We start from the raw sequence: 113,141 nt of genomic DNA on the forward strand, positions 1-113,141 counted from the left end.
CTTCCTTTGTACTCACCCGAGACACTCTCAGGCTTTCCTCCGGGCAGTTTCCCTTCGGTCTTGCGTTTCCGACTCTATCAGATCCTTTTCCGATCTGATTTCCTCGGTGCTTTCCAGGTTCCCGCTTTTGTTTCGCGGTTTCCCTTTCCGGCGGTTCCGACTTTATCAGAAGTTTCGGGCCGGTCTGACCGGCCATTCATTTTCCGACTTCATCGGGAGCCTCTGTGGAATCCGGAGATTCAAGAGGCTGACAGATACTAACCGCTGCCGACCGGACTCTGTCCAGTTCCAGGCAACTGTTCGAATCTACCTCCCCACGCGCTCCGTGTCAACGGTTTTTGTGGGGCGAGGAGGAGACTAGCAGTTCAACGGGGCCGGTCGCACATCAGGCGGCTGTCGGCACCGTGGCGCTGCGCTCGGCGGCATCGACGTCACCCGTGTCCCCGGCACGGGCAGCCTTGCCGCCGAGGACGTAGACGTATGCGAGGAAGGTCAGTTCTGCTGCGATGCCGATGGTGATGCGGGCCCAGGTGGGCAGGCCAGATGGGGTGACGAAGCCTTCGATGGCGCCGGAGACGAAGAGAACCAGGGCGAGGCCGATCGCCATGCCGACCGCGGCTCGGCCCTCTTCCGCGAGGGCGGTGCGTCGGGAGCGGGGGCCCGGGTCGATGACCGTCCAGCCCAGGCGGAGGCCGGTGCCGGCGGCGACGAAGACGGCGGTCAGTTCGAGGAGACCGTGTGGGAGCACGAGTCCGAGGAAGGTGTCGAGGCGGCCTGCCGAGGACATGAGGCCGGCTCCGATGCCGAGGTTGAGCATGTTCTCGAAGAGGATCCAGAGGACCGGCAGGCCCAGGAAGACGCCCAGGACCAGGCACATCGCGGCGGCCTGGGCGTTGTTCGTCCAGACCTGGGCGGCGAACGCCGCGGCCTGGTGGCTCGAGTAGTACGTCTCGTACAGGCCGCCGGGTCGGGTGAGCTGGCGGAGTTCGTCGGGGGCGGCTATGGAGGACTGGACTTCCGGGTGGGTGCCGATCCACCAGCCGAGTACGGCGGCGACGGCAGTGGAGAGGAGTGCGGTGGGTACCCACCAGTGGCGCGATCTGTAGACCGCGGCCGGGAAGCCCTGGGTGAGGAAGCGCGTCACGTCGCGCCAGGAAGCGCGACGGGTTCCTGTCACCGCGCTACGCGCGCGTGCCACGAGTTGGGTGAGCCGACCGGTGAGCTGTGGATCGGGGGCGCTGGACTGGATCAGGGAGAGGTGGGTGGCGGTGCGCTGGTAGAGGGTGACGAGTTCGTCGGTCTCGGTGCCGGTGAGGTGGCGCTGGCGGCGCAGGAGGGCGTCGAGGCGGTCCCATTCGGCCCGGTGGGCGGAGACGAAGACGTCGAGGTCCATCGGTGTGCCTGCTCCTCGGCTGTTCGTCGGCGGCCGGTGGTGGATGTCAGCTTGTCCTACTGCCGCGCGATGTGCGTTCAGCTTGGCAGACTGGCTGTTCTCGGGGCAGGCCAGGGAAGGGACGACGGGCGTGAGTGAGCTGGTGACGGGCGAGGCCGTGGCGTTGGAGCTGCGGCCTGCCAGGCTGCCCAGCCGGGCGTTGGCCATCTTGCTGGACCTGGTCGTGGCGTTCGTGGCCTACATCGTCGTGAGCATTGCTCTGGTGGCGGCGACGGCGTCCCTGGACGAGGCTGCGCAGATCGCGCTGTCGATCGCGACGTTTCTGCTGGTGCTGGTGGGTGGACCGATCGCGGTGGAGACGCTCAGTCATGGGCGGTCGCTCGGGAAGATGGCGTGTGGGCTGCGGGTGGTGCGGGACGACGGGGGGCCGATCCGGTTCCGGCACGCGCTGGTGCGGGGTGCGATCGGTGTGGTGGAGATTCTGCTGACGATCGGCGTGGTGGCCACTATCGCCTCGCTGGTGTCGGCGCGGGGCAGACGGCTCGGTGATGTGTTCGCCGGGACCCTGGTGGTGCGGGAGCGGGTGCCCGCGGGGCAGAGCGGTTTCGTGCCGCCGCCTCCGCCGTGGCTGGCAGGGCGATTCCAAGGGCTCGATCTTTCGGCGGTGCCGGACGGGCTGTGGCTGGCGGTGCGGCAGTACCTGGGGCGGATGAATCAGCTGGATCCGCAGGTCGGCTGGGCGATGGCGGAGCGGCTGGCCGGTGAGTTGGCGGCGCGTACGGGGGCTCCGGTGCCGCAGGGGGTGCCGCCGGCCGCGTTTCTGGCGGCGGTGGTGCAGGAGCGGCAGGTCCGGGAGGCGCGGCGGGCCTTCGGAGGCGGTCCGGTTGCGGGGTGGCCTGCGGGTGACGGTCCGCCGAGGCCGTACGGTCCGGGGCCGAGCGGTTCACCGGGTTCGTACGGTGCACCGGGTTCGTACGGTCCGCCTGTGTCGTACGGGGCTGCTGGGGCGCAGGCGCCTGTTGATCGGTCCGAGGGGCCGGGCAGTGGGTTCGTGCCGCCGGCGTAGCTCTGTGCGGGGTGGGTTCAGGCGAACGTCGACGGGGGTGTTTCGAGGTCTTCCAGCTCGATGCCGGGGGCTGCGAGGACGACGTCGCCGGCGATGTGCACGGTGTGCTGTTCGCCGGTGTCCAGGGCTGTGACCTGGTATTCGTCCACGGTCAGGGGGCCGTTGTCAGTGGCGTGTGCTTCGCTTTTCAGCAGGGCCCAGGACTGGTCCACGGTGCGGGGGGCGAGGACCGGATCGGTGAAGGCGACGAGGCGTACTCGGGTTGCCGAGGAGGAGGGGGTGAGGCGTAGGAGTCGGGTGGTCGCGATGAGGAAGGCGGGGGAGGTGCCGGTGAAGGCGTGGGCGGGGGTGTTGCCTTCCGTGGCGTGGGTGCCGGTGGGGTCGGTGCGGACCCAGGTGACGCCGTCCAGGGCTGCGCCGCGTACCTGCCAGTTGCTCGCGTGGAGTTCGAGGCGGAGGGGGCGGCCGAGGTCGTCGAGTGTGAGGTCGACGGAGCCGGTGTGTTCGCCGGTGGGGGTGGTCAGCCGGGAGACGTAGCGCCAGCCGGAGGGGCCGGGGGCGCATTGGAAGTGCTCGAGTGCGAGGGGGGTGTGATCGTGCGGATCGTGGAGCGAATAACGGCCGCGGGGCATGGGGGTCCTGGGGTGTGACGGGCTGGTCGGCGCTGGTGCGGCCGTGGGCCGACGGGGCAGGCCCCCGGCACGGGGGTGCGGGGGCCTGCCTCGGAGGACCTGCCTGGTGCTGAGGGGCGCGTCAGCGCGTGGGCGCGCTCCTCAGCGGGCGGGGCTGCGGACTCAGTAGCGGTAGTGGTCCGACTTGTAGGGGCCGTCGACCTCGACGCCGATGTACGAGGCCTGCTCGGGGCGGAGCGTGGTCAGCTTCACGCCGAGCGCGTCCAGGTGGAGGCGGGCGACCTTCTCGTCGAGGTGCTTGGGCAGCGTGTAGACGCCGATCGGGTACTCGGACTGCTTGGTGAACAGCTCGATCTGGGCCAGGGTCTGGTCCGCGAAGGAGTTGGACATCACGAACGAGGGGTGGCCGGTGGCGTTGCCCAGGTTCAGCAGGCGGCCCTCGGACAGCACGATGAGGACCTTGCCGTCGGGGAACTTCCAGGTGTGGACCTGCGGCTTGACCTCGTCCTTGACGATGCCAGGGATCTGCGCGAGGCCGGCCATGTCGATCTCGTTGTCGAAGTGGCCGATGTTGCCGACGATGGCCTGGTGCTTCATCTTGGCCATGTCCGAGGCCATGATGATGTCCTTGTTGCCGGTCGTGGTGATGAAGATGTCGGCCTTGTCGACGACCTCGTCGAGGGTCGTGACCTGGTAGCCGTCCATCGCTGCCTGGAGGGCGCAGATCGGGTCGATCTCGGTGACGATGACGCGGGCGCCCTGGCCGCGGAGGGACTCGGCGCAGCCCTTGCCGACGTCGCCGTAGCCGCACACGACCGCGGTCTTGCCGCCGATGAGGACGTCGGTGGCGCGGTTGATGCCGTCGATGAGGGAGTGGCGGCAGCCGTACTTGTTGTCGAACTTCGACTTGGTGACGGCGTCGTTGACGTTGATCGCCGGGAAGAGGAGGTCGCCGTCGCGCTGCATCTCGTACAGGCGGTGGACGCCGGTGGTGGTCTCCTCGGTGACGCCGCGGATCTCCGAGGCGATCTGGGTCCACTTCTGGGAGCCGTCGGTGATGGTGCGGTCGAGCAGTTCGAGGACGACGCGGTGTTCGTCGGACTCGGCGGTGTCGGCGGAGGGGACCTTGCCGGCCTTCTCGTACTCGACGCCCTTGTGGACGAGCATGGTGGCGTCGCCGCCGTCGTCCAGGATCATGTTCGGGCCGCCGGTGGGGGTATTCGGCCAGGTCAGGGCCTGCTCGGTGCACCACCAGTACTCTTCCAGGGTCTCGCCCTTCCAGGCGAAGACCGGGACGCCCTGCGGGTTGTCGGGCGTGCCGTTCGGGCCGACGGCGATGGCGGCGGCCGCGTGGTCCTGGGTGGAGAAGATGTTGCAGGACACCCAGCGGACCTCGGCGCCCAGGGCGACCAGGGTCTCGATCAGGACGGCGGTCTGCACGGTCATGTGCAGGGAGCCCATGATCCGGGCGCCGGCCAGCGGCTGAGTGGCGGCGAACTCCTTGCGGATGGACATCAGGCCGGGCATCTCGTGCTCGGCGAGGGTGATCTCCTTGCGGCCGAAGTCGGCCAGGGAGAGGTCGGCGACCTTGAAGTCCTGTCGGCTGTCGACAGTCGTCATGGTGTGCTGCTCCTCGGAGTCGGGTCGAGAGAGTGGGTACGGCTGGTCTGCGCGGCTGCGGACACAGGGGTCCCCAGGGGGGGACACAGGCATGCCCGCGTTCGCGCAGCGCAGTCCGTCGGAGGCCCTCTCTCCCTCGGACGGTCCGCACCGGGTCCGCCCGACCGCCATCAGCAGCGACGTTCTGGCTCCGCTCCAAGCTACACCGGAGGTGCGGGGCGGCCCCAGTCCACCTCGGAAACGGTGACAGGACCCGCCGGTGGTTCGGCGGGTCCTGTCGGGTGGTGTGCGGGTCAGTGCTCGGTGGGGTGCTGGGCGGGTCCGCCCGGGGTGGCCTCGGGCTTCGGTCCCTTGGCGGCCACGTCCTCGCTGTAGATGTCGGGCTCGAGGTAGATGACGCGGGCGATGGGGACGGCGGTGCGGATGCGGGCCTCGGCGGCGTTGATGGCGGTGGCGACCTGGGTGGCCGTGTCGTCGTGCTGGACGGCGATCTTGGCGGCGACCAGGAGCTCCTCGGGCCCGAGGTGGAGGGTGCGCATGTGGATGACGCGGGTGACGGTGTCGCCGTCGACGATGGCGGCCTCGATCTTCTGGACGTCTTCCAGGCCGGCGGCCTCGCCGAGGAGCAGGGACTTGGTCTCGGCGGCCAGGACGAGGGCGATGAGGATGAGCAGGATGCCGATGCAGAGGGTGCCGATGCCGTCCCAGACGCCGTCGTCGGTGAGGAGGGCGAGGCCGACGCCGCCGAGGGCGAGGATGAGGCCGACGAGGGCGCCGAGGTCCTCCAGGAGGACGACGGGCAGTTCGGGTGCCTTGGCGCGGCGGACGAACTGCGTCCAGGAGTGTTCGCCGCGCAGCGGGTTGGACTCCTTGATGGCGGTGCGGAAGGAGAAGCTCTCGGCGATGATCGCGAAGATGAGGACGCCGACGGGCCAGTACCAGTGCTCGATCTCGTGCGGGTGCTTGATCTTCTCGTAGCCCTCGTAGATGGCGAACATGCCGCCGACGGAGAAGAGGACGATGGAGACGAGGAAGGCGTAGATGTAGCGCTCGCGGCCGTAGCCGAACGGGTGTTGCGGGGTCGCCTCGCGTTGGGCCTTCTTGCCGCCGATGAGGAGCAGGGCCTGGTTGCCGGAGTCGGCGAGCGAGTGCACGCCTTCGGCGAGCATCGACGACGATCCGCTGAACGCGAACGCCACGAACTTCGATGCCGCGATCGCGAGGTTGGCGCCGAGTGCTGCCACGATCGCCCTGGTGCCGCCTGACGCGCTCATGTGTTCGCGTTGTCCCTTCGCCTACGTGCGTACGCCGTGCAGGGCGGGGCCGTGTTGGCTTTGCCCGTCCTTTGCCGGTGGGTCATTGTTGCAGCCCGGTCCGGTGGTGGCGCGTCGGGCTGTCCGGTGCGCGTGGGTCAGGCGATGACCGTGGCGCGGAAGACCGTACCGGTTCCGGACACTTCGGCTTTTTCGCCTGCGGGGACGAAGACGGAGTGGCCGGGAGTCAGTTCGTGTTCGCCCGCCTGTACGGCGCCGGCCGTGCAGAGCAGGATCTGCGGGGTCGGCAGGGTCAGGTCGTGGGCGGGGGCGCCGGCGGGCAGGACGTATCGCGAGAGCCGGAACTCGTCGATGGGGGTGTCGTAGACCTCTTCGCCGTCCGGGGCGGCCTCGGGGCGCAGGACGCCGGGGTCGCCGGGCTCGAAGCGGACGATGCGCAGGAGTTCGGGGACGTCGACGTGCTTGGGGGTCAGGCCGCAGCGCAGGACGTTGTCGGAGTTGGCCATGATCTCGACGCCGAGGCCGTTGAGGTAGGCGTGCGGGATGCCGGCGCCGAGGAACAGGGCCTCGCCGGGCTGGAGTCGGACGTGGTTCAGCAGCATGGCGGCGATGACGCCGGGGTCGCCGGGGTAGTGGTGGGCGATGCCGGCGTAGGGGGCGTAGTCGCCGCCGAGGCGGTCGCAGGCGGCCGCGGCCGCGGCGACGGTGTGGGCCGTCTCGTCGCGGTCGGCGCTGAGGATCGCGGTGAGGACTTCGCGCAGGGCGGCCTCTTCCGGGTGGGCGTGCAGGAGGTCGACGTACGGCTTGAGGGAGTCGACGCCGAGGCCGTCGAGGAGGTCGGCGGCCTGTGTGGGGTTGCGGAAGCCGCACAGGCCGTCGAACTCGGTGAGGGCGCAGATGAGTTCGGGCTTGTGGTTGGCGTCCTTGTAGTTGCGGTGCGGGGCGTCGACGGGGATGCCGCGGCGCTCTTCGTCCTCGTATCCCTGTTTGGCCTGGGTCAGGTCGGGGTGGACCTGGAGGGAGAGGGGGGCGCCGGCGGCGAGGATCTTGAGAAGGAAGGGGAGGCGGGGGCCGAACTTGGCGACGGTCCGCTCGCCGAGTTCGTGTCGCGGGTCAGCCTCGATCACCTCGACGAGGGTGCCCCGGTCGGTGCGCGAGGGCGCGCCCGGGTGGGCGCCCATCCACATCTCGGCCTGCGGTTCGCCGGTCGGCGCGGTGCCGAGCAGCTGCGGGATCGCGGTGGGGGAACCCCAGGCGTAGGGGCGGACGGTGTTGGCGAGGCGGTCCATGCGGTTCTCTCTGCCTGCGGTCGGGTTCTGCGGTCGGGTTCTGGCTTGTGTGGTCAGGCCCCGGAGGCGAGCGCCAGGTAGACGGCGGCGAAATCCGTGGTGGCGATCAGTTCGGCGAGGGTGACCAGTTCGTCGCCGGCTTCCGGCTCGAGCTCGCTGATCGGCGTGTCGTGGCTGAGGGCCAGTTCGCGGGCGGACGGGGCTGCGGTGAGGCCGCCGATCGGGCGGTCGCGCAGGAGCACCACGCGCGCGTGCAGGGCCGGGGCTTCTTCGACGCGGTCGCGGAAGAAGTCGTCCGGGTCGGCGCTGGCGGCGAGGGGGCCGGCGAGGAGCGCGTTGTGTTCGGCGAGGGCCTCGGGGAGTTCCGCGACGAGGGCGGGTCGGCCGGTGAGTTCGGCGAGGGCGGCTGCGAAGCGTCGGCCGGCGGGGCCTGCCGAGGTGCCTTCGGTCCAGATCACCGGGAGCGCGTCGGCCAGTTCTGCGGCCAGGGTCTTCGCCGGGTTGCTGTAGGTCGCGATGGCGGGGCCGCAGCGTTCGGCGACCTTGTCGAGCCGATCGGCGACCTTCTCGATCGCCTCGGGCGGTGCGGAGAGCAGTGCGATGCGGTCGAGGAGGGCGAGCAGGGGGGTCAGCAGGGCCCAGAGGACGCCGGGGGCGGAGGCGGCGACGGGGGGCTGCTCGTCCTGTTCGTAGGGTGCTGTCGCCAGCGGGACGAACAGGGCGTGGGTGGCGCCCGCCGCCTCGGTGAGCGGGGAGTGGGCGGGGGCCACTGCGGCGACGGTGCAGCCGCGGCGGTAGGCCTGCTCGGCCAGGAGGGCGAGGCCGGGTTCGCTGCCGTCGGGGGTGGCGATCAGCAGGAGGTCGACGGAGCCGGCCCAGCCGGGGAGTTCCCAGCGCAGGGCTCCTGCGGCGGGGGCGACGCCGGTGGGGGTCAGGCGGATGACGGGGCAGGCGGCGCCGGCGAGGGTGCCGAGGAGGTCGGCCACGCAGGTGGCGGCGGCGCCGGGGCCTGCGATGAGGATGGCGCGGGGGCGGCCGTCGGGTTTGAGGTCGTTGACGCCGGCTTCGGCCGCGTGCCGGGCGGCGGTGCGGACGCGGGCGCCGGCTTCGGCCGCGCCGCGCAGGAGGGCTCGGCGGTCGGCCTCGGCGAGGGCCTCCGGCGTGTCGAGCAGCGAGTCGTCGAGCATGGCGGCAGTCTCCGATCGCCTGGGGCGTCGTCGGTTTTGCGGGGCCGGGTGGGGAACGCGAGTTTGTGCTTGGTGCCCGGCGCCTGGTGGCGGGGCTTTGTGGCGGGGTTTTGTGGGGCGCGCGGTGCGTCGTTACGCGGGGTGGCGGGCCTCGTCGACCAGGAGGACGGGGATGCCGTCGCGGACGGGGTATGCCAGGCCGCAGTCCTGGCCTGTGCAGATCAGCTCTGTGTCCTGCTCCTTGAGGGGGGCGTGGCAGGCGGGGCAGGCGAGGATCTCCAGGAGGCCGGCTTCGAGCGGCATGGGGTGTCCCTTCGGGGTGTGCGGGGCGCGGTGCGCGGTGTGGTGGGCGGGTGGGTCGGGGTGGGCGGATGTGCCTGGTCAGGGTACCGCTGGTGGGGGTGGGGCGCGGGGGTTGGGCGGGAAGAGGCGGGGTGCGGCGTGGGGAGTGGGTGGGGCTGGTGGTCGGCGCGTCGGGGTGGGCGTTGTGGGGTGAGGCCGGGGGTTCAGGAGCGGATGATTTTCAGGGCCTCGTTCCGGATCCTGGTCATGGTGGCTTCGTCCCGGGCCTCTGCGTTGAGGCGGAGGAGGGGTTCTGTGTTGGAGGGCCGGACGTTGAACCACCAGTCGGTGGACGTGACGGTCAGGCCGTCGAGTTCGTCCAGGGTGACGTCGGCGCGGCTTCCGTATGCCGCCTTGATCGCGGCGATGCGGTCGGCCTGGTCGGCGACCGTGGAGTTGATCTCGCCGGAGCCGGTGTAGCGGTCGTACTCCGCGACCAGGGAGGAGAGGGGGGTCTGCTGGGTGCCGAGGGCGGCCAGGACGTGGAGGGCGGCCAGCATGCCGGTGTCGGCGTTCCAGAAGTCCTTGAAGTAGTAGTGCGCGGAGTGCTCCCCGCCGAAGATCGCGCCTGAGCGGGCCATCTCCGCCTTGATGAACGAGTGGCCCACTCGGGTGCGGACGGGGGTGCCGCCGTTCTCCCGTACCACCTCCGGGACTGTCCAGGACGTGATCAGGTTGTGGATGATCGTGCCCTTGCCGCCGTTGCGTGCGAGTTCGCGTGCCGCGACCAGCGCCGTGATCGCGGACGGGGAGACCGGCTCGCCCTGTTCGTCGACGACGAAGCAGCGGTCGGCGTCGCCGTCGAACGCGAGGCCGAGGTCGGCGGACTCTTCGCGGACCCGCTTCTGCAGGTCCACGAGGTTCGCCGGGTCCAGTGGGTTGGCCTCGTGGTTGGGGAAGGTGCCGTCGAGTTCGAAGTACATGGGGATCACGGTGAGGGGCAGGCCCTCCAGGACTGTGGGGACGGTGTGGCCGCCCATGCCGTTGCCCGCGTCGACCACGACCTTCAGGGGGCGGATGGAGGTCACGTCGACGAGTGCGCGGAGGTGCGCCGCGTAGTCCTTCAACGTGTCCGTTCGGGAGATCGTTCCCGGTGCCGGCGCCGGTGCGGGTTTCGGGGCGGTCGAGTTCGTCCAGCTTTCTACCAGTTCTCGGATCTCCGTCAGGCCCGTGTCCTGGCCCACCGGGGCCGCGCCCGCGCGGCACAGCTTGATGCCGTTGTACTGGGCCGGGTTGTGCGAGGCCGTGAACATGGCGCCGGGGAGGTCGAGTGCGCCCGAGGCGTAGTACAGCTGGTCCGTCGAGCAGAGGCCGATCTCGGTGACGTCGACGCCGAGCGCCGCCGCTCCGCGCGCGAAGGCGCCGGTCAGACCGGGCGAGGAGGGGCGCATGTCGTGGCCGACGACGATCGCCCGGGCACCGGTCACCTGGGCGAAGGCGGCCCCGAAGAGCTCGGCCAGCGACTCGTCCCACTGGTCCGGGACCACCCCGCGCACGTCGTACGCCTTCACGATCCGAGACAGATCAGCAGCCACGGCCACCCTTCCTGAAGTCCTGTAGGTCACCACAAACTACCCGGGCGGGTTCGCCGTCCGCTGTGGGCCCTAGGGCAGCATCCAGTCCAGTACCGGGGAGCTCTGGCCGACCACGATCAGGCACATCACCAGGAGCAGGCCCACGCTCCATGGGAGCACCTTGCGCAGCAGGTCGCCCTCGCGGCCGGCGAGGCCGACGGCGGCGCAGGCGATGGTGAGGTTCTGCGGCGAGATCATCTTGCCGAGGACGCCGCCCGAGCTGTTCGCGGCGGCCAGCAGCTCCGGGGACAGGCCCGACTCGCGGGCCGCGGTGACCTGGAGGGCGCCGAAGAGTGCGTTGGCCGAGGTGTCGGAGCCGGAGACGGCGACGCCGAACCAGCCCAGTACCGGGGACAGGAAGGCGAGGCCCGCGCCGGCCGCCGCCACGAAGTGGCCGATCGTGGCGGCCTGGCCGGAGAGGTTCATGACGTAGGCGAGGGCCAGGACGGAGGTCACGGTGAGGATCGCGTACCTCAACTCGTGGACGGTCGCGGCCCATTCCTTCAGCGCCACGCGCGCGTGGACGCCGAGTACGGCCGCGGTGGCGAGGCCGGCCAGCAGGACGAGGGTGCCGCCGGTCGAGACGACCGGCCAGGTGAAGACGTTGCCGCCGACCGGTTTCCCGTCGGCGTTCACGACGTTCAGGAAGGGCCAGTCGTAGGTCCGGGTGGCCTGGGCGAGCCAGTCCTTGACCGCGGGGAGCTGGGCCACGGAGAAGATCACGACGATCAGCGCGTAGGGGGCGTAGGCGCGCAGGATCTCGGGGTTGGGGTCCGGTTCGTCCAACTCCTCGCTGCGGGTGCCCGTCAGCACGGACGCGCGTACCGCTTCGGGTGTGGGCACGCGCGTGTGCGGTACGGCGACCAGGGCGGCGGCGCCCGCCAAGGCGGCGCCGATGTCGGCGAGTTGCGCGGAGACGTAGTTGGAGGCGGCGAACTGGGCGACGGCGAAGGCGATTCCGCAGGCCAGGGCCGGAACCCAGGTCTCGCGCAGGCCTCGTCGGCCGTCCACCAGCCCGACCAGGACAAGCGGCACGACGAGGGCGAGCAGCGGTGTCTGACGGCCCACCACGGAGGCCACTGTGTCCAACGGCAGGCCGGTGACCTGGGCCAGTGTCACGACGGGGGTGCCCATGGCGCCGAAGGCGACGGGCGCGGTGTTGGCGACGAGGGCGACGACGGCCGCGCGGACGGGGTCGAAGCCGAGGGCGACGAGCATGACCGAGCAGATCGCCACCGGGGCGCCGAACCCGGCGAGCGCCTCCAGGAGGGCGCCGAAGCAGAAGGCGACGACGAGGGCTTGGATGCGCGGGTCGTCGGAGAGGCGGCCGAAGGACCGGCGCAGGACGTCGAAGTGCCGGGTGCGGACCGTCATCCGGTACACCCAGAGGGCGTTGACGACGATCCACAGGATGGGGAAGAGACCGAAGGCGGCTCCCTGGGCGGCGCTGGAGAGCGTCTGACTCACGGGCATGCCGTAGGCGAGGCAAGCGACCAGAGCGGCCGCCAGAAGGCCCGTCAGGCCCGCCAGATGGGATTGGAGCCGGACGCCGCCGAGGAGGACCAGGACGATCACGAGGGGCAGGGCCGCGACGAGGGCGGACAGGCCGAGCGAGCCGGCGACGGGTTGCAGTTCCTGGACGTACACGGGCGCCCCCGATCCAGATCACGTTTCCGATGACGTGTCCGATGACGTTTCCGGCCGCGTTCCCGATCACGTTCCGGCCGTTTTCCGTCATGCGGAAAGCGGTTTCTCGTTCTCCGGCCGAACGGAATGGTCGTGTCCGCGACAACGGCACGTCAATGGGCGTGCGTCAGTCCGTGACGAACAGGAGGGCGAGCAGGGGGACGAACAGGGAGGGGAACCGGCTCAGTTGTCGGGTGAGCGCAGCACCCGCAGATGGCCGCGGCGTGCGACCTCCATCGGGTCCGCAGTGCGGGCGCCGCCGCCGGCCCCGGCCGCGCGTCCCTGCGGGCGGGCCGCCTCGCGGACGGCGTTGGCAAGCGCTTCCAGATCGTCGCCACTGGGGCGGGCGGGAGCCGAACCGTCGAGGAGTCGGACGACCTCCCAGCCGCGCGGGGCGGTGAGGCGCTCGGAGTGCTCGGCGCACAGGTCGTAGCAGTGGGGTTCGGCGTAGGTGGCGAGCGGGCCGAGGACCGCGGTCGAGTCGGCGTAGACGTACGTCAGCGTCGCGACGGCGGGTCGGCCGCAGGCAGTTCGCGAACAGCGACGTACAGGGCTCACGACGTTGGACGGTACCGCACTCTTGAGCGGGCCGCGACGACTCTCCACCAGGTCACTCCACCGTGTCGTGTTGTGAAACGCCCCACCAACGGCTCCAGTCATACCCCGCTGACCTGCGGGAACACCAGTGATTATGCAAAGGGAGTCATCACCCCGCGGTCACCACTCGGCACAAACGCCATCAATTGCCGCGAGTTCACCGGTCTCGGAGAGATACGGAAACGAGCCCAACCTTGGCTGGAATGGTCATCCCACGACATGCGGTGCACCGCGGGCGGCGGCGCCCGGGCCGGCTCGTGGAGCCGCGCGCCGGGGCACGGCGGGGACTACGCTTCAGTGGTGATGGACAGCCCCGTACCGCCCCCCGCCGCAGGCCCAGGACCCCGTCGTCGCGATCGCCACGGCCGGGGCATGCGGGGGCCGATCGCGCCACCCCAGGTGCCGTTGGCCGCCAGCCGCGCCGATGTGTTCGCCGATCTTGTGCAGGACTCCGTGGAGCGGCTGGAGCGGCGGTGGCCGCAGCTCGCCGACATCGACTTCGTCGTGCTGGAGGTGCCGCGCCTGGACGCGACCCCGGAGCCGTGGAACGACGAGGCGGTCCCGTTGGGAGGAGTGGTCCCCGCGCGGGAGGGACGGCGGGCCCGGGTCGTCGTCTACCGGCGGCCGGTGGAGATCCGCACCAAAGGGCGCGACGAGCGGGCCGCGCTGGTGCACGAGGTCGTCGTCGAGCAGGTCGCGGAGCTGCTCGGCCAGACTCCGGAGACGGTGGATCCGCGCTACGGCGAGGACTGAGCCCCCGAGCCCCCGGCTCCCCATGTGCCCCGAGTGCCCCTCTTTAGGGGGACCTGAGCAGTCCTTTCGAGTTACGGCCGCACTGGTTCTGCCGCATTGCTTCTGCTGCGCTGCTTCTGCTGCGTTACTTCTGCAGCACCGCGATGTCCTCGTCGGCCTGCGGTACGGCCACCGTGCCCCGGTCGTCCGGCAGGGTCTGGATCGTGAAGCCCGGTACGCCGTCCTGGGTGACCGCCAGGGTGCGGGAGGCGTAGACCGGGGTGGCCGTGAGGGGTTCCACGGTCAGCGCGTAGGTGCCCTTCAGGCCGGTGGGGACGGGGAGTTCGACGTCCTGGGTGGTGCCCGCCTTGATCGTGTACGTCTTGGAGACGGCCGTGCCGCCGCCGCTGCCCGCGGACGCGGTGACCTTCACCTTGGCGGTGCCCTTGGGGGCGGTCAGGGAGAGGGTGGATCCCTTGGCCCTGTTGTCGGCGGCGGACGCGCGCGTGCCGACGGGCGCGGTGGCGGAGATGAACGCCGACTCCTGGTCGGCGCCCTTGCCGCGCAGGACCCGTACGGCGGCGACGACGGGCACCGACTGGCCGGTCGGGGTCAGCACCAGGGAGCCGGACTCCCCGCGCGTGACGTCGCCCAGGTCGACCGAGGCCGTCATGCCCGCCTTGACGTGAAGCGTCTCGTGTCCGGCGGGGGTGATCAGCCCTGAGGGGGAGGCGAGTTGGACCTTGAGGTCCGCGTCCGCGTCGCCCGGGGCGTAGGCGATGAGGCGGACGGCCGTGGCGTCCTTGGGGATGCCCGGGATGACCTGGGTGCTCGCCGGGTCGGTGGCGGCGGCCAGCCAGTCACCGCCGAGCTTCTCGTCCAGGGCCTGCACGGCGGCCCCGACCCGGCCGCTGCGGACGTTGACGTGGACGGTGAGGTCCTCCTGCTTCTCGCTGGTGAGCGTGGACAGCAGGATCGGCTCGCTGGAGTGCGCCGGGACGGTGATGTCCTCCCCCGCCGTGGTCGCGAGGGCGCCTTCCTTGCCGTAGAGCTCGATGTCCACGACGGCCGCGGAGTCGTCCGGATTGGTGAGGTGGACGTAGTCCGTGCGGTCGGCGACCGTGCTGACGCCCGGGAACCAGAACTCCGTGTCCGGCGCGCCGCAGGTCAGGCCCTGCAGGCCGCGGCCGGTGCCGGCGGCGACCTGCGTGGTCTCCTGGACGGTCCAACCGGGAGCGAACTTCCCCTCGGCGGTGCCCAGGAGCGCGGGCGCGTCGCCGCCTGTCGTGTCGCCGACGGCCGGGGTGCCGGGCGCCTTGGGGGTGAGGACGGGCTTCGCGGCCGCCTTCTTCTTGTCGGTCGCCTTGTCGGTCGCCGCGGCCGCCGAGTCGTCGGTGGCCGCGGTGAGTTCGGCCGTGCCGTCGCCGTCGGTGCCCTTGGTGACGGGTGTGAAGGACGTGTACGAGGTCTCGGCGAGGTCGGAGGTGCTGGGCGAGGGGCAGACCAGGCTCGTGCGCTCCACGGGCAGTTCGGCGGCCGTCTTGGCGGTGTCCGGGGCGGTGGCGTCCGGCTGCTGGAGCGTGGCGAACCCGGTGACGGCGGCGAGGGCCGCCGTGCCGGCGATCAGGGACAGGGTGGTGCGGTTCACTGCTGGCTCCCGTCGGGGCGCTCGCTGCCGGTGCCGTGGGGGTTCCGGTCCGGGTCGTAGGCGGGGTCGTAGCCGCCCTGGCCATAGGCCGACGGGTCGTAGGCCTGCTGCTGGTAGTTCGGGTCGTACGGCGCCTGCTGGGCCTGGCCGTCGTAGGCGTACGGGTCGTACTGGCCGGCCTGGTAGGGGTCGTAGGACTGCTGGTCGTAGCCACCCGCCGGGTACTGCTGGGCGTTCTGGTACTGCTCGCCCGCGTAGCCGGCGTATTCGCCGCCCGTGTAGGCCGACTGGTCCCAGTCGCCGTAGGACTGCTGCTGCGGGACCGCGACCGGGGTCTGTTCCTCCTGGACGGGGACGGGGAACTCCTCGTCCTGGCCGGGCTCTTCGCTCTCGGTGTCGGTCTCGGCTTCGGCTTGGGCGCGCAGGCGGCGGGCGCGGCGGCCCTCGCCCTCGGCCGGCTCGGCGGGGATCGGCTCCTCCTCGGGGAGGTCGTCGTCGACGTCGCGGCGACGGCCGGGGAGGGCGAGGACGACGAGGACGAGGGCGAGGAAGCCCTGCGCCCACAGCCAGGCGGTGTGGGTGAACGGGTCGTCGTAGGTGACGTCCAGCTTCCCGCCGGAGGTGGGGAGTTCGAAGCCCTGGGCCCAGCCGTCGAGAGTGACGGGGGTGAGGGGCTTGCCGTCGAGGGTGGCCGTCCAGCCTTCGGCGACGGCGTCGGCCAGGCGCAGGACGCGGCCGTCGGAGCCGTCGGGGACGGTGGTGTGGATGTCGACGGGGCCCGCGGCGACCGGGGTTGCCGCGCCCTTGCCGGAGTCCGCGACGACGGCCGCGCGGGAGACCTCCTGGTCGACCCGCCACAGGGCGCTGCCGTCCTGCTGGCTGAGCCGCTTCAGGCCGGGTGTGGCGTCCAGGACGCGGGTGACCTCGCGGGGCGCTCCCTTGTGGACGAGGACGTAGCCCACGGCGAACTCGCCGAGTTCGTCGGCCTGGTCGGCGCCGGAACCGGCGACGAGGTTGGCGACGACCTTGTCGAGCTGCTTGTTCTCGCCGTCGGCCGCGGCGAGTTCGGCGTCGCCCAGGCGGGCGCCCGAGCCGCGGACCAGCACATATCCGACGCGGGCGGCGGAGTCGCTGTCGAGGACGAGGGTGCGGGCCTGGTCGCGGTTGCCGGCCTCCTCGGCGACGAACGCGGGCACCTGTACGGGGTCGCGGCGTTCCAGGGGGCCGTCGGCGCCGCCGATCATCCAGCCGGCGGCGACGAGCAGCGGGCCCGCGGCCGAGGCGAAGGCGATGAGGGCGGCGACCGGCTGGCGCCAGCCGAAGCTCTGCTCGGCGACACGCGTGCGTGCCCCGTCGGCGCCGATGACGGCGGCGGCGAGGAGGGCGATGCCGTAGACGAGGGTGGCGGGGCCGGCCCAGGTGGAGCTGTTGGACAGGACGGCGAAGACGAGGCCCACCAGGGCGACCGCCCAGGCCGCCCAGACGCCGAAGTGACGCTCGGAGCGCAGCAGGGCGGCCAGCGCGGCCAGCACGATGCCGATGAGCATCAGGCCGTCGACGGTGCCGGGGCCGCCGGGGCTGGCGCCGAGCAGATCGAGCGCGGTGGCGCTCGAGGGGCCGAAGTCGAGGCCGGCCTGGGTGAAGAAGCCGAACGGCAACAGGGTCAGCGACCAGGGCGCGAGGATCAGCAGGGGCGTGCCGAGCTGGGCCAGGAAGCGCAGACCGTAGGCGGTGATGTCGCCGCGGCGCACGGCCAGGACCGCGAGGCCGAGGACGAGGGCGATGGGCCAGACGATCGGCGTGAACGCGGTGGTGATCGTCAGCAGCAGTGCGTACGCCCAGGTGGCGCGCCAGCTGCCGCGACCGCCGGAGCGGTGCGTCAGGCCGCTCGCCGCGGCGCCCGCGCGGGCGATGAGCGGCAGCAGGACGGCCAGGACGGCGGTGCCGACGCGGCCGCCGGCGAGGGCGCCGGTCGCGGCCGGCAGGAAGGCGTAGACGACGGCCGCCCACGCGCGCAGGAGGCGCGACTCGACGAGCGGGCGGGAGGCGAAGTAGGCGGTGAAGCCGGCCAGCGGCACCGAGCAGACGAGCAGCACGGTGAGGGCGAGGCCGGTCGAGCCGAGCAGCAGGGTGGCCAGCGCGGCGATGATCGCCAGGTAGGGCGGCGCGGACGGGGTGCCGCCGGCGCCGACCGGATGCCAGGCGTCGAGGTAGCGCGACCACAGCTCGGAGGCGTCGGCCGGGGCGGGCAGCAGGGCGCCGCCCGCGAGGGCGCCGCCGCCGAGGAGGTTGCGGCAGGCGACCAGGGAGACGAGCAGGAGGACCAGGAAGAGCACCGGGCCGGGTTTGCGGGCGATGCGCTTGAGGCGGGCGAACTGCTCGATCTCCAGGAAGTCGGCGTCGTCGCCGCCGGGTCCGGACTCGACGGCGCCGCCGTGCCGGCCCGCGCCGGAGACGGCCTCGGGGTCGTCGGAGCCGAAGAGGTCGCCGGCGACCTGTTCGACGGTGGCCCGCACGGTCGCGCCGGGTGGCGGGAACAGGGGGCGCATTTCCTCCTTGTCGACCGTCGACTTCCCGCGGGCTCGCCGCCCGGCGATGATCCGCTCGGGCCGCAGCAGGGTGCTCAGCAGGCCGCGGATCTCGTCGAGGGCCTGTCCGGGAACCTTGCCGACGAGGTAGGCGACGGTCCGCAGCAGGGTGCCGAGGACCAGGCGCACCAGGATCCAGGGCAGCAGGGCCGTGCGGCTGTTGACGAGGAGGGTGTAGACGGCGCCGGCCTTGTCGACCTTGTGCGGGGAGGCGCTGGTGCGGCCCGCGCAGTCGACGGTGCGGCGCTCGCGGGAGGCGGCCTCGGCGTGCCGTACGACGGCCTCGGGGGCGATGAGGACACGGTGGCCGGCGGCCTGGGCGCGCCAGCACAGGTCGACGTCGTCCCGCATCAGGGGCAGTCGGCGGTCGAAGCCGCCGAGCTGTTCGAAGACGTCGCGGCGGATCAGCATGCCGGCGGTGGACACGGAGAGCACGGACCGCACGTGGTCGTGCTGGCCCTGGTCCTGTTCGCGGCGGTCCAGGCCGGTCCAGCGGCGGCCGGAGTGGGCGATGGTGACGCCGACCTCGAGGAGCTGCCGGCGGTCGTACCAGCCGCGGAGCTTGGGGCCGACGACGGCCACGTCGTCACGGCCCAGTTCGAGCTCGTTCTCCACCACGCGCAGCAGCTCGGCCAGTGCCTCCGGTTCGGGGGCGCAGTCGTCGTGCAGCAGCCACAGCCATTGGACGGGCTCCCCGTGCGGGAGCTCCGGCAGGTCGTAGGCGTCGTCGCGCCACGTGCGCGTGACAGGGTCCCAGCCGCTGGGGCGCTTCAGGTACGGAAGTTCCTCGGGGGTGAGGACCGGGGCCGTGCGGTTGGCCTCCTCGACGGCCTGGCCGAAGCCGGTGCGCCGGGCCAGGTGCAGGACGCGGTCGTCGCCGAGGGCGTCGGTGACCAGCTGCGCGGACGCGTCCGAGCTGCCGGTGTCGGCGGCCATGACGGACTGGACGGGGCGCTCCTGGCCGAGCAGCCCGGCGAGCGCGTCGGGCAGCCAGCGGGCACCGTCGTGGGAGACGATCACCGCGGTCACTACATGACGCGGAAACTCAGGTGTGGCAGCGCTGTCTTGACGGGCTGCCGTGTGGCTGTGCACGGACATCGAGGTACGGGCCCCGGTTCGATGGACTGCGGTGGACTCCTGCGCCGTCTGGGGGCGGCGGGGTGTCTCGGACGAGCGCCCACACTATCGGCTGGGCAGGACGACGGCCCGCCGCCTGTGGATAACCCACCTGCGACGGGCCGTTCGGACCGTTGTGCCTCTCGTGGAGGGGGCGGTTCTCAGACCGCCGCCTTCTTCAGACGGCGGCGCTCCCGCTCGGAGAGGCCGCCCCAGATGCCGAATCTCTCGTCGTTGGCGAGGGCGTACTCGAGGCATTCGGAGCGGACCTCGCAGGCGAGACAGACCTTCTTGGCCTCCCGGGTCGAGCCGCCCTTCTCGGGGAAGAAGGACTCGGGATCGGTCTGGGCGCACAGCGCGCGCTCCTGCCAGCCGAGTTCCTCGTCCGCGTCATCGACGTCGACCAGCAGTTGCTGCACCAGCTCGGTCATGTGCGCCCCTCGCTCTGTCTTTCGCGTCCCCGTGACGTGGCCGTTACCGATTCCGGCTGAACGACACGAGTGAAATTACAAGTGTGCTGCTCCGGGCGAGTCAAGCCGAGATCTGCTATTGGGCCCCTTATTCACTCTGCGGAACCAAGGCCATGCAGTAAGTGTTCAAATCGCCATAAACCTTGACAAGCAGATGAAGCCCCGGAGGACCACCGGCCCCGCACAGTGCTTGTACGGGTAAGGACGTCCTGAGGATCGATCCCGTTGCGGCACGCGCGCGGAAGCGAACCGGATCACAGTCGGATCACGGGATCGCCACGAGGCTTGCGCGCCCGGCTTGTGCGCCATGTGTCCCGGTGGCCGAGTGAACAAACCTTTCATCTTCGAGATGAACCGGATGAGGTGAACCGCGTCCCACATACCGGGTGTCGAGTTGACAGTGAAGGTGTGAACCGCTGTGCTTGTGGGCATGCTCGCGAACTTGGCACTCACCTCGACCGGCTCCGCCGGGTCCCACGGTGCTGCCCGCGCTCGCTGTAGCTGTTGTCGCTGTTCCAGCTGTTGAGCCACACCTGCTCCAGCTGACGGCCGAGTCTCCCGCACCCGTGACCCGGGCGGGACCCGGTCTCTCGTTCCCTCTGACCTTCTTCATCACTGAGGAACCACCACACCCATGAACAGCGACAGCGACCTGCAGATCGCCGGCGACATCCTCGAAGTCCCGCACCTCCTCCAGGCACCGCGCGAGCACCCGGCCACCGTCGCCGAGTTCGTCGGCCTGGCCCGCTCCATCGCCGCCGACCGTGACCAGTGGGAGCACCTGGTCCGGTACGACGCGACGACCCGCTGGTACCACCGGCTGCGCACCGGCCCCGGCTACGAGGTGTGGCTGCTGTCCTGGGTGCCCGGCCAGGGCAGCGGGCTGCACGACCACGGCCCCTCCTCCGGAGTGTTCACCGTCCTGGACGGCGAGCTGACCGAGCGCACGGAGCGCGGCACAAGGGTGCTGGCGGCGGGGACGCAGAGAGTGTTCGGGGAGGGGTATGTGCACGAGGTCGTCAACGACGCGCTGGAGCCGGCGGTGAGCATGCACGTGTACTTCCCGGGACTGACCGAGATGCCGATCCTCCCCCAGTCTCGGCTTCGCTCGACCGGGGGGACCCCCATGGCGTGCACGGCCCGTGGCACGTACGACGAGGTGGACGCCGTCAGCGCGTAGGACACGGCCTCGGCGGTGGCCGTCCGCTCGTACGGGTGGGCGGGTTTTCCACAGGTGGGTGGTTGTCCACAACCGGCGGACGGGTTGTCGGTGGCGCCTGCGAGACTGGCTCTCATGCGCATTGTGGTTCTGGCAGGCGGCATCGGCGGTGCCCGGTTCCTGCGCGGTCTGAAGCAGGCCGTGCCGGACGCGGACATCACGGTCATCGGCAACACCGGCGACGACATCCATCTCTTCGGGCTGAAGGTCTGCCCGGACCTCGACACGGTGATGTACACGCTCGGCGGCGGCATCAACGAGGAGCAGGGCTGGGGTCGGGCCGAGGAGACCTTCCATCTGAAGGAGGAGCTCGCGGCCTACGGCGCCGGGCCCGGCTGGTTCGGGCTGGGCGACCGGGACTTCGCGACGCACATCGTGCGGACGCAGATGATCGGCGCCGGGTATCCGCTGAGCGCGGTCACCGAGGCGCTGTGCGACCGGTGGAAGCCGGGGGTGCGGTTGATCCCCATGACCGACGACCGGGTGGAGACCCATGTCGCGGTCGTGGAGGACGGCGAGCGCAAGGCCGTGCACTTCCAGGAGTACTGGGTGCGGCTGCGGGCGTCGGTGCCGGCCGAGGCGGTCGTGCCGGTCGGCGCCGAGCAGGCGAAGCCGGCGCCGGGGGTGCTGGAGGCGATCGCGGAGGCGGACGTGATCCTCTTCCCGCCGTCGAATCCGATCGTCTCCGTCGGCACGATCCTCGCCGTGCCCGGCATCCGCGAGGCGATCGCCGAGGCCGGCGTGCCGGTGGTGGGCCTCTCCCCCATCGTCGGGGACGCGCCGGTGCGCGGCATGGCCGACAAGGTGCTCGCGGCGGTCGGCGTGGAGTCGACGGCCGCGGCGGTGGCCGAGCACTACGGTTCGGGGCTACTCGACGGCTGGCTCGTCGACACCGTGGACGCGGGCGTCGTGGAGCGGGTGGAGACGGCCGGGATCCGCTGCCGGGCCGTCCCGCTGATGATGAGCGACCTCGACGCGACCACGCGGATGGCCCAGGAGGCGCTGACGCTGGCCGAGGAGGTGCGGGGGGCGTGAGCGAATCCATCGGATCGATCGGATCCAGCAAATCCGGCGGATCCAGCGGATCCTTCGAGGGCGGTTATCGGGTCTGGGCCGTGGGCGGGCTGCCCGAGGTGCAGACCGGGGACGACCTCGCCAAGCTGATCGCCGCCGCCGAGCCGGGGCTCGTCGACGGGGACGTCCTGCTCGTCACCTCGAAGATCGTGTCCAAGGCCGAGGGCCGGATCGTCCGGGCGGCCGACCGGGAAGCCGCGATCGACGCCGAGACGGTACGGGTCGTGGCCCGGCGCGGGATGCTGCGGATCGTCGAGAACCGGCAGGGGCTGATCATGGCCGCCGCCGGGGTCGACGCCTCCAACACCCCTTCGGGGACGGTGCTGTTGCTGCCCGAGGATCCGGACGCATCGGCGCGCGCGATCCGGGAGGGGCTGCGGGGTGCGCTCGGTGTCGACGTCGGGGTCATCGTCACCGACACCTTCGGGCGCCCCTGGCGCGCGGGGCTCACGGACGTGGCGATCGGCGCCGCCGGGGTGCGGGTGCTGGACGATCTGCGCGGCGGCACGGACGCGTACGGCAATCCGCTGAGCGCGACGGTCGTCGCCACGGCGGACGAGCTCGCCGCCGCGGGGGATCTCGTGAAGGGAAAGGCCGCCGGGCTGCCGGTGGCCGTGGTGCGGGGGCTGGGGCATGTCGTCGTCGCCGAGGACGACGGAGACGGGGAAGGCGAGAGGCTCTCCGAGAGCGTCGGCGGGGCTCGGGTCATGGTGCGGGGGGCGCGCGACGACATGTTCCGGCTCGGGACGTCCGAGGCGGTGCGGCTGGCGGTCACGCAGCGGCGGACGGTGCGGTCCTTCACCGACGAGCCGGTCGATCCCGGGGCGGTACGGCGCGCGGTGGCGGCTGCCGTCACCGCGCCGGCACCGCATCACACGACGCCTTGGCGGTTCGTGCTGCTGGAGTCGGCCGAGTCCCGGGTTCGGCTGCTGGACGCCATGCGGGACGCGTGGATCGCGGATCTGCGGCGGGACGGGAAGTCCGAGGAGTCCATCGCGAAGCGGGTGCGGCGGGGGGATGTGCTGCGGAACGCGCCGTATCTGGTGGTGCCCTGTCTGGTGATGGACGGGTCGCATACCTATGGGGACGCGCGGCGGGACGCGGCCGAGCGGGAGATGTTCGTGGTCGCCGCCGGGGCCGGTGTGCAGAACTTCCTGGTCGCGCTGGCCGGGGAGCGGCTGGGGTCCGCGTGGGTGTCGTCGACGATGTTCTGCCGGGACGTGGTGCGGGAGGTGCTGGCGTTGCCGCAGGGGTGGGATCCGATGGGGGCGGTGGCGGTCGGGCATGCGGCTGAGGAGCCTCGGGCTCGGGCGGAGCGGGAGGTGGGGGACTTTGTCGAGGTGAGGTGAGGTGACGCTCCGCTGGGGCCAGGTGCCTACCGTGTGTTCGGGTGGGGGTTTGTGGGCGACTGCGGGCTTGTGGGGGCTTGTCGCGCAGTTCCCCGCGCCCCTTAAGGGCTGCCTGGCTGGCTAGTCTCGTAGGGCATCACCGGCAACCAAGGGACTCCTGTGGCAGGACGGTTCTCTCCTCGGCCTACGCGTACGACTGTGCGCGGTGGGCATGTCGGTGTGCCGTCCGGGACGGGCGCCGGGGTGAGCTCCGGGGTGCCTCGGCAGGTCTCCGTTGCTGGGCGGGTGCGGGAGTGGGTTCCGCAGGGGCCTGTCGATCTCGGGCTGGTGCTCGGGCCGCTTCGGCGTGGGCCGGGGGATCCGACGTTCCGGGCGATGCCGGACGGGTCCGTGTGGCGGGCCAGTCTCACCCCTGCCGGGCCGGGGACGCTGCGTGTCGCGGCCGCAGCAGCCGGGGGTGTGGTGCGCGGGGAGGCCTGGGGGCCGGGGGCCGACTGGCTGTTGGAGCAGTTGCCCGAGCTGCTCGGGGCCTCGGATGCGCCGGAGGCCTTCGTGCCGCGGCATCGGGTGGTGGCCACGGCCCGGCATCGGCGGCCGGGGTTGCGGCTGACGCGGACCGGGCTGGTGCTGGAGTCGTTGATTCCGTCCGTGCTGGAGCAGAAGGTCACGACCGACGAGGCCTATCGCGCGTGGCGGTCGCTGGTGCGGAAGTTCGGGGAGCCGGCGCCGGGGCCTGCGGCGGACGGGCGGCTGTGGGTGATGCCCTCGCCTCGGACGTGGGCGCTGATTCCGTCGTGGGAGTGGCATCGCGCGGGGGTCGACAACAAGCGGGCGTCGACGATTCTGCGGGCCGTGCGGGTGGCGAGGCGGTTGGAGGAGGCCGTGGGGATGACGGCGGAGGCTGCGCAGGCTCGGCTGGAGGTGGTGCCGGGGGTCGGGCCCTGGACTTCGGCGGAGGTCGTGCAGCGCAGTCATGGGGCGGCGGATGCGGTGACCGTGGGGGATCTGCATCTGCCGGGGATCGTGGGGTGGGCGTTGGCGGGGAATCGGGATGCGGATGACTCGGTGATGTTGGAGTTGCTGGAGCCGTATGCGGGGCAGCGGCATCGGGCGGCTCGGTTGATCCTGCTGAGCGGGCAGGGGCCGAAGCGGCGTGCGCCGCGGATGTCTGTGGGGGACATCAGGGGGTTGTGATGTCCCCCGTTCCAGGGGGCTCTGCCCCCTGGACCCCCGTTCGGCCTGGACGGCCTCGTCCTCAAACGCCGGACGGGCTGGAGTGTGCTCACCCGGGCTCGACAGGCACCCCCGGACGGGCTGGAATGCCCTCACCCAGGCCCGACAGGGCACCCCCGAACAGGCGGGAATGCCCTCACCCAGGCCCGACAGGCACCCCCGAACGGGCGGGAATGTGGTCTCCCGGACTGGACAGGGCACCCCCGAACGGGCGGGGATGCGCTCGCCCAAGCCCAACAGAGCACCCCCGGACGGGCGGGAGTGCGCTCACCCCGGTTCGAGAAAGCCCCCTGACGGGCTGGAGTGCACGCGCCCCCCGGCTGGATCCGCGTCGCCTACTGGTCCGATGAGAAGCGGACTGCTCCCGCTGGGATTGTTGCGTCGCACCAGATTCTTGCGCCCTCGCGGAGTTCGTTGTCGGGGCCTACGACCGCTCCGTCTCCGATGACCGTGCCGGTGAGGATGGAGCGTTCGCCGACTCGGGCCCGGGTGCCGATGAGGGAGTCGGTGATGACGGCGCCCGGTTCGATGACGGCGCCGGGGAGGATCGTCGAGCCGAAGACCCTCGCGCCCCGCGCCACGAACGCGCCCTCGCCCACCACCGTGCCGCCCGTCAGTTTCGCGTCGGGGGCGACCCTGGCCGTCGGGAGGACCAGGCGGTCGCCGCAGCGGCCGGGGACCGCGGGGGACGGGGCCCGGCCGAGGACCAGGTCCGCCGAGCCGCGGACGAAGGCCGCCGGGGTGCCGAGGTCGAGCCAGTACGTCGAGTCGACCATGCCCTGGAGGTGGGCTCCGGCCGAGAGGAGGTCGGGGAAGGTCTCGCGCTCCACCGACACCGGGCGGCCGAGCGGGATGGTGTCGATGACCGAGCGGCGGAAGACGTACGCTCCCGCGTTGATCTGGTCGGTGACGATCTCCTCGGGGGTCTGGGGTTTTTCGAGGAACGCCAGGACTCTGCCCGTCTCGTCCGTGGGGACCAGGCCGTACGCCCTCGGGTCCGTCACCTGGGTGAGGTGGAGGGAGACGTCCGCGCCCGTCGTCTCGTGCGTCGCCACCAGCCGTCCGATGTCCAGGCCGGTGAGGATGTCGCCGTTGAAGACCAGGACCGGGTCGTCCGGGGCCGAGTTGAGGCGGGACGCCACATTGCGGATCGCGCCGCCGGTGCCGAGGGGTTCGTCCTCCGTCACGTACTCGATGTGCAGGCCGAGCGCCGAGCCGTCGCCGAAGTACGGTTCGAAGACCTCCGCCAGATAGCTCGTCGCCAGGACGATGTGCTCCACGCCCGCCGCTCTCGCCCGCGCCAGCTGGTGCGTGAGGAACGGCACCCCCGCCGCCCTGACCATCGGCTTGGGCGTGTGCACCGTGAGTGGGCGCAGCCGGGTGCCCTTGCCGCCGACCAGGAGGATCGCTTCAGTCACCTTCGTCTCTGCTTCCTGCCGGGACCGGCCGAACTGTCTTTCGGCCGGCCAGTGTATGCAGACCCTTGCAGACCCCTCGCAGATCCCTCGGAGACCTCTCGCAGATCCCTTGCAGGCCATTTGTCTGGCGACTTACAGATGTGTGCTCCCGCCGTTCGGTTGCGTGCGTTCGTGAGCTCCGGGGTCAGGGGAAGACCCCGGAGCTCGGAGCTCACGAACGTGGCCGTCCGGCTCAGCGACCCTGGTAGCTCGCCGAGGTCGAGCGGGCCGAGCCGAGCTTGCCGTAGAGCTGCTTGCCCGGGCACTCCGTGGCGAACCCGTCCCGATGTCCGGAGATCACATTCAGTCGTACGTTCTTTCCCTTTGCGTAGAGATTGCCACCCGCGGACTTCAGGTATGTCTTGCCTTTCGGATTCGCCCCGAAGAGGCCGAGTTTCCACGCCGTCAGTCGGGCGACGGCGTTGACCGTGGCCGAGTTCGGCTTGGCGGAGGTGAACGTGCCGAGGACGGCGATCCCCATGCTGTTGGTGTTGAAACCCAGGGTGTGGGCGCCGAGAACCGGGTTTGCCACTCCCCCGGCGCGACCCTCGTAGATCTTCCCGCACTTGTCGACGAGGAAGTTGTAGCCGATGTCGCGCCAGCCCATGCTCTCGACGTGGTAGCGGTAGATACCGCGGATGACCGACGCCGCCTGCGAGCACTTGTAGCTGTTGCCCGACGCCGTGTGGTGCACGAACGCCGCCTTGACCTTCGTCGTGTACACGAATCTCTTCTCGCGCAGGTCCTCGTCGGCTCCCCAACCGCGCCGTGTGACGATGCTCGGGCGCGGGCCGATGTACGGCCTCGCCCGCTGGGCCTCCGTCAGCTCGGCCGCGCGCAGGGTGAAGAGCTCGCGTTCCGTGCCCGGACGGTCCAGGGCGGGGATCTCCGTGGCGCCGAGCGGGGCGAGGGGGGTGTTGGCGGCGGAGGCGGCCTTCGTCTCCGCGGACATCCCTGTCGTTGCGGATGCGGATGCGGATGGCCCTGATGCCGACGATGTTCCGGATCCCGTTTCCGATGCCGTCTCGGATCCCGTTTCCGATGCCGTCTCGGATCCCGTTTCCGATGCCGTCTCGGATCCCGTTTCCGATGCCGTCTCGGATCCCGTCTCGGGTGCCGTGTCGGATGCCGTGTCGGATGCCGTCTCGGGTGTCTCTGCGTCTGGGTCGGTTGTGTTCTCGGGTGTGTTCTCCGTCGCTGGGTCCTGTGCGTCCGGTGCGTCCGGTGTGTCCAGCGCGGTTGTGTCGGGGGGTGTCGCGCCGGTGCGCGGTGGGCCGGCCGGGACGTGTGCGGGGGTGGCCGCCCCCGGGTCGACCAGTTCCAGGCGCAGGCCGGACGGGAGCGGGGCGGCGACCGAGCGGGTACGGGTCCCGCGTCCCGTCTCCTCCGTGCGGCTTTCGGTGTCCGGATGGACGCGGATCTCGACGCCGTCGGAGTCTCCGACCCACAGCGGGGCCGTCGCGCCGCGGACCCGGCCCGAGGCGCTCTCGGACGTCTCGGGGTCGGCTCCGTGGTCGGCGTTGTGGGTCTCGACGTCCTGCCAGTCGGACCAGGCGGCGCTGTCGGCCGGCCGGGTGCGGACCTGGACGCGGCCGTGGAGTTCGGCCGCCGGGTCGTCCCAGACGACGCCGAGGAGGGAGAAGTGACGTACGTCCCGCCGGGGCAGGCCCTGGTCGACGCCGGTGCCGCCGAGGGCCCGGTCGTCGGTGAGGGAGGTCAGGGGCAGCGACTGGGTGCTGCCCGGGAGGTCGGGGAGAGTCGGGGTGGTCGGGGTGTCGGGGCTCGTGACCCTCGTCGTCCCGGTGGGCACCGTCTTCGTGGCCGGTGCCGGTCGCACCGTCGCCGCGTCGGCGGGCGGCGTCAGCGGGAGCGCGAGAGCTGCCGCGCACGTGACGCCGATCGAGGTAGCTAGCAATCCACGCATGCCACCGATCCTGGACATAGTCATACATTTCTGTCCATCGGGGAATTGACGTGCCGTCGGGGTGCGTTGCGCCGAACCGGTGGCCCCGCAAAGGCCCCGCGAGCGGTGTCGCGGCGCGGGCGGCGCGTACGCTTGTGTGGGTGACTGCCACCGATCGCACCCCTGCCGACCTGCTGCGTTCCGCGCTGGCCGCGGATCCCGCGCGCCCCTTGGTGACCTTCTACGACGACGCCACGGGCGAGCGGGTCGAATTGTCCGTCGCCACCTTCGCCAACTGGGTGGCCAAGACCGCGAACCTCCTCCAGGACGGACTGTCCGCCGAGCCCGGCGACCGGGTCGCCCTGCTGCTGCCCGCGCACTGGCAGACGGCGGTGTGGCTGCTGGCGTGTTCTTCGGTGGGGGTCGTCGCGGATGTGGCCGGGGATCCGTCGAAGGCGGACTTCGTCGTGGCCGGGCCCGGGGAGTTCGAGGCGGGGCTGGCGTGCCGGGGTGAGCGGTACGCGCTGTCGCTCGCGCCGCTCGGGCGACGGTTCGTGCCGGGGCCTCCGGACGGGTACGACGACTACGCCGTGAACGTCCCGAGTTTCGGGGACCGTTTCGCGCCGTACGTCCCTGTCGACGCGGAGGCGCCCGCGCTGATCGTGGCCGGGGCGGAGTACACCGGCGCGGAGCTCGTGGAGCGGGCGCGGGCGGAGGCGGCGGGGCTGGGGTTGACGGGGCCCGGGTCGCGGCTGCTGTCGGGGTTGCCGTACGACACGTGGGAGGGGTTGAGCGCGGGGTTGTACGCGCCGTTGGCGAGTGGGGGGTCCGTGGTGTTGTGCCGGCATCTCGAGGAGGCCGGGGAGGAGGTTGTGGCTCGGCGGGTCGAGAGTGAGCGGGTGTCTGCGACGGCTCGGTAGGTACGGGTTGGTCTGGGCGTGGGGTGAGTGTGGGCGTGGGGTGAGTGTCGACGTCGGTCGGTGTGGACGTCTCTGGGGGCTGCCGCCCCCAGACCCACGCTTCGGCCCTGAACGGGCCTCGTCCTCAAACGCCGGACGGGCTGAATAGGCGCACCTCGCCGACAAAGCACCGCAGGGGCCCTCAGCCGACAAGGCGCCGCCCCCCTTCATCACCCGTTCAGCCCACCCCCAGCCGCCCCCCGGGAGGGGTTCGCGCCATCGTCGTAGGAGTGGCTCTGTGCGCTCGTGCTGCGGGAGGGGTGGATCGGACGTGACGTACTCGGCGGGTTCCGGTGGGCCCCTTGGGCCCGGGGTGGGGGCGTCCGCCGATGGGCGGGGGCTGGTGCGGCGGCGTCGGCGGCGGTGGGTGCGGTACGGGGTGGGGGCGGTGGGGGTCGTCGTCCTGGGGGTGGGGGTGGCCGGGTGGGTCGTCTACGTGAAGCTCGACGGGAACATCACGCCCGACGAAGCCGCCGCGGCCGAGCTCGCCCGGTATGCGAAGGAGCGGCCGACCTCGTTGGTGAAGGACGCGCAGAACATCCTGCTCATCGGGTCCGACTCACGGTCCGGGGACGGCAACGAGAAGTACGGGCGGGACTCCGGGACCGAGCGGTCCGACACGACGATCCTGTTGCATCTGGCCGCCGGGCGGCGCAGCGCGACCGCCGTCTCCCTGCCGCGCGACCTGATGGTGAACGTGCCGGGGTGTCTGCGGGCGGACGGTAAGCGGACCGCGCCGATGTTCGCGATGTTCAACTACGCCTTCCAGACCGGGGGTTCGGCCTGCACCATCCGGACCGTGGAGAAGCTGACCGGGGTGCGGATCGATCATCATGTCGTCGTCGACTTCAGCGGGTTCAAGGATGTCGTCGACGCCGTCGACGGAGTCGAGGTCTGTCTCAAGGAGGCGATCAGCGACAAGGACGCCGGGCTGCGGCTGCCCGCCGGGAAGGTCACGCTCGACGGAGAGCAGGCGCTCGGGTACGTGCGGGCCCGCAAGTCGCTCGGGAACGGCAGTGACACCGACCGGATGGACCGGCAGCAACGCTTTCTCGGAGCGCTCGTCAACAAGGTGCAGAGCAATGACGTCCTGCTGAATCCGGTGAAGCTGTATCCGGTGCTGGACGCGGCCACGTCCTCTCTCACCACCGACCCGGAGCTGGCGAGTCTGCGCGGGCTGTATGAACTCGTGCGCGGTCTACGCGACATTCCCACCGAACATGTGCAATTCCTGACCGTTCCGCGGGAGTCGTACGTCTACAACGCGAATCGCGACCAACTCGTGGAGCCCGAGGCGGAGAAACTCTTCGAACGGCTGCGGACCGACATGCCGGTGGCGGTTTCTAAGGAAGTTCCCACAAACGCCTCGCCGGCGGAGTCGGGCGATCACGGGCCTTACCGGTCGGGGGCGGTGAGGCGTGCGGCTTCCGGGGTGTTTTCGCCCACTCCGCCCGCTCCGACGTTCCGTGGAAACACAGCCGCCGAGGACAGCTGCGGGTAAAGCGCTTGCCAAGCCGAGCCCTTCCCGCGAACAGGAGTTCAAGGAAATGCGGCGGATTGCCCGGTTGTAGGGGCGTGGAATTTGTCACGGCCGTCGCTTCGCGTCGAACTTGGCGGCTAGTGTGAGCGATCCGGTGCACCCGGCCGCGAGGTCCTTCCTGGGGTCGCGCACCGTGTGACCGAGACCCGAGCGCCTTTAGAGGGGGTAAAAAGGCGCCGCGTGGCCCCGACGGAGGATTCGGACAACCGTGGACGCGCAAGGCCGTGGGCGGGCGGACAACATCGATCCCGCAGACCAGTGGGTGCTCAATCCGAACACCGGCGAATACGAACTGCGACTGAGTCCTTCCGCACCGCAGTCGTCGGTGCCCGGGCCTCGTAGATCTGCCTCCGGTACGACCGGGGGCAGCGGCTCGGCTCGGGGGCGGGATTCGCCGTCCCCGTCTTCGGCGTCGCCGCCTTCGTCGGCTTCGGCGTCTTCGCCGTCGTCGTCGTCCGAGCAGGTGCCCGGGCAGCGGCGGCGACGGGGCGCGCCCGCGGAGGAAGCCGCGGCGAACCGGCGTGGGCGCCGGCCGGTGAAGAAGAAGTCGAAGGCGAAGAAGATACTGCTGTGGACCGGCGGGATCATGGCCTTCGTCCTGGTGGGCACGGCCGGTGCGGCGTACCTCTATCTGGAGCACCTGAACGACAACATCACCGCTGTCTCCGACGACGGTGCGAGCACCGGTGGCTTCAGCAAGGACAAGGCGATCAACCTGCTGGTGATCGGCACCGACAAGCGCACCGGCTCCGGCAACGAGGGCTACGGCGACTCGGGCAGCGTGGGCCATGCGGACACCACGATCCTGCTGCACGTCTCCAAGGACCGGACGAACGCGACCGCGCTCAGCATCCCGCGCGACCTGATCGTGGACGTCCCGGACTGCCAGACCGAGCAGGAGGACGGCTCCACCAAGGTCATCCCGGGTACGGACGACGTCCGGTTCAACACCAGCCTCGGGCAGGACGGCCGTACGCCGAGCTGCACCGTGCGCACGGTCACCGAGCTGACCGGGATCCAGGCGGACAATTTCATGGTCGCCGACTTCAACGCGGTGAAGACGCTGACCACGGCGGTCGGCGGCGTCGAGGTGTGCCTGGCCAAGGACATCGACGACGAGGACTCGAAACTGAAGCTGTCGAAGGGCACGCACACCATCCAGGGCGAGCAGGCGCTGGCCTTCGTGCGCACCCGGCACTCGGTGGGCTTCGGCGGCGACCTGAGCCGGATCGCGCTGCAACAGCAGTTCCTCAGCGCCCTGATGCGCAAGCTGAAGTCGAACGACACCCTCACCAGCCCCACCAAGATGATCAAGCTGGCGGAGGCGGGCACGAAGGCGCTGACCGTCGACTCCCAGCTGGACACCATCGACAAGCTGAAGGACCTGGGTCTGGAGCTGGGCAAGCTCAACGTCAAGAACCTGACCTTCACGACCGTGCCGGTGGTCGACAACCCGGCCGAGAAGGTCAAGGCGACGGTCGTGGTGAACAGTTCGACCGCGCCCACCGTGTTCCAGATGATCAAGGACGATGTCTCGTTCACCGAGGTGCAGCAGCAGGCGGCGGCGTCGAAGGACGCGGCGGCCGCGGCCGCGGCGGCCCGCCTCAAGGGCGCCCAGTCCGCCGCCTCCGAGGTGCGGGTGCAGGTCATGAACGGCGGCGCTCCCGCCGGCAGCGCACAGGAGACTCTTAACTGGCTGCAGAATGATGAGGGCGTGACGAAGTCCGAGAACGCCGGCAACGCGCCCGCCGAGCTGAGCAAGACGACGCTCGAGTACGCGCCCGACCAGGCCGCACAGGCACGCAAGCTCGCCTCCATCATGGGGCTGGCGGGCACCGCCATGAAGCCGGGCAAGAGCGTCACCAACTCCCAGGGTCTGCCGACGATGACATTGACGCTGGGCAAGGACTTCAAGGGCGCGGGCGTCTCGCTCACGGCCCCGACCACCGTGCCGGACACGGTCGAGAAGTCCACGGCGGACAAGGTCGAGTGCGCCAAGTAGGTAACCCTTCGGGCCCGTCGTGCGTCTGACTGGACGCGGGACGGGCCCGTGTCAGGCGCACGGCGGGGAGGGGCAGGGGAATGGCGGGGAGCAGTGGGGTGCGGGGGGAGGTTCCCGCGGTCGACGACACGGTGTCATCGACCGAGCGGGACCGGCAGGATCAGGACGCGCCCGAAGGAGACGCCTCGGAGACCGGGAGCACCCGGACGACCGGGGGCTCCGTCGCGGGCGGAGGCAGCGGCGGACACGGGGGACGCCGTGACACCGACCGCAAACGCCGTCGTCGACGCGCGTTGCGCTGGTCGGCGACGGTGCTCGCGGTGGTCATACTCGGCGGCGCGGGGGCCGGATACCTCTACTACGAACACCTCAACTCGAACATCAAGAGCGACGACCTGAACATCGGCGACGCCAAGGACCGGGCGGCCAAGACGGAGGCCAACTCGGCCGGGCAGACGGCGCTGAACATCCTGCTGATCGGTTCGGACGCCCGTGACACCGCCGAGAACCAGAAGCTCGGCGGCGCCAAGGACACCTTCGACGGTCCCCCGCTGGCGGACGTCCAGATGCTGCTGCACATATCGGCGGACCGCAGCAACATGTCGGTGGTGAGCATGCCGCGCGACACGCTCCTGGACATACCCAAGTGCACGGACCCCGACGACGGGACCACCTACCAGGCGCTGACGAACGAGATGACGAACGTGTCGCTCGGTCGCGGCGGCCCCGGCTGCACGGTGGCCACGTGGGAGAAGCTCACCGACATCCACATCGACCACTTCATGATGATCGACTTCTCGGGTGTGGTGTCGATGGCGGACGCGATAGGCGGCGTCCCGGTCTGCGTGGACGCCAACGTCTACTCGCACACCTCCAGCGGCAAGGGCTCCGGCCTGAAGCTGGAGGAGGGCACCACCTCCATCAAGGGCAAGCAGGCCCTGCAGTGGCTGCGCACCCGCTACGGCTTCGAGGACGACACCGACCTCGCCCGCGCCAAGGCGCAGCACATGTACATGAACTCGATGGTCCGCGAGCTGCGCGCCAACGCCAAGCTGACCAACCCCAACAAGCTGCGCAAGCTCGCCGAGGCGGCGACCAAGGCGATCACCGTCGACGACGGCCTGGACACCATCACGAAGATGTACGACCTGGCGGGCGAGCTGCAGAAGGTGCCCACCGACCGCATCACGATGACGACCATGCCGAACCGCTACCAGGGCAGCCGGGTGGTCCCGACGGACGACGCCACGCAGTTGTTCCGGCTGGTGCGCGACGACATCGCGCTGGACGGCAAGGACGCCAAGAAGACCGCCGTCACCGCCAGTCCGACGCCGACGGTCGCCGCGGACCCGGCCGCCGCGAACGACAAGATCGCGGTGCAGGTGCACAACGGCACCTCCACGGACACGCAGGCCCCGGTGCGCGGACGCGCGACCGCCGTGAAGGAGCTGCTGGCGGGCAAGGGCTTCGACGAGGCCGTCGCGGACACCTCGGCGGCCACGGCCGAGGCGAAGACGGTGGTCCGCTACCCGAGCGCCGACCTCCAGGGCGACGCCCAGGCCGTCGCGAAGGCCCTCGGCATCCCGACGAGTCAGGTGAAGAAGTCCACCGACGTCTCCGGGGTCATGGTCGTCGTGGGCGCCGACTGGCGGTCGGGGACGACGTACAAGGTGGCGGAGCCGGACGACACGACGCCCGACACCGCCGGGGCGATCAACGCGTCCGACACCACCCAGTGCATGCACGTGGACCCGGACTACATCTGGTAGTCCGGGTCCGGTGCGGGTGCGGTTCCTGGAGCGGGGTCCTCAGCGCGCGTCGCTGAGGACCGCGGGGCGCCGCGAGGCGATGACCTTCCTGGCCAGCGCTTTCGGGCTGGTCAGGAAGCCGAAGCCCCAGCACATGTGCATGGTGGCGAGGGCGACGGGGATCTGCAGCCGGGCCTTCGCCGGCAGCCCCTTGCCCGCAGGCAGCGATCCGGCGACTATCGCCGCGAGGTAGCCGCCGGGGATGACGAAGCCCAGCGGGGTGAGCACGGCGCCCACCACCACGCCGGCCGCGATCAGGCACACCGCGGTCGGCGGGGCGAGGTAGCGCAGGTTGATGGAGCCCTCGTGGTAGCGGGCCACGACGTGCCGCCAACGGCCGTAGTCCTTGTACTGCTTGGCGAGCGCCCGCACGCTCGGCCGCGGCCGGTAGGACACCTTCAGCTCGGGCGAGAACCAGATCAGCCCGCCGGCCTCCCTGATCCGGAAGTTCAGCTCCCAGTCCTGGGCGCGGATGAACTCCTCGTTGTAGCCGCCCTGTTGCTCCAGCGCCTCGCGCCGGAAGACCCCTAGGTACACGGTCTCGGCCGGGCCGGCCTGCCCTCCCGTGTGGAAGGCGGCGTTGCCGACCCCGATCTTCGAGGTCATGGCCGCGGCGACCGCGTGCTCCCAGTCGTTCTCGCCCTCGGCGTGCATGATGCCGCCGACGTTCTGCGCGCCGGTCTCCTCCAGGAGCCGTACGGCGGTGGCGATGTAGTCGGGCGAGAGCATGCCGTGCCCGTCGACGCGGACGACGATCGGGTGGCGGGAGGCCTTGATCGCGGCGTTGAGCGCGGCGGGCGTGCGGCCGGTGGGGTTCGGGACGGTGTGCACGCGTTTGTTCTTATTGGACGCTGTTTCGGACACGAGCTCGGCCGCAATCTCTTCCGTACGGTCCGTGGACGGACCGATGGCGATCACGACCTCCATCTCGCCGGGGTACTCCTGCGCGAGGATCGCTTGGACGGCTCCGCGCAGATGCCGCTCCTCGTCGAGGACGGGCATGATGACGGACACGGCGGGGAGCTGCACGTCGGGCTTGGCGTTCATAGGACGCTCACGTTACCGCGAACGGGGGACACGGCCCGCCCCGCCGGGTGCGGCTGCACCGGTGGGCAGATCGTATGGGCCTACTGTGCGAACGGCTTCCCCCGCCCCACGGTCGCCGCCCGGAGGTGCCCTCCCATGCCCACCACCCCGCTCCGGTCCCCGCGCCGCCCGCACCCTGGGCGCCGCGTGCCGCGTTCCCCCGTTCGCCGCCGGCGGCCCCGCTGGGCCGTACGGGCGGCGACCACGCTCTCGGTGGTGCTGCTCGCCGCCGCCGGCATCGGTCACTCGGTGATCAGCAGCCTCGACGCGGACATCGCCCGGGTCGACCCCTTCAAGGACATGAAGAACCGTCCGCAGGCCGGCCACGGCATGAACGTCCTGCTGGTCGGCACCGACGGCCGCGACCGGATCACGGCGGCGGAGCGCCACCGGTACCGCCTGGGCGGGGCCCCCTGCCACTGCACCGACACGATCATGATCGTGCACATCTCGGAGGACCGGGAACGGGCCAGCGTGGTCAGTCTGCCGCGCGACTCCTACGCCGAGACTCCCCCGCACACCGACCAGGTCACCGGCAAGCAGCACCACGGCCATCCGCTCAAGATCAACGCCGCGTACGCCGAGGGCGGCCCGCAGTTGACCGTCCGCACGGTCGAGCACATGACGCATGTGAAGATCGACCACTATCTGGAGGTCGACTTCACCAGCTTCATGAAGACGGTCGACGTCCTCGGCGGCGTGAAGATCTGCACCGCGAAGCCGCTGAAGGACTCGTACACGGGCCTGGACCTGGCGTCGGGCGCGCACACGCTCATGGGCGGCGAGGCGCTGCAGTACGTCCGCTCCCGGCACGTGGACGGCTCCTCCGACCTCGGCAGGATGAAACGTCAACAGCGCTTCCTGGCGGCCCTGGTGGACCGCGCCACCTCCTCCGGGATCCTGCTGAACCCGCTGCGGTTCCGGGACGTGACCCGGGCGGTGCTCGGCTCGGTGCGCGCGGACCGCGGCTTCGGCGCCGACGAACTGCTCGACCTCGGCCGGGCGATGCGCACCTTCTCCCCTTCTTCCTCCGAGTTCGCGACCGTCCCCATCGGCCAGATGGGATACGTCGTGAAGGGCATCGGCTCGACGCTGAAGTGGGACCCGGTGAAGTCGCAGCTCCTCTTCCGGGCGCTGCGCGACGACAAGCCCCTCGCCGCGACCGTCCGCGCCCTCGACGGCCGGGTCGCGCGGGTGGACGTGGCCCCGCAGCAGATCCGGGTGCAGGTGGAGAACGGCACGCACACGGCCGGCCTCGGCAGACGGGTGGACAAGGCGCTGGCCGCGGTGGGCTTCCGGACGACCCGGCAGCCGGTCAGCGCGGCCGCCCCCTCCGCCCGGCGCACGGTCGTCGCCTACGACCCCCGCTGGGACCGCTCCGCGAAGTCCCTCGCGACCGCCCTGCCGGGCAGCGAGCTGCGCGCCGTCAAGGGGCTCGGGGCGACGCTGAAGGTGATCGCGGGCGCGGACTTCCGCCAGGTGCGCACGGTACGGGCGGTGGACGCGGAGCAGGGTGAGTTCGGAGTGGTGCGCGGGGACGAGGTGGGGTGCCCGTAGGGGGCCCCGGGAGACCACTGGGAGGCTCCCCGATGGCGGGGGCCCGCCGCAGGGCGTAGGACGGAAGTCGGAAGAGCACGCTCGGGCCCGCCCCGGGCCCCCGCACCCCCTGGAGGAGCCATGACCCAGCCCGGAACCATGAACGCCATGAGCAAGCAGATGCAGGACTGCGTCGAGGCGTGCATGTCCTGCCACAGCATGTGCGAGGAGACCATGAGCTCCTGCATGCAGATGGGCGGCCAGGCCCAGATGCAGATCATGCGCGCGCTCCTGGACTGCTCCGAGACGACCCGGATGTGCGCCGACATGATGATGCGGCGCTCGCCCATGTCGGCCGAGATGTGCGCGATGTGCGCCAAGGCGTGCGACATGTGCGCGGAGGCGTGTATGTCCATGCCGGACGATCCGCAGATGATGCGCTGCGCGGAGTCCTGTCGCCGCTGCGCCGAGATGTGCCGCACGATGGCCGGCGCCACGATGTGACCGCCGCCCCCGCATGACGAGGGGCACCCGCCACGGCGGGTGCCCCTTGTCGCGTCCGTCTGCTCAGTTGCCCGAGACGGTGACCTTCTCGTCGTTCTTCAGCTGGCTGACCAGCGTCTTCACCTTGGCCTTGTCCCAGACGAGGTTGCTGCCGCTGGAGCCGGAGATCGGCATGTTCATCGACTTGCCGTCGCCGCTGTTGACGCCCTTCATCGCGAAGAACATGGACGCCAGGTCGTACAGGCCCATGTCCTTGTCGACGATCAGGGAGTCCAGGCCCGAGCCCATGGTCGGGTACAGCTTGAACGGGTTGAGGACCGTGCCCGGGGTGGCCACCTGGTTGGCGAGGGCGGCGAGGAACTTCTGCTGGTTCTTCGTGCGGTCGAGGTCGGAGCCCGCGAGCGCGTACCGGGTGCGGACGAACGCGAGGGCCTCCTCGCCGTTCAGCGTCTGCTTGCCCTTCTTGAAGTCGGCGCCGGACTTGGTGTCCTTGATGTCCTGCGGGATGTCGATCTCGACGCCGCCGACCGAGTCGACGATGTTCGCGAAGCCCGCGAAGCCGATCTCCACGTAGTGGTCGATGCGCAGGCCGGTGTTGAACTCGACCGTGCGCACCAGCAGTTCCGGGCCGTCCTCGGCGTAGGCCGCGTTCAGCTTCACGTGCCGGCCGGTGCCCTTGTACGTCTTGCCGGACTCGGAGCCGACGAACGACGGGATCTCCACGTCGGAGTCGCGGGGCAGCGAGATCAGCGTGTCGCCGTTGGAGCCGGTGTGCAGGATCATCATCGAGTCCGTGCGCTTGCCCTCGGCGGAACCGGTGTGCAGTTCCTTCTTCTCCTCGGCGGACATGCCCTCACGGCTGTCGGAGCCGACGATGAGGTAGTTCGTGCCCTCGCCCGCCTCGGGCCGGTCGATGACCTTCGACAGGTCGACGTCGCGCTGGAGCTTGGAGTCGGCCCAGAAGTACGTGCCGACGGCCGTCACGACCAGCACGGTCACGACCGAGATCGCCGTCCACTTGATACGGCGGCGCCAGTTGGGCGCGGGGCGCGGGCCGCGGGTGTCGTAGCCGCCAGGCCCGGCCGGTCCCCCCGGTCCACCGGGGTCGCCGCCGTAGACCTGGCCCGAGCTGTAGCCGCTGTCGTACCCGGTCTGCTGGGCGTTCGTGTAGTCGCCGTGTCCCTGACCGTTGACGTACGACGGCTGCGGCGGGACGCCGGCGCCGCTCGGCGGGGCGGCCGGGCCACGGCGGACCTGCCGCATGACGCGGGCGCTCTCGGGCTGTGCGCTCGCGCTGCCGCTTCCGTACCGGTTGCCGCGGTCGTTGTCGGACCATCCCTCGGGCCAATCGTTCATGCGGACCAGTGTGCAGGCCACTGCTGTGTCCTATACAGGGGCGTCGGAAAATCACAGCCCCGCTGTTGCCAAGCTGACACAAAGTCCCGAGTCGTCCCCCTCGGCATAAGGTGGAGGACATGACAGACCAGGTCACCGCGGCGGACTCGGGCAGCACCCCGGACATCCCGGGCAAGCCCACATCCGCGTCCCGCACCACCCTCAGCCACATCATGGGCCACAACGACACCAACCTGTTGGGCACGGTGCACGGCGGCGTGATCATGAAGCTCGTGGACGACGCGGCGGGTGCCGTGGCCGGGCGGCACTCCGGCGGGCCCGCCGTCACCGCGTCCATGGACGAGATGGCGTTCCTGGAGCCGGTCCGGGTCGGTGACCTCGTCCATGTGAAGGCCCAGGTGAACTGGACCGGCCGGACCTCGATGGAGGTCGGCGTCCGGGTGCTGGCCGAGCGCTGGAACGAGTCCGCCCCGGCCACCCAGGTCGGCTCGGCCTACCTGGTCTTCGCCGCCGTCGACGCCGACGGCAAACCCCGCCCGGTCCCCCCGGTCGTCCCGGAGACGGAACGCGACGAACGCCGCTACGAGGAGGCCCAGATCCGCCGCACCCACCGCCTGGCCCGCCGCCGCGCGATCAGGGAACTGCGCGAGCGACGGGTGGCGGAGGGACTGGAGGACTGAGCCGGACGGCCGCGGGGGCCGTTACGGCAGGTTGCGCGCCATGACGATCCGCTGCACCTGGTTCGTGCCCTCATAAATCTGGGTGATCTTGGCGTCGCGCATCATGCGCTCCACCGGGTAGTCGCGGGTGTAGCCGTAGCCGCCGAGGAGTTGGACGGCGTCCGTGGTGACCTCCATCGCGACGTCCGAGGCGAAGCACTTGGCGGCCGCGCCCTGGAAGGTGAGGTCGGAGTCGAGGCGTTCGGAGGCGGCCGCGGCCTGGTAGGTGAGGGCGCGGGCGGCCTCGATCTTCATGGCCATGTCGGCGAGCATGAACTGGATGCCCTGGAAGTCGGCGATCGCCTTGCCGAACTGCTTGCGCTCCTGGACATAGCCCTTGGCGTAGTCGAAAGCGCCCTGGGCGACGCCCAGCGCCTGGGCGGCGATCGTGATGCGGGTGTGGTCCAGGGTCTTCATCGCGGTCGCGAAGCCGGTGCCCTCCTCGCCGATCATGCGGTCCGCCGGGATGCGCACGTTGTCGAGGTAGACCTCGCGGGTCGGGGAGCCCTTGATGCCCAGCTTCTTCTCCGGGGCGCCGAAGGAGACTCCCGGGTCGGACTTCTCCACCACGAAGGCCGAGATGCCCTTGGTGCGCTTGGTGGGGTCGGTCACGGCCATGACCGTGTAGTACTCGCTGACGCCGGCGTTGGTGATCCAGCGCTTCACGCCGTTCAGGATCCAGTGGTCGCCGTCGCGGACCGCCTTGGTCTTCATGCCGCCCGCGTCCGAGCCCGCGTCCGGCTCGGAGAGGGCGTACGAGAACATCGCGTCGCCCTTGGCCAGCGGCGTCAGGTACTTCTTCTTCAGGTCCTCGGAGCCGGAGAGGATCACCGGGAGCGAGCCCAGCTTGTTCACCGCGGGGATGAGGGAGGAGGACACGCAGGCGCGGGCCACCTCCTCGATGACGATCACTGTCGCCAGGGCGTCCGCGCCCGCGCCGCCGTACGACTCGGGTACGTGCACCGCGTGCAGATCGCTCGCCACCAGCGCGTCCAGCGCCTCCTGCGGGAAGCGGGCCTCCTCGTCCACCGCGGCGGCGTACGGCGCGATCTTCGCCTCGGACAGCGAGCGGATGGCGTCGCGGAGCATGTCGTGCTCCTCGGACGGGCGGTACAGGTCGAAGTCAGCCGATCCGGACAAGGTGTCTCACGCTCCAAATACGCTGCGGTTCACGACGCTAATTACCGTTAAGTAACTCAAATTTTAGGGGCCCTCCCGACCGCGTGGCACGTGAGTTTGGCGACAAGGGGCACCCTCCACCGGGATCTGCCCGGTGAGGGGCCGCGACATGCCCCGACTATGCTCGGGCGCGCAGTGTCGGCATCCCCCGTCAGGAGCATTCATGGCCCTCAAGATCACCGTGATCGGCACCGGCTATCTCGGCGCCACACACGCCGCGGCCATGGCCGAGCTGGGCTTCGAGGTGCTCGCTCTCGACGTCGTGCGGGAGAAGATCGAGATGCTCGAGCGCGGCGAGACCCCGATGTACGAGCCGGGGCTCGAGGAGCTGCTGCGCCGGCACGTCGCCGGGTTCGAGGGGACCAGCGGGCGGCTGCGGTTCACCCAGGACTGGGCCGAGGTGGGGGCCTTCGGCGACGTCCACTTCGTCTGCGTGAACACTCCGCAGAAGCACGGCGAGTACGCCGCCGACATGTCGTACATCGAGTCCGCGATCGAGTCCCTCGCTCCGCATCTGACGCGGCCCGCCCTCGTCGTCGGCAAGTCGACCGTGCCCGTGGGGTCCGCCGAGCGGCTGGCCCGGACGATCGTCGAGCTGGCGCCCGCCGGGGAGGACGCCGAGCTCGCGTGGAACCCGGAGTTCCTGCGGGAGGGCTTCGCGGTCCAGGACACGCTGCACCCGGACCGGATCGTCGTCGGGGTGCGCAGCGAGCGGGCCGAGGCGGTGCTGCGGCAGGTGTATGAGACGCCGGTCGGCGAAGGGACGCCGTTCGTCGTCACCGACTTCCCCACCGCCGAGCTGGTGAAGACCGCCGCGAACTCCTTCCTCGCCACCAAGATCTCCTTCATCAACGCCATGGCGGAGGTGTGCGAGGCCGGCGGCGGCGACGTCGCCAAGCTGGCCGAGGCCATCGGCTACGACGACCGGATCGGCAAGAAGTTCCTGCGGGCCGGGATCGGCTTCGGCGGCGGCTGTCTGCCCAAGGACATCCGCGCCTTCATGGCCCGCGCCGGTGAGCTCGGCGCCGACCAGGCGCTCACCTTCCTGCGCGAGATCGACTCCGTCAACATGCGCCAGCGCGGGCGGATGGTCGAGCTGGCCCGGCAGGCGCTGGGCGGCGGGTCCTTCCTGGGCAAGCGGATCGCCGTGCTCGGCGCCACCTTCAAGCCCGACTCGGACGACGTCCGGGACTCGCCCGCCCTCAACGTCGCCGGGCAGATCCATCTCCAGGGCGGACAGGTCACGGTGTACGACCCGAAGGGGATGGCGAACGCCCGCCGGGTCTTCCCGACCCTCGGCTACGCCGACTCGGCCCTGGAGGCCGTACGGGGCGCCGAGGCCGTCCTGCACCTGACCGAGTGGCGGGAGTTCCGCGAGCTGGACCCGGCGGCGCTCGGCGAGGTCGCGACGGACCGGCTGGTCCTCGACGGGCGCAACGCGCTCGACCCCGTGCTGTGGCGCAAGGCCGGGTGGACCTACCGGGCGATGGGACGCCCGACCGCATAGCCGCAGCCGCCTCCGTTGCCGCGGGCTGCCGCGGGCGCACAGCGACGCCGGTTCGGCCGAGGCTCAGTCGGCCGAACCGGCGTCTTGTTGCATTCTGCACCACAGACCTGTGTGGCGAGTGGTGAACTACTTCGCGCGGTAGCGGCGCATCTTGGCCCGCGCCCCGCAGACCTGCATCGAGCACCAGCGGCCCCGGCCCGCCGGACTGCGGTCGTAGTACGCCCAGTGGCAGGTCACGGCCTCGCAGGCCTTCAGCCGGGTCCAGGTGCCCGCGATCAGCGCGGCCGCCACGGCGGCGGCCGTACGGGAGAGCAGCGGGGCGCCGTCCGCGGGAGTCAGCCGGGCCGAGCCGTCGTTCTCGTCGACGGTCACCAGCAGGGGCGCGGACGCCAGCAGCTCGCCCAGCGGGGTGACCTCGCGGTGCGGTGCGTGGCCCGCGTGGGCGAGCAGCGCCACGCGCAGGGACTCGCGCAGCTCACGGGCGCGCGCCAGGTCGTCCTCGTCGTCGGTGAGCCCGAACCGCGCCCGGCCGTCCGCCGTGTCCAGCGAGTCGGCGCCCGACTCCAGGTCCAGCGTGTTCACCAGGGACTCCACCAGGGCCAGTTCCCCGGGGGCGGCCGATCGCTCATTCATGCTTGCGACGTTACCTCCAATGCGAGAGCATGCAGTAACCGTTACCTTCTAACGGCTCTATCAGGTAACCCGAGGAGGAGTCATGGCTCTCGCCGAGCTGGGTGTCGTCGTCCTGGACTGTCCCGACCCGCGTGCGCTCGCCGGTTTCTACGCCGAGGTGCTGGGCGGCAGCGTCGAGAGCGACGACGGGGACTGGGTGGATGTGAAGGTGCCGGGCGGTCAGTCGCTGGCCTTCCAGGCCGCTCCCGGGTTCGTGCCGCCCGCGTGGCCCGCGCCCGAGCACTCGCAGCAGTTCCATCTGGACCTCACCGTCGACGACCTGGACGCGGCCGAGCGGGGCGTGCTCGCGCTGGGCGCGAAGCCGCTGGACACGGAGGACCGCTCGCGCGGCTGGCGGGTGTACGCGGATCCGGCCGGGCACCCGTTCTGTCTGTGCACGTCCTGAAACCGCAGGCCTTCGAGTCAGGAGAGTTCCATGTCGCCCGTCGCCCGTTTCCGTAACGTCGTGCTCGACTGTCCCGATCCGCGTGCGCTCGCCGCGTTCTACGCGGCGGTCGTGGGGGGCGTCCCCGAGTGGGAGGAGGGGGAGGAGGACTGGGTCGTCCTCCAGGTGCCCGGCGGTCCCCGGCTCGGCTTCCAGGAGGTGGCGCAGTACACCCCGCCGGAATGGCCGCGCTCCGACCGCAACGGGCAGCAGTTCCACATCGACCTCGACGCCGGCTCCACCTGGGCGGAGATCGACGCGGCCCATGAGCGGGTACTGGCGCTGGGCGCGCGGCCGCTGGAACTTCAGGACCGGGAGAAGAAGGACTTCCAGGTGTACGCCGATCCGGCGGGCCATCCGTTCTGCCTGTGCCGGATCGAGAAGCCCCTGACCTGAGCGGATCAGCCGTCCAGATGGGCGATGCGCGCCGTCGACGGTTCCCGGCGTTCCTGTGCCGCTCGGGAGGCGAAGTCCGCCGTGCGCAGGACGCGCTGCATGTTTCCCCAGGTCAGCAGGGCGATATCGGGGTCCGGCCAGCCGCGGTGGAGCAGCTCGGCGATCAGGTGCGGGTAGCCGGAGGCGTCGGCGAGGCCCTGCGGGTGGGCGGCGCCCGAGTCGTAGGTGCCGGACAGGCCGACGCAGCCGGGACCGGCGATCGCGCGGACGTGGTCGAGATGGTCGGCGACGTCCCGGACGCTCGGGCCGGTCTGCTCGGCGGTCAGCGGCACCAGGCACAGGCCCTTGGCCGCGCCGAGCCCGGCCAGCAGCTCGTCGGGCAGGTTGTCGGGGTGGGGGCGCAGGGCGCGGGCGGCGGAGCGGGTGCACAGGACCGGTGTCCTGGAGAGGGTGAGGGCACGGCTGACGGTGGTGTCGGAGGCGCCGGAGAGGTCGGCGAGGACGCCGAGCCGGTTCATCTCGCGCACGACCTCCTCGCCGAACCGGGTCAGCCCCGCCTCGCTCGCCCAGGTGGTGCCGGAGAGGGTCAGGACGCGCAGTCCGAGGGAGTGCAGGACGCGCAGGATGCCGAGCGAGTCGTCGAGTGCGGCGGCCGTGGCCGGGCCGAGGACGACGGCGACCCGGCCGCAGTTGCGGGCGTCGATGACCTGCCCGGCGGTGCGGGCCAGCCGCAGCCCGTCGGGGTGCGTGGCGATCACCGACCGGACGAGGTCCAGCTGCTCCAGGGTCGCGCCGACGGCCCGGTCGGCGGCGAGGCCGTCGGGCAGGTGCAGCGACCACAGCAGCGCGCCGACGTGGCCTTCGCGCAGCCGGGGCACATCGGTGTCGACGGCGCTCTCGCCGAGCTGGAGGTCGTACCAGGGCAGATGGCGCAGGGCCCAGGGCAGTCCGCTGTAGCCGTCGGCGACGGGGTGTGCGGCGAGGAGGGCACGGGCGCGGTCCAGCGGGCCGGCCTCGGGCTCGGGCGTGACCGGGGTGACCGGCGCGCACGGGGTGAAGGGGACGGCCGCCCGCACCTCGTCGCCGCGTACGTCATCGCGGTCGTCGCCGCGTACGTCATCACGGTCGTCGCCGCGTACGTCGTCGTGGTCGTGGTCGTCGCCGCGGTCGCCGGCCTCGGGAAGGGTGTGCAACTCGTCCTGGAGGTCGGCCATGACGGTCTCCGTACGTTCGATCAGCAGTACGGTCACCGTCGCACGGCGGGCGGCGCGCTTCCTGGTGGACGGGGCGTTCGGGGGTAAACGGCGTCCCCGGACGCCCCGTCCACGGTGCGTGTCAGCCGTCCAGTGACTCGATCGTCGCGTTGGACGGTGCGCGGGTCGCCCGCAGGTCACGGGCGACGTCCTCCGCCGCGCCCAGCACCCGGACCGCGTTCTGCCAGGTCAGCTTGGCGAGGTCGGGCTTGGACCAGCCGCGGTCGAGCAGCTCCGCGATCAGGTTGGGGTAGCCGGAGACGTCGTCGAGGCCGTCGGGGGTGAAGGCCGTGCCGTCGTAGTCGCCGCCGATGCCGAGATGGTCGATGCCAGCGACCTCGCGCATGTGGTCGAGGTGGTCGGCGACCGTGGCGACGGTGGCGACGGGACGGGGGTGGGTCTCCTCGAAGGCCCGGTGGACCTTCATCGCCTCCGGGGTGGTGGCGAGGTGGTGGAAGCCGTGGGCGCGCATGTTGTCGTCGGCCTCGGCCGTCCAGTCCACCGCCGCCTGCAGGACGAACTTCGGCACGAACGTCACCATCGCCACGCCGCCGTTCGCGGGCAGACGCTCCAGGACGTCGTCCGGGATGTTGCGGGGGTGGTCGCAGACCGCACGCGACGAGGAGTGGGAGAAGATCACCGGCGCGGCGGTCGCGTCCAGCGCGTCCCGCATCGTCGTCGCGGCCACGTGCGAGAGGTCGACCAGCATGCCCTCGCGGTTCATCTCGCGCACCACCTCGCGGCCGAAGGCGGACAGACCGCCGACCCCGGGCTCGTCGGTCGCGGAGTCCGCCCAGTCCACGTTGTCGTTGTGGGTGAGCGTCAGATAGCGCACGCCGAGCGCGTACAGGCCGCGCAGGGTGCCGAGCGAGTTGGCGATCGAGTGGCCGCCCTCCGCGCCCATCAGCGAGGCGATCCGGCCCTCCGCCCGGGCGGCCTGTATGTCGGCGGCGGTGAACGCGGCCCTGAGGTGCTGCGGGTTGCGGGCGATGAGCTGCCGTACGCAGTCGATCTGCTCCAGCGTCGCCGGGACCGCGTCGGGCAGGTCCGAGCGCACGTACACGGACCAGTACTGCGCGCCGACGCCGCCCTCGCGCAGCCGGGGGATGTCGGTGTGCAGATGGCCGTGCTGGTCCGCGGCGATGTCGCGGGCGTCGAGGTCGTAGCGGACCGGCTGCGCGCGCAGCGCCCACGGCAGGTCGTTGTGGCCGTCGACGACCGGGAACTCGCGCAGGAGTTCGCGGGCGGCGGCCAGGGAGGTCGGCTCCGTCACTTCGCGTGTCACTTCCCGAAGCCGAAGCCGTTCGAGCCCTCGACCTTGGCGCGCAGGCGCTTGCCCTTCTCGGTGGCCTGGTCGTTGAGCTCCTGCTGGAAGTCGCGCATCCGGGCCTGCAGGTCCTGGTCGTGGGCGGCGAGGATGCGGACGGCGAGCAGGCCCGCGTTGCGCGCGCCGGCGACCGAGACCGTGGCGACGGGGACGCCGGCCGGCATCTGCACGATCGACAGCAGCGAGTCCATGCCGTCCAGGTACTTCAGCGGCACGGGCACGCCGATGACCGGGAGCGGGGTCACGGAGGCGAGCATGCCGGGCAGGTGGGCGGCGCCCCCGGCTCCGGCGATGACGACCTTCAGTCCCCGCTCGGCCGCCTGCTCGCCGTAGGCGACCATCTCGCGCGGCATGCGGTGCGCGGAGACGACGTCGACCTCGTAGTCGATCTCGAACTCGTCGAGGGCCTGCGCGGCGGCCTCCATGACGGGCCAGTCGGAGTCCGACCCCATGACGATGCCTACGACGGGGCCTGCAACAGGGCTCATTCGGTGATCGTGCCTCTCAGGTAACCGGCTGCGTGACGGGCGCGTTCGAGGACGTCGGCCAGGTCGTCGCCGTAGGTGTTGACGTGGCCCACCTTGCGGCCGGGCTTCACGTCCTTGCCGTACATGTGGATCTTCAGCTGGGGGTCGCGGGCCATGCAGTGCAGGTACGCGGAGTACATGTCCGGGTAGTCGCCGCCCAGGACGTTGACCATGACCGTCCACTTCGCGCGCGGGCGCGGGTCGCCCAGGGGCAGGTCGAGGACCGCGCGGACGTGGTTGGCGAACTGGGACGTGATCGCGCCGTCCTGGCTCCAGTGGCCCGAGTTGTGCGGGCGCATGGCCAGTTCGTTGACGAGGATGCGGCCGTCGCGGGTCTGGAACAGCTCGACCGCGAGGTGGCCCACCACGTTCAGTTCCTTGGCGATGCGCAGCGCCATCTCCTCGGCCTTCAGGGCGAGGGTCTGGTCCAGGTCGGGGGCCGGGGCTATGACCGTGTCGCAGACGCCGTTCACCTGCTGCGACTCGACGACCGGGTAGGCGACGGCCTGGCCGTGCGGGGAGCGGACGACGTTGGCGGCGAGCTCGCGGACGTAGTCGACCTTCTCCTCCGCCAGCACGGGGACGCCGGCCCGGAAGGGGTCCGCCGCCTCCTCGACCGAGTCGACGACCCACACGCCCTTGCCGTCGTAGCCGCCGCGGACGGTCTTGAGGACCACCGGGAAGCCCTCGCCCTCGGCGGCGAACGCGACGACGTCCGCCGGGTCGGTCACGATCCGGTGCCTGGGGCACGGAACGCCGATCGCGTCGAGCTTCGCGCGCATCACCCCCTTGTCCTGGGCGTGCACCAGCGCGTCGGGGCCCGGGCGGACGGGGATGCCGTCCGCCTCCAGCGCCCTGAGGTGCTCGGTGGGTACGTGTTCGTGATCGAAAGTGATCACATCGCACCCGCGCGCGAACTCACGCAGCGTGTCGAGATCGCGGTAGTCGCCGATGACGACATCGCTCACGACCTGCGCCGCGGAATCCTGTGGGGTGTCACTGAGGAGCTTGAACCTGATGCCGAGCGGGATGCCTGCTTCGTGTGTCATACGAGCGAGCTGGCCCCCGCCGACCATGCCGACTACCGGGAACGTCACGCCCCCAGGGTATCGGCCACGCCACCGCGGCCGAATTCCGCGCCTCTTACCCGGCCCTTTCCCGCCTCATACCGTTTGTTTCCCCGCATCTCCCCCGCTGGTCACGGGCCCGTGAGGTGGACCACAGGAAACCGACAAGAGTGGTGGTTAGCATGGTTGGGTTGACGAAACCGGACCCGGACGGGGGCCTGTACGACCATGGCACATGGTTCCTCGGGGCTGAAGAGGATCGTCCGAGAGCTGGCCAAGTTCGGAGCCGTGGGCGGCGCGGGGTTGCTGGTCAACCTCGGAGTGTTCAACGTCGTACGGCATGTCACCGATCTGCAGGTGGTGCGGGCGAGTGTCATAGCCACCGTCGTGGCCATCGTCTTCAACTACATCGGGTTCCGCTACTTCACCTACCGTGACCGCGACAAGAGCGGGCGGACGAAGGAACTGACGCTGTTCCTGCTGTTCAGCGCGGTGGGCCTGGTGATCGAGAACGGGCTGCTGTTCGCGGCGACGTACGGGTTCGGGTGGGACAGCCCGCTGCAGAGCAATGTCTTCAAGTTCGTCGGGATCGGCGTCGCGACGCTGTTCCGGTTCTGGTCGTACCGCACGTGGGTGTTCCGCACGCTGCCGGCGAAGGAGGCCGTGGCCAGCGCGGAGTCGTTCCTGGAGCCCAAGGCCACGCAGCGCGTGAGCTGAAAGACGCCTACCTGACCGTTTGCTCGTCGTCTTCCTGTGCGCGCTTCTGCGGGGCCGTGCGGGACAGGAACAGGCCGAAGACGGGGGGCTGGGCCTGGAGCATCTCCAGACGGCCGCCGTCGGCCTCCGCGAGGTCGCGGGCGACGGCGAGGCCGATGCCCGTGGAGTTGCGGCCGCTGATCGCCCGCTCGAAGATCCGGGCCCCCAGGTCGGCCGGCACGCCGGAGCCCTCGTCCGTCACCTCGACCACCGCCTGGTTGCCGGTGACGCGGGTGCGCAGCGCCACCGTGCCGCCGCCGTGCATGAGGGAGTTCTCGATCAGCGCGGCCAACACCTGGGCCACCGCGCCGGGCGTGCCCACCGCACGCAGATGACGCTTCCCCGAGCTGACGATGGCCCGGCCCACACCGCGGTAGGCGGGACGCCACTCGGCGAGCTGCTGCTGGATGACCTCGTCGAGGTCGAAGGTGACCGCCGAGCCGGTGCGCGGGTCCCGGGCGTTGGTCAGGAGGCGTTCCACGACGTCCGTCAGCCGCTCCACCTGCGTCAACGCGATCGTCGCCTCCTCCTTCACCGTGTCCGGGTCGTCGGTGAGGGTGATCTCCTCCAGGCGCATGGAGAGCGCGGTGAGGGGCGTGCGGAGCTGGTGGGAGGCGTCCGCCGCGAGCCGGCGCTCCGCGGTGAGCATCCGGGCGATGCGCTCCGCCGAGGCGTCGAGGACGTCCGCGACCCGGTCCAGCTCGGGGACCGAGTACCGCTTGTGCCGGGGGCGCGGGTCGCCCGACCCCAGGCGTTCCGCGGTCTCCGCGAGGTCGGTCAGCGGGGAGGCGAGGCGGTTGGCCTGGCGGATGGCCAGCAGCACGGCGGCGATCACCGCGAGCAGGGCCACCAGGCCGATGATCAGCAGGGTGCGGCCGACCTCCCGGGTCACCGTGGAGCGCGGCTCCTGGACCAGGACGGTCTCGCCCTCCTCGCCCGTGGCCCGCGCCTCGATGACGTCGCCCTCGGGTTTGACGCCGACCTGGATGGTCGTCCGGCCGGGGATCCGGATCTCGGCGTAGCGGTCCTGGGTGACCTGGTCGCGCAGTATGTCGGCGGTGACGTTCTCCGAGCCCACCAGCCGGCTGTCCACGATGCTGGCCAGCCGCAGCGCCTCGGAGTCCACCCGCTCCTGCGCGCTGTTGCTGATCGTGCGCGTCTCGACGATGACGAGGGACACCCCGAACACGGCGATGACGACGAGCACGACGGCAAGGGTGGACTGGATCAGTCGGCGGCGCATGTCCTCAACAACCCGCTAGAACCTGCTTGCGGAAACCTGTGTGCTGAAACCTGTGTGCTGAAACTTGTGTGCTGAAACTTGTGTGCGGAAGAGCTCAGCTCTTCTCGAAGCGGAAGCCGACGCCCCGCACGGTGGCGATGTAGCGAGGATTGGCCGCGTCGTCGCCGAGCTTCTTGCGCAGCCAGGAGATGTGCATGTCGAGCGTCTTGGTCGACGACCACCATGTGGTGTCCCAGACCTCGCGCATCAGCTGGTCGCGGGTGACGACCCGTCCCGCGTCCCGCACCAGGACCCGCAGCAGGTCGAACTCCTTGGCCGTGAGCTGGAGTTCCTCCTCGCCCATCCAGGCGCGGTGCGACTCGACGTCGATGCGCACGCCGTGGGTGGCCGGCGGCTGTGCGGGCTCGGACGCGCCGCGCCGCAGCAGGGCCCGGACCCGGGCGAGCAGCTCGGCCAGCCGGAAGGGCTTGGTGACGTAGTCGTCGGCGCCCGCGTCCAGACCGACGACGGTGTCCACCTCGTCGGCGCGCGCGGTCAGGATGAGGATCGGAATGGCGTGCCCCTCGGAGCGCAGCCGACGAGCCACCTCCAGGCCGTCCATGCCGGGCAGACCGAGGTCCAGCACGACCAGGTCGACGCCGCCCTGCATTCCGGCGTCGAGCGCGGTGGGGCCGTCCTCGCGCACCTCGACCTCGTAGCCTTCCCGGCGCAGTGCGCGAGCCAGGGGCTCCGAGATGGACGCGTCGTCCTCGGCGAGCAGTACTCGGGTCATGAGCTGATGGTAGTCCGCGCCGGGCAGGGGCCGAAGTGTGATCGCCCACGCCGTTTCTTACCAACGGACATGCCGGACAGCCGGAGGGAGTGGGACGGGACTCGACCGGGAGTCGGACGGGAGTCGACTGGTACGGACCTACGGTCCAGGGATGGCATCCTGGTACAGACCTTCAAAACCCCGATCAGGGTTCCTTGATCACCTGTGATCCGTGTCTCAAGTCCTTCCATATCCGACGTTGTCCTGTCGTATGGTGAAAGAACGCCTGTAGCACGCAGGGACCTTTGGCGGTCTGTTTGACGCCGAGGGTCTCTTTTGCGTGCGGGCCGGATCCCGCCGGCCTCGAAAGGAATGACCTGTGGCCGGGCCCCCGAAGCAGGGGGCGTGGATCCCGGTGGTCGCCGTCCGCCGCTCCGAGACCCGGAGCGGACTCCCCCCGGGCGTGGGGGTGGACGACGCGGTCCGCCGGTGCCGGCCGCCCCCCACCGGGCGCGCGACGCTCCAACGCAGCGCGTCCCGAGCAGCAAGGAACGACATGGCGTCCAGCCTGACGAAGGACTCGGTCCGCCCGGGCACCCCCGGCTCCGGGAAGACCTTCTTCGGCCACCCCCGCGGACTGGCCACTCTCTTCATGACCGAGATGTGGGAGCGTTTCTCCTACTACGGCATGCGAGCCCTGCTCCCCCTGTACCTGGTCGCTCCCGGCGGCCTGCACCTCAGCGCCTCGACGGCGACCGCGATCTACTCGGTCTACCTGTCGCTCGTGTACCTGCTCGCCCTGCCCGGCGGCTGGTTCGCGGACCGTGTGCTCGGCCCCCGCAAGACCGTCGCCGTCGCCGGCGCGGTCATCATGCTCGGCCACCTGACGCTCGCCCTGCCGAACGCCGGCACCTTCTACGCGGGCCTCGGCCTGGTCGCCATCGGCTCCGGCCTGCTGAAGGCCAACATCTCGACGATGGTCGGCCACCTCTACGACGGCCCCGACGACCCGCGCCGCGACGGTGGCTTCACGCTGTTCTACATCGGCATCAACATGGGCGCGTTCGCCGCGCCGCTGGTCATCGGCACCATCGGCGAGAACGTCAACTGGCACCTGGGCTTCGCGCTCGCCGCGCTCGGCATGGCGCTGGGCCTCGCCCAGTTCCTGCTCGGCAGCCGCCACCTGAGCTCCCGCTCGGACGTCGTCCCCACGCCGCTGTCCGCGCAGGAGAAGGCGACCACGCTGCGGAAGGCCGCGTTCTGGGCGGCCGTCGCGATCGTCTTCTACGCCGTCGTGGGCGTCTCCGGCGTCTACACGCTGAACTGGCTGCTGGTCCCGATCACCGTCGCCGGTCTGATCATCCCGGTCCTCGTCATCGCCCGGATGAAGCGGGACAAGGAGCTGGACCGCGCCGAACAGTCCAAGCTGACCGCGTACGTCTGGTTCTTCGTGGCCGCGGCCGTGTTCTGGATGATCTACGACCAGGGCGGCTCGACGCTGTCCCTGTTCGCGGACTCCTCGGCGGAGAACAGCGTCTTCGGCTGGGACTTCCCGGTCTCCTGGTACCAGTCGGTCAACCCGGTCCTGATCATGGCCCTGGCCCCGCTGTTCGCCTGGGCCTGGCTGGCGCTGGCCCGGCGCGGCAAGGAGCCGAGCACGGCGACGAAGTTCTCGATGGGCCTGGTGCTGATCGGCGCGTCCTTCTTCCTCTTCCTGGCCCCGCTGTCGATCGCCGAGGGCGGTCACAAGGCGGCCGCGCTGTGGCTGGCCGCGATCTACTTCGTGCAGACCGTCGGTGAGCTGACCGTGTCCCCGGTGGGCCTGTCGGTCACCACGAAGATGGCTCCCGCGAAGTACGCCTCGCAGATGATGGGCGTCTGGTTCCTGGCGGTCACCGCCGGTGACGCCACGACCGGCCTGCTGTCCATCGCCGGCGTCGACCTCAACAAGACGGGGATAGTGGCCCTGGAGGCCGTGCTCGCCGTCGTCGCGGGTGCGGCGGTGTGGATGTACCGCAAGAAGGTGAAGGAACTGATGGGCGACGTCCACTGACGTCGGTCCGGTTGCCCGGGGAGGGCCGCATACCCGCGTGGGTATGCGGCCCTCCCCGTTTCGTCCTGAAGGCCGAGCCTCAGCTCGCCCTTCTTCTCGGCATGAACGTGAAGACCGCTCCGCCCAGCAGGATCGCTGTGCCCGCCACCAGGCCCAGGGCCTTCAGGGCGCCGTGGTCGCCGGAGCCCGTCTCCGCGAGGCCGCCGCTCGTGGACGTACTGGACGAGCCGGAGCCGCCGGACGCGCCGGACGCCTGCTCCTGCGTGTTCAGGGTCAGGGAGACGGCCGTCTTGTCCGGGGTGCAGGTGGTGGTCGTGCCCGCGGCCTCGATCGTGAGGACGCCCGGGGACAGCGTGGACTCACCGGTCGCGCCGGGCTTGTAGGTGCCGACGAGGTCCGGGATCTCGATCGGCTGGCCCTGCGGGATCGCCGCGGAGTTCAGCGGGCCCTCCACCTTCACCGAGCCCGTGTCCGCGCCGCCGAGCGTGACTTGCATGGTCGGCTTCACCTTGCCGGCCGGGATGTCGATCGGGCTGTCCATCACCGACTTCTTGAACTGCACGGTGAGGTCGTAACTCCCGCTGCTCTTCTTGGCGTTGATCTGGATCGGCGAGGTCGCCTTCCTTATGCCGAGGGGCGTGTCGCAGGTGTAGGGGATGTCGACGACCTTGCCGGTGAAGTCGGTCTGGCCGTCGCCGGTCGCCGAGGCGGACGGGCTGGCCGAGGACGACGACGACGGTGACGCCGAGTTGCTGGGCGAGGTGGACGTGCTCGGCGACGTCGACCCGGACGGCGAACCCGAGCTCGAACCGCTGTTCGCGGCCGTCACGGTGATGGTCGCGGCGGGCTGGACGGGCTCCGTCGGCGCGCAGTTGGTGTTCGTCGACAGCGCGTTGACGACGTACGCGTCCGGGGTCAGCGTCACCTGTCCGACCGCCGTCAGTTTCAGCGTGCCCGTCATGTTGGACAGCACCATGTCGCTGCCCTTGGGGATCGCCGGGTTCGTGCGCGTCCCCACCATCGCGATGTCCGCGGTCTGCGCCCCGGCCGCCTTGAGGGTGCCGGACGGCTGGACCGAGTCGGCGGGCAGATCGATGATGTCGGGGTTCTTCGACGCGGCCTGGGTGAACTTCCACACGATGTCCACCGTGTCGCCGACCTTCGCCGTGGCCGGCGCCGTGATCTCGACCTTGGTGGTGCCGTTGACGTCGGGCAGCCCGATGCCCGGCGGCGGGACGCACTTGGTCGCATAGGCCACCTCGGCGGCCTGCGCCTGCCCGGCGGTCACGCCCAGCAGGACGGCCGCCCCGGTGAGCATGACGGCGGCGGCCGCGGCCGCCGCGCTCTTGCGCGTCTTGCGCGCGGGCGCACGGTCGGGTGGTGTGGCTCTCTCACTCACGTGTTTCCCTTCCTGCCGGGAGTCGTGGGAGTCGTGTCGGTCGTATGACTCTCCGGACTCGTCGATCGCTCTTCGTGCGGTGCGGAGAGCCGGCCCGCCGCGGCCGTGCCCGGACCGGTGTCCGGGCCGAACCACGGCAGAGTCGTGTTCGGGGTGGTGGTGGGCGGTGCGGGAGCCGGCGCCGATGTCCGGCTTCTGCGCCAGGGCGCGCGGGCGGGCCGGCGGGCCGCGTGGCGCGGGCGTACCCGGTCGACCACCGCCATGCCGATGCGGAAGAGCGCCGTCGGCACCACCACGCAGAGCAGGATCCAGAACAGGGTCACGCCCCAGGGGCGGCCCACGCCCCACGGCTGTTCGGCGAGGACCTTCCCGCCGTACTTCAGCGAGACGGTGTAGTCGCCGTGGGCGCCGGCGCCGAGTTCGACGGGCAGTTCGACGCGGGCCTTTCCGCCGGGGTCGATCGTGCCGTGCCACTGCCGCTCGTCCCACTGCGGGGAGAACACGCCGTGGGCGGTGCCGACCTGGAAGACGGGGTTCTCCACGGCCGCGGTGCCCACGTTGCCGACGGTGAAGACCAGCGTGCGGTCGGGCGGCGCCCCGAACCAGGTGAGGAGGCCGTCGGAGCCGTCGAGCCGGGTGTCGCTGAGCACGGAGAGGCGTCCGCCGGTCGTCTGCTCGGGCAGCGGTTCGACCGGGTGCCCGGCGACCTGGAACACCGCGTCGGCCTGCGCCTTCGCGCCGGTCGCGGTGGCCACGTGCACCACACAGGGGCACGGCACCGGCGGCTCGGCCACCGGCAGGGTCCGGCTGAAGCGGCCGTCGGCGTCGGTGGTGACGGCGCGTCCGTCGGCGTTGGCACAGGAGTTGGTGCCGCCGATCACGCCCCGGGCCGGGGTCGCCTGTCCGCAGAGCAGCAGCATCAGCAGCGTGCGCGGGCGCCAGCCACTGCCGCTGACCGTGATCGAACCGCCCGTGCCCGCCTGCGCCTCGGACAGCTTGACCACCGGCTTGTCGGCGGCGAAGGCCGTACCGGCCGACGGCAGCGGAAGCAGGAGCAGGAGCAGGAGCGCGGCCAGGGCCGGCGCCGTCATCCGCGGCTTGCCTCTCACGACAACGCTCCCCCTCGGCTCGGCTTGCGGCGACGACGTCTTCGTACGGCCGCGACGACGGCCGCGGCCGACAGCGCACCGGCCGCCGCCGTGCCCGCCGTCGCACCCCAGGGCACGAACCGCGCCGAGGCCCGCCCGGTCGCCTCGGTCGCGCCGGGGGCGGTGACCGTCAGACGCACGGTGACGGCGTCCAGGGTCGGGCGGTCGGGCCACGGTTCGTCGAGCTTCAGACGGCGGCCCGGGGCCAGTCGGACGGGCAGGGTGCGCGGGGCGCGGTCGAGGACGGCGCCGAGGACCCCGTCCGCGTGCACGGCCAGCCGCGGGACGAGGGCCGTCGTCCCGCGGTTGACCAGCTCATAGGTGATGCGGTCGCCGCGCACGGCCACGTGCTCGACGGTCAGCGCGGCCAGCTCCGGACCGCCGACCCGGATCAGCAGCCGGACGGCGCTCTCGCGGCCGGTGGAGTCCCGTACGACGATCTCGCCGGCGCGGTCGCCGGAGCGGGCGTCCGCCGGGACCGTCACGGTGAAGGGCACCTCGGCGCGGGTGCGGGCGGGGATGCCGAGGCCCGCGTCGGCCGGTCCGGCGAAGGCGACCCGCAGGCCGCCGGTACCGGTACCGGCGGCGCGCAGCCGTACGGTGAGCGGCTGCGCGCCCCGGTTGGTCACGGCGACCGTGTCCTCGATCACCGCCCCGGGAGCGCCCTCCGCGTAGAAGGACGGCCGTCCGCCACCCGCCGGCGCGGCCGACCAACCGGCAGTCGCAGCGGCAGCGGAGGCAGGAGCGGGAGCAGGGGTGGCTGCCGACAACAGCGGCAGGGAGACCAACAGGGCACGGGCGGCAACGGCGGCGGTGGCGTACGGCATCGGCGGCTCCAGCACTTCCACGAAGGTCCGGTCAGCGGCGGGCGCGCGCCGTCTGGCCCCGCCTGGTCAGCCACAGGGCGCCCGCCGCGCCCGCGAGCAGCACCGTGGCGCCGAGGGTGCCGAGGGCGATCGCGGAGTCCTCGGGCCCGGTCTGCGGGAGCGCGTCGGAGTCGTCCGATCCGCCGTCGCCGGTCGTGCCGCCGCCCGCCGCCGTCACGTCGAGGGTGAGGGACGGGCCCGGGGAGTTGGAGGGTGTGCAGGTCGTCGTCGTGCCGAGGGCCTTGATGGTGAGCACGCCGGCCGTGAAGGTGACCTTGCCGGACTCCTTCGGGGTGTACGTGCCGCTCAGGTCGTTGATCTTGATGGGGGTGTTCTCGGGGATCGCGGCCTGGTTGGCGGCACCGGTGACGGTCAGCGTGCCGCTGTCGGCGCCGCCCAGCTTGATCGTGGCGCTCGGCTTCATCGCGCCCGCCCCGAGTTCGATGGGGCTGGAGGAGACGCCTTTCTGCCAGGACATGGTGATCTTGTAGCCGCTGCCGCTCTTGACGCCCTTGATGTCGATGGGCGAGACGGCGGTCTTCACGCCGATGGGCGTATCGCAGGTGTAGTTGACGTTCACGACCTCGGCCATGGCCACCGGGGCGGCCATCCACACCGCCGAGCCGGCCAGGGCCGCGGCAGTCGCGAGCGCGGCGGTGCGCTTCCGGTTCGACACGGTCCGTCCCCTCACTCCCCCGCCCCGCCATTACTGACGAGGCATCAGATTGAGCCGTCAAGGTACGCCCGGGGCGATGAGGAGGGAAGAGAACGTACGCGCCGGAGTTGTGACGATCCGGCACACGACTTCAGGCGGGTCGGGCGAAGTCGGCTGCGGTTCGGAAGCGCCCTGAAGGGGCGCGGGGAACTGCGCGACCAGCCACGACGGCGCCGCGGCAAAACGACGGCATGTCGCGGCACTACCAGCGGAGCCCTCAGGGGACGTGCGTGGGCGAACTTCGGGGACGCCTGGGGGCCCTTTCAGGGTGTCAGGCCGGGGCGCCCAACTCTGCCCAGACCGTTTTGCCCGCGATGCCCGGGGTGCGTACGACGCCCCAGTCCAGGCAGAGGCGCTGGACGATGAACATGCCGTGGCCGCCCGGGCGGCCCGCGCGGTGCGGGGTGCGCGGGGCGGGCTGGCCCGTGCCGCGGTCGGAGACCTCGACGCGGATCACCTTGTTGTCGCAGCCGATGACCATTCCGTCCGGCCCCTCGGCGTGCAGACACGCGTTGGTGACCAGTTCGGAGACGACGAGCAGCACGTCCTCCGCGGCGGCGCGCCGGTCGGCGGTGGCGGCGGGCAGCCAGCCCCAGGCGTACAGCGCCTGACGGGCGAAGTCGCGGGCCAGCGGGACGACCCCGCCGGCGCCGTCGAAGTCCAGCCGCCGTACCTGGCGGCCGCCGGACGACCCGGACGCCCCGGAAGCGCCGTAAGGCCGGGTGGTGCTCATCAGCGCTTCACCTCACCGATTCACCGATTCACCGATTCACAATTCAGAAGTCGAGTCTCTACAGATTCTGTACGAAGTACTTGGCGCCTGGTCCTAGTCTCTGGTTCCTCGTACCTAATACGCAGCCCGACGGCGTTTGCGTCGGACTTGCCGCCGACATGTTCGGGCTCAGGATGTCTCCTGCCCGGGGGAACCGGTGGAACACCCTCCCCTTGCCGACAGTCGGTGAAGGTCAGCCGTCGTCCGCCAAGGCCGCCTGCACCGTGGCGTGCACGGTGAAGACCGCGTCCGCGCCGGTGATCTCGAAGACCCGCGCCACCACGGGCAGCATCCCCGCCAGATGGACCCCGCCACCGGCCGCCTCCGCCTTCAGACGGGCGCCGAGCAGCACGTTCAGCCCTGTGGAGTCGCAGAACTCCAGGCGCGTGCAGTCCACGACCAGGCGACTGAGCCCCTTGGAGAGGCATTCCTCGAGTGGCTCACGCAACAGATCGGCGGTGTGGTGATCCAACTCACCCGCCGGAGTCACGACGGCGCTGGAGCCCTCTTCCCGCACCTCGACCAGAAGCCGGCCAGACTGTGCGCTGCCGACCGTCCCGCGGTCCATGCCGTCTCTCTCCCGGGGTCGCGAACTGCTTGATGACGCCCTCGAACCCTACGCCCTGGACCCGCACGCCAACACCCGAACAATCACACACAAACGGACATACCTCAACAAAAGCCACTTGCGATCGGTCGAGTAAAGCGGGTAGGGCTAGTAGGGACACGCAATCGACCACGGCCGGCTTTGGAGGCGCCGCACACCGAAGTGCACTCACCGGCTTCGGCAGCCATACGCCGAGAACGATGGAGGACATCCATGTCACCCCGGCTCGACGCACCGCATGCACCGCCTACCCGCGGAGCGACGTCGACACCCCCTCCGGAACAAGAACATCTGGAACCCATCGCACAGGACGCGGTGCAGGACGTCGACCCCACCGACGCCCTCGCCGGACTTCCGGAGATCCCCCCGTACGCAGAGATCGGCCCGGTCGACGCAAGGGCCCTGTCCAAGACCCTGTTCGCGCGCCTCGAGTCCCTCGAAGAGGGCACGCACGACTATGCGTACGTCCGTAACACGCTCGTCGAACTGAACCTCGCGCTGGTCAAGTTCGCCGCCTCCCGCTTCCGCTCCCGCAGCGAGCCGATGGAGGACATCGTCCAGGTCGGCACCATCGGCCTGATCAAGGCGATCGACCGCTTCGAGCTGTCGCGCGGCGTCGAGTTCCCGACCTTCGCGATGCCGACCATCGTCGGCGAGATCAAGCGGTTCTTCCGTGACACCTCGTGGTCGGTGCGCGTTCCGCGCCGACTCCAGGAGCTGCGGCTCGATCTGGCCAGGGCGGGCGACGAACTGGCCCAGAAGCTGGACCGGGCGCCCACCGTCGGGGAGTTGGCCGAGCGCCTCGGCCTCTCCAACGAGGAGGTCGTCGAGGGCATGGCCGCGTCGAACGCGTACACGGCCTCCTCGCTGGACGCGCAGCCGGAGGACGACGACGCGGAAGGCGCCCTCGCCGACCGCATCGGCTACGAGGACCACGGCCTCGAAGGCATCGAGTACGTCGAGTCGTTGAAGCCGCTGATCGCCGAACTCCCGTCCCGCGACCGGCAGATCCTCTCCCTCCGCTTCGTCGTCGGCCTGACCCAGTCGGAGATCGGCGAGGAACTCGGCATCTCCCAGATGCATGTCTCGCGCCTGCTGTCCCGGACGCTGGTACGGCTGCGCAACGGGCTGACGCTGGAGGAATGACGGCGGCGGACGGTGCCGGGGCGGCGTCCCGGGCGCCCCTCGGCCCCGGGGCGCCGCCCCCTCGCCCTCTCCGGTTACCCCCGGAAACCTCCCCACGGGACGCCCGTCGCCACTAAGGTCGCCTCCACCCCAGACTGACTGGTACGTCAGCATCGGAGGCGACCTCATGGATTCCGACGCGCACCTCACCGAGCTGCTGCGCGCCGCCCCCGCCACGGCCTACCCGGCGCTGCGCGAGCTGCGCGCCCGCCATCACCCGGCCGTCCTGGCGTACGCCCGGCTGTGCACGACGAGCGAGCCGGCCGCGCGGCGACTGGCGGCGGAGGCGTTCACGCTCGCGGCCCGGGAGACGGCACGCGGCACCGACCCCGGCGGCCCGTGGCGGCACCGACTGCTGCTGCTGACCGGGCAGGTCGCGGCGGGCTGGGCCGCGGACGACCGGGCGGGCGGACTGGACGCGGGGCTCCTCCTGGTCCTCAACACGGCAGCCCACGGCGGCCCGAGGCCGCCGCTGCTCACCGCGCTGCGCTCCCTTCCCTCCGACGCCCAAGGCCTGGTCTGGTACGGCGTGTTGGAGCGCGAGCCCGTCGAGCGCACGGCCGGCCTGCTCGGTCTGACGACGCAGGACGTCACCTACGGAACGGCCCCCGCGCTCCAGTCCCTGGCGCAGACGGCCCTCCGTCTGCGCCTCGCCGCCTCCGACGATCCGCGCTGCGCGGACTTCCGTCGGCTGATCGAGGAGTCGGTCCGCCCGCAGGGCGCGCGGCACAGCCCCGACCTGGAGGCCCACCGCACCCACTGCCCGCACTGCGCGACGGCCTACGAGGAGCAGCACGCGTTGCGCGCGGACCCTCGCGGGGCGCTGGCGGAGGGGTTGCTGCCGTGGGGCGGGGCCGCGTACGCGAGAGAGGAACGGGAGCCGTCCGAGGCGGGGGAACCGACCGCCGCCCGACGCGCACCCCGAGGCGTCGTGCTGGCGTCGGCGGCGTTGGGAGTGGCGGTGATACCCGTCCTGGCCGTGCTCCTGCTCTCGCCTTCGGGCGACTCGCGGAACTCGGCGGGGGCGGTGGTGACGGCCCCGTCGAGCGCCCCGCAGGTGACGGTCACGGCGACGACGACGGCGACCGTCTCGGCCACGCCCGCGCCGGCCGGCCCGTCCCCGTCGGCACCCCCGAGTTCGGCCGGGCCGAAACCGAGCCCCACCCCCACCCCCGCCCCCTCCCCGACTCACGCACCCGGCGGCGCGTACGCCCAGGTCGTGAACGTCGCCACGGGGCGGTGCCTGGAGGTGGCGGGCGACTTCGACAACGGCACGGACGTGGTGACGGCGCCGTGCTCCGCCTCTCCCAGCCAGCGGTGGCGGGTGGACGCGGCGCGCGGTGTCTTCCAGTCCTCCGCCGACCAGGACTACTGCCTGGACAGCCGGGGTTCCGTCGACAAGGGCGTGGGGGTGTGGGAGTGCGCGTCGGTGGAGGGCGGCCACGGCGACAACCTGCGCTTCACCGTGGACGCCGACGGGACGATCCGCCCGGCGATCGCGATAGAGACGGCCCTGACGGCGGACGCGAGCGGCGGGGTGTCCCTGAACCCGCTGGACGAGGCGGGAGACCAGCTGTGGCGAGCGGGGGCGACCTGACGACTGCGATACGCACCGACTCGCTGATCCACGCGTGCGTCGTCAGCCGCCGATGAGCGAGAAGCCGATGAGCACTCCCGCCGACACGGTGACCTTGCCGGGGGTCAGGTCGCCCTCGCCCCCGGCGCCGCCACCGCTGCTGTGGCTTCGGTAGTTGTTCTGCAGCTGGTCGGAGTCCACGTCCTTGATGTGGATGACCGGACCGAGCCGGACACCGGCTGCCTCCGCGTACAGCGCGGCCTTCTCCTGGGCGGCGGCCACCGCGGCCGTGCGGGCCCGTGCGCGCAGCTCCTTCTTCGCCTTCACGTCGAACTCGACACCGTCGACCTGGTTCGCCCCGGCCTCGACGACGTCGACGAGCACGGTCTCCAGATGGTCGAGTTCGCGCAGCTCGATCACGAACGACGCGGTGCACTCGTAGCCGAGGAACGTGCGCTCATTGCCGTAGGCCCACGAGGACTTCAGGTTCAGACGCGATGTCGACACAGCGGTGTCGGGAATTCCGTATCCGCGCAGCACCTCTCGGATCTGGTTGACGCCGCCCCGCGTGACCTCGAACGCCTCGCCGGGCCGCTGCCTGGTCTGCGCTATCGCCACCCGCAGCCGGGCCAGGTCCGGTGTGCCGTCCACGCTCGCCGCGCCGAACACCGACATGCCCCAGGGGGTGTCTATGGACTGAGTTCCATTCATTCCACGCATCCAATCAGCAGACGAACGGAATGGCGCCGGAAACCGGCCGGGGCCGCTCAGACGATGCGGCGGCCCCGCCTCCACACGCCCGAGACGAGTGGTACGCCCGGGCGGTAGGCCAGGTGGACGTGGCTGGGGGCTTCGAGGAGGGTCAGGTCGGCGTAGGCGCCGGGGGCCACCCGGCCGACGTCCGTGCGGCGCAGGGCCGCCGCGCCGCCCGCGGTCGCCGACCACACCGCCTCGTCCGGGGTCATCCCCATGTCCCGCACCGCGAGCGCGATGCAGAACGGCACGGACGACGTGAAGGACGAGCCCGGGTTGCAGTCCGTGGAGAGGGCGACGGTGACGCCCGCGTCCAGCAGGCGGCGGGCGTTCGGCCACTGCGCCCGGGTGGAGAACTCCGCGCCCGGGAGGAGCGTCGCGACCGTCTCGCCGCTCGCCAGCGCGTCGACGTCCGCGTCCGTGAGGTGGGTGCAGTGGTCGGCGCTGGCCGCGTCCAGTTCGACGGCCAACTGCACGCCGGGGCCGTAGGAGAGCTGGTTGGCGTGGATGCGCGGGTGCAGTCCCTTCGCCTTGCCGGCCGTCAGGATCGCTCGGGCCTGGTCGCCGTCGAAGGCGCCCTTCTCGCAGAAGACGTCGATCCAGCGGGCGTGCGGGGCGCAGGCGTCGAGCATCTCGCCGGTGACCAGCGCGACGTATCCGGCCGGGTCGTCGGCGTAGTCGGGGGAGACGATGTGCGCGCCGAGGTACGTGACCTCGTCGGTGTGCTTCGCCGCGAGGCGCAGGGCGCGGGCCTCGTCGGCGACCGTCAGGCCGTAGCCGGACTTCGTCTCGAAGGTGGTGGTGCCCTGGCGGAGCGCCTCGGCGAGGAAACGGACGACGTTCGCCTCGAGTTCCTCGTCGCTCGCGGCGCGCGTCGCCGCCACCGTCGTCCGGATGCCGCCCGCCGTGTAACCGCGGCCCGACATCCTCGCGTTGAACTCCTCCGTGCGGTCGCCCGCGAAGACGAGGTGGGAGTGGGAGTCGACGAAGCCCGGGAGGACGGCCCGGCCGCCGGCGTCGACCCGATTGTCAGTGGCGGGTGCTTTGCTTGATTCACCGGTCCACGCGACGCGGTCGCCGTCGATGACGACGGCCGCGTCCTGGATCAGACCGAGGGGAGATCTGTCACCGGGGGAGGGGTCGTTGGTGACCAGCGTGGCGATGTTGGTGATGACGGTCGTCGTGCCGGTGCTGCTCATGGTGTCCTCGTGGGTGGCCGGGCGGGAAGCGGTGATCAGCTGTGCAGGGCCGCGACGGCCCTCGCCAGGGCCTGCGGCACATCCGGGACGAGCGTGTGCGCCCCGTCGCGCACGACGTGCCGTCCGGCGACGATCGTGTGCCGTACGTCCGCCGCGGTCGCCGCGAATACGGCCGTCTCGGCGCCGAGCCGGGGCAGCGGGCCCGCTGTCCTGACCGAGTCGAGGGCGATCGTCGTGAAGTCGGCGACCGCGCCGGCCTCCAGGTCGCCCGCGTCCGGGTTGCCGAGGGCCGCGTGGCCGTCGGCGGAGGCGGCGCGCAGCAGGGCGGCCGCCGTCCAGTGACCCCGGGTGCGGGTGCGCAGCCGCTCGTTCAGCTCCATCGCGCGCGCCTCTTCGAGCAGGTCGATGACGGCGTGGCTGTCGGAGCCGAGGGAGAGCGGTGAGCCCGCGGCCTGGAGGGCCACGGCCGGGCCGATGCCGTCGGCGAGGTCCCGTTCGGTCGTCGGGCACATGCAGGTGCCGGTGCCGGAGCGGCCGAGGAGGGCGATGTCCTCGTCGGTGAGGTGCGTGTTGTGGACGCCCGTGGTGCGCGGGCCGAGGACGCCGTGCTCGGCAAGGAGCTGGGTGGGTGTGCGGCCGTGGGCCTGACGGCAGGCGTCGTTCTCGGCGGTCTGCTCGGACAGGTGCACATGCAGCGGCGCCCGGCGCTCCTCGGCCCAGCGCGCCACCGTCGCCAACTGGTCGGCGGGCACGGCCCGTACGGAGTGGATCGCCGCCCCGATCCTCGCGTGATCCCGTTCCTTGAGAAGTGAACAGCGTTCGGCCCAGGCGTCCGCGTCGCCGTCGGAGAAGCGGAGCTGGTGGGCGTTGGGGGCCTGGCCGAAGCCGGAGGAGAGGTAGGCGGTGTCGAGGAGGGTGATGCGGATGCCGGCGTCGGCGGCGGCCTCGATCAGGGCCTCGCCCATGGCGTTGGGGTCGGCGTAGGGGGTGCCGCCGTGGGCGTGGTGCAGGTAGTGGAACTCGCCGACGGCCGTGATGCCGGCCAGCGCCATCTCGGCGTACACCGCGCGGGCCAGCTGGTGGTAGGTCTCCGGGGTCAGCCGGTCGGCGATCGAGTACATGATCTCGCGCCAGGTCCAGAAGGTGCCGGAGCCGACCTGGACGGTGCCGCGCAGGGCGCGGTGGAAGGCGTGCGAGTGGGCGTTCGCCAGCCCCGGGAGGGTGAGGCCGCGCAGCGGCTCGGCGCCGGGCGGCGGGGAGTCGACGCCCGTCCGGACGGCGGTGATACGGCCGTCCGTCACCTCGAGGGCGACGCCCGGTTCGACGTTGGTGTCGAGCCAGGCGTGCTCCAGCCAGTACGTCCGTGTCCGCTGCGTGGAGGTCACCTGCAGGCCAGTCCTTCCAGTACGTCGGCGAGGGCGTGCACGCCGGCCACGCAGTCGTCCTCGGCGGCGAACTCGGCCGGGGAGTGCGAGACGCCGGTGGGGTTGCGCACGAACAGCATGGCGGTGGGGATGTCTCCGGAGAGGATCCCGGCGTCGTGTCCGGCGCCGGTGCCGAGGACCGGGATCTTCAGCTCGGGGTCCTGCTCCCTGCCGAGAATACGGGCGAGTTCGTCGCGCAGGGCGTGGTCGAACTCGACGACGGGCGTGAACGACTCACGGACGATGTCCAGGTCGATGCCATGGACCTCGGCGTAGTCGCGCGCCGCGTCCTGCACCCCTGCGACGACGGCGTCGAGGGTGGCCTGGTCGGCGGCCCGGGAGTCGAGCCAGCCCCGCACCAGGGAGGGGATGGCGTTGACGCCGTTGGGCTCGACGGAGATCTTGCCGAAGGTGGCGACGGCGCCCGCGAGCCGGGCCTCGCGGCGGGCGGCGAGCACGGTCTCGGCGTACGGCAGCATCGGGTCGCGCCGGTCCACGAGGCGGGTGGTGCCGGCGTGGTTGGCCTCGCCCCGGAAGTCGAACCGCCAGCGTCCGTGCGGCCAGATGGCACTGGCGATGCCGACCTGGTCGCCGGAGAGGTCCAGCGCGCGCCCCTGCTCGACGTGGAGTTCGACGAAGGCGCCGATGCGGGCGAGCCGCTCCGGGTCCGGGCCGATGGCGTCGGGGTCGAACCCGGCGGCTTCCATGGCCCGCGGGAGGGTGACCCCGTCGCCGTCGGTGAGCTTGTGGGCCTGTTCCACGGTGAGCTGTCCGGCGGTGAGCCGGGAGCCCACGCAGGCGAGCCCGAAGCGGGCGCCCTCCTCGTCGCCGAAGTTGACGAGGGCGAGGGGCTTGGTGAACTCGGCCTGCCGTGCGCGCAGTTCGTCGAGGGCGGCGAAGGAGGACACCACGCCGAGCGGGCCGTCGAAGGCGCCGCCGTCGGGCACGGAGTCGAGATGCGACCCGGTGACGACCGCGTCCCCGGCCGTCGGATCCCCGAGCCAGGCCCACTGGTTGCCGTTGCGGTCGACCTCGTAGGCCAGCCCGCGCGCTTCGGCCTGTCCCTTGAACCAGGCCCGGCAGTCGGCGTCGGCCCCGGTCCAGGCGTAGCGCCGGTAGCCGCCGGAGGCGGAGCTGCGGCCGACCGGCAGCAGCTCCGTCCACATGCTGTGGAAGCTCACGCGTCGTCACCCTCGCGCATGGGGACGCGCACGCCCTTCTCGTCCGCGACGCGCTCGGCGATGTCGTAGCCGGCGTCCACGTGCCGGATCACGCCCATCCCGGGGTCGTTCGTCAGGACGCGGCGGATCTTCTCGCCCGCGAGCTTCGTGCCGTCGGCGACCGAGACCTGGCCCGCGTGGATGGAGCGGCCCATGCCGACGCCGCCGCCGTGGTGGATGGAGACCCAGGACGCGCCGGAGGCGACGTTCACCATGGCGTTGAGGAGCGGCCAGTCGGCGATCGCGTCGGAGCCGTCGAGCATGGCCTCCGTCTCGCGGTACGGGGAGGCGACGGAGCCGCAGTCGAGGTGGTCGCGGCCGATCGCGAGCGGCGCGGCGAGCGTGCCGTCGGCGACCATGTCGTTGAAGAGGGCGCCCGCCTTGTCGCGCTCGCCCTGGCCCAGCCAGCAGATGCGGGCCGGCAGGCCCTGGAAGTGGACGCGCTCGCCGGCCATCTTGATCCAGCGGTGCAGCGACTCGTTCTCCGGGAACAGCTTCAGGAGCTCGCGGTCCGTCTTGTGGATGTCCGACGCCTCGCCGGACAGGGCCGCCCAGCGGAAGGGGCCCTTGCCCTCGCAGAACAGCGGCCGGATATAGGCGGGGACGAAGCCCGGGAAGGCGAACGCCCGCTCGTATCCGGCGAGTTGGGCCTCGCCGCGGATGGAGTTGCCGTAGTCGAAGACCTCGGCGCCGGCGTCCATGAAGCCGACCATGGCCTCGACGTGCTTGGCCATGGATTCGCGGGAGCGGGTCGTGAAGCCGGCCGGGTCCTTGGCCGCGGCGTCCGCCATGTCGTCGAAGTCGACGCCGACGGGCAGGTACGCCAGCGGGTCGTGCGCCGAGGTCTGGTCGGTGACGATGTCGATGGGGGCGCCCTCGGCGAGCATGCGCGGGAGCAGTTCGGCGGCGTTGCCCAGCAGGCCGATGGAGAGCGGCTTGCGCTGGTCGCGGGCCTCGACGGCGAGCTGGAGGGCGTGCTCCAGGGAGTCGGCCTTCACGTCCAGGTAGCGGTGCTCGATACGGCGTTCGATGGCGCGCGGGTCGACGTCGATGCAGATCGCGACGCCGTCGTTCATCGTCACGGCGAGCGGCTGGGCGCCGCCCATGCCGCCGAGGCCGGCGGTGAGGGTGATCGTCCCGGCGAGGGTGCCGTTGAACTTCTTCGCGGCGACGGCGGCGAAGGTCTCGTAGGTGCCCTGGAGGATGCCCTGGGTGCCGATGTAGATCCAGGAGCCGGCGGTCATCTGGCCGTACATGGTGAGGCCGAGGGCCTCCAGGCGGCGGAACTCCTCCCAGTTGGCCCAGTCGCCGACGAGGTTGGAGTTGGCGATGAGGACGCGCGGGGCCCACTCGTGGGTCTGCATGACGCCGACCGGGCGGCCGGACTGGACGAGCATCGTCTCGTCCTGCTTCAGCGTCCGCAGCGTGCGGACCATCGCGTCGAAGGAGCGCCAGTCGCGGGCCGCCTTGCCGGTGCCGCCGTAGACGACGAGCTTGTCGGGGTGTTCGGCGACCTCGGGGTCCAGGTTGTTCTGCAGCATCCGCAGGGCGGCTTCCTGCTGCCATCCCAGGGCGCTCAGTTCCGTACCGCGGGGCGCTCGTACGGGGCGGGGTCCTGACATGGTCTGCCTCCTAGCCGGATTGTTGCTTTCCTTATTCACATCCTGACTGCCTGAATAGAGCTAGTCAATACATGGAGGCGCCAAGTCGTGACGCCGGATGCGAAGGGGGCGCTGGAGAGCACGGCAGGGCGCACACCGTCACCGCCACCACCCCGGCATGATGCGCACGCCGTTGACGCACGCCATGGACACGGTGTTGAAGGGACACATGGGGCGTCAGGGTCGCCGGGGACGTCGATACGGGCCCGGAACGTGGACAGCCGACCCACCCTAGTCACCGCCGCGCATGTTCCGCTGGAAAATGCCAGAAGACTCACCCCTCGCGCATACGTTGCGTAGCGTCTTCATCACTCAACCGAACCGCAGGCGGGAGGGGAGCCAACGGTGCCCGGAATCGACGAGTGCTTACTGGAGGCCATGCGGCTGCCCGGTGCCCGGGGCGCCGCGCTGGTCGACTGGACCAGCGGGCTCGCCCTGGGCGCGGTCGGGGAGTTCCCCGGCGGCGACCACGAGGCGGCCGCCGCCGAGGCCGCGGAGGTCGCCCGGCTCACGTCGGAGCAGCGCGCGTTCACCCCGGACGGCTACGCCGGCCATGACGGCGTCGACGGCGCGGAGGGAGCGGGCGGGGCGGGGCTCGTAGATCCCCCGGTCGAGGATCTGATCATCAGCAACCGGGACAGCTACCACGTGCTGCGCTTCGTGCCGACGTCCTTCGACAGCAGCGTCTTCCTCCATGTGTGGCTGGGCCGGGCGGACGGCAATCTCGCGCTGGCCCGGATCCGGCTGGGCGAGATGGCCGGACGGCTGGTGCTGGGGTGACCGCGGTGAGAACGACTCCGCCGGGCACGACCCCGCCGCCCCGGCTGCCGGTACGGGAGAAGTCGGGGGCCCGGGAGAACGGCGGCGGGCTGTCGCCGATGCTGACCCGGCTCGCGGCCGAGCGGGCGACCGGCGTCCTGGAGCGCGAGCGCGGCTCGCTCTACCTCGCCGAGGGCCGTGTGGTGCACGCCGAGAGCCCGCTCGCCCCCGGCCTCGACGTGCTGCTGCTGTCCCACGGCACCCTCTCCCCCGCCGTCTGGCAGGACGCCGTGGACCGGGCCGACGAGGAGCACGGCGTCGCCCGTCTGCTGCTCGACGCCGACCGGGTCCCGCGCGGCGCGCTGGAGCTGTGCCACCTGGAGGCGGTGTACGACGCGGCCTACTTCGCGCTCGCGCCCAGCAGCACCCCGGGCCACTTCCGGTACGGCGCCGGGCACTGGCTCGGCGCCCTCAGACCGGTCCCGGTCGACGCGGTCGAGCGCGAGACGCTGCGCCGGCGTGAGCTGCTGCACCGGCTGTGGCCGGACCCGTTGACCGACGGGGCGCCGCTGCGCCGGGCCGAGGCCGTCGCCGCGCCGACGCCGACCGCCCGGCAGAGCGCGGTGCTGGCCCTGGCGGACGGCGTCCGCACCGCGTCGGACATCGCCCGCGAGCTGGGCCGGCAGGCCTTCCACACCCTGGTGGACGTCCGGCGCCTCGCCGCGGCCGGCCTGCTCACCGCCCTCTTCCCGCCCCCACTCCCCCACCACCGCCCGCCGACCGCACCCCCGTCCCCGTCCCCTCCCCGCCACGGGCGACCGGGGGCCCCGGATGCCCCGGGACTCCCCACATCCCCCGCGTCCCCGACATCTCCCACCCCCGACCCCCCGCCGGGCATCACCCTGCCCCGCGTCAACGACCCCGACATCACCCTGCTGAAGAGGCTCAGGGATGCGCTGGAGGCCCTTTGAACGGCAACGACCGCGGGCCGAGAGGAGCGAGCTGATGGCTTCCGCGCCCGAGATACTCGACGAACTGCGCAGACTGCGGGCCCGGGTGCCCCAGCTGACCGGCGCGCTCACGGCCGGCGTGGACGGTCTCGTCCTCGCCCACGACACACCCGGCGTGGAGCCGGAGGTGGTGGCCGCGCTGACCGCCGCCGCCCTAGGCGTCGCGGTGCGGATGGCGGACACGACCGGCCAGGGCGAGTTCCGCGAGCTGCTGGTGCGCGGCCGGTACGGCTACGTCGCCACGTACGCGGCCGGTGAGAGCGCCGTGCTGACCCTGCTCGCGCAGGACCGCGTCAACGTCGGCCGGCTGCACCTGGAGGGCCGCCGGGCCGCCACGCGCATCGGGGAGCTCGTCGACGCACAGGAGGCGAAGGCCCGGGAGGCGCGCGCCGCCTCCACCAAGGCCCAGGCCAGGACACCGGCCACGACGCAGGACAAGACGCCGCCGAAGACCCCCGCGAAGGCGCCGGTGCGCACGCCTGCCAAGACCCCCACCGTACGGACCAGATCGGCGCGCGGCCCAGCCACCACCAACGCGCGCACCACCACGGAAAGTTGAGAGGAACCGAGGAGCACAGCATGGCCAACACCGAAACCACCCTGAAAGAGTGTCTCGCCTCCATCGAGGGCGCGACCGGAGTCGCGCTCGTCGACTACACCAGCGGCATGGCGCTGGGCACGCTGGGCGGCAGCAAGGGGTTCGACCTCAACGTCGCCGCCGCCGGGAACACCGACGTGGTGCGCGCCAAGATGCGCACCATGGAGCACCTCGGGCTCAAGGCCCAGATCGAGGACATCCTGATCACCCTGTCCGACCAGTACCACCTGCTCCGCCTGATCAGCGGGCGCGGCGGCAACGGGCTCTTCCTCTACCTGGTCCTGGACGCCAAGCGGGCCAATCTCGCGATGGCCCGCCACCAGCTGAAGAAGATCGAGGAGGATCTGGAGGTGTAGGTGTAGCCGGCTAGACCAGCGCCGCGGTGCGGCGGCGGGCCCCGCCCGGGGCCGCGTCGCCCGCCGCGATGCCGGTGCTGCGGTACGCCTTGACGGCCTTTCCGGCCGGGCGTCCGCCGCGCCGGTCGAGCCAGTCGACGCGCACCCACAGCAGCGCCTCGTCCTCCCGCTCGCGCCGGCCGAGCCAGGCGGCCTTGAGCCGCAGCCCGGTCCCCCAGCCGGCGAGCAGCAGGCCGGCGGCCGCGGGGACCGCGAAGGAGCTGCCCAGCGCGACCACGAAGGCGAGCAGCAGCCACCAGCGATGGCCGTGCCGCCAGCCGCGGACGGTCACCGCCCGGTCCTGGAGCACATCGTGCTTGCCGGCCCGGGCGGCGCCCCGGCCGAGTTCCCTGAGCCGACGGCGACCGCGCATCGCCGCCACCGCGCCGGCCACGATGAACAGCGCGGCCCCGGCCAGCACCCCGATCCGCCGCCCCGTGAGGCCGGGCACCAGGACACCGACCCCCGCCGCGAACACCCCGCACCACCACAACGGCGCGGCCCCGGCCCGTACGACGACAGCCACCCGAGCCAGCCCCTGCCCTCCGCGTGCCACGTCCGCCTCCTGATCAGTCCGGCACAAGTTTCCTGACCGTTCAGACTAGTGAGCGAACGTGAGACGAGTCTGAGAGCACACGGCAAAAAATCCGGCCCGCCGAGCCCTTGAGCCCTCCGAGCCCTCGATCCCGCCGGGCCCTCGATCCCGCCGGGCCCTCGGCGCCGGGGTGCCGGGGTGCCCGCCACGGGCCTACTCCACGAACAGCCCCCGCGCCGCCGCCCGCGCGTCGAACTCCTCCAGCCGGGCCTGCGCGTCGGGCAGGTCGTCGCACATCGCCTCCAGCAGCACCCGCCCGAGGAGCATCGGCGCGCAGGCCGTGTCGAAGGCGAGTCCGGTGCCGACGGCGGCCGGCAGCAGCAGGTCGGAGACCTTGGCGACCGGCGCGAACGCCGAGTCGGCGACCGTCACCACGCTCAGTCCGGCCTGTCGGGCGTAGGTGAGGGTGTCGACGACCTCGCGCGGGTGCCGGGGCAGCGCGAAGCAGAGCAGGGCGGTGGCGCCCGCGCGGACGGCGGCGTCGATCCGGTCGTGGATCATCGTGCCGCCCTCGTTCAGCAGCCGTACGTCCGGATGGACCTTGGCGGCGAAGTACGCGAAGCCGTACGCCTGGGAGGCGGCGGCGCGCAGTCCGAGGACGGGCAGCGGACGCGAGGCCGCCAGCATCCGGCCCGCCCGATGCAGGGGCCGGGGGTCGGCGAGCAGCTCGGCGAGGTGCTTCAGGTTCTCGATCTCGGCCTCGACGGCCTGCTGGTACTCGTTGTAGGAGGCCGAGTCGGCGGCGTGTTCGGCGGGGGCGACCTCCCGCAGGTGCTTGCGCAGGGCGGGGTAGCCGTCGAAGCCTAGGGCGACCGCGAAGCGGGTCACCGACGGCTGGCTGACCCCGGCGAGCTCGGCGAGCTCCACGCTGGACAGGAACGGCACGTCGGAGGCGCGCCGCACCATGCTGTGCGCGATGCGCCGCTGGGTCGGCGTCAGCCGGTGCCCTTCGAAGAGCGCCTGCAGCCGGGCGGCGGGACTGTCCGCGACGATCGAACCCTCCACGGCCGAACCCGGCGCGCCCTCGCCACTGTCGGTGGCCGTCTCCGTCTCCGCGCTCATGCCCCGCTCCCCCTCCAGATCTCCGTGAACCGGTCCAGCAGTGCGGCCGCCGCGCTCACGTCGGCCGTGAGCGGCCGGTCGGCCTGTTCCGCGTCGAGCACCGCCTCGGCCAGCTCCCATGCCTGCCCGGCCGGGAGTCCCGGCTCGGGCCGCAGCTCGCGCTGGCGCAGCGCCCGTACGGCGGCGACGAGTTCGCAGCCGACGACGAGACGGTACGCGGCGCAGGCCCGCAGTGTCTGCCGGGCGGCGAGCGAGGCGAAGCTGGCCTGTTCCTCGACGCCCCGGGAGAGTACAGCGTGGCCGAGGGAGGCGGGCGCGGAGAAGGCGCGCAGGTCACCGAGGGCGGCCGCGGCGGCGTACTCCAGGATCATCACGCCGGAGGAGGCGGGCTCGGGGTCGGCGAGGAAGGGGCGCAGCCGGGTGTAGGCGGGTTCGTTGAGGGTGGAGAGGCGGGAGGTGGACAGCCGCGCCACCTGGGTCAGGGCCAGCCTGAAGTGGTCCAGGGCGAGGGCGAGTTGGGCCTGGTAGAAGCCGCCGTGATGGTAGGCGGCCATGTCCTCGGGGGAGATGAGCGGGTTCTCGGCGGCCGCGTTGATCTCGATGGCGATCACCTCCTCCAGGGCGTCGGCGGCGTCGTGCGCGGGGCCGTGGATCTGGGGCAGGCAGCGGAATCCGTAGGGGTCCTGGATCCTGCCGAGCGGCGGGGTGGGCCGGTCCTCGGCGCCGATCAGCTCCCGCATGCGGCGGGCGACCTCGCTGGAGCCGCGGTGCGGGCGGGCGGCGTGCACGGGGGCGGCGTACGCCTCGTGCGACCCGTCCACGGCCAGCAGCGACAGTGCGCCGACGACCTGGGTGGCCTCGATGAGTCCGCGCAGTTCGTGCAGGGCGAGGGCGGCCTGGCCGAGGGTGAGGGCGTTGCTGCTGATGAGCGCGAGGGCGTCGTTGTTGTCGAGCGGCTGCGGCTCCGGGGCGCCCTCGCCGCGCCAGGGATGCTCACCGACGAGGGCGAGTCCGACCTGCGCGAGTGCCGCGAGGTCGCCGGTGCCCACCGAGCCGAACTCGTTGACGACCGGATACGCCCCGTTCTCCAGCGCCTCGCACAGCGCCGTGACCACGGTGGGCCGCAGTCCCGCGCCGCCGGCCAGCAGCTGGTTGGCGCGGACGGCGAGCATCGCCCGGACCTGCCGGGCGGGCAGTTCCTCGCCGATGGCGCCGGCGTGGCTGCGCAGCAGGCGCAGTCCGTGCTCGGCGGCGGCCTCGGTGGGCACGTCCTCGTTCCGGTTGGCGCCGACCCCGGTGGAGCGGCCGTAGACGCGACCGGTGGCGGCGATCTGGCGGGCGGCGTCCCAGGCCTCGGTCATCCGCTTGGTCGCGTCGGTGCCGGGGACCGGTCGGGCGGTCCCGTCGGCGAGGCGCGCGACGTCCGCGACGCCGAGAGCGATCCCGTCGAGGACCACGAGACCGGAGCCCGCTCCAAGAGGGGCGTCCACCATCCGAGACGACATAAGGCTGCAAACTCCCCTCAATCCGGACACTTGATCTTGCCTGACGGTCATCCGTTACGTCGGATTAACAACCAACCGTTGACAAGTTATTCATCTACGGAGAACTCTGCATGACGTTATACAGCCGGGCAAGGGACAACTCATGATCCAGTTCGACGCGGTCCACAAGCGCTTCCCCAACGGCACGACAGCAGTCCACGATCTCTCCCTCCATATGCCGGAGGGCGGCGTGACCGTCCTGGTCGGTTCCTCCGGTTGCGGCAAGACCACCACCCTGCGGATGATCAACCGGATGGTCGACCCGACCTCCGGAACCATCCAGGTCGGCGGCAAGGACGTCACCCAGCAGGACGCTGCCGAGCTGCGCCGATCCATCGGCTACGTCATCCAGCAGTCGGGGCTCTTCCCGCACCGCACGGTGCTCGACAACATCGCCACCGTGCCGCTGCTGCTGGGCCACGGCCGACGCAAGGCGCGCGCCCGCGCGGCCGAGCTGCTGGAGACGGTCGGACTGTCTGCCGAGTCCGGCAGCCGCTACCCGCACCAGCTCTCCGGAGGCCAGCAGCAGCGCGTCGGGGTGGCCCGCGCGCTCGCCGCCGACCCGCCGGTGCTCCTCATGGACGAGCCGTTCGGCGCGGTCGACCCGGTGGTGCGCACCCAGCTCCAGGACGAACTGCTCAGGCTCCAGAAGGAGTTGAGCAAGACCATCGTCTTCGTCACGCACGACATCGACGAGGCCGTCCGACTCGGCGACCAGATCGCCGTGTTCCGCACCGGCGGCCACCTCGTCCAGTGCGCCTCGCCCGCCGAGCTGCTCGCCCGCCCGGCCGACGACTTCGTCGCCGACTTCCTCGGCGCCGAGCGCGGCCTCAAGCTGCTCTCGCTGACCACCCTCGCGAACGTCCCGCAGGGCCCGGCCCCCGAGGGCGGCGCCTGGACCCTCACGCTCGACGAGGCCCGCAAGCCGCTGCGCTGGACCTCGAAGGACGCCGACATACCCGTCCGGCCCCTCAAGGACGGCGACTCCCTCCTCGCGGCGCTCAACGAGTCGGTCGCCTCCCCCACCGGCCTGGTGGCGCGCGTCGACGCCGACGGCGTCCTGACCGGCGTCACCTCCCGCGACGACATCCACACCCACGCGGGCCAGGCCCACGCCGAGGCACGGGTGGTGGCCGCATGACCATCGACTGGTCCTGGATATCCAGCCATACCGACGATCTGACCACCCTCACGATCTCCCACCTCCAGGCCGCGCTGACCGCCGTCCTCCTCGGTCTGCTGATCAGCCTCCCGCTCGCGGTGGTCGCCCACCGGGTCCGCCCGCTGCGCGGCTTCCTGCTCGGCCTGTCGAACGTGCTGTTCACGATCCCGTCGATCGCGATCTTCGTGCTCCTGCTGCCGGTCAGCGGTCTGACCCGCACCACCACCGTGATCGGCCTGACCGTCTACACGCTGGTCGTGCTGCTGCGGAACACGGTCGAGGGCCTCGACTCGGTGCCCGCGAAGACCAAGGAGGCGGCCAAGGCGATGGGCACGCGCCCCCTGCGCACGCTCCTCACCGTCGAGTTCCCGCTCGCGCTCCCCGTGATCATGGCGGGCGTCCGCATCGCGACGGTCATGTCGATCTCCCTGGTCTCGGTCGCCACCTACATCGGCGACGGCGGCCTCGGCCAGCTCTTCACCGACGGCTTCCAGCGCAACTTCCCGACGCCGGTGATCGCGGGCGTGGTCCTGACGATCCTCCTCGCGGTCGTCGCGGACGCGGCCCTGGTCGGCGTCCAGTACCTCCTCACCCCGTGGAAGAGGCGGCGAGCCTGATGTACGAACTGTTCAAGAACCTCGGCAGCTGGCTGACCAGCGGCGCCACCTGGTCCGGCTCGGACGGCATCGCGCACCGACTCGCCGAGCACCTCCAGTACTCGCTGCTGGCCACCCTCATCGCGGCCGCGATCGGCCTCCCGCTGGGCCTGCTGATCGGGCACACCGGCAGGGGCGCGTTCCTCGCGATCAACCTGGCCTCCTTCGGCCGCGCGCTGCCGACCGTCGGTCTGGTGGTCCTGGTCTTCCTGGCCGGCGGACTGTCGATGCTGCCGGTCTACGTCGCCCTCGTCGCCCTCGCGGTCCCGTCGATCGTGACCAACACCTACGCCGGTATGACGGCCGTCGATCCGGACGTGAAGGACGCGGCGCGCGGCCAGGGCATGCGCGGCCACCAGGTCCTGTTCCACGTGGAGCTGCCGCTGGCCCTCCCCCTGATCATGACCGGCCTGCGCCTCGCCCTCATCCAGGTCGTCGCCACGGCCACGATCGCCGCGTACGTCTCCTTCGGCGGCCTCGGCCGCTACGTCTTCGACGGTCTCGCCCAGCGCGACCTCGTCCAGGTGCTCGGCGGCGCGGTGCTGGTCGCCGTGGTCGCCATCGCCCTGGACCTCCTGCTGAGCGCGTTCCAGCGCCTCCTCTTCCGGCACCGCCCCGCCCAGACCGCCTAGGGAACCCCCGACATGAACCGACGCATGATCCTCGGCGGCCTGTTCGCGGCCGCGACCGTCCCCGCCCTCTCCGCCTGCGCGGGCGGCATCACCTCCCTCGACAACGAGGGCACTGCCTCCGGTGGCGGCGGCTCCAGCAAGGACGGGGTCACCATCGGCACCGCCAACTTCACCGAGAACCAGGTGCTGGGCTACCTCTACGCCGCGGTCCTGGAGGCGGCCGGCGTGAAGGTGAAGGTCCGCCCCAACCTCGGCACCCGCGAGATCCTCATCCCCGCGCTCAAGGGCGGCGACATCGACCTGCTCCCCGAGTACCAGGGCGCCCTGCTGCACTACCTCGACCCGAAGGCGACGGCCACCGAGGAGGGCGAGATGCAGAACGCCCTCGCCGTCGCCCTCCCGGCCGGCCTCCAGGTGCTGCCGTACGGCATGGCCGAGGACTCGGACGCCTTCGTCGTCACCAAGCAGACCGCGAAGAAGTACGGCCTGACCTCGCTCGCCGACCTGGCGAAACAGAACGGCAAGCTGGTGATCGGCGCGGCGCCCGAGGTGAAGACCCGCCAGGTCGGCGTGGTGGGCCTCAAGGACGTCTACGGCGTGGAGTTCAAGGAGTTCAAGTCCCTCGACTCCTCCGGTCCGCTGGTCAAGGGCGCCCTGAAGAAGGGCGACGTCGACGTGGCGAACCTCTTCACCACGGACACGGACATCGTGGCCAACGACTGGGTCGTGCTGACCGACCCCAAGAACCTCATCCCGGGCCAGCACATCGTGCCGCTCATCGCCGACCGCAAGGCCGACTCCACCGTCCGCAAGGCCCTGGCCAGGCTCGGCAACCTCCTCACCACCGCCCAGCTCACCGAGCTGAACCGGCAGGTGGACAAGGACAAGAAGGACCCGGAGGACGTCGCGAACGCCTACGCGAAGCAGCACGGACTGGCGAAGAAGTGACCTCCGTCTGAGCGACCGCCTCCCCGGCCAACCCGACCCCGCAGACGGGGGCTGTCCCCAGTGCGCGGAGAGCGGCCGCTGCCTACCGTGGTGTCCATGACGGGATGGGAGACCACCATGGACGCGCAGGACGCAGACCTGAAGAAGGAACTCGACGCCACCCTGCAGACCCGCAGGGAACTGGGCGAGGAGTACGAGTCCGCGCTGGTGGACTCGTTCCTGGAGAAGGTCGACCAGCGCATCGACGCCGCGGTGGAGCGCCGCGTGCGACGGCAGTTCGCGGAGCAGCAGATGGTGGCGGCCCGGGGCTCGCGCTCGCCGAGGCCCACCGACTCCTGGGGCGAGCGCTTCGGCTTCGGCATCGTCTCGCTGGTGCTGGCGATCCCGCTGTCCGCGATCGGCGCGGGCACCGCGCACCTGCCGGGGCTGCTCGTCTCCTGGGCGGGCATCGTCGGCGTCAACGTCGTGCAGGCCGCCCGCAGCCACCCCGGCCTGTTCGGCCACCGGCGCCAGGCCTCGAAGGACGACGCCTGGGAGGACTGACGCCCGGCGTCACACCACCGACCCGGCCGCGCGCGGACCGACTCGGCTCACACCTGCCGGCTCGGCTCACACCTGCCGGGTCGGCAGCACCACGAGCTGCCGCAGGTTGACGTGCCGGGGGCGGCTGGCCGCATAGCCGACGACGTCGGCGAGTTCGGCGGCGGACAGCCCGCCGATGCCCTCGAACATGCCGTCCAGCATCCCGGACAGCTCGGGGTTGTCCATGTGGTCGCCCAACTCGGTCTCCGTCAGCCCCGGCTCGACGTTGGTGACCCGCACATCACGCGGCCCGAACTCGGTGCGCAGGGACTGCGAGAGGTAGGTGACGGCGGCCTTGGTGGCGCCGTACACCGCGAAGTTGGGGAACACGGCGCCCGCGGCGATGGACGAGACGTTCACCAGGTCGGCCGTGCGCCCCTCGGCGGCGGCGCCCACCAGGTCCCCGGCGAAGGCGCGGATCAGCCGCAGCACGCCGGTGACGTTGGTGTCGAGCATCCGCTGCCACTCGTCGATCCGGCCGTCGTCGATCGGGTTGCCCAGCATCACGCCGGCGTTGTTGACGACCAGGTCGACGGTCCCGTACCGGGTGTGGATCCGGTCGGCGGCCGCGGCCACCGAGGCCTCGTCGGTGACGTCCGCGACGACGGCGAGGGCCTCGCCCCCGTCGGCGCGGATCTTCTCGGCGACCGTCTCCAGCCGGTCCCCGCGCCGGGCCAGCAGCGCGACCCGGGCGCCCGAGGCGGCGAGCAGCACGGCCACGGCCGCACCGATGCCGCTGGCGGCCCCGGTGACCACGGCGGTACGGCCGGAAAGGGCGGCGTACTGAAGCTGGGACATGCGAACTCCTCGTGCTGACGGCCCGGGAACGACTCCCCGGCCTGGCCCGCACCACTCTCATCGCGCGGTCCCGCGCTACCCAGGGATGCCTTTTTCCTGGGTCTGCCAGTACCAGGTTCGCGGCCCGCCTCTCCCTTACCCTCGAACGCATGGACGGGGACCTCGGAGATTTCCTGCGCTCGCGCCGCGCCCGCATCCAGCCGGAGGAGGTCGGACTGCCCTCGTACGGCCGCCGGCGGGTACCGGGGCTGCGGCGCGAGGAGGTGGCGCAGCTCGCCGGAGTGAGCGTCGACTACTACATCCGGCTGGAACAGGGCAGGGGCCCCGGGGGTCCCTCCCGGACGAAGTCCGGGGGAGTCAGCGACACGGTCCTGGACGCCGTCGCCCGCGTCCTGTGCCTGGACGAGACCGAGCGCGCCTATCTGCACGCGGTCGCCCGCCCCCGCAGGCCCTCCGGCCGCCCCGCCGCGCCCCGCGTGCGCCCGGGCGTCCAGCTGCTGCTCGACAGCATGGAGCGCACCCCGGCGTTCGTGCTGGACGTCCGGATGGACGTGCTGGCGTGGAACGCGCTCGCCGACGCGGTGTTCGACTACGACCGGATCGCGCCCGACGCCCGGAACATCCCGCGGCACGTCTTCCTCGACCCCGCCTCCCGTACGTTCTACCCGGACTGGCCCGCGGTGGCCGTCCAGTGCGTCGCGCATCTGCGAGTGCGGGCGGGCCACCACCAGGACGACCGGCGGCTGACCGCGCTCGTCGGCGAACTCTCCCTGAAGAGCGACGACTTCCGCCGCCTGTGGGCCGACCATCCGGTCCGGGAGTGCGCGTTCGGCGTGAAGCGGATCCAGCACCCGGTGGCGGGCCTGCTGACCTTCCCCTACGAGACGATGGCCCTCCCGGCGGACCCCGACCAGAACCTACTGGTCTACACCCCGGAGCCGGCCTCGGAGACGACGGAACGGCTGGCGCTGCTGGGCAGTTGGACGTCAGCCTCCACCGTCCCCGAACCCACGGAACGTGCCTGAGGCGTCGGCGCAGTCGGCGAAGTCCTCGAAGTCCATGTTGGCGATGGACAGGTTCGCGGAGATGTCCGGGAACCACCGGGCCGGTACCCGGAACGTGCGGCCGGGCTCGTCGTAGAGGTCGAGGGCCAGCAGGGAGTGCTCCGCGCCCGCCATGGCGTGGGCGTCGGCGAGGAACAGGGAGGTGAGCTGTTCGTCCTCGTCGGCCGCGTTGTCCTCGCGCATGAGCTCCGGGATGCCCACCCCCTCGTACCGGGGGTCGCTGACCCAGGTGGCGTGGGGGCCGCCATCGAGGGCCTCGACCGCGGTGCGCAGGGCCTCCCAGGCGGTGTCGTCGTCGAAGTCGACGCGCAGGACGAGGGAGGTCAGGTCTTCGGGCTGGGGCAGCGGCATGCGGCGGATCTTCTCATCCCCGTGAGCGGCGACAGGCGCCGGAGAAAAGCTTGCGCGGGGACCGCCGCACCCCCGTTACCGGGGGGCGGGACGACGGCGGTCCCCGCGAGGGACGCGGGCCGGGTCAGGCCGGGCCTTCGCGTCCATGGCGTCTGTGGATGGTCCGGGAGCCGCTCCGGAGGTCCGTGACGCCGTTCGGTTGCCGGTGGGGCGGGGAGCCGCTCCCGCCCTTCCGACACCCACAAATATGCCGGACGCGTGTTAAGCGAGTGCTGCGCGGACGTGACGCCCTCGTACCACTTCCGCGAAGTCCGTCCATTCGGTGGGCAAACGGAAGTTCAGCGCCCGAAGAGGCCGTTCACCGGAAGTTTCCCGGGAGTTGGAGCCTGCGGCCCGGGTAAGTCACTTCCCGCCCTTGGCCAGGAAGGCCAGCAGGTCCTGACGGCTGACGACCCCGGTGGGCTTGCCCTCGACGAGGACGATCGCCGCGTCCGCGGTGCCGAGGACCGACATCAGGTCGCCGACCGGCTCGCCGGAGCCGACCTGCGGCAGCGGGGCGGACATGTGCTTCTCCAGCGGGTCGGAGAGCGAGGCCCGCTGGGTGAACAGCGCGTCCAGCAGCTCCCGCTCCACGACCGACCCGACGACCTCGGCGGCCATGACGTCCGGGTGCCCGGCGCCCGGCTTCACGATCGGCATCTGCGAGACGCCGTACTCGCGCAGCACCTCGATGGCCTCGCCGACGGTCTCGTCCGGGTGCATGTGGACGAGGGACGGGATGGCGCCGTGCGCCTTGTCGTTCAGCACGTCGGCGACGCGCGCGCTTGGACCCTCGTCCTCGAGGAAGCCGTAGTCGGCCATCCACTCGTCGTTGAAGATCTTGCTGAGGTAACCGCGTCCGCTGTCCGGCAGCAGGACGACCACGACGTCGTCCGGCCCGAGCCGCTCGGCGACGCGCAGCGCGGCGACGACGGCCATGCCGCACGAACCGCCGACGAGCAGCCCCTCCTCCTTGGCCAGCCGACGGGTCATCTGGAAGGAGTCCTTGTCGGACACGGCGACGATCTCGTCGGCGACGGTCCGGTCGTAGGCGGTCGGCCAGAAGTCCTCACCGACGCCCTCGACGAGGTACGGCCGCCCGGACCCGCCCGAGTACACCGACCCCTCCGGGTCGGCGCCGACGACCTGCACCTTGCCGTCGCTGGCGTCCTTCAGGTACCGCCCGGTCCCGGAGATGGTGCCGCCGGTGCCCACACCCGCCACGAAGTGGGTGATCCGCCCGTCCGTCTGCTCCCACAGCTCAGGGCCGGTGGAGTGGTAGTGCGAGAGCGGGTTGTGCGGGTTGGAGTACTGGTCGGGCTTCCACGCGTCGGGCGTCTCGCGCACCAGCCGGTCGGAGACGTTGTAGTAGGAGTCCGGGTGCTCGGGATCCACGGCGGTCGGGCAGACGACGACCTCGGCCCCGTAGGCCCTCAGTACGTTGATCTTGTCGGTGCTCACCTTGTCGGGGCACACGAAGATGCACTTGTACCCCTTCTGCTGCGCCACGATGGCCAGCCCGACCCCGGTGTTCCCGCTGGTCGGCTCGACGATCGTGCCGCCGGGCCGAAGCTCGCCGCTCTTCTCCGCGGCCTCGATCATGCGCAGGGCGATGCGGTCCTTCACGGAACCGCCCGGGTTGAAGTACTCCACCTTGGCCAGGACGGTCGCCTGGATGCCCTTGGTCACGCTGTTGAGCTTCACCAGCGGGGTGTTGCCGACGAGGCTGATCATCGAGTCGTGGAATTGCACCGTTGTCTCCGGTTGCTTGCAAAAACAGTGGTCGTAGTTGGTGACGCCAGGGTACGGCGCAGGTCACCGCTGGGGCGCATGTTCACTCCTCGTCGAGATTGGGCGACGGTCCGTACGGGGCAAGGAGTGGGTGTACGGACACGAGGAGGTGGCGTCGAGGCATGACGAGCATGTCGAGGGCGAGAGTGGCCCGGCGCATCGCGGCCGGCGCGGCCTACGGCGGCGGCGGCATCGGGCTGGTCGGTGCGGCGGCGGTGGGGCTGGTGGTGGCGGAGGTGCATCTGGCCCGTCGCCAGGTCAACAACGGGGCGCATCCGCACGTCCCGCAGGCGGACGGCCGCTACGGCCTCGCCTACGACGCCCCCGGGCCCGGCAAGGAACCCCTGCGGCTGACGATGCTGGGCGACTCCACGGCAGCCGGCCAGGGCGTCAACCGCTCCGGGCAGACCCCGGGCGCCCTGCTGGCCTCCGGCCTGGCGGCGGTCGCGGAACGCCCGGTGGAACTGCGCAACGTGGCGCTGCCCGGCGCCCAGTCCGACGACCTCGACCGGCAGGTCGCGCTGGTCCTCGGGGACTCCTACCCGGTGCCCGACGTCTGCGTGATCATGATCGGCGCGAACGACGTGACCCACCGGATGCCGGCCACCCGCTCGGTCCGGCACCTGTCCGCCGCGGTACGGCGGCTGCGCACGGCCGGCGCGGAGGTGGTCGTGGGCACCTGTCCCGACCTGGGCACGATCGAGCCGGTCCAGCAGCCGCTGCGCTGGCTGGCCCGCCGGGCGTCCCGTCAGCTGGCGGCGGCGCAGACGATCGGCGCGGTCGAGCAGGGCGGCCGCACGGTGTCCCTGGGCGACCTCCTCGGCCCCGAGTTCGAGGCCAACCCGCGGGAACTGTTCGGCCCGGACCACTACCACCCCTCGGCGGAGGGCTATGCGACGGCGGCGATGGCCGTCCTCCCCACGGTCTGCGCGGCCCTCGGCCTGTGGCCGGCGGAGGAGGAGCGCCCGGACGTCTCCCGCCGCGAGGGTTTCCTGCCGGTGGCCCGAGCAGCGGCGGAAGCGGCCTCGGAGCCGGGCACAGAGGTGACGGCAGCCATGCCGACAGGCCCACGGGGCCCCTGGGCACTGCTCAAGCGCAGGCGCAGGCGGCGGGTCCCGGAAGCCGAGCCGACACCTTCCAGCCCGTCCGGCGTCTGAGAACAAGGCAACCGGCACCTTCCAGCCCGTCCGGCGTTTGAGGACGAGCCCGTCACTTCCAGCCCGTCCGGCGTTTGAGGACGAGCCCGTCACTTCCAGCCCGTCCGGCGTTTGAGGACGAGGCCGTCCAGGCCGAAGGGGGGTCTGGGGGCACAGCCCCCAGGGGACGGCACCCCCACCCGCACACATCCGCCGAACCGCCGAAGGCAAAAGCAAGCGCTTAGAAAGTGCGGTCAGTGTCACACCGCGATACCCGTGACCGAGCTCATACGTGCAGGTAACTTCCCACACAGCCCTGCCCGTCCGTCCGCACCCACGCCAATGGAGCCGTCATGCCCGAAGCAGTCATCGTCTCGACCGCCCGTTCGCCCATCGGCCGCGCCGGCAAGGGTTCCCTCAAGGACCTGCGCGCGGACGACCTGACGGCGACCATCATCCAGGCGGCGCTCGCCAAGGTCCCCGAGCTGGACCCGAAGGACATCGACGACCTGATGCTCGGCTGCGGTCTCCCCGGCGGCGAGCAGGGCTACAACCTCGGCCGGATCGTCGCCGTCCAGATGGGCATGGACCACCTGCCGGGCTGCACGATCACCCGCTACTGTTCGTCGTCGCTGCAGACGAGCCGCATGGCCCTGCACGCCATCAAGGCGGGCGAGGGCGACGTCTTCATCTCGGCCGGCGTCGAGACGGTCTCCCGGTTCGGCAAGGGCAGCTCCGACGGCCTCCCGGACACCATGAACCCCCTGTTCGCGGAGGCGCAGGCCCGCACCGCCGCCGTCGCCGCGCAGGGGGGCACGACGTGGCACGACCCGCGCGAGGACGGGCTGGTCCCCGACCCGTACATCGCGATGGGCCAGACCGCGGAGAACCTGGCCCGCGCCAAGGGCATCACCCGCCAGGACATGGACGAGTTCGGCGTCCGCTCCCAGAACCTCGCCGAGGAAGCCATCAAGAACGGCTTCTGGGAGCGCGAGATCACCCCGGTCACGACCCCCGACGGCACGGTCGTCTCCAAGGACGACGGCCCCCGCGCCGGCGTCACCATGGAGGGCGTCGCGGGCCTGAAGCCGGTGTTCCGCCCGGACGGGCTCGTCACCGCCGGCAACTGCTGCCCGCTGAACGACGGCGCCGCCGCGGTCGTCATCATGAGCGACACCAAGGCCCGCGAGCTCGGCCTGACCCCACTCGCCCGCATCGTGTCGACCGGCGTCTCCGGCCTCTCCCCCGAGATCATGGGCCTCGGCCCGGTCGACGCGAGCAACCAGGCGCTGCGCCGGGCCGGCCTCACCATCGACGACATCGACCTGGTCGAGATCAACGAGGCGTTCGCCGCGCAGGTGATCCCCTCCTACCGCGAGCTCGGCATCGACCTGGACAAGCTGAACGTGAACGGCGGCGCCATCGCCGTCGGCCACCCCTTCGGCATGACCGGCGCCCGCATCACCGGCACGCTGATCAATTCCCTCCAGTTCCACGACAAGCAGTTCGGTCTGGAGACGATGTGCGTCGGCGGCGGCCAGGGCATGGCGATGGTCATCGAGCGCCTGAGCTGAGACCCGCGAGCTGAGGCCCGTGAGCCGAGGCCCGCGTCGAGGCCCGCGTCGAGGCCCTCGATCGGGGCCTCTGCGTAACCGTTTCAGCACCTGTCGTGACGATCCGGCCCGGAGTCCGAAAAGCACCTGGACTCCGGGCCGTTCTGTGATCCAATCTCCCCCAGGATGTGACCTATCTCCCTCCCCGGAGGGATTTACGCAGCTCAGCGCCTTTCGGCACCAAACACAAGGACCAAGTTCCTGTCCGTTTCGTGACGTTACGCACTGACAGTTGGATAGTCCACCCTTCAAGCTGATGTAGGAAGTCGGGGGTCGACTTTGAACCGGGAGTACGTCAGTGAGCGCCATGCCGATCGCCTTGCTGGTCACCACGGCCGCCACGGGCGCCGTGGGCGTCGCCGTCCTGCGCACCCTCTTGCAGTTGCGCCGGCAGGTCGCCGCCCTGCACACCCAGCTCGCCAGGAGCTCCGAGGACGCCGCCGCGGAACTGCGCGGCTTCGTCCCGGCCGCCCGCACCACGGCCGACGCGGCTGAGATACGCGCCGCGGTCGCCGAGGCGCTCGCGGAGGAGCGGGAGCGGGAGCTCGCCGAGGCGCGCGCCTTCTGGGCCGCCCAGGAGGCCCGTGACGCCTCCGACGCCCCCTCCCTGCTGGGTCTGCCGGACAGCGAGCTGTTCCTGCCCCGGCAGGCCGATTTCGTGGGCCTGGAGCCCCTGGAGCCGGTGGCCGAGCCGGGCGCGGACGCCGACGACTTCACCGGGGAGTCCCCGGAACTCGCCGCGGCCCGCCGCCGCCATCCCTCGCACCCGGACTTCGTGCCCGTACAGTCACCGGTCGTGAACGATCACGAGCGCACGGTGGCCACCCTCGAGGAACTGGCCGCGTCGCAGATCGAACTGACCGACGTCCGCCCGGGCCCGCTCGGCACCCTCGACGTCTACGTCTTCGCCGACGGCACCACGCTCTGCATGACCCCGGGGCACCGCGAGACGGCGGACCGCCTCGCCGCGGCCCTCACCGCCGGCGAGACCCCGTTCCTGCTGGGCGGCTCCGGCATCTCGGGCGCCTACACCCTGACGTTCCAGTGCGGCACGGACAACGTCTACATCCTGGCGGACCGGGTCATAGCGAGCCTGTAGGGGTCACACCGCGGCACGCTTCTGCGCCTGCGCCACCAATTCCAGAGCTTCTTCCAGCTGGCCCTCGTCCGTGAGCACGAGGGCCAAGTCGTGCACGGCGACCGTGATCTGGTCCGCGGCGGCGAACATGCCCGCGTCCGGCATCTCCCGGGGCTCCGCCGAAGGGTCCTCGATCAGCTGCGCCCGGCGGACCAACTCCCGGGCCAGTTCGAGGGCCTCCGCCGCGCCGCCGCGCTGGAGCCGGCTCTGCGAAGCGGCCCGCAACCGGTCGGCGAAGTGATCCACGGCTTGGGTGAGAGGCGTCGTATCAACCACGCCGCGAGACTACGCGTCGCACCGGGACTGTTGCCAACGGGCGAACACTCAGGCACCGTGACCTGAAGGACCGGCTTACATCCCCTTTGCTACCGGAGGCGCCGATGTCCCATGTCCTCTCCGAGGAGACCCACCGCAACATACTGGCCCGTATCCCACACTGCACCGGTCGTGAAGTCGCCGACTGGCTGCGCACCGTCGACGAAGGCCCCGCTCTCCGCTTCGAGGAGAAGGTCAGCTGGCTGCGCGCCGAGCACAACCTCGCGTACGGCCACGCCAAGGCGATCATCCATGAGTACGACCTGAGGAGGGCCGCGCGCAAACTCCTCTAGCGCGCACGCGACACACACCCACTACGGCTACGGACACGGAGAAGGGCCCCGGGATCGAGATCCCGGGGCCCTTCTCACCGTGCTGTGCGTCAGTCGCTGTTCAGGATCGACAGGAGTCGCAGGAACTCCATGTAGATCCACACCAGCGTCATCGTGAGGCCGAAGGCGGCGAGCCAGGCCTCCTCGCGCGGGGCGCCGTAGGCGACGCCGTCCTCGACCTGCTTGAAGTCCAGGGCGAGGAAGCACGCGCCGAGCAGGATGCCGATGACACCGAACACGATGCCGAGCGGACCGCTGCGGAAGCCGAGGCCGTCACCGCCGCCGAAGACCGTGAACAGCAGGTTCACGACCATCAGCAGGACGAAGCCGAGCGCGGCCGCCATCACGAAGCCGTAGAAGCGGCGGTTGACGCGGATCCAGCCCGCCTTGTAGGCCACCAGGACACCGGCGAAGACCGCCATGGTGCCCAGCACGGCCTGCGCGACGACGCCGTCCGCGATGTAGGTGGACACCGCGCTGGAGATCACGCCGAGGAAGACGCCCTCGAGGGCGGCGTACGACAGGATCAGCGCCGGGACGGGCTTGCGCTTGAAGGACTGGATCAGCGCCAGCACCATCGCGACCAGACCGGCGCCGACGGCGATGCCGTACGACTTGTTGATGTTGTCCGCGTCGACCGGCAGCAGCAGCCAGGACAGCACCGCCGTGAGGACCACGGTGCCGAGCGTGGTCGCGGTCCGCGCGACGACGTCGTCCATGGTCATCCGGCCGGTGGTGGCCGGGGCCTGCGGCGGGGCGCCCTGCTGCAGGCCCTGCTGGGCGTAGGGGTTCTGCGCGTACGGGTTGCCGGCCGGCTGGGCGTAGGGGTTGCCCTGCTGCGTGCCGACTGCGGGTCCCCCGGCCTGCGGCGCGGCGTTGAAGCCCGCGTAGCCGTTGTCGCGGCTGAACCCCCGTCGCGAGAAGACCGGGTTTCTGCTCCTCATTGCTCTCCTCCATGGCCACACTGCGCGGCCTTGGCTCAAGGGTAATAGGTAGGCAAAGGATTGACCCTAGTGCTTGGGGAGGATCTTTCCCTCTTGCTGCTGCGCAACACGCTACGCGGCGTCGTGATTCCCCACACAGGAGGGCTTCATTCATGACAAAGCCGGGACATGGCCGGAACCGCACGGTGATCGAACAGTCCGGTCGTTCGATCACCCGAACGGGAACCCGGTGTAGCCCTCGGCCAGATCGGTCTCGGCGGCGTGGGAGGAGGCGATCCGCTCCAGGCGGGCGAGCTGGAGGCGGCTCTCGAAGGGCGTGGCGTCGGGGGCGGGGTGCAGAAGGGTCGTCATGTCGTAGGAGAACCGCTCGGCCTGCCACACGCGCCGCAGACAGGTCTCGGAGTAGGCGTCGAGGAGCTCGGCCGAGCCCGTCTCCTGCCGGTGGGTCAGCGCCCGGGCGAAGGTGACGACGTCCCCGACGGCGAGGTTGAGCCCCTTGGCGCCGGTCGGCGGCACGATGTGGGCCGCGTCACCGGCGAGGAAGAGCCGGCCGTGCCGCATCGGCTCGTGGACGTAGGAGCGCATCGGGGTGACCGACTTCTGGGTGATCGGCCCGCGCTCCAGCCGCCAGTCGTCGTCCGTCTCGAAGCGGCGCTCCAGCTCGTCCCAGATCTCGCCGTCGGCCCAATTCCCGGCGTCGGTGCCGTCGGGCACCTGGAGGTAGAGCCGGGAGACGGACGGGGAGCGCATCGACAGCAGCGCGAAGCCGCGGTCGTGGCGGGCGTAGACGAGTTCGTCGTGCGAGGGCGGCACGTCGGCGAGGATCCCGAGCCAGCCGAAGGGGTACGTCCGCTCGAAGACCCGGGTCAGCCCGGCCGGGATCGCCTTCCGCGAGACCCCCCAGAAGCCGTCGCAGCCGACGACGTAGTCGCACTCCAGGACGTCCTCGACGCCTCCATGGCGGAAGCGCACGCGCGGGCGGTCGGTGGCGGCGTCCTCGACGGCCAGGGCCTCCGCCTCGAAGAGCAGCGGGCCGCCCTCCTTCAGCTGGAGGGCGATGAGGTCCTTGCACACCTCCGTCTGGGCGTAGACCATCACCGACCGGCCGCCGGTGAGGGCGGGGAAGTCGACGCGGTGGCGCTTCCTGTCGTACCGCAGCTCGATGCCGTCGTGGCGCAGCCCCTCGCGGTCCATCCGCTCCCCGGCGCCGGCCGCGCGCAGCACGTCGACCGTGCCCTGCTCCAGAATCCCGGCGCGCTGCCGCTGCTCGACGTAGGCCCGGTCGCGGCTCTCCAGGACGACGGAGTCGATGCCGGCGTTGTGGAGCAGCCGGGCAAGGAGGAGGCCGGCGGGGCCGGCGCCGACGATGCCGACAGTGGTGCGCATCGGGCGTTCCCTTCAGACGTTGTTCGCTCAGCGACTTGTTCGCACGGTGAAGTTTCCTTCACTCCCTTTGGACGTGAGTGTGCGCCCGCACTCAGCCGGTGTCAACGCCTCGATGGAGGGTGCAGCGATCGCCGAGAAGTCGGAAGTGCCCAGAGCCGGACTTGAACCGGCACGCCCGCGAAGGGGCAGCGAGGTTTAAGCTCGCCGTGTCTGCATTCCACCATCTGGGCAGGCCGATGGGCTCCGCTTGAGCTTCCGACCCTATCGGGATCCGTCCCTCGAACAGCGGAACGGTGGACCGATGTTGTCTTATTTTATTGACGTCTGAGGGTGCATCAGCACGTGGAACTGGCCATCTGCACTTGCCAGTAGCCTGGCGCGCGGCAACCGCTTGCGTATGCGGAATGACGGAATTTCACCGTACGAACGAGGGTGCTCCACCGGTTCTTGACGAACCGCCGTCGGGGTCGCCCCTCGAACCGTCCCTCAGGGATCGGGGTCATCCCCAGGTATGACACGGCGGCACCCGGTCCGCCTCGAGTCTGCCTTCAGAACCGGAACAGCGACTGACTACACGGCAGCTGGCGGCCGGGACGATGGTTCACGTGTCCGACAGACACATCGCCGTACCCACTCCGCCGTCCCGACAGGAGCACGTTTCCGTGACCACCACCCCGCTCGCCGACCGGACCACCGCCGTGGCCGCACGTGCCACGGACCTGTCGAAGATCTACGGACAGGGCGAGACCCAGGTGGTCGCCCTCGACCGGGTCTCGGTCGACTTCAAGCAGGCCGAGTTCACCGCGATCATGGGGCCCTCCGGCTCCGGCAAGTCCACGCTGATGCACTGCGTCGCCGGCCTCGACAGCTTCTCCTCCGGCTCCGTGCGCATCGGCGACACCGAGCTCGGCTCGCTGAAGGACCGGCAGCTCACCAAGTTGCGCCGGGACAAGATCGGGTTCATCTTCCAGGCGTTCAACCTGCTGCCGACGCTCACGGCGATCGAGAACATCACCCTCCCGATGGACATCGCGGGCCGGAAGCCGGACAAGGACTGGCTGGAAAACGTCATCCGGATGGTGGGGCTCGCCGACCGGCTCGGCCACCGGCCCTCGCAGCTCTCCGGAGGTCAGCAGCAGCGCGTGGCCGTCGCCCGCGCCCTGGCCTCCCGGCCGGACATCATCTTCGGCGACGAGCCGACCGGAAACCTCGACTCGCGCTCGGGCGCCGAGGTGCTGGGCTTCCTGCGCAACTCCGTGCGGGAACTGGGCCAGACGGTGGTCATGGTGACCCACGACCCGGTGGCCGCGGCGTACGCGGACCGCGTGGTGTTCCTCGCGGACGGCCGGATCGTCGACGAGGTGTACGGGCCGACCGCCGACTCGGTCCTCGACCGGATGAAGCAGTTCGACGCCAAGGGCCGCACCAGCTGACCTCCGACACGAATCGCTTCACGACTTCGATTCAGGACTGAGAAAAAACACATGTTCCGTACCGCCTTGCGCACTGTGCTCGCGCACAAGGCCCGGCTCCTGATGACCGTGCTCGCCGTGATGCTCGGCGTGGCCTTCGTGTCGGGGACCCTGGTCTTCACCAACACCCTCTCCAACGCCCTCCAGAACAGCTCCGCCAAGGGCTTCGACCACGTCGACGTCGCCGTCACCGCCGGGTACCAGCCGGACGTCGGCGACCGCATCGTCAAGAACCCCGAGCTGACCCAGGCCATGGTGGAGCAGAGCGCGAAGGTCCCGGGCGCCGCGTCCGCGATCGGCGTCGTCAGCGGCTTCACCGCCATCGCCGACAAGGACGGCAAGCTCATCGGCGGCGGCTTCCAGTCGCAGGGCGGCAACTACTGGGGCGAGAAGGACGCCCGGTACCCGCTCGTCTCCGGGCACGCGCCGAGCGGCAAGGACGAGGTCGTCATCGACGCGAAGACGGCCGAGCGGGCCGGGTACGAGGTCGGCGACACCGTGCGGCTCTCCGTCGACGGCCCCGTCCTCACCCCGAAGATCACCGGCGTCTTCACCACGGACGACGGCAACGTCGCCGCCGGCGGCAGCCTCGCCCTGTTCGACACACCGACCGCGCAGACCCTGTTCGGCAAGGTCGGCGCCTACGACGAGATCGACGTGCAGGCCGCGGCCGGCACCTCGCAGAGCGCGCTGCAGTCCGCGCTGGCCGCCGCGCTGCCGAAGGACAAGGTCGAGACCATCACGGGCAAGGAGCTCGCCGACGACCAGGCGGTGACGATCGCCGCCTCGATGAGCGGGCTGAAGTCGGGGCTGCTGGTGTTCGCCGGCATCGCGCTGTTCGTCGGCACCTTCATCATCGCCAACACCTTCACCATGCTGGTCGCCCAGCGCACCAAGGAGCTCGCGCTGATGCGGGCCGTCGGCGCCTCGCGGCGGCAGGTCACGCGGTCGGTGCTGATCGAGGCGTTCGTCGTCGGCACGGTCGCCGGGGTCACCGGGCTGGTCGCCGGCATCGGGATCGGCGCGGGGCTGCGCTCGCTGCTGGGGACGCTGGGGGCGACCGTCCCCGACGGTCCGCTCATCGTCTCGTCCGGCACGGTCGCCGCCGCCCTGGTCGTCGGCGTCGTCATCACCATGCTGGCGGCCTGGCTGCCCGGGCGCCGGGCCGCGAAGATCCCGCCGGTCGCCGCGATGAGCAGCGTGCACGCGGCCGCGACGACCAAGTCGCTGGTGCTGCGCAACACGCTGGGCGCGCTGTTCTCCGGGGCGGGCGTCGCCGTGGTCCTGGCCGCGACGACGATGGACGGCTCCGACGGCCAGGCCCCCATGGGCATCGGCGCGGTCCTGCTCATCATCGGCGTGTTCATCCTGACCCCGCTGCTGTCCCGTCCGCTGATCGCGGCCTCCGCGCCCGTCCTGCGGGTCTTCGGGGTGTCCGGCAAGCTGGCCCGGCAGAACTCGGTGCGCAACCCGCGCCGCACTGCGGCCACGGCCTCCGCGCTGATGATCGGTCTGACCCTGATCACCGGCATGACGGTGATGGCGGGCAGCCTGCAGCAGAGCATCGACAAGATGGCGTCCTCCGCGATCAAGGCCGACTACGTCGTGTCGATGGCGAACGGCAACGAGCTCTCCGCGGACATCGACGAGAAGCTGAAGACCACCGACGGGGTGACCGCCACCAGCCCGATGCGCAACGGGCCCGCCCGCATCGACGGCACGACCGAGTACCTCACCGGCGTCACCGGCTCCACCATCGGCGAGCTGACCGACCTCAAGGTCGACGACGGCGCCTTCAAGGTGGACGGCTCCCAGGTCGTCGTCGACGACGTCCTGGCCAAGAGCCATGGCTGGAAGGCCGGTTCGACGTTCACGGCGAACTACGAGGACGGCAAGAAGCAGCAGCTGACGGTCGCCGGGGTCTACCAGGGCAACGAGCTGATCGAGGGCATCCTCGTCGACAACTCGGCCCTCACCCCGCACCTGGCGGATCCGGCCGACATGCAGGTCATGGTCAAGACGTCCGGCGGCGCCTCGGACGGCACGAAGGACCGGCTGGAGAAGGCCCTGGGCGCCAACCCGGCCATCAAGGTGCAGAGCAAGCAGGACCTCTCCAACGAGATCGCCAAGATGTTCACCCTGCTGCTGAACATGCTCTACGGGCTGCTCGCGATGGCCGTGATCGTCGCCGTCCTCGGTGTCATCAACACCCTCGCGATGTCGGTCTTCGAGCGCTCCCAGGAGATCGGCATGCTGCGGGCCATCGGCCTGGACCGGCGTTCGGTCAAGCGGATGGTCCGTCTGGAGTCGCTGGTGATCTCGCTCTTCGGCGGGGTGCTCGGCATCGGCCTGGGCGTGTTCTTCGGCTGGGCGGCCGGTGAGCTGATCGGCACCAAGATGCCCACGTACGAACTCGTGCTGCCCTGGGGCCGGATGCTCCTCTTCCTGGTGCTGGCCGCCGCGGTGGGCATCCTGGCGGCCCTGTGGCCGGCCCGGCGCGCGTCCCGCCTGAACATGCTGGCGGCGATCAAGTCGGAGTAGCCGACGATCGGTCGGGGCCCCGTCGCGAGCTGCGGCGGGGCCCTTCGCAGGTGCCGTTCCGTCAGTTCCAGGTGCGGGAGCGCAGGGGCATCGCGGAGTCGCCCGACTCGGCGGTGCGGACCGCCAGGACCTGGTTGACGCCGAGGCGGTTACGTTCGAAGGCGAGGGCGGAGGCGGCCATGTAGAGCCGCCAGACCCGGGCGCGGCCGGGGCCGGCGAGCTGGACGGCCCGCCGCCAGTCGGCCTCCAGGCGGGCGACCCAGCGGCGCAGGGTGAGGGCGTAGTGCTCGCGGATCGACTCGACGTCACGGACCTCGAAGCCGGCCCGTTCGAGGTGGCCGACCGTGGTGCCCACGGGGGCGAGTTCGCCGTCCGGGAAGACGTAGGCGTCGATGAACGAGTCCAGGTCGTAGGCGGACTCGTCCTGGTGCGGGCGGCGGGCGATCTGGTGGTTGAGCAGCCGGCCGCCCGGCTTCAGGAGCGCGAACAGGACCTGCGCGTACTCCAGGTACTTCGCGGAGCCGACGTGTTCGGCCATGCCGATGGAGGAGATCGCGTCGTAGGGCCCGTCGGCGACGTCCCGGTAGTCCTGCACACGGATCTCGACCTTGTCGGTGAGCCCGGCGTCGGCGACGCGCTTGCGGGCGTACGCCGCCTGCTCCTGGGAGAGGGTGATCCCGACGACGTCCGCGCCGTGCTCGCGGGCCGCGTGGATCGCCAGGGAGCCCCAGCCGCAGCCGACGTCCAGCAGCCGGCGTCCGGGGGCCAGGTCCAGCTTGCGGCAGACGAGTTCGAGCTTGTCGCGCTGGGCGAGTTCGAGGGTGCTGTCCGCGGACTCCCAGTAGGCGCACGAGTAGACCATGGACGGGCCGAGGACGAGTTCGTAGAAGTCGTTGCCGACGTCGTAGTGGTGGCTGATGGCGCGTCGGTCGGTGCGGCGGGTGTGCAGATGCCCGGCGCGGCGGACCTCCTCGCGGGGCGGGGCGGGCGGCAACGGGGGCCCGGCGAGCTTCAGCAGGCCCCGGACGGCCGCCCGGACCTCTGGGTCGCGCAGCGCCTGGGTGAGCGTACGAGCGTCCTCCCCGCGCTCCCAGACGAGGCCGGAGACGAGGTCGAGGGCCCGGTACAGGTCCCCCTCGATCTCCAGGTCGCCGGCCACCCAGGCGCGGGCGAGACCCAGTTCGCCGGGCTTGAAGAGGAACCGGCGCAGGCCTCTTCGGTTGCGTACGACCAGGGTCGGCGCGTCGGGCGGACCGGCCTGCGAACCGTCCCAGGCGCGGACGCGCACCGGGAGCGGGACTCCCAGCAACTGTTCGACGAGGGCATGGAGCCGCGGCGCGGCGTCAGCCATGATGCACACCTCCGTGATGGTGATCCCGGAATGTCCTGTCACCACACGTAAACACGGACGGCCGCGGAGTCCAGTCCCGCGCGCCCGTCACGACACGGCAAAATACATGCACACGACACGGGTCGCCGGAGGCGGGAACGGACGGGAACGGACGGGAACGCCCCGCGAACGCCGAAGGGGCCGGAAACGCCGAAGGGGCCGCCCGCACCACGGATGGCGGGAGGCCCCTTCGGGGGTGTTCAGCTGTTCAGCTGTTCAAGCAGGGTGTTTCGGCGACCGCAGGTCAAGAGGCCTTGGCCTTCTCGGTCTCGGTCTTCTCGGCGGCCGGCTTCGCGGCGACGGGAGCCGGCGCAGGCTTCGCGGCCTCGTAGAACTCCTCGCGCGGGGACTCCAGCGCACCCAGCGCCACGACCTCGCGCTTGAGGAACATGCCGAGCGTCCAGTCGGCGAAGACCCGGATCTTGCGGTTCCAGGTCGGCATCGCCATGCCGTGGTAGCCACGGTGCATGTACCACGCCAGCCGGCCCTTGACCTTGATCTTCATCTTGCCCATGACGATCATGGCGACGCCCTTGTGGAGGCCGAGGCCCGCCACCGCGCCCTTGTTGGCGTGCGAATACTCCTTCTGCGGGAAGCCCCGCATACCGGAGATCACGTTGTCGCCGAGGACCTTGGCCTGACGGAGCGCGTGCTGCGCGTTCGGCGGGCACCAGGCGTTCTCGACGCCGGCCTTGCGGGCGGCGACGTCGGGGACCTGGGCGTTGTCGCCGGCGGCCCAGATGTAGTCGGTGCCCTGGACCTGGAGGGTGGGGGCGGTGTCGACGTGACCACGCGGGCCCAGGGGGAGGCCGTAGCGGCTCAGGACCGGGTTCGGCTTGACGCCGGCCGTCCACACGATCGTGTTGGAGTCGACCTCGAGGCCGTTCTTCAGCACGACGTGGCCGTCGACGCAGGAGTCCATCGAGGTGGAGAGGTAGATCTCCACGCCGCGGCTCTCCAGGTGCTCCTTGCCGTACTGGCCGAGCTTGGGGCCGACCTCGGGAAGGATCTTGTCGGCGGCGTCGACGAGGATGAAGCGCATGTCCTCGCGGGACACCGTCTTGTAGTACTTGGCCGCATCGCGGGCCAGGTCCTCGACCTCACCGATGGTCTCCGCACCGGCGAAGCCGCCGCCGATGAAGACGAAGGTGAGCGCCTTGCGGCGGATCTCCTCGTCGGTCGTGGAGTCGGCCTTGTCGAGCTGCTCGAGGACGTGGTTGCGCAGGCCGATGGCCTCCTCGACGCCCTTCATACCGATGCCCTGCTCGGCGAGGCCGGGGATCGGGAAGGTGCGGGAGACCGCGCCGAGCGCGATCACCAGGTAGTCGAAGGGCAGCTCGTACGCCTCGCCGACCAGCGGGGCGATCGTGGCGACCTTGCGGTCCTGGTCGATGGTGGTGACCCGGCCGGTGAGGACCTCCGCCTTGGGCAGCACGCGTCGCAGCGGGACGACGACATGGCGCGGGGAGATGTTGCCGGCGGCGGTTTCGGGGAGGAAGGGCTGGTAGGTCATGTACGACCGGGGGTCGACGACCGTGACGGTCGCCTCGCCGTAGCGCATCTTCTTGAGAATGCGCCGAGCTGCGTACAGGCCTACGTACCCACCGCCTACTACGAGGATCCTGGGACGCTCCGTGGTGCTCATGCCATCGAGTATCCACCCGCTCCAGGGGGGTCGCTCGTGCGCCCCTTCACAAGCTTCCGGAGGGTGTGTGCTATCCTCCGCCGCTCGCGTGATCCACGTCATGGCGCGGAACGGGAACCAGCGTGTAGGGCATGGCGTTGTCAATGCCGCGTGAGCTGCCTCTCCGGGTTCGAAGGGCCTCCGTGAGGGCCCCGCAACACACCTTCGCAAGACCCCCGCGATACGTCCGCGCCCGCCTCTTTTGAACACGTTCACACGGGTGCCGGGACCCCGGAAGGGTCAACGGGGACGCCTGCGTCCTCCGACAGGGCCGAATTCCTTGTGAAGAACTTCACGAACTTTTCCGACGGGGTGTCGTGGAGAACCGTTTCGGGCCTTCACGACGACCCTTCCGGCACGCTCAAACGTCATTCGACCTGCTCAGCAGAGTAGCCCGGCCTGCCCGGCCCGGCAGGGGTTTCGCCGAGGCCCGGCGTGGCGACAACAGCAGTACGAAACGAGCGCGCAGGTACGACAGTGGGGGGCTGAGTACCGTGGCCGAGGATCGAGCCGACGCGAGCACGCGCGACGGGGGCTGGTTCGCGAGAGGCAACCAGGCGGCGTGGATCGGCGCCGTGGGCGTCCTGCTCGCCGCCCTGATCGGCGTCGCAGTGCCCCTCCTGCTCGCCTCCGGGGACGACGACGGAGGCGGGGCCGCCGCGCCCACCACACCGACGACGACGCCCTCCGCCGAGGCCCCCGGGCCCGGGTCGACACCGCCTGCGGCGTCCCCGTCCCCCTCCCCGCCCGCGTCCGCGTCCGCGCCGACTCCCGCCCCGACCTCGGCGGGAAGCGAGCGCTGGCACGGCACGCTGGCGTTCGACTCGCAGAGCAAGGAACTGGACGAGGGACAGCCCGTCACCCGCGACTATCAGGCGGGCGACCTCGAGATCAGCGGCTGGCGCGACCACTACTCGATCAAAGGCCTGGGGTCCACCGTGCTCTCGCTCTGGCCGGCCGACGCCACCGCCCTGCCCGGCTACCAGGACTGCGCGAACACCGTCGACGCGGAGGGGGTCGACGACCATCGGCTCACCAAGGGCATGGTGGTGTGCGTGCGCACCAGCGAGGGGAACGTCGCCCGCCTCAGGCTGGTCTCGCTCCCCGGCGAGGGCTCCAGGGCCACGTTCGACGCCGTCATCTGGGCCGCGGAGTGATCCCTGCGCCTTCCCGACGTCCTACGCCCTCTCGACGTCCTCCGCCACCTTGAACGCGATGCCGTCGAGGATGTCGTGCTCGCTCACCACGACCTCCTCCGCGCCGATCCGCTCCATGATCGACAGAAGGACCAGCGCGCCCGCCGCGATCACGTCCACCCGGCCCGGGTGCATCGACGGGACCGCCGCGCGCTCGGCGTGGGTGGAGTGCAGCAGCCACTCGGTGATCTCGCGGACCCTGTCGTGGGAGACCCGGGAGTGGTGGATGGCCGCCGAGTCGTACTCGGGGAGGCTCTGCGCGATCGCCGAGACCGTCGTGACCGAGCCGGCCAGACCGACCAGCGTGCGCGCCTCGCGCAGCGGGACCGTCTCCTCGGCGAGGTCGAGCGCGGCCTCGATGTCGGCGCGCATCGCCGCGATCTGCTCCCGGGTGGGCGGGTCGGTGATCTCCCCGTCCACGACCAGGTGCCGTTCGGTCATCCGCACACAGCCCACGTCGACCGAGCGGGCGGCCCGCACCTGCTCGTCGCCCACGACGAACTCCGTCGAGCCGCCGCCGATGTCCACCACCAGGTAGGGCTTCACGAGGTCCTCGCGGCCCTTGAGCTCCCTCGTGGCCCCGGTGAAGGAGAACTCGGCCTCCTGGTCGCCGGTGACGACCTCGGGTTCGACGCCCAGGATGTCGAGCACCCCGCGCACGAAGTCGTCGCGGTTCTCCGCGTCCCGGGAGGCGGAGGTGGCGACGAAGCGCAGCCGCTCCGCGCCGAGCTCCTTGATGACGGCCGCGTACTCCCGGCAGGCCGCGAAGGTCCGCTCCAGCGCCTCGGGAGCGAGCCGCCCGGTGCGGTCCACCCCCTGACCGAGCCGGACGATGATCATGCGCCGGTCCAGGTCGACGAGCTCGCCGGTCTCCGGGTCGACGTCGGCGACGAGGAGACGGATGGAGTTCGTACCGCAGTCGATCGCGGCGACGCGGGTCATGGGGGTCCTCCGAAATTGCGGAACGTGTCAGCGCCGGTCGGCATCTTTCAGCCCGTCCGGCGTTTGAGGACGAGGCCGTTCAGGCCGAAGCGGGGGTCTGGGGGCGGCAGCCCCCAGAGACGGGACGGTAAGAGACGGTCACTGCTCAGCGGCGAGCGTCACGCAGGCGCCCTTGCGCCACCACTCCGGCAGCATCGCCAGCGCCTCGTCGCCGAGCGGGTTCACGCCCGGCCCGGCGGCCAGCGAGTGCGCCACCAGCACATGCAGGCACTTCACCCGGTCCGGCATGCCGCCCGCGCTGGGGAAGTTCTTCAGCTCCTCGATCTCGTCCCGACGCCGGATGTAGTCCTCGTGCGCGGCACGGTAGGAGGCGGCGAGCTCCGGGTCGGTCGTCAGCCGGTCCGTCATCTCCTTCATCACGCCGTTGGCCTCCAGCGTGCCGATCGCCGAGTTGGCCTTCGGGCACGTCAGGTAGTACAGCGTCGGGAAGGGCGTGCCGTCGGGCAGGCGCGGCGCGGTCTCGACGACGTCCGGCTGTCCGCACGGGCAGCGGTGCGCGATCGCGCGCAGGCCGCGCGGCGGGCGTCCGAGCTGCTGCTTGAAGGCCTCGACGTCCGCGTCGGTGGGCTCGGTGCGCGGGGTGGTCGGCGGGGCAGTTTCCATGCCGGTACGAAAATCTCTCTGTCAGTTCAATGCTGTCACTGGTGTCACTGGGAGGCGGCGTCCGACTTGTCGACGCCGTCCCAGACGTTCGAGTACCAGGGGCGGTCGGCCGCCCCGAGGTCGGCGCGCGACTGTTTGGCCGCGTCCGGGTCGATCACGACGTAACCGGTCTCCCCGGGCAGGACGTAGTGCAGCCGCTGCCGGATCTGCTGCTCGGCGTACGCGTCGTCCTGCCAGCGTGCCTTGAGGTCGCGCAGCTGCTCGACGCGCTCGCTGGCCTGCTGCTTCTCGCGTTCCAGGTCGGCGATGTCGGCGCGCTGGGAGACGTACTGGCGCATCGGGTAGGCCAGGGCCACGATCAGTGTGCACAGGACGAGCGCCAGCAGGGCCGCGCGGCCGGTGAGGCGGGAGCGGCGGGCCTGGCGCTTGGTCTGGGAGCGGTAGACCCGGGCCGCGGTCTGCTCGCCGAGCAGCTTGATCCTGGTCGCGGTGGAGAAACGGTCCCGGTCCTTCACGGCCATGGGTCTTCCCCGCCTCCCGCTCTCACACGTGCGTACGTCCCCGCACACGGTACGGGACCGGGTACGGGGACGTACGTACGACGCTGCCTAAGCCGCTACGGTGCTCAGCCCTTGAAGCTCAGCCCTTGAAGCGCGGGAACGCGCTGCGACCGGCGTACACCGCCGCGTCGTCGAGGATCTCCTCGATGCGCAGCAGCTGGTTGTACTTGGCGACGCGGTCCGAGCGGGCCGGGGCGCCGGTCTTGATCTGACCGCAGTTCACGGCGACGGCGAGGTCGGCGATGGTGACGTCCTCGGTCTCGCCGGAGCGGTGGGACATCATGCACTTGAAGCCGTTGCGCTGGGCGAGCTCGACGGCGTCCAGGGTCTCGGTCAGCGAGCCGATCTGGTTCACCTTGACGAGCAGGGCGTTCGCGGAGCCCTCCTCGATGCCGCGGGCCAGGCGCTCGGGGTTGGTGACGAAGAGGTCGTCGCCGACGATCTGGACCTTGTCGCCCAGCCGCTCGGTGATGACGTTCCAGCCGGCCCAGTCGTCCTCGTACAGCGGGTCCTCGATGGAGACGAGCGGATACGCGGAGACGAGCTCCTCGTAGTACTCGGTCATCTCGGCGGCCGAGCGGGACTTGCCCTCGAACTCGTACTTGCCGTCCTTGTAGAACTCGGACGCGGCGACGTCGAGCGCGAGCGCGATCTGCTCGCCGGGGATGTAACCGGCCTGCTTGATGGCCTCGACGATGAGGTCGAGGGCGGCGCGGTTGGACTCCAGGTTCGGGGCGAAGCCGCCCTCGTCGCCGAGGCCGGTGGACAGGCCCTTGGTCTTCAGCACCTTCTTGAGGGTGTGGTAGACCTCGGCGCCCCAGCGCAGGGCCTCGGAGAAGGACTCCGCGCCGATCGGGGCGATCATGAACTCCTGGATGTCCACGTTGGAGTCGGCGTGCGAGCCGCCGTTCAGGATGTTCATCATCGGCACCGGCAGCAGGTGCGCGTTGGGGCCGCCCAGGTAGCGGAACAGCGGCAGGTCGCTGGCCTCGGAGGCGGCGTGGGCCACGGCGAGCGAGACGCCGAGGATGGCGTTGGCGCCGAGGGAGCCCTTGTTGTCGGTGGCGTCCAGGTCGAACATGGCCTGGTCGATCAGGCGCTGCTCGGTGGCGTCGTAGCCGACGAGCTCCGGGCCGATCTGCTCGATGACGGCGAGGACGGCCTTCTCGACACCCTTGCCGTGGTAGCGGTTCGGGTCACCGTCGCGGAGCTCGATGGCCTCGAAGGCACCGGTGGAGGCGCCGGACGGAACGGCGGCACGACCCGTGCTGCCGTCGTCGAGGCCGACCTCGACCTCGACCGTGGGGTTGCCTCGGGAGTCCAGGATTTCCCGGGCTACGACGACGTCGATGGACGGCACGAGCATCTCCTTCTTGGGATGTGACGCTGGTTGTGCGGGGCGGTGGGTGGGCCGTGACGGGCCCGCGCCGAGCCTTGCGACTAGAGCCTAACCGCCTTCGGGGCGTCGGCAGCCGACCGACCGTCCCGTGGACAAACTGACCGTACCCATTGTTCACACACGGAACAAAGGGCGCGGTCGCCAAAGACCAACAGGAAGTTGCCAACCGGCAAAGGAAACAGGCAAAGGAAACAGGCGAAGGAAACAGGCGAAGGAAACAGCCGGCGAAGAGAACAGGCAAAGAGAAACCCCGCCCCGGTGCGTACGGGGGAACACGCACCGGAGCGGGGGGCCCGTGGGGACGGGGGGTGACCCTCACGAGGTCTTCAGTGTGCGGACCTCACCCAGGAGGGCGCTGTGACTTTCCTGAGAGCCGGATGTCACTTCACTGCTCGAGGAGCCGCAGCTCACTTCAGGTGCAGCTGCTGGCCCGGGTAGATGAGGTCGGCGTCGTCGACGATGTCCTTGTTCAGCTCGAACAGCTTCTGCCAGCCGCCGGCGACCTTGTGCTTCTCGGCGATGGAGCTGAGGGTGTCGCCCTTGACGACCTTGTACTCGCCGTCGCCCTTCTCGACCTTCTTGCCGGTCGGGGTGGTGACCGTCTTGGAGGCGGCCGGGCGGTCGGTCGAGCGGGAGGCGCTCTGCTCCTCGGTCGAACGGGTGCTGGTGCTGTTCGACGAGCTGGACGAGCTGGAGCCGGAGCCGGCGGAGTCGGCGCTGCTGCCGTTGTAGGCGGCGCTGGACAGGCCCGTGCCGCAGACCGGCCAGGCGCCCTTGCCCTGGCCCGCGAGGACCTTCTCGGCGACGGCTATCTGCTGCGTCTTGGAAGCCTGGTTGGCCTGCGCGGCGTACTGCGTGCCGCCGTACGCGGCCCAGGTGGAGGCGGAGAACTGCAGCCCGCCGTAGTAGCCGTTGCCGGTGTTGATGGACCAGTTGCCGCCGGACTCGCACTGGGCGACCGCGTCCCACTCGGCGGCGGTGGCGGCGGAGGCGTTGCCGGCCGCCATCAGCGGGGCGGCGATGGCGACGCCGGTGACGCCGGCCAGTGCGGCGACGCGGGTGGCCTTGGACGGACGGCGGTGCTTGCCCTTACCGGAAAACAGCATGGTGGATCCCCTCACCGACGCCTGCGAGGTGAGCTGTCGGGTTCGGGCCGTGTGAGTTGCCCGGCCACTCCTCCATGGGAGGCGTGGCTTCACCCCAAGCCGGATCCGGCGTCAACCGCCGATCCCGGCACTTACCTTGGGTCCCCCGCTCCTGCCTACGGCGCTTGACGCGACGACTGTTCCCGGGCAGCCGCTGGCAGGACTCGGCGTTGCGACGACCGGGGCTCGGGTTGCCGAGCGGCCTTGACCGTAGTCACGTGATCCGCGGAATTTCAAAGACGATCAGGGCTTCTGAGACTCATCCCACACTTTCACCAAACCGGACATTCCGGAGCGAAGTATGACGTGAACTCCCGGCGTTTTTCGGTGCGTTCCTGCCCTATTGGACCACTGTGTCGAGGGTCTGACCGGTGACGATGTCGCTCGGGTCGGCGCCGATGAGGTCCCTGTTCTCGGCGTAGAGGGCCTGCCATCCACCGTCGATGCCAAGGGAGTCGGCGATGGAGGCGAGGGAGTCGCCTTCCTGGACCACGTAGGTGACCGCGGCGTGCCGACCGGTGGAGGCGGTGGAGGTGCCGTCCACCGCGACGCCGTCCGCTGCGACGCCGTCCGCCGCGGTACCGGTCGCCGCGGTGTCGGTCGCGCCGGTGGCGCTCTTCGTCGTGGGGGTCGCGCTCTCGTCGGCGGTGGCGCCGCGGTGCTTGCCGGAGCCGAGGGAGCCGGTGTCGACGAGGCTCCAAGAGCCCGCATCCTGGACCGACTTGCCCGAGTCGTCCGCTTCCGAGGTCGCCGAGGGAGAGGCGTCGGTCCCGGCGGGATCGTCCGCGGTGGAGGACGAGGGGGATGAAGGTGACGAAGGGGACGCCGAAGGCGAACTGGATGAATCCGCGGACGAGTCGGACGACTCGGACGATCCCGTCGAACTGCCGTCGGCGCTCGACGAGCCCGAAGAGTCCGAGGAGCTCGAGGAGTCCGAGGAGTCCGAGGAGTCGCCGTCCAGCCCCTTGGGCAGGTCGGACAATCCGGACGAGGAAGACGAGTCGGACGAGTCGTCCGCCACGCCGGTGTCCACGTTCACCGCGCCGTTCTCCTGGGTGAGCCCGGAGGTCAGCCCGCAGGTGCCCCACGCGCCGACGTTCTCGGCGGCGAGCAGTTTCTGCGCCACGGCGATCTGCTGGTTGCGGCTGGCCAGGTCGGCGCTCGTCGCGTAGTCGAGTCCGCCGTACGTCTCCCATTGCTTCTGGGTGAGGCTCAGTCCGCCGTACTCGCCGCCCTTGTCGGCGCTCCACGAGCCGCCGGTCTCGCACTGCGCCACCTTGTCCCACACGGTGCCGTCTGCGGCGCTCGCGCCGGAGGCGGCCAGCAGCGGGATGGCGATGGCGGACCCGGTCACTCCGGCCGCGACGAGGAGGGCCGGAGCCTGACGGGGGCGACGGTGACGACCGTTCCCGGAGAGCATGCGAGGGCCTTTCTCTGGACAGCAGTGACCGGCGCGACGGGTGCGACTGACGCGTCGCGCTGACGAGTGAACGTATCGGCACACGATCACTTGTCACAAGTTAATGCCGCGCAGATCACGTGAAGATCACAGAGTTGAGGGTCGGTCACCTTTGCTTCGCCGAATGGTCACACTCCGGCTGACATCCGATCAGATACGCACGGAAGTGAACTCGACCGGGAGCGTCCGCAGCCCCCGCATGATGAGCCCGCCACGCCATCTCAACTGGGCCGGGTCCACGGCCAGTCGGAGGTCGGGCAGCCGGGTGAGAAGGGCGGCCAGCGCGGTCTGGCCCTCCAGTCGGGCCAGCGGGGCGCCCAGGCAGTAGTGGATGCCGTGGCCGTAGCCGAGGTGTTGATTGTCACGGCGGGACAGGTCGAGGCGGTCGGGGTCGGCGAAGCGGGCCGGATCACGGTCGGCGGCCGCCAGGACGACGAGGACGGGGTCGCCCTGCGCGATGTCCTGCCCGCCGATGCTGAGCGGCTCGGTCGCGAACCGCCAGGTGGCGAGCTCCACGGGGCCGTCGTAGCGCAGCAGTTCCTCGACGCCGGTCTCCAGGAGGGTGCGGTCGCCGTCGTCCTCGGTCAGCGACCGCTGGAGACGTTCGCGCTGCTCGGGGTGGGTGAGGAGGGCGTAGGTGCCGTTTCCGATGAGGTTGACGGTCGTCTCGAAGCCCGCGAACAGGAGGATGAAGGCCATGGCCGCGGCCTCGTTCTCGGTGAGGTGCTCGCCGTGGTCGGAGGCGCGGATGAGGCCGGAGATGAGGTCCTCGCCGGGCGCGGGCTCTGCCGGCAGCTCCGCGCGCTTGCGGTGGATCAGCTCCAGCAGGTAGCCGCGCATCTTCTTCACCGACCGCGCGACACCACCCCGGGGCCCTCCGCCGTGCCGGATCATCATCCCGGCCCAGTCGCGGAAGTCGTCCTGGTCCTCGCGGGGGACGCCCAGGAGGTCGCAGATGGCGTAGATGGGGAGCGGGAAGGCGAAGTCGTGGATGAGGTCGGCCTCGCCGTTCGCCGCGAACCGGTCGATGAGCTGATCCGTCAACTCCTGCACCCGCGGCGCGAACTCGGCGACCCGGCGGGGTGTGAACGCCTTGCTGACGAGCCGGCGCAGCCGGGTGTGGTCCGGCGGGTCGATGTTCAGCAGATGCGTCATCAGCTCGGCCTTGCGCTCACCGGGGATGCCGGTCTTGCCCTTGGCGTGCGCCGGTTCGTCGTGATGCGCGGGGTTCTTGGAGAGCCGCTGGTCGGCGAGCGCCTGCTTCGCGTCGCCGTAACGCGTGACCAACCAGGCCTCGACACCGCTGGGCAGTTCGGTCCGGTGCACGGGCGCGTGCTCACGGAGCCAGGCGTAGGCGGGGTAGGGGTCGGTGGCGAACTCCCAGGTGAAGAGTTCCGGGGCGGGCGGGGCGTCGGCCGTGGGGTGGGGCTGGTTGGTCACTCCCCGACGGTAGCGGTGTTCGCGGTGAGCGCCTTGCCGCGGTGTTCGCGGTGAGCGCCTTGCCGCGGTGTTCGCGGTGAGCGCCTTGCCGCGGTGTTCGCGGTGAGCGCCTCGCGCGCACCGGGACGCCCCGGCTCGCCGGCCCTGCGGTACGGCCTCCCCCGCGCTCCGCAGCCGGCTCAGGAGCCCGCCCGACTAATCCTCCACCCCTTCGACACCCCTGATCGCGTCCCGGTAGGCCCGGGCCGCTGCCCGCAGCGCCGCCTCCGGATCCACGCCCTGCGCCTCCGCCCGGGCCGCCAGGGCGAGCAGCTCGTAGCCGATGCCGTCGGAGGCCGGGAGGGGCACCTCCAGTCCTGCCGTCCGCACACGCGACGACAGCTTCGCCGCCAGTGCGAGGCCCGGCTGACCGAGGGGGACGCCGTCCGTCACCGACTCCCGCTGCTTCTCTGTCGCCTTCGTGCGCAGCCAGTGCGCCTTGACCTCCTCCGGGGTCGTGGCCGTCTCGTCGCCGAAGACATGGGGATGGCGGTGGATCAGCTTGGCGACGATCGTGCCCGCGACGTCGTCGACGGAGAACGGGGAGTCCGGGTCCTCCTCCGCTATACGGGCGTGGAAGACGACCTGGAGCAGGACGTCGCCCAGTTCCTCGCGGAGTTCGTCGCGGTCGCCGTCCTCGATCGCCTCGACGAGTTCGTAGGCCTCCTCGATGCCGTACTTGGCGAGGCCCTTGTGGGTCTGCTGCGACGACCACGGGCACTCGGCGCGGATGCGGTCCATGACCTGGACGAGGTCGAGGAGCCGGGCGCCGGGGAGGTCGTAGGAGGCGGGGAGCAGCTCCAGCTCGGGCATCGCCACGCGGCCGGAGCCGGCCAGCCGGGCCAGGCCGTCGGTGAGGGCCGGTTCGCCCTCGCCGGTCGCCACGACCACCACCGTGCCGCCGTCGGCACAGGCGGCGACCAGCTCTTCGGCGGTCGGGGAGCTCTCCTCGACCGCAAGCCCCGCGTCCCGCAGATAGGGCAGCTGCGGATGCGCGCCGTCCGCGCACAGCACCCGGTCCGCCGCGCGCAGCGTCTGCCAGGCGGGCCAGGACAGCAGGCCGGGGGCGACGCGATGGCTGGTGGTGAGCAGGACGACGCGGCCGGGGTCGTCGACGGCGGCGGAGCTGGTTGCGTTCACACCTCGAACGTAACCCACGCCACCGACAGCCCCGCGATCATTCGTACGGACGTTCCCTCACGTCGTCGTCTGCGTCCCCGACGCCGTGATCTCCCGTACCCACGGCGTCTTCGCGTCGACGCGGGCCACCTTCTGCGCGTCCCAGCTGCCGTAGCGCGGGTTGAGGTCGACGCCGAGTGCCTTGGACGCCTTGGACAGGGCGCTCCAGAAGGCCGGCTGGCTGGTGTCCGTGCCGAGGTCGGTGGCGAGCTTCTGCGCCTCCAGCTGGAGGCGCAGGTTGTCGTCGAGACGCTGCGGCGGGATGCCGTACTGCTGGAGCCACGCCGTCTCCAGGCCCTCCGCGCCGCCCGCCTGCTGTTCCAGGCCGGCCCGCAGCGCCTGGACCTCGCGGGGGGTGACGGTGACGTCCGCGTCCTCGGCCGCGCGGTGCAGCACCCGGTCCAGGACCATGCCGTGCAGGGTGTCCCGGGTGAGGGTGCCGGTCTGGGCGATGGCCTGCGCGTACTGCGCGTCGTCGGTGACCGCGGCGCGCTGGGCCGTGCGCACCTCGTTCACCCGACTCTCCAGCTGGGCGACGGTGATCCGCTGGCCGCCCACGACGGCCGCCGCGCCGGGATGCGCGTCGTTCCCGCAGGCGGTCAGGAGAGGGGCTGCCGCGATCGCGGCGGACAGCAGGAGCGCGGTGCGACGACGACGGCGGTGCAAGGAAGCCTCCCGAGGAGATTGTGCGACGGTGCACAAAGTCTTGCGGTGATCGATGGTAGGCAGTGGTGCGGCTGGGGCCAACCCATTCGACCAACGATTCACCAGGACTTCCGGCACCGCCGCGCCCCGCGGGTGGTGTGGCTCAGCCGATGATGGCCACCGGGGCGTCCCACGCGTCGCGGTCCACGGTGATCGTGTAGCCGCCGCGGGTCTCCTTGCTGTTGACCATGTACTGGTGGCCTCGGCTGTGGTTCGTGTACTGGGTGGCGCCCCACGGCCAGTCCGTGGTCGTGGTGTTCTTGCTGTCCCACAGCGCGTACCACAGGTTGCCCGGCAGGTCCGTCTTGTTCGTGGCGGTGGCGATCGCCTTGGCGCTGGAGCTGCTGAAGCCGTAGTAGCCGGCGCGGTACGTCTTGGCGCGCAGCGTCTTGGTGAAGGAGCGGACATACGTCAACACGGCGTCGTTGCACGCCTTGTCGGTGATGTCGTAGGGCTCCATGTCGAGGTAGATCGGGCTGCCGGCCTTCATGCCGAGCGCGGCGGACTTGGCGACCGCGTCCGCGCCGTCGGTGGCGCCGAGGGAGGCGGCCGTGGCGGTGGTGAGCTTCTCGGGGCTGGAGCCGGTCTGGCAGGACGGCTGGGCGCCGACGTAGATCGGGATGAGCTTCATACCGGTCGCGTTGACCGACTTCACCCAGGAAGCGGTCAGGTTGGGCTGCGCGCAGCCCCGGTTCTTGCCGCCGACGTAGACGGCCGCGGCACCGTAGAAGCCGTTGCTCTTCCATGCCTTCATCGCGGCCAGCGAGGGCGCGGTGCAGGTGTCGAAGGCGGTTCCGGTGTACGTCTTCTGCGCGGGCCAGACGGTGGCCGCCATCGATGTCTGCGCCGCTATCCCGGCCCCCGCGAGGACGGCCGCGCCGGCCACGCCCCACGTGATGTATCTGCGCCTTCTGGACTGCCGGTGCTCGGCCATCCCCACCCCATCGTTCGTGTGTGTCTTCGTGCGTGTCGCACCGAAGTCCCCTGCTCCGGAGCGACGATACGGTCTCGACTCGACGTACCGCACCGGAAACGGATCGCACCGTAACCCGCGACGCCCCTGCGCTCGGGAAACACAGGTCCCGCAGAGCGACAAGATTCGCTCATGTCACAGTAAAGAAGCGGGGCCCTGGCATGACCTGACCGTGTCCTACTCTTGCCCCCTGGTGACTTGGGGGGCGACACATGACGATGCCGACGACGGCTACGACGGCGACGGGCTCGGAGAGACGGCTCGAGGCCGGCTGGTTCCAGCGGCTCGCCTGGGTGGCCCTGGTGTGGGTCTCGCTGGGCTTCCTGGTCTGGGTGCCCTTCCTGTACGTGGCGATCCGCCGCAGGCTCGCCTCCGACTGGGCGGCCTTCGCCTCGTTCACGCTGTACGAGTGCGTGGTCCTGGTCTGGGCGACGGTCTCGGACAACGACGACGGGGACCTCGTCCTGGGCATCACCGTGATGGTGACCCTGCTGACGGCGACGATGCTGCTGCTGTTCGCGATGTTCGACAAGAGGGCCTGGACGACCGGCCTGGCGACCGGCTTGGCGTCCGGCCCGGCGTACGGGACGGGCCAGCCGAACCCGTACCAGCAGGGGTACCCGTACGGGCAGTAGCGCGCCGCCTCAGCCCGCGTGGAAGCGCTCGGGCGCCTTCGTCGGGTTGCCGCCGGTGGGGAGTCGCTGGTCGGGGCAGGTCGTCAGGACCTTCTCCATCGCGGACTTCTCCGCCGCGCTGACCCACAGCTCGTACTTCTTCTTCACGGCGACCTGCGCCGCGACGTACGTGCACCGGTAGGCCTTGTTGGGCGGCAGCCACGTCGCGGTGTCGCCGTCCCCCTTGGAGCGGTTGGTGCTCGCGTCGACGGCCAGCAGGTTGAGCGGGTCGTTGGCGAGGGCTATCCGCTTACTGGCGTCCCAGTACTTGGCGCCCTTCTGCCAGGCGTCGGACAGGGCGACGACATGGTCGATGTCGACCTTGCTGCTGCCACGCCGATAGGTCACGTCCTTGCCGGAGTACGGGTCCGACTCCAGCACGCCGTAGGACACCTTGCAGGTGCCGCCGGTGTACTTCACCTCCTCCAGGTCACGCTTGAGTATGTCGTCACGGGTGTCACACGAGTTGGAGTCGGTGTCCGCCCAGGCGGAGCCGAACTTGTCCCGTTCGTAGCCGGTCTTGGGGGCCCGCCCCTTCACGGTCAGCGACTCGGCCGCCGCGAGAGCGGCGCCGCCGCTCGCCGCGCCGCCGCCCGCCGACGGCCCCGCGCCGGTGGAACCGGAGCCGGTGCTCCTCGCGGTGCAGCCGGCCGCCGTCACGGCACACATCAGTACGACGGCAGCCGCCGCCCCACCCCTCAGACGCTTCACGCGCCCCTCCCCTTGCCTGCCCGCTGCCACCCCGCACAGGGCGGATTCCCCCGACGGCGTCTCGCACACACAGTAACGAGGGGGCGCGCGGAGGCAGCCGGGAGGTCCAGACCACAACCCACTCAAGTGGGCATCCCTCGCATCTCGGGAATATCGTCAGTGGAGAGCCACCCCCGGAAGGAGTTCTGGATGGGCATCTTCGACAGGTTCAAGAGCAACAAGGCGGCACACGGCAAGGCCAGGGACATGTCCGACGCCGCGGAGAAGCAGGTCAACGAGAAGACGGGCAACAAGTACGAGTCCCAGGTCGACTCCGGGCAGCAGAAGCTGCACGAGCGGCTCGGCATGGACGAGGACCGGCCCGACAAGCCCTAGCCTGCCTGCCCGAACCTCGACTCCACCCGTGGGCGCCGGCCGGCGTCACCCAGCGCGTTTCGAGGCCGTCCGCAGAGAGCCACACCCTGCGGGCGGCTTCACCCTGTCCGGCCGGCCCGCACACCCGGCACGACCGGCACGACCGGCACACCTGACGAGCACGTCCGCCCGACGCCACCCGACCCGTTCAGACCTTCAGACCCTTCGAGCCATCAGACCTTCGGGCCATCAAGCCTTCGGGGCATCAGGCCTTCAGGCCTTGCCGATGCCCAGCGTCGACTCCGAGGGCAGCAGGCCGGAGCCGATGACCGCGACCCAGTAGTCGCCCAGGAGGGCGGCGAGGCGCTCGGTGGACTCCTGCCCCAGGGCCTGCCAAGGGCCGAGCGCCAGCCGGTCGGTGTCCTGCTCGATGCGGCGGCGCAGCTCGCGGCCCTGCTCCGTCGCCGCGTCGCCGTCCGGCTCGATCAGGCCTCTGGCCGCCAGGCGTTCGCGCGCCGCCGCCCACTCCCCGCGGGTCCAGCCGCGGCTCTCGAAGCGCTCGACGGACGCGGCGCCTATCCCCGCGAAGGACACCAGCGCCTCGGTCGGGTCGAGGCCGGCGACGAGCAGGGCGGCGAGGTGGCCGTCGCCACGGTGCTCGCGCAGGACGGTGGCCGCCTGCCAGAGCTGGAGGTGCGGTTCGCTCGACCACTCCAGCGCGGCGTTGGCCGCGGCGAGCGGGCGGCCCGCCGTGACCGCGGCCTCGGCGGCGCGCCGGGCGAGGGCAGCGGCCTCGGCCAGTCCGGGATCGTCCATCAGGTCGCCGAACAGCTTGCGGTACGCCCGGTCGACGCCCCGCAGTCGCGCCGCCAGGACGGCTTCGGGGTCGGCGACCTTCCAGGCGTCGTCGATGTACCGGGCGACCGTGCCGGGCCGGAAGCTGTAGAACGCGGAGGTCACCACCTCGGCGCTCACCGGGCCCAACGGGGCCGCACGGAACGGGAAGTAGCTCGACCAGCGGTCCTCGGCCGAGTAGCCGAGCGCGCCGGCCTCCTCGAAGACCTCCGGCGCGAAGTACAGCACCGCGTGCAGCGGCTCCAGCAGGTGCCAGAGCCTGCGCGCCTGGGCCGGCTCGACCGGCCCGCGCTGCTCGCCCGGCCTGACCACCTCGTTCTCGGACATGACGTGTCCCCCTCGTCGCATTCGGCATCCGCCCACAACTTGACACTGACAAGATTGCCCGACTCTCGCGAACTTGTCAATGCCTAGATGCGGCGTACGCTGCTGTCCATGAACGACCGCCCCTACCACCACGGCGACCTGCGGCGCGCCATCCTCACCGCCGCCCTCGACGCCATCACCGCCGACGGCCCCTCCGGGCTGAGCCTGCGCGATCTCGCCCGCCGGGCCGGCGTCTCGCACGCGGCACCGGCTCACCACTTCCGGGACCGCACCGGTCTGCTGACGGCGATCGCGGCGGAGGGCTTCGGCCTGCTCGCGGCCACGATCAAGGAGGCGGCCGACCTGAAGGACGCGGGCGTGCGCTACGTCCGCTTCGCCCGCGAGCATCCCGCCCACTTCCAGGTGATGTTCACGCCCGGACTCCTGCGCGCCGACGACCTCGAACTCGCCACTGCGCGCGCCCTGGCCACCGACGCCCTGCGCACCGCCGTCGCCCACGTCCGCCCCGAGGGCGGCGCCGACGACGAGCGCCTCGCCGGAATCGCCGCCTGGTCCATGGCCCACGGCTTCGCCACGCTCCTCCTCAGCCACAACCTCGACGACGCGGTGGCCGGGCGCGACCCCGAGGAGGTGTTCCGAACCCTGGCGAGCATGCTGTTCCGGTCCCCGTAACTCCCTGCCCCCTGCCCCCTGCCCCCTGCCACCTGCCCCCGTGAGGCATCTGCTTGACCTTGACACCGGCGTCAGGGTTCGACGATCGCCCCATGAACTCGATCAACCCCGAGAACCACGCGGCCTCCACGGCCCCCACGGCCCCCACGAAGCAAGCGGACGGGACTCGTACCGTCGTCGTCACGGGCGCCGGTACCGGTATCGGTCGGGCCACGGCCCATGCCTTCGCCGCGCTGGGAGCGTGCGTGATCGCCGTCGGCCGGCGGGCGGCGCCCCTCGCCGAGACCGCCGCCCACGACGAGGACCTCATCGTCCCGCTCGCCGTGGACATCACCTCCGAGGACGGCCCGGCCACGGTCGTCCGTACGGCGCTCGAGCGGGGCGGCGGCCGTCTCGACGTCCTGGTCAACAACGCGGCGATCGTCAGCGCCGAGTCCCTGCGCACCTACACACGCGCCTCCGTGCAGCCCCAGCTCGCGACGAACCTGATCGCGCCCGTCCTGCTCACCCAGGCCGCGCTGGCGGCGCTGGCGGACAGCCGGGGCGTCGTGGTGAACGTGACGACGGCCGTCGGGCAGCGCGGCTGGCCCGGAAACTCCCTGTACGCGGCCGGAAAAGCGGCGCTCGAAGTGCTCACCCGCAGTTGGGCGGTCGAGCTCGCGCCGCTCGGCATCCGCGTCGCCGCCGTGGCGCCCGGTGCGATCGAGACGCCGATCGCCGACCACAGCCGCTACACCCCCGAGCAGCGTGCCGCGATCCGCAAGTGGCAGCTCGAGCACACCCCGCTCGGCCGGGTCGGCCGCCCCGCGGAGGTCGCCTGGGCGATCACCCAACTCGCCTCGCCCCAGGCCTCGTTCATCACGGGCGCGATCCTGCCGGTGGACGGCGGAGCAGTCGTCGCATGAGACTGGCGCGCATGCCCGAGCCCCTGCCCGAGCCCCTGTCCATGCCCGCGCCCATGCCCGCGCCCATGCCGTCACGGCCGCTGCGCATCGGCGAGCTCGCCGACGTCACGGGCGCCTCGCCGCGCGCCCTGCGGCACTACGAGCAGGCGGGACTGATCTCCTCCGAGCGCGCCGCCAACGGCTACCGGCGCTACGACGCCGCCTCCGTCGTCGTCCGCGTCCGCAACATCCGTCGTCTCGTGGCGGCGGGGCTCACCCTGGACGACGTACGTGTCTTCCTGCCCTGCCTGGACCAGGACGTGACGGCGTCGAGGCCGACCGGCCGGACCCTCCAGGTCGCGCTGCGGCGCCTCGCGGTCATGGAGGAGCGGATCGCGGCCCAGGTCGAGGTCCGCGACCGTCTCGCCGCGGCCCTGGCCGAAGCCACCGAACCCGCCGGGGCCACCACGACAACCGCGGCCACCACGACCACCGAAGCCACCGGCGGACGGATCGTCCGGCCGGTGGCCTGAGGAGACGGCCAGGGCCGGCCACTACCCCTACGACACTTACGGCGCCTACGACCCCAGCACCGTCGCCAGGAACTCGCCGACCCAGCCCAGCAGTTCCCGTCCGACCAGCGGTTTGCCGCCGACCCTCGTGGGCTTCGGGCGGGGCACGAGGATCTGGTGCGCGGCCGGCTTGATGACCGAACCGGGGTACACCCGCTTCAGGCGCAGCTCCTGCGACTCGCGCAACTCCACCGGCGCGAAGCGGATGTTGGCGCCCTGGAGCACGATCTCGCCGACGCCACACGCGCGTGCCAGCATCCGCAGGCCTGCCACCAGCAGCAGGTTCTCCACCGGTTCCGGCAACTTGCCGTAGCGGTCGACGAGTTCCTCGCGGACGGCCTTGACGTCGTCCTCCGAGTTGGCGGAGGCGATGGAACGGTAGGCCTGGAGCCTGAGCCGCTCACCGGGTGCGTAGTCGTGCGGGACGTGCGCGTCGACGGGCAGCTCGATCTTGACCTCGAGCGGCGGCTCCTCCTCGATCCCGCCGGTCTCCAGCTGACGCCGGTAGTCCGCGACGGCCTCGCCGACCATCCGGACGTACAGGTCGAAGCCGACGCCCGCGATATGGCCGGACTGCTCGCCGCCCAGGAGGTTGCCCGCGCCGCGGATCTCCAGGTCCTTCATCGCCACGTACATGCCCGCGCCCATCTCCGTGTGCTGGGCGATGGTCGCCAGACGCTCGTGGGCGGTCTCCGTGAGGGGCTTCTCCGGGGGGTAGAGGAAGTACGCGTAGCCGCGTTCCCTGCCTCGGCCCACCCGGCCGCGCAGCTGGTGCAGCTGGGACAGGCCGAAGGTGTCTCCGCGCTCCACGATCAGCGTGTTGGCGTTGGAGATGTCGATGCCGGACTCGACGATCGTCGTCGAGACGAGCACGTCGAACTTCTTCTCCCAGAAGTCGACGACGACCTGTTCCAGCGCGGTCTCGGACATCTGGCCGTGGGCGGTGGCGATGCGCGCCTCGGGCACGATCTCGCGCAGTCGCGCGGCCGCGCGGTCGATGGACTCGACCCGGTTGTGGATGTAGAAGACCTGGCCCTCGCGCAGCAGTTCGCGGCGGATGGCGGCGCCGATCTGCTTCTGCTCGTAGGGGCCGACGAAGGTGAGCACCGGGTGGCGCTCCTCCGGGGGCGTGGTGATCGTCGACATCTCGCGGATGCCCGTCACCGCCATCTCCAGGGTGCGCGGGATGGGGGTCGCGGACATCGTCAGGACGTCGACGTTCGCGCGGAGCTTCTTCAGCTGCTCCTTGTGCTCGACGCCGAAGCGCTGCTCCTCGTCGACGATGACCAGGCCGAGGTCCTTGAACTTGGTCTCGGAGGAGAACAGCCGGTGGGTGCCGATGACGACGTCCACGGAGCCCTCGCGCAGGCCCTCCAGGGTCGCCTTCGCCTCCGTGTCGGTCTGGAAGCGGGAGAGGGCCTTCACCTTCACCGGGAACTGCGCGTACCGCTCGCCGAACGTGCCGAAGTGCTGCTGCACAAGGAGGGTCGTCGGCACGAGGACGGCGACCTGCTTGCCGTCCTGGACGGCCTTGAAGGCGGCGCGGACCGCGATCTCCGTCTTGCCGTAGCCGACGTCGCCGCAGATCAGGCGGTCCATCGGGACCGTCTTCTCCATGTCGTCCTTGACCTCGGCGATGGTGGTGAGCTGGTCGGGCGTCTCCGCGTAGGGGAAGGCGTCCTCCAGCTCGCGCTGCCAGGGGGTGTCCGTGCCGAAGGCGTGCCCGGGGGCGGCCATCCGGGCCGAGTACAGCTTGATGAGGTCGGCGGCGATCTCCTTGACGGCCTTCTTGGCG

102 protein-coding genes, 1 tRNA gene and 1 riboswitch (1 of these 104 running past the window's edge) are annotated in these 113,141 nt (G+C 71.1%); of the genes, 42 read left to right on the forward strand and 61 right to left on the reverse strand.

Annotated features, from left to right (window positions below; translation table 11 throughout):
- Positions 1-385: 385 nt before the first annotated feature.
- Complete coding sequence (locus ABZ725_RS15890; protein WP_358803264.1) at positions 386-1,393, reverse strand: stage II sporulation protein M; 1,008 nt, start codon at positions 1,391-1,393, stop codon at positions 386-388.
- A gap of 130 nt (positions 1,394-1,523) precedes the next feature.
- Between ABZ725_RS15890 and ABZ725_RS15895 the strand changes: the two genes are divergently transcribed.
- On the forward strand, positions 1,524-2,459 hold the full coding sequence (locus tag ABZ725_RS15895) for an RDD family protein (protein WP_358803265.1): 936 nt from the start codon (positions 1,524-1,526) through the stop codon (positions 2,457-2,459).
- Positions 2,460-2,476: 17 nt separating this feature from the next.
- Here ABZ725_RS15895 and ABZ725_RS15900 read toward each other — a convergent pair whose 3' ends face one another.
- The 9 genes from ABZ725_RS15900 to ABZ725_RS15940 form a co-directional block, all read right to left on the reverse strand.
- Positions 2,477-3,091 carry a hypothetical protein gene (locus ABZ725_RS15900; RefSeq protein ID WP_358803266.1) on the reverse strand — a complete coding sequence of 205 codons (615 nt, stop codon included), beginning with the start codon at positions 3,089-3,091 and terminating at the stop codon, positions 2,477-2,479.
- A 162-nt stretch (positions 3,092-3,253) separates the two neighbouring features.
- Positions 3,254-4,711 (reverse strand): adenosylhomocysteinase, encoded by a 1,458-nt coding sequence (ahcY, locus tag ABZ725_RS15905; protein WP_358803267.1) that lies wholly within the window; start codon positions 4,709-4,711, stop codon positions 3,254-3,256.
- Between the two features lie 293 nt (positions 4,712-5,004).
- Positions 5,005-5,985 (reverse strand): cation diffusion facilitator family transporter, encoded by a 981-nt coding sequence (locus ABZ725_RS15910; protein ID WP_358803268.1) that lies wholly within the window; start codon positions 5,983-5,985, stop codon positions 5,005-5,007.
- 137 nt (positions 5,986-6,122) lie between these two features.
- Complete coding sequence (gene manA / locus ABZ725_RS15915) at positions 6,123-7,274, reverse strand: mannose-6-phosphate isomerase, class I (protein ID WP_358803269.1); 1,152 nt, start codon at positions 7,272-7,274, stop codon at positions 6,123-6,125.
- A 53-nt stretch (positions 7,275-7,327) separates the two neighbouring features.
- A complete protein-coding gene (locus tag ABZ725_RS15920; protein WP_358803270.1) occupies positions 7,328-8,461 on the reverse strand; it encodes an SIS domain-containing protein in 1,134 nt (377 codons plus the stop codon).
- A 132-nt stretch (positions 8,462-8,593) separates the two neighbouring features.
- Positions 8,594-8,764: a Trm112 family protein gene (locus ABZ725_RS15925; protein WP_190149712.1), complete on the reverse strand. Its 171-nt coding sequence runs from the start codon at positions 8,762-8,764 to the stop codon at positions 8,594-8,596.
- Positions 8,765-8,967: 203 nt separating this feature from the next.
- Positions 8,968-10,338 (reverse strand): phosphomannomutase/phosphoglucomutase, encoded by a 1,371-nt coding sequence (locus tag ABZ725_RS15930; protein WP_358803271.1) that lies wholly within the window; start codon positions 10,336-10,338, stop codon positions 8,968-8,970.
- 69 nt (positions 10,339-10,407) lie between these two features.
- Positions 10,408-12,024 (reverse strand): L-lactate permease, encoded by a 1,617-nt coding sequence (locus ABZ725_RS15935; RefSeq protein WP_358803272.1) that lies wholly within the window; start codon positions 12,022-12,024, stop codon positions 10,408-10,410.
- Between the two features lie 222 nt (positions 12,025-12,246).
- Positions 12,247-12,669, reverse strand: a complete 423-nt coding sequence (locus ABZ725_RS15940) for a DUF3499 domain-containing protein (RefSeq protein ID WP_351918181.1) — start codon at positions 12,667-12,669, stop codon at positions 12,247-12,249.
- A gap of 363 nt (positions 12,670-13,032) precedes the next feature.
- Here ABZ725_RS15940 and ABZ725_RS15945 point away from each other — a divergent pair, with 363 nt between their 5' ends.
- Complete coding sequence (locus ABZ725_RS15945) at positions 13,033-13,413, forward strand: metallopeptidase family protein (protein ID WP_358803273.1); 381 nt, start codon at positions 13,033-13,035, stop codon at positions 13,411-13,413.
- Positions 13,414-13,537: 124 nt separating this feature from the next.
- On the opposite strand, the gene ABZ725_RS15950 is transcribed toward ABZ725_RS15945, so the two are convergent.
- The 3 genes from ABZ725_RS15950 to ABZ725_RS15960 form a co-directional block, all read right to left on the reverse strand.
- A complete protein-coding gene (locus ABZ725_RS15950) occupies positions 13,538-15,040 on the reverse strand; it encodes a DUF5719 family protein (RefSeq protein ID WP_358803274.1) in 1,503 nt (500 codons plus the stop codon).
- Positions 15,037-18,726, reverse strand: a complete 3,690-nt coding sequence (locus ABZ725_RS15955) for a glycosyltransferase (protein ID WP_358803275.1) — start codon at positions 18,724-18,726, stop codon at positions 15,037-15,039. The genes ABZ725_RS15950 and ABZ725_RS15955 overlap by 4 nt, the downstream gene beginning before the upstream one ends.
- A 179-nt stretch (positions 18,727-18,905) precedes the next feature.
- Positions 18,906-19,175: a WhiB family transcriptional regulator gene (locus tag ABZ725_RS15960; protein WP_020128551.1), complete on the reverse strand. Its 270-nt coding sequence runs from the start codon at positions 19,173-19,175 to the stop codon at positions 18,906-18,908.
- 673 nt (positions 19,176-19,848) lie between these two features.
- Here ABZ725_RS15960 and ABZ725_RS15965 point away from each other — a divergent pair.
- The 4 genes from ABZ725_RS15965 to ABZ725_RS15980 all read left to right on the forward strand — a co-directional run bounded on the left by ABZ725_RS15965 (position 19,849) and on the right by ABZ725_RS15980 (position 24,050).
- Positions 19,849-20,394, forward strand: a complete 546-nt coding sequence (locus ABZ725_RS15965) for a cysteine dioxygenase family protein (RefSeq protein ID WP_358803276.1) — start codon at positions 19,849-19,851, stop codon at positions 20,392-20,394.
- A gap of 114 nt (positions 20,395-20,508) precedes the next feature.
- Positions 20,509-21,468: a 2-phospho-L-lactate transferase gene (gene cofD, locus ABZ725_RS15970; RefSeq protein ID WP_351918190.1), complete on the forward strand. Its 960-nt coding sequence runs from the start codon at positions 20,509-20,511 to the stop codon at positions 21,466-21,468.
- A 17-nt stretch (positions 21,469-21,485) separates the two neighbouring features.
- A complete protein-coding gene (locus ABZ725_RS15975) occupies positions 21,486-22,856 on the forward strand; it encodes a coenzyme F420-0:L-glutamate ligase (protein ID WP_358803735.1) in 1,371 nt (456 codons plus the stop codon).
- 159 nt (positions 22,857-23,015) lie between these two features.
- Complete coding sequence (locus ABZ725_RS15980) at positions 23,016-24,050, forward strand: DNA-3-methyladenine glycosylase 2 family protein (protein ID WP_358803277.1); 1,035 nt, start codon at positions 23,016-23,018, stop codon at positions 24,048-24,050.
- 374 nt (positions 24,051-24,424) lie between these two features.
- Here ABZ725_RS15980 and ABZ725_RS15985 read toward each other — a convergent pair whose 3' ends face one another.
- Both ABZ725_RS15985 and ABZ725_RS15990 read right to left on the reverse strand, forming a co-directional pair.
- Positions 24,425-25,507, reverse strand: coding sequence for an NDP-sugar synthase (locus ABZ725_RS15985; RefSeq protein ID WP_358803278.1), 1,083 nt, complete (start codon positions 25,505-25,507; stop codon positions 24,425-24,427).
- Positions 25,508-25,739: 232 nt separating this feature from the next.
- The gene (locus ABZ725_RS15990; RefSeq protein WP_358803279.1) at positions 25,740-27,470 is read right to left on the reverse strand and encodes an N-acetylmuramoyl-L-alanine amidase; all 1,731 of its coding nucleotides are present in this window, start codon (positions 27,468-27,470) and stop codon (positions 25,740-25,742) included.
- 140 nt (positions 27,471-27,610) lie between these two features.
- On the opposite strand from ABZ725_RS15990, the gene ABZ725_RS15995 reads away from it, so the two are divergent.
- The 4 genes from ABZ725_RS15995 (at position 27,611) to ABZ725_RS16010 (ending at position 33,719) form a co-directional block, all read left to right on the forward strand.
- Complete coding sequence (locus tag ABZ725_RS15995) at positions 27,611-28,369, forward strand: TIGR03089 family protein (RefSeq protein WP_358803280.1); 759 nt, start codon at positions 27,611-27,613, stop codon at positions 28,367-28,369.
- 352 nt (positions 28,370-28,721) lie between these two features.
- A complete protein-coding gene (locus ABZ725_RS16000) occupies positions 28,722-29,909 on the forward strand; it encodes an LCP family protein (protein ID WP_358803736.1) in 1,188 nt (395 codons plus the stop codon).
- A gap of 247 nt (positions 29,910-30,156) precedes the next feature.
- Positions 30,157-31,950: an LCP family protein gene (locus tag ABZ725_RS16005; protein WP_358803281.1), complete on the forward strand. Its 1,794-nt coding sequence runs from the start codon at positions 30,157-30,159 to the stop codon at positions 31,948-31,950.
- Between the two features lie 80 nt (positions 31,951-32,030).
- Positions 32,031-33,719 (forward strand): LCP family protein, encoded by a 1,689-nt coding sequence (locus ABZ725_RS16010; RefSeq protein ID WP_358803282.1) that lies wholly within the window; start codon positions 32,031-32,033, stop codon positions 33,717-33,719.
- 39 nt (positions 33,720-33,758) lie between these two features.
- Here ABZ725_RS16010 and ABZ725_RS16015 read toward each other — a convergent pair whose 3' ends face one another.
- Positions 33,759-34,805 (reverse strand): glycosyltransferase family 2 protein, encoded by a 1,047-nt coding sequence (locus ABZ725_RS16015; RefSeq protein ID WP_358803283.1) that lies wholly within the window; start codon positions 34,803-34,805, stop codon positions 33,759-33,761.
- Positions 34,806-34,940: 135 nt separating this feature from the next.
- Between ABZ725_RS16015 and ABZ725_RS16020 the strand changes: the two genes are divergently transcribed.
- Positions 34,941-36,401, forward strand: a complete 1,461-nt coding sequence (locus ABZ725_RS16020; protein ID WP_358803284.1) for an LCP family protein — start codon at positions 34,941-34,943, stop codon at positions 36,399-36,401.
- 120 nt (positions 36,402-36,521) lie between these two features.
- The gene (locus tag ABZ725_RS16025) at positions 36,522-36,884 is read left to right on the forward strand and encodes a four-helix bundle copper-binding protein (protein WP_351918212.1); all 363 of its coding nucleotides are present in this window, start codon (positions 36,522-36,524) and stop codon (positions 36,882-36,884) included.
- A gap of 63 nt (positions 36,885-36,947) precedes the next feature.
- On the opposite strand, the gene ABZ725_RS16030 is transcribed toward ABZ725_RS16025, so the two are convergent.
- Complete coding sequence (locus tag ABZ725_RS16030; protein ID WP_358803285.1) at positions 36,948-38,240, reverse strand: LCP family protein; 1,293 nt, start codon at positions 38,238-38,240, stop codon at positions 36,948-36,950.
- A gap of 119 nt (positions 38,241-38,359) precedes the next feature.
- Between ABZ725_RS16030 and ABZ725_RS16035 the strand changes: the two genes are divergently transcribed.
- On the forward strand, positions 38,360-38,920 hold the full coding sequence (locus tag ABZ725_RS16035) for an acyl-CoA thioesterase (RefSeq protein WP_358803286.1): 561 nt from the start codon (positions 38,360-38,362) through the stop codon (positions 38,918-38,920).
- 21 nt (positions 38,921-38,941) lie between these two features.
- On the opposite strand, the gene ABZ725_RS16040 is transcribed toward ABZ725_RS16035, so the two are convergent.
- Positions 38,942-40,099 (reverse strand): acyl-CoA dehydrogenase family protein, encoded by a 1,158-nt coding sequence (locus tag ABZ725_RS16040; protein WP_351918218.1) that lies wholly within the window; start codon positions 40,097-40,099, stop codon positions 38,942-38,944.
- 202 nt (positions 40,100-40,301) lie between these two features.
- Here ABZ725_RS16040 and ABZ725_RS16045 point away from each other — a divergent pair, with 202 nt between their 5' ends.
- On the forward strand, positions 40,302-41,645 hold the full coding sequence (locus ABZ725_RS16045) for a UDP-glucose/GDP-mannose dehydrogenase family protein (protein ID WP_358803287.1): 1,344 nt from the start codon (positions 40,302-40,304) through the stop codon (positions 41,643-41,645).
- Positions 41,646-41,771: 126 nt separating this feature from the next.
- Here ABZ725_RS16045 and ABZ725_RS16050 read toward each other — a convergent pair whose 3' ends face one another.
- Positions 41,772-42,278: a CGNR zinc finger domain-containing protein gene (locus tag ABZ725_RS16050; RefSeq protein WP_358803288.1), complete on the reverse strand. Its 507-nt coding sequence runs from the start codon at positions 42,276-42,278 to the stop codon at positions 41,772-41,774.
- An 82-nt stretch (positions 42,279-42,360) separates the two neighbouring features.
- On the opposite strand from ABZ725_RS16050, the gene ABZ725_RS16055 reads away from it, so the two are divergent.
- A complete protein-coding gene (locus tag ABZ725_RS16055; RefSeq protein WP_358803289.1) occupies positions 42,361-42,723 on the forward strand; it encodes a VOC family protein in 363 nt (120 codons plus the stop codon).
- Positions 42,724-42,753: 30 nt separating this feature from the next.
- A complete protein-coding gene (locus ABZ725_RS16060; RefSeq protein WP_358803290.1) occupies positions 42,754-43,158 on the forward strand; it encodes a VOC family protein in 405 nt (134 codons plus the stop codon).
- A gap of 5 nt (positions 43,159-43,163) precedes the next feature.
- Here ABZ725_RS16060 and ABZ725_RS16065 read toward each other — a convergent pair whose 3' ends face one another.
- From ABZ725_RS16065 to ABZ725_RS16080, 4 genes are all read right to left on the reverse strand, one after another.
- Positions 43,164-44,372, reverse strand: a complete 1,209-nt coding sequence (locus ABZ725_RS16065; RefSeq protein WP_358803737.1) for a dipeptidase — start codon at positions 44,370-44,372, stop codon at positions 43,164-43,166.
- Between the two features lie 121 nt (positions 44,373-44,493).
- Complete coding sequence (locus tag ABZ725_RS16070) at positions 44,494-45,696, reverse strand: dipeptidase (RefSeq protein WP_358803291.1); 1,203 nt, start codon at positions 45,694-45,696, stop codon at positions 44,494-44,496.
- Entirely contained in the window at positions 45,693-46,226 is a 534-nt protein-coding gene (gene purE, locus ABZ725_RS16075) for a 5-(carboxyamino)imidazole ribonucleotide mutase (protein WP_351918230.1), read from the reverse strand. The genes ABZ725_RS16070 and purE overlap by 4 nt, the downstream gene beginning before the upstream one ends.
- A complete protein-coding gene (locus ABZ725_RS16080; RefSeq protein ID WP_358803292.1) occupies positions 46,223-47,362 on the reverse strand; it encodes a 5-(carboxyamino)imidazole ribonucleotide synthase in 1,140 nt (379 codons plus the stop codon). Before ABZ725_RS16080 ends, purE begins: the two co-directional genes overlap by 4 nt.
- A gap of 198 nt (positions 47,363-47,560) precedes the next feature.
- Between ABZ725_RS16080 and ABZ725_RS16085 the strand changes: the two genes are divergently transcribed.
- On the forward strand, positions 47,561-48,049 hold the full coding sequence (locus ABZ725_RS16085; protein WP_358803293.1) for a GtrA family protein: 489 nt from the start codon (positions 47,561-47,563) through the stop codon (positions 48,047-48,049).
- Between the two features lie 7 nt (positions 48,050-48,056).
- On the opposite strand, the gene ABZ725_RS16090 is transcribed toward ABZ725_RS16085, so the two are convergent.
- Entirely contained in the window at positions 48,057-49,331 is a 1,275-nt protein-coding gene (locus tag ABZ725_RS16090; RefSeq protein WP_358803294.1) for an ATP-binding protein, read from the reverse strand.
- A gap of 94 nt (positions 49,332-49,425) precedes the next feature.
- Positions 49,426-50,103, reverse strand: a complete 678-nt coding sequence (locus ABZ725_RS16095; protein WP_351918238.1) for a response regulator transcription factor — start codon at positions 50,101-50,103, stop codon at positions 49,426-49,428.
- Positions 50,104-50,638: 535 nt separating this feature from the next.
- Between ABZ725_RS16095 and ABZ725_RS16100 the strand changes: the two genes are divergently transcribed.
- Complete coding sequence (locus ABZ725_RS16100; RefSeq protein WP_358803295.1) at positions 50,639-52,135, forward strand: oligopeptide:H+ symporter; 1,497 nt, start codon at positions 50,639-50,641, stop codon at positions 52,133-52,135.
- A gap of 79 nt (positions 52,136-52,214) precedes the next feature.
- Here ABZ725_RS16100 and ABZ725_RS16105 read toward each other — a convergent pair whose 3' ends face one another.
- From ABZ725_RS16105 to ABZ725_RS16130, 6 genes are all read right to left on the reverse strand, one after another.
- Complete coding sequence (locus tag ABZ725_RS16105) at positions 52,215-53,453, reverse strand: hypothetical protein (RefSeq protein ID WP_358803738.1); 1,239 nt, start codon at positions 53,451-53,453, stop codon at positions 52,215-52,217.
- Between the two features lie 77 nt (positions 53,454-53,530).
- On the reverse strand, positions 53,531-54,643 hold the full coding sequence (locus ABZ725_RS16110) for a hypothetical protein (RefSeq protein ID WP_358803296.1): 1,113 nt from the start codon (positions 54,641-54,643) through the stop codon (positions 53,531-53,533).
- Positions 54,640-55,509 (reverse strand): hypothetical protein, encoded by an 870-nt coding sequence (locus ABZ725_RS16115; RefSeq protein ID WP_358803297.1) that lies wholly within the window; start codon positions 55,507-55,509, stop codon positions 54,640-54,642. Before ABZ725_RS16115 ends, ABZ725_RS16110 begins: the two co-directional genes overlap by 4 nt.
- 31 nt (positions 55,510-55,540) lie before the next feature.
- Positions 55,541-56,224 (reverse strand): LPXTG cell wall anchor domain-containing protein, encoded by a 684-nt coding sequence (locus ABZ725_RS16120; protein WP_358803298.1) that lies wholly within the window; start codon positions 56,222-56,224, stop codon positions 55,541-55,543.
- Positions 56,225-56,534: 310 nt separating this feature from the next.
- Positions 56,535-56,996: an ATP-binding protein gene (locus tag ABZ725_RS16125; protein WP_358803299.1), complete on the reverse strand. Its 462-nt coding sequence runs from the start codon at positions 56,994-56,996 to the stop codon at positions 56,535-56,537.
- Positions 56,997-57,228: 232 nt separating this feature from the next.
- Entirely contained in the window at positions 57,229-57,603 is a 375-nt protein-coding gene (locus ABZ725_RS16130; protein WP_351919198.1) for an STAS domain-containing protein, read from the reverse strand.
- Positions 57,604-57,855: 252 nt separating this feature from the next.
- On the opposite strand from ABZ725_RS16130, the gene ABZ725_RS16135 reads away from it, so the two are divergent.
- Complete coding sequence (locus ABZ725_RS16135) at positions 57,856-58,788, forward strand: RNA polymerase sigma factor SigF (protein ID WP_358803300.1); 933 nt, start codon at positions 57,856-57,858, stop codon at positions 58,786-58,788.
- A 166-nt stretch (positions 58,789-58,954) separates the two neighbouring features.
- Positions 58,955-60,424, forward strand: a complete 1,470-nt coding sequence (locus tag ABZ725_RS16140) for an RICIN domain-containing protein (protein ID WP_358803301.1) — start codon at positions 58,955-58,957, stop codon at positions 60,422-60,424.
- Between the two features lie 42 nt (positions 60,425-60,466).
- Here ABZ725_RS16140 and ABZ725_RS16145 read toward each other — a convergent pair whose 3' ends face one another.
- The 5 genes from ABZ725_RS16145 to hutU are packed head-to-tail and all read right to left on the reverse strand — an operon-like array spanning position 60,467 to position 66,621.
- Positions 60,467-61,114 carry an SIMPL domain-containing protein gene (locus ABZ725_RS16145; RefSeq protein WP_358803302.1) on the reverse strand — a complete coding sequence of 216 codons (648 nt, stop codon included), beginning with the start codon at positions 61,112-61,114 and terminating at the stop codon, positions 60,467-60,469.
- A 56-nt stretch (positions 61,115-61,170) separates the two neighbouring features.
- Positions 61,171-62,355, reverse strand: coding sequence for an imidazolonepropionase (gene hutI / locus ABZ725_RS16150; protein WP_358803303.1), 1,185 nt, complete (start codon positions 62,353-62,355; stop codon positions 61,171-61,173).
- 35 nt (positions 62,356-62,390) lie between these two features.
- Positions 62,391-63,740, reverse strand: a complete 1,350-nt coding sequence (locus ABZ725_RS16155) for a formimidoylglutamate deiminase (RefSeq protein ID WP_358803304.1) — start codon at positions 63,738-63,740, stop codon at positions 62,391-62,393.
- The gene (locus ABZ725_RS16160; protein ID WP_358803305.1) at positions 63,737-64,960 is read right to left on the reverse strand and encodes an allantoate amidohydrolase; all 1,224 of its coding nucleotides are present in this window, start codon (positions 64,958-64,960) and stop codon (positions 63,737-63,739) included. Before ABZ725_RS16160 ends, ABZ725_RS16155 begins: the two co-directional genes overlap by 4 nt.
- Complete coding sequence (gene hutU / locus ABZ725_RS16165; RefSeq protein ID WP_358803306.1) at positions 64,957-66,621, reverse strand: urocanate hydratase; 1,665 nt, start codon at positions 66,619-66,621, stop codon at positions 64,957-64,959. Before hutU ends, ABZ725_RS16160 begins: the two co-directional genes overlap by 4 nt.
- A gap of 384 nt (positions 66,622-67,005) precedes the next feature.
- Between hutU and ABZ725_RS16170 the strand changes: the two genes are divergently transcribed.
- From ABZ725_RS16170 to ABZ725_RS16185, 4 genes are read left to right on the forward strand one after another with little or no spacing between them, the layout of a single operon-like run.
- A complete protein-coding gene (locus ABZ725_RS16170; protein ID WP_358803307.1) occupies positions 67,006-67,440 on the forward strand; it encodes a hypothetical protein in 435 nt (144 codons plus the stop codon).
- Positions 67,437-68,390, forward strand: a complete 954-nt coding sequence (locus ABZ725_RS16175) for a transcriptional regulator (RefSeq protein WP_358803308.1) — start codon at positions 67,437-67,439, stop codon at positions 68,388-68,390. The genes ABZ725_RS16170 and ABZ725_RS16175 overlap by 4 nt, the downstream gene beginning before the upstream one ends.
- Positions 68,391-68,424: 34 nt before the next feature.
- Positions 68,425-68,988 carry a roadblock/LC7 domain-containing protein gene (locus ABZ725_RS16180; protein ID WP_358803309.1) on the forward strand — a complete coding sequence of 188 codons (564 nt, stop codon included), beginning with the start codon at positions 68,425-68,427 and terminating at the stop codon, positions 68,986-68,988.
- A gap of 20 nt (positions 68,989-69,008) precedes the next feature.
- Entirely contained in the window at positions 69,009-69,383 is a 375-nt protein-coding gene (locus ABZ725_RS16185) for a hypothetical protein (protein ID WP_266398454.1), read from the forward strand.
- A 10-nt stretch (positions 69,384-69,393) separates the two neighbouring features.
- Here the strand turns inward: ABZ725_RS16185 and ABZ725_RS16190 are convergent, their stop codons facing one another.
- From ABZ725_RS16190 to ABZ725_RS16200, 3 genes are all read right to left on the reverse strand, one after another.
- Positions 69,394-69,978, reverse strand: a complete 585-nt coding sequence (locus ABZ725_RS16190) for a hypothetical protein (RefSeq protein ID WP_358803310.1) — start codon at positions 69,976-69,978, stop codon at positions 69,394-69,396.
- A gap of 192 nt (positions 69,979-70,170) precedes the next feature.
- On the reverse strand, positions 70,171-71,079 hold the full coding sequence (locus ABZ725_RS16195; protein WP_358803311.1) for a MurR/RpiR family transcriptional regulator: 909 nt from the start codon (positions 71,077-71,079) through the stop codon (positions 70,171-70,173).
- Entirely contained in the window at positions 71,076-72,584 is a 1,509-nt protein-coding gene (locus ABZ725_RS16200) for an aromatic amino acid ammonia-lyase (RefSeq protein WP_358803312.1), read from the reverse strand. The genes ABZ725_RS16195 and ABZ725_RS16200 overlap by 4 nt, the downstream gene beginning before the upstream one ends.
- A 142-nt stretch (positions 72,585-72,726) precedes the next feature.
- Here ABZ725_RS16200 and ABZ725_RS16205 point away from each other — a divergent pair, with 142 nt between their 5' ends.
- The 5 genes from ABZ725_RS16205 to ABZ725_RS16225 all read left to right on the forward strand — a co-directional run bounded on the left by ABZ725_RS16205 (position 72,727) and on the right by ABZ725_RS16225 (position 76,564).
- Complete coding sequence (locus ABZ725_RS16205; RefSeq protein WP_358803313.1) at positions 72,727-73,764, forward strand: ABC transporter ATP-binding protein; 1,038 nt, start codon at positions 72,727-72,729, stop codon at positions 73,762-73,764.
- Positions 73,761-74,402: an ABC transporter permease gene (locus ABZ725_RS16210; RefSeq protein ID WP_358803314.1), complete on the forward strand. Its 642-nt coding sequence runs from the start codon at positions 73,761-73,763 to the stop codon at positions 74,400-74,402. The genes ABZ725_RS16205 and ABZ725_RS16210 overlap by 4 nt, the downstream gene beginning before the upstream one ends.
- Positions 74,402-75,073 (forward strand): ABC transporter permease, encoded by a 672-nt coding sequence (locus ABZ725_RS16215; protein ID WP_358803739.1) that lies wholly within the window; start codon positions 74,402-74,404, stop codon positions 75,071-75,073. The genes ABZ725_RS16210 and ABZ725_RS16215 overlap by 1 nt, the downstream gene beginning before the upstream one ends.
- 12 nt (positions 75,074-75,085) lie before the next feature.
- Positions 75,086-76,021, forward strand: coding sequence for an ABC transporter substrate-binding protein (locus tag ABZ725_RS16220; RefSeq protein ID WP_358803315.1), 936 nt, complete (start codon positions 75,086-75,088; stop codon positions 76,019-76,021).
- Positions 76,022-76,138: 117 nt separating this feature from the next.
- Complete coding sequence (locus tag ABZ725_RS16225; protein WP_358803740.1) at positions 76,139-76,564, forward strand: hypothetical protein; 426 nt, start codon at positions 76,139-76,141, stop codon at positions 76,562-76,564.
- Positions 76,565-76,630: 66 nt separating this feature from the next.
- Here the strand turns inward: ABZ725_RS16225 and ABZ725_RS16230 are convergent, their stop codons facing one another.
- Complete coding sequence (locus tag ABZ725_RS16230) at positions 76,631-77,401, reverse strand: SDR family oxidoreductase (RefSeq protein ID WP_358803316.1); 771 nt, start codon at positions 77,399-77,401, stop codon at positions 76,631-76,633.
- 149 nt (positions 77,402-77,550) lie between these two features.
- Here ABZ725_RS16230 and ABZ725_RS16235 point away from each other — a divergent pair, with 149 nt between their 5' ends.
- Positions 77,551-78,426 carry a helix-turn-helix transcriptional regulator gene (locus tag ABZ725_RS16235; protein ID WP_358803317.1) on the forward strand — a complete coding sequence of 292 codons (876 nt, stop codon included), beginning with the start codon at positions 77,551-77,553 and terminating at the stop codon, positions 78,424-78,426.
- Here the strand turns inward: ABZ725_RS16235 and ABZ725_RS16240 are convergent.
- Both ABZ725_RS16240 and ABZ725_RS16245 read right to left on the reverse strand, forming a co-directional pair.
- Positions 78,388-78,816, reverse strand: coding sequence for a hypothetical protein (locus ABZ725_RS16240; RefSeq protein ID WP_358803318.1), 429 nt, complete (start codon positions 78,814-78,816; stop codon positions 78,388-78,390). The two genes, ABZ725_RS16235 and ABZ725_RS16240, sit on opposite strands and share 39 nt — an antisense overlap.
- Positions 78,817-79,218: 402 nt before the next feature.
- Positions 79,219-80,607, reverse strand: a complete 1,389-nt coding sequence (locus tag ABZ725_RS16245; protein WP_358803319.1) for a cystathionine beta-synthase — start codon at positions 80,605-80,607, stop codon at positions 79,219-79,221.
- A 161-nt stretch (positions 80,608-80,768) separates the two neighbouring features.
- On the opposite strand from ABZ725_RS16245, the gene ABZ725_RS16250 reads away from it, so the two are divergent.
- From ABZ725_RS16250 to ABZ725_RS16260, 3 genes are all read left to right on the forward strand, one after another.
- On the forward strand, positions 80,769-81,803 hold the full coding sequence (locus ABZ725_RS16250; RefSeq protein ID WP_358803320.1) for an SGNH/GDSL hydrolase family protein: 1,035 nt from the start codon (positions 80,769-80,771) through the stop codon (positions 81,801-81,803).
- A 332-nt stretch (positions 81,804-82,135) separates the two neighbouring features.
- Positions 82,136-83,356, forward strand: a complete 1,221-nt coding sequence (locus tag ABZ725_RS16255; protein WP_358803321.1) for an acetyl-CoA C-acetyltransferase — start codon at positions 82,136-82,138, stop codon at positions 83,354-83,356.
- Between the two features lie 346 nt (positions 83,357-83,702).
- A complete protein-coding gene (locus ABZ725_RS16260) occupies positions 83,703-84,494 on the forward strand; it encodes a hypothetical protein (RefSeq protein WP_358803741.1) in 792 nt (263 codons plus the stop codon).
- A gap of 3 nt (positions 84,495-84,497) precedes the next feature.
- On the opposite strand, the gene ABZ725_RS16265 is transcribed toward ABZ725_RS16260, so the two are convergent.
- Entirely contained in the window at positions 84,498-84,809 is a 312-nt protein-coding gene (locus ABZ725_RS16265) for a hypothetical protein (protein ID WP_351918402.1), read from the reverse strand.
- A gap of 104 nt (positions 84,810-84,913) precedes the next feature.
- On the opposite strand from ABZ725_RS16265, the gene ABZ725_RS16270 reads away from it, so the two are divergent.
- Positions 84,914-85,141 carry a DUF4287 domain-containing protein gene (locus ABZ725_RS16270; RefSeq protein ID WP_020128488.1) on the forward strand — a complete coding sequence of 76 codons (228 nt, stop codon included), beginning with the start codon at positions 84,914-84,916 and terminating at the stop codon, positions 85,139-85,141.
- Between the two features lie 89 nt (positions 85,142-85,230).
- Here ABZ725_RS16270 and ABZ725_RS16275 read toward each other — a convergent pair whose 3' ends face one another.
- The 3 genes from ABZ725_RS16275 to ABZ725_RS16285 all read right to left on the reverse strand — a co-directional run bounded on the left by ABZ725_RS16275 (position 85,231) and on the right by ABZ725_RS16285 (position 87,740).
- Positions 85,231-86,124: a Bax inhibitor-1/YccA family protein gene (locus ABZ725_RS16275; RefSeq protein ID WP_351918403.1), complete on the reverse strand. Its 894-nt coding sequence runs from the start codon at positions 86,122-86,124 to the stop codon at positions 85,231-85,233.
- 210 nt (positions 86,125-86,334) lie between these two features.
- Positions 86,335-87,510, reverse strand: a complete 1,176-nt coding sequence (locus ABZ725_RS16280; RefSeq protein ID WP_358803322.1) for a 4-hydroxybenzoate 3-monooxygenase — start codon at positions 87,508-87,510, stop codon at positions 86,335-86,337.
- Between the two features lie 146 nt (positions 87,511-87,656).
- Positions 87,657-87,740: transfer RNA gene (locus ABZ725_RS16285), tRNA-Leu, on the reverse strand.
- Positions 87,741-88,172: 432 nt separating this feature from the next.
- Between ABZ725_RS16285 and ABZ725_RS16290 the strand changes: the two genes are divergently transcribed.
- Both ABZ725_RS16290 and ABZ725_RS16295 read left to right on the forward strand, forming a co-directional pair.
- The gene (locus ABZ725_RS16290; protein ID WP_351918406.1) at positions 88,173-88,943 is read left to right on the forward strand and encodes an ABC transporter ATP-binding protein; all 771 of its coding nucleotides are present in this window, start codon (positions 88,173-88,175) and stop codon (positions 88,941-88,943) included.
- A 51-nt stretch (positions 88,944-88,994) separates the two neighbouring features.
- Positions 88,995-91,523, forward strand: coding sequence for an FtsX-like permease family protein (locus ABZ725_RS16295; RefSeq protein WP_358803323.1), 2,529 nt, complete (start codon positions 88,995-88,997; stop codon positions 91,521-91,523).
- A gap of 61 nt (positions 91,524-91,584) precedes the next feature.
- Here the strand turns inward: ABZ725_RS16295 and ABZ725_RS16300 are convergent, their stop codons facing one another.
- Together ABZ725_RS16300 and ABZ725_RS16305 are read right to left on the reverse strand one after the other, a co-directional pair.
- Positions 91,585-92,874, reverse strand: coding sequence for a cyclopropane-fatty-acyl-phospholipid synthase family protein (locus ABZ725_RS16300; RefSeq protein ID WP_358803324.1), 1,290 nt, complete (start codon positions 92,872-92,874; stop codon positions 91,585-91,587).
- A 283-nt stretch (positions 92,875-93,157) separates the two neighbouring features.
- On the reverse strand, positions 93,158-94,558 hold the full coding sequence (locus ABZ725_RS16305; RefSeq protein ID WP_358803325.1) for an NAD(P)/FAD-dependent oxidoreductase: 1,401 nt from the start codon (positions 94,556-94,558) through the stop codon (positions 93,158-93,160).
- A 533-nt stretch (positions 94,559-95,091) separates the two neighbouring features.
- Here ABZ725_RS16305 and ABZ725_RS16310 point away from each other — a divergent pair.
- Positions 95,092-95,754: a hypothetical protein gene (locus ABZ725_RS16310; protein ID WP_358803326.1), complete on the forward strand. Its 663-nt coding sequence runs from the start codon at positions 95,092-95,094 to the stop codon at positions 95,752-95,754.
- A 21-nt stretch (positions 95,755-95,775) separates the two neighbouring features.
- Here ABZ725_RS16310 and ABZ725_RS16315 read toward each other — a convergent pair whose 3' ends face one another.
- The 10 genes from ABZ725_RS16315 to ABZ725_RS16360 all read right to left on the reverse strand — a co-directional run bounded on the left by ABZ725_RS16315 (position 95,776) and on the right by ABZ725_RS16360 (position 106,258).
- Entirely contained in the window at positions 95,776-96,735 is a 960-nt protein-coding gene (locus ABZ725_RS16315) for a Ppx/GppA phosphatase family protein (RefSeq protein WP_358803327.1), read from the reverse strand.
- A gap of 138 nt (positions 96,736-96,873) precedes the next feature.
- A complete protein-coding gene (locus ABZ725_RS16320) occupies positions 96,874-97,398 on the reverse strand; it encodes a DUF501 domain-containing protein (protein WP_358803328.1) in 525 nt (174 codons plus the stop codon).
- Positions 97,399-97,442: 44 nt separating this feature from the next.
- Positions 97,443-97,919 (reverse strand): septum formation initiator family protein, encoded by a 477-nt coding sequence (locus tag ABZ725_RS16325; protein WP_358803329.1) that lies wholly within the window; start codon positions 97,917-97,919, stop codon positions 97,443-97,445.
- Positions 97,920-98,037: 118 nt separating this feature from the next.
- A complete protein-coding gene (gene eno / locus ABZ725_RS16330; RefSeq protein ID WP_351918422.1) occupies positions 98,038-99,324 on the reverse strand; it encodes a phosphopyruvate hydratase in 1,287 nt (428 codons plus the stop codon).
- 440 nt (positions 99,325-99,764) lie between these two features.
- A complete protein-coding gene (locus ABZ725_RS16335; RefSeq protein ID WP_358803330.1) occupies positions 99,765-100,463 on the reverse strand; it encodes a transglycosylase family protein in 699 nt (232 codons plus the stop codon).
- 3 nt (positions 100,464-100,466) lie between these two features.
- Positions 100,467-100,636, reverse strand: a riboswitch (cyclic di-AMP (ydaO/yuaA leader).
- A gap of 206 nt (positions 100,637-100,842) precedes the next feature.
- Positions 100,843-101,922: a transglycosylase family protein gene (locus ABZ725_RS16340; RefSeq protein ID WP_358803331.1), complete on the reverse strand. Its 1,080-nt coding sequence runs from the start codon at positions 101,920-101,922 to the stop codon at positions 100,843-100,845.
- 189 nt (positions 101,923-102,111) lie between these two features.
- Positions 102,112-103,401: a cytochrome P450 gene (locus tag ABZ725_RS16345; RefSeq protein ID WP_358803332.1), complete on the reverse strand. Its 1,290-nt coding sequence runs from the start codon at positions 103,399-103,401 to the stop codon at positions 102,112-102,114.
- Positions 103,402-103,596: 195 nt separating this feature from the next.
- Positions 103,597-104,580: a nucleoside triphosphate pyrophosphohydrolase gene (locus tag ABZ725_RS16350; RefSeq protein WP_358803333.1), complete on the reverse strand. Its 984-nt coding sequence runs from the start codon at positions 104,578-104,580 to the stop codon at positions 103,597-103,599.
- Between the two features lie 57 nt (positions 104,581-104,637).
- Positions 104,638-105,285 carry a SurA N-terminal domain-containing protein gene (locus ABZ725_RS16355; RefSeq protein WP_358803334.1) on the reverse strand — a complete coding sequence of 216 codons (648 nt, stop codon included), beginning with the start codon at positions 105,283-105,285 and terminating at the stop codon, positions 104,638-104,640.
- Between the two features lie 142 nt (positions 105,286-105,427).
- Positions 105,428-106,258 carry a glycoside hydrolase domain-containing protein gene (locus ABZ725_RS16360; RefSeq protein WP_358803335.1) on the reverse strand — a complete coding sequence of 277 codons (831 nt, stop codon included), beginning with the start codon at positions 106,256-106,258 and terminating at the stop codon, positions 105,428-105,430.
- A gap of 251 nt (positions 106,259-106,509) precedes the next feature.
- Between ABZ725_RS16360 and ABZ725_RS16365 the strand changes: the two genes are divergently transcribed.
- Positions 106,510-106,932, forward strand: a complete 423-nt coding sequence (locus tag ABZ725_RS16365) for a hypothetical protein (RefSeq protein WP_358803336.1) — start codon at positions 106,510-106,512, stop codon at positions 106,930-106,932.
- Between the two features lie 9 nt (positions 106,933-106,941).
- On the opposite strand, the gene ABZ725_RS16370 is transcribed toward ABZ725_RS16365, so the two are convergent.
- A complete protein-coding gene (locus ABZ725_RS16370; protein WP_358803337.1) occupies positions 106,942-107,682 on the reverse strand; it encodes an HNH endonuclease family protein in 741 nt (246 codons plus the stop codon).
- 189 nt (positions 107,683-107,871) lie between these two features.
- Between ABZ725_RS16370 and ABZ725_RS16375 the strand changes: the two genes are divergently transcribed.
- A complete protein-coding gene (locus tag ABZ725_RS16375) occupies positions 107,872-108,057 on the forward strand; it encodes an antitoxin (RefSeq protein ID WP_358803338.1) in 186 nt (61 codons plus the stop codon).
- Positions 108,058-108,309: 252 nt separating this feature from the next.
- Here the strand turns inward: ABZ725_RS16375 and ABZ725_RS16380 are convergent, their stop codons facing one another.
- Entirely contained in the window at positions 108,310-109,218 is a 909-nt protein-coding gene (locus ABZ725_RS16380; protein WP_358803339.1) for a hypothetical protein, read from the reverse strand.
- 108 nt (positions 109,219-109,326) lie between these two features.
- On the opposite strand from ABZ725_RS16380, the gene ABZ725_RS16385 reads away from it, so the two are divergent.
- From ABZ725_RS16385 to ABZ725_RS16395, 3 genes are all read left to right on the forward strand, one after another.
- The gene (locus tag ABZ725_RS16385; protein WP_358803340.1) at positions 109,327-109,890 is read left to right on the forward strand and encodes a TetR/AcrR family transcriptional regulator; all 564 of its coding nucleotides are present in this window, start codon (positions 109,327-109,329) and stop codon (positions 109,888-109,890) included.
- 92 nt (positions 109,891-109,982) lie between these two features.
- Complete coding sequence (locus ABZ725_RS16390; protein ID WP_358803341.1) at positions 109,983-110,795, forward strand: SDR family oxidoreductase; 813 nt, start codon at positions 109,983-109,985, stop codon at positions 110,793-110,795.
- Positions 110,796-110,875: 80 nt separating this feature from the next.
- On the forward strand, positions 110,876-111,307 hold the full coding sequence (locus ABZ725_RS16395; protein ID WP_358803742.1) for a MerR family transcriptional regulator: 432 nt from the start codon (positions 110,876-110,878) through the stop codon (positions 111,305-111,307).
- Between the two features lie 45 nt (positions 111,308-111,352).
- Here ABZ725_RS16395 and mfd read toward each other — a convergent pair whose 3' ends face one another.
- A protein-coding gene (mfd, locus tag ABZ725_RS16400) for a transcription-repair coupling factor (RefSeq protein WP_358803342.1) crosses the window boundary here: on the reverse strand, positions 111,353-113,141 show its 3' portion. 1,769 nt of this gene lie beyond the right edge of the window; the window shows 1,789 of its 3,558 coding nt (coding positions 1,770-3,558); its start codon lies off the right edge, out of view — the gene reads right to left on this strand; the stop codon is at positions 111,353-111,355.

It is taken from the genome of Streptomyces sp. NPDC006872, from assembly GCF_040635845.1.
In the GTDB taxonomy this organism is placed as follows: domain Bacteria; phylum Actinomycetota; class Actinomycetes; order Streptomycetales; family Streptomycetaceae; genus Streptomyces.

Excerpts from the sequence above, each read along its gene's own strand:
- ABZ725_RS16035 (WP_358803286.1), top strand. The coding sequence starts at position 38,360 with ATGACAGACCAGGTCACCGCGGCGGACTCGGGCAGCACCCCGGACATC.
- ABZ725_RS16010 (WP_358803282.1), top strand. The coding sequence starts at position 32,031 with ATGGCGGGGAGCAGTGGGGTGCGGGGGGAGGTTCCCGCGGTCGACGAC.
- ABZ725_RS16340 (WP_358803331.1), bottom strand. The coding sequence starts at position 101,922 with ATGCTCTCCGGGAACGGTCGTCACCGTCGCCCCCGTCAGGCTCCGGCC.
- ABZ725_RS16335 (WP_358803330.1), bottom strand. The coding sequence starts at position 100,463 with ATGCTGTTTTCCGGTAAGGGCAAGCACCGCCGTCCGTCCAAGGCCACC.
- ABZ725_RS16275 (WP_351918403.1), bottom strand. The coding sequence starts at position 86,124 with ATGAGGAGCAGAAACCCGGTCTTCTCGCGACGGGGGTTCAGCCGCGAC.
- ABZ725_RS15960 (WP_020128551.1), bottom strand. The coding sequence starts at position 19,175 with ATGACCGAGCTGGTGCAGCAACTGCTGGTCGACGTCGATGACGCGGAC.
- ABZ725_RS16295 (WP_358803323.1), top strand. The coding sequence starts at position 88,995 with ATGTTCCGTACCGCCTTGCGCACTGTGCTCGCGCACAAGGCCCGGCTC.
- ABZ725_RS16030 (WP_358803285.1), bottom strand. The coding sequence starts at position 38,240 with ATGAACGATTGGCCCGAGGGATGGTCCGACAACGACCGCGGCAACCGG.
- ahcY (WP_358803267.1), bottom strand. The coding sequence starts at position 4,711 with ATGACGACTGTCGACAGCCGACAGGACTTCAAGGTCGCCGACCTCTCC.
- ABZ725_RS16270 (WP_020128488.1), top strand. The coding sequence starts at position 84,914 with ATGTCCCATGTCCTCTCCGAGGAGACCCACCGCAACATACTGGCCCGT.
- ABZ725_RS16095 (WP_351918238.1), bottom strand. The coding sequence starts at position 50,103 with ATGACCCGAGTACTGCTCGCCGAGGACGACGCGTCCATCTCGGAGCCC.
- ABZ725_RS16105 (WP_358803738.1), bottom strand. The coding sequence starts at position 53,453 with ATGCTCACCGGGGCGGCCGTCCTGCTGGGCGTGACCGCCGGGCAGGCG.
- ABZ725_RS16225 (WP_358803740.1), top strand. The coding sequence starts at position 76,139 with ATGGACGCGCAGGACGCAGACCTGAAGAAGGAACTCGACGCCACCCTG.
- ABZ725_RS15955 (WP_358803275.1), bottom strand. The coding sequence starts at position 18,726 with ATGTCCGTGCACAGCCACACGGCAGCCCGTCAAGACAGCGCTGCCACA.
- hutU (WP_358803306.1), bottom strand. The coding sequence starts at position 66,621 with ATGTCAGGACCCCGCCCCGTACGAGCGCCCCGCGGTACGGAACTGAGC.
- ABZ725_RS16090 (WP_358803294.1), bottom strand. The coding sequence starts at position 49,331 with ATGCGCCGCCGACTGATCCAGTCCACCCTTGCCGTCGTGCTCGTCGTC.
- ABZ725_RS16240 (WP_358803318.1), bottom strand. The coding sequence starts at position 78,816 with ATGCCGCTGCCCCAGCCCGAAGACCTGACCTCCCTCGTCCTGCGCGTC.
- ABZ725_RS16145 (WP_358803302.1), bottom strand. The coding sequence starts at position 61,114 with ATGAATGGAACTCAGTCCATAGACACCCCCTGGGGCATGTCGGTGTTC.
- ABZ725_RS15945 (WP_358803273.1), top strand. The coding sequence starts at position 13,033 with ATGCGGGGGCCGATCGCGCCACCCCAGGTGCCGTTGGCCGCCAGCCGC.
- ABZ725_RS15890 (WP_358803264.1), bottom strand. The coding sequence starts at position 1,393 with ATGGACCTCGACGTCTTCGTCTCCGCCCACCGGGCCGAATGGGACCGC.
- ABZ725_RS15900 (WP_358803266.1), bottom strand. The coding sequence starts at position 3,091 with ATGCCCCGCGGCCGTTATTCGCTCCACGATCCGCACGATCACACCCCC.
- hutI (WP_358803303.1), bottom strand. The coding sequence starts at position 62,355 with ATGAGCAGCACCGGCACGACGACCGTCATCACCAACATCGCCACGCTG.
- eno (WP_351918422.1), bottom strand. The coding sequence starts at position 99,324 with ATGCTCGTGCCGTCCATCGACGTCGTCGTAGCCCGGGAAATCCTGGAC.
- ABZ725_RS16125 (WP_358803299.1), bottom strand. The coding sequence starts at position 56,996 with ATGAGCACCACCCGGCCTTACGGCGCTTCCGGGGCGTCCGGGTCGTCC.
- ABZ725_RS16305 (WP_358803325.1), bottom strand. The coding sequence starts at position 94,558 with ATGAGCACCACGGAGCGTCCCAGGATCCTCGTAGTAGGCGGTGGGTAC.
- ABZ725_RS16050 (WP_358803288.1), bottom strand. The coding sequence starts at position 42,278 with ATGAATGAGCGATCGGCCGCCCCCGGGGAACTGGCCCTGGTGGAGTCC.
- ABZ725_RS16100 (WP_358803295.1), top strand. The coding sequence starts at position 50,639 with ATGGCGTCCAGCCTGACGAAGGACTCGGTCCGCCCGGGCACCCCCGGC.
- ABZ725_RS16200 (WP_358803312.1), bottom strand. The coding sequence starts at position 72,584 with ATGTCGTCTCGGATGGTGGACGCCCCTCTTGGAGCGGGCTCCGGTCTC.
- ABZ725_RS15965 (WP_358803276.1), top strand. The coding sequence starts at position 19,849 with ATGAACAGCGACAGCGACCTGCAGATCGCCGGCGACATCCTCGAAGTC.
- purE (WP_351918230.1), bottom strand. The coding sequence starts at position 46,226 with ATGAGCCCTGTTGCAGGCCCCGTCGTAGGCATCGTCATGGGGTCGGAC.
- ABZ725_RS16135 (WP_358803300.1), top strand. The coding sequence starts at position 57,856 with ATGTCACCCCGGCTCGACGCACCGCATGCACCGCCTACCCGCGGAGCG.
- ABZ725_RS16180 (WP_358803309.1), top strand. The coding sequence starts at position 68,425 with ATGGCTTCCGCGCCCGAGATACTCGACGAACTGCGCAGACTGCGGGCC.
- ABZ725_RS16385 (WP_358803340.1), top strand. The coding sequence starts at position 109,327 with ATGAACGACCGCCCCTACCACCACGGCGACCTGCGGCGCGCCATCCTC.
- ABZ725_RS16210 (WP_358803314.1), top strand. The coding sequence starts at position 73,761 with ATGACCATCGACTGGTCCTGGATATCCAGCCATACCGACGATCTGACC.
- ABZ725_RS16130 (WP_351919198.1), bottom strand. The coding sequence starts at position 57,603 with ATGGACCGCGGGACGGTCGGCAGCGCACAGTCTGGCCGGCTTCTGGTC.
- ABZ725_RS16255 (WP_358803321.1), top strand. The coding sequence starts at position 82,136 with ATGCCCGAAGCAGTCATCGTCTCGACCGCCCGTTCGCCCATCGGCCGC.
- ABZ725_RS16280 (WP_358803322.1), bottom strand. The coding sequence starts at position 87,510 with ATGCGCACCACTGTCGGCATCGTCGGCGCCGGCCCCGCCGGCCTCCTC.
- ABZ725_RS16215 (WP_358803739.1), top strand. The coding sequence starts at position 74,402 with ATGTACGAACTGTTCAAGAACCTCGGCAGCTGGCTGACCAGCGGCGCC.
- ABZ725_RS16060 (WP_358803290.1), top strand. The coding sequence starts at position 42,754 with ATGTCGCCCGTCGCCCGTTTCCGTAACGTCGTGCTCGACTGTCCCGAT.
- ABZ725_RS16390 (WP_358803341.1), top strand. The coding sequence starts at position 109,983 with ATGAACTCGATCAACCCCGAGAACCACGCGGCCTCCACGGCCCCCACG.
- ABZ725_RS16015 (WP_358803283.1), bottom strand. The coding sequence starts at position 34,805 with ATGAACGCCAAGCCCGACGTGCAGCTCCCCGCCGTGTCCGTCATCATG.
- ABZ725_RS16365 (WP_358803336.1), top strand. The coding sequence starts at position 106,510 with ATGACGATGCCGACGACGGCTACGACGGCGACGGGCTCGGAGAGACGG.
- ABZ725_RS16140 (WP_358803301.1), top strand. The coding sequence starts at position 58,955 with ATGGATTCCGACGCGCACCTCACCGAGCTGCTGCGCGCCGCCCCCGCC.
- ABZ725_RS16045 (WP_358803287.1), top strand. The coding sequence starts at position 40,302 with ATGGCCCTCAAGATCACCGTGATCGGCACCGGCTATCTCGGCGCCACA.
- ABZ725_RS16055 (WP_358803289.1), top strand. The coding sequence starts at position 42,361 with ATGGCTCTCGCCGAGCTGGGTGTCGTCGTCCTGGACTGTCCCGACCCG.
- ABZ725_RS16375 (WP_358803338.1), top strand. The coding sequence starts at position 107,872 with ATGGGCATCTTCGACAGGTTCAAGAGCAACAAGGCGGCACACGGCAAG.
- ABZ725_RS16065 (WP_358803737.1), bottom strand. The coding sequence starts at position 44,372 with ATGGCCGACCTCCAGGACGAGTTGCACACCCTTCCCGAGGCCGGCGAC.
- cofD (WP_351918190.1), top strand. The coding sequence starts at position 20,509 with ATGCGCATTGTGGTTCTGGCAGGCGGCATCGGCGGTGCCCGGTTCCTG.
- ABZ725_RS16320 (WP_358803328.1), bottom strand. The coding sequence starts at position 97,398 with ATGGAAACTGCCCCGCCGACCACCCCGCGCACCGAGCCCACCGACGCG.
- ABZ725_RS16300 (WP_358803324.1), bottom strand. The coding sequence starts at position 92,874 with ATGGCTGACGCCGCGCCGCGGCTCCATGCCCTCGTCGAACAGTTGCTG.
- ABZ725_RS16315 (WP_358803327.1), bottom strand. The coding sequence starts at position 96,735 with ATGACCCGCGTCGCCGCGATCGACTGCGGTACGAACTCCATCCGTCTC.
- ABZ725_RS16260 (WP_358803741.1), top strand. The coding sequence starts at position 83,703 with ATGCCGATCGCCTTGCTGGTCACCACGGCCGCCACGGGCGCCGTGGGC.
- ABZ725_RS15925 (WP_190149712.1), bottom strand. The coding sequence starts at position 8,764 with ATGCCGCTCGAAGCCGGCCTCCTGGAGATCCTCGCCTGCCCCGCCTGC.
- ABZ725_RS15990 (WP_358803279.1), bottom strand. The coding sequence starts at position 27,470 with ATGCGTGGATTGCTAGCTACCTCGATCGGCGTCACGTGCGCGGCAGCT.
- ABZ725_RS15920 (WP_358803270.1), bottom strand. The coding sequence starts at position 8,461 with ATGCTCGACGACTCGCTGCTCGACACGCCGGAGGCCCTCGCCGAGGCC.
- ABZ725_RS16250 (WP_358803320.1), top strand. The coding sequence starts at position 80,769 with ATGACGAGCATGTCGAGGGCGAGAGTGGCCCGGCGCATCGCGGCCGGC.
- ABZ725_RS16380 (WP_358803339.1), bottom strand. The coding sequence starts at position 109,218 with ATGTCCGAGAACGAGGTGGTCAGGCCGGGCGAGCAGCGCGGGCCGGTC.
- ABZ725_RS16115 (WP_358803297.1), bottom strand. The coding sequence starts at position 55,509 with ATGCCGTACGCCACCGCCGCCGTTGCCGCCCGTGCCCTGTTGGTCTCC.
- ABZ725_RS16020 (WP_358803284.1), top strand. The coding sequence starts at position 34,941 with ATGCCCACCACCCCGCTCCGGTCCCCGCGCCGCCCGCACCCTGGGCGC.
- ABZ725_RS16220 (WP_358803315.1), top strand. The coding sequence starts at position 75,086 with ATGAACCGACGCATGATCCTCGGCGGCCTGTTCGCGGCCGCGACCGTC.
- ABZ725_RS16235 (WP_358803317.1), top strand. The coding sequence starts at position 77,551 with ATGGACGGGGACCTCGGAGATTTCCTGCGCTCGCGCCGCGCCCGCATC.
- ABZ725_RS16360 (WP_358803335.1), bottom strand. The coding sequence starts at position 106,258 with ATGGCCGAGCACCGGCAGTCCAGAAGGCGCAGATACATCACGTGGGGC.
- ABZ725_RS16185 (WP_266398454.1), top strand. The coding sequence starts at position 69,009 with ATGGCCAACACCGAAACCACCCTGAAAGAGTGTCTCGCCTCCATCGAG.
- ABZ725_RS16025 (WP_351918212.1), top strand. The coding sequence starts at position 36,522 with ATGACCCAGCCCGGAACCATGAACGCCATGAGCAAGCAGATGCAGGAC.
- ABZ725_RS16195 (WP_358803311.1), bottom strand. The coding sequence starts at position 71,079 with ATGAGCGCGGAGACGGAGACGGCCACCGACAGTGGCGAGGGCGCGCCG.
- ABZ725_RS16205 (WP_358803313.1), top strand. The coding sequence starts at position 72,727 with ATGATCCAGTTCGACGCGGTCCACAAGCGCTTCCCCAACGGCACGACA.
- manA (WP_358803269.1), bottom strand. The coding sequence starts at position 7,274 with ATGGACCGCCTCGCCAACACCGTCCGCCCCTACGCCTGGGGTTCCCCC.
- ABZ725_RS16230 (WP_358803316.1), bottom strand. The coding sequence starts at position 77,401 with ATGTCCCAGCTTCAGTACGCCGCCCTTTCCGGCCGTACCGCCGTGGTC.
- ABZ725_RS16325 (WP_358803329.1), bottom strand. The coding sequence starts at position 97,919 with ATGGCCGTGAAGGACCGGGACCGTTTCTCCACCGCGACCAGGATCAAG.
- ABZ725_RS15910 (WP_358803268.1), bottom strand. The coding sequence starts at position 5,985 with ATGAGCGCGTCAGGCGGCACCAGGGCGATCGTGGCAGCACTCGGCGCC.
- ABZ725_RS16085 (WP_358803293.1), top strand. The coding sequence starts at position 47,561 with ATGGCACATGGTTCCTCGGGGCTGAAGAGGATCGTCCGAGAGCTGGCC.